Consider the following 112,817-nt stretch of genomic DNA (forward strand, 5'->3'; position numbering starts at 1 on the left):
GTCCGGGCCGGACCTGCTGATCCTCGACGAGCCGACGGCCGGGGTCGACCTGGCCAGTCAGCAGATCTTCGCCGACGCCATCCGCGAACGGGTCGAGCGCGGGACCACCGTGGTGATGGTGAGCCACGACCTGGGCCCGATGGACGCGCTCATCGACCGCTCGGTGGTGATGCGCCGCGGCCGCATCGTGTACGACGGCCCACCGCACGCCTCCCAGACCCACGCCCACGTCCACCACTCCCACAGCACCGACGACGAGCCCGGGTGGATCCCCACATGACTGTGCACATTGCGCGCCTCAGTCCAGGCCGGGAGGCCCCATGAGCATGTTCGAGCTGGAGTTCATGCAGCGGGCGTTGATTGCCGGGCTGCTGACCGGGTTGTCGGCGCCGGCGATCGGGACGTACCTGGTGCAGCGCCGGTTGTCGTTGATGGGTGATGGGATCGGGCACATCGCGATCACCGGTGTGGCCCTCGGCCTGCTCACCGGGAGCGCGCCGGTGCTGACCGCGGTCATCGTGTCGATCGCCGGCGCGACCGCCATCGAGCTGGTCCGCGCCCGCGGCAAGGCGACCGGCGACGTGGCACTGGCGCTGATGTTCTACGGCGGCATCGCGGGCGGCGTACTGCTCATCGGGCTCGCCGGTCAGGGCGCCGCGACGCTCAACACCTATCTGTTCGGTTCACTCACCACGGTCTCCCAGAGCGACCTGTACGTCGTGGTCGGTCTGGCCATCGCGGTACTGGTCGTCGCGATCGGCCTGGGTCCACAGCTGTTCGCGGTGTGCCAGGACGAGGAGTTCGCCCGTACGACGGGGCTCCGGGTCCAGCTGCTCAACCTGGTGATTGCCGTGATGGCCGCAGTGACGGTCACGGTGGCGATGCGTACGGTCGGGCTGCTACTGGTCAGTGCGCTCATGGTCGTCCCGGTGGCGACGGCGCAGCAGGTGACGCGGTCGTTCCGCAGTACGTTCGTGACCGCTTGTGTGATCGGTGTGGTCGCGTGCCTCGCCGGCATCGTCACGTCGTACAACGCGAACGTGGCGCCGGGCGCGACCATCGTCGTACTGGCGCTGGCCGGGTTCGTCGTGGCGGCTGCGGTCGGGACGCTGCTGCGGCGGCGGTCCGGGCGGGCGCGTCCACTCGCGGACGAGGAGCCCGAGATCGGCGTGCCGGCGCCGGCGCCGCATGTGGTGAGTGCCGGGCATCCGCACGCGCACAGCCGGCAGTGCGGCCACCAGAAGGTCGAGCACGGCGATCACGTCGACTACGTCCACGACGGCCACCTGCACGCGGCGCACGACGATCACTGGGACGAGCACTGATTTGCCGACTTCTGAGAGAATGGGGCGTGGCGACGACATGACTGGAGAAACGGTGGCTATCGGAACACGCTCGACCCGTCAGCGCGCGGCGGTGGCGCACGCGCTCGACAAGATCGACGAATTCCGGACCGCCCAGGAGATCCATCTGGAGCTCCGGTCCGCCGGGGAAGCCGTCGGCCTGACCACGGTCTACCGCACCCTGCAGGCGCTCGCGGACTCCCGTGAGGTCGATGTACTGCGCACGGCCGACGGCGAGACGGCGTACCGGCGCTGCTCGAAGGGGCATCACCACCACCTCGTCTGCCGCACCTGCGGGCGCACCGTCGAGGTCGAGGGCCCGGCCGTCGAGCGCTGGGCCGACAAGGTCGCGGCCGAGCACGGCTACGCCGACATCAGCCACACCCTGGAGATCTTCGGCACCTGCGCCGACTGCCAGAAGTAGGCCCCTGCTGAGTGACGCAGGTCACCTTTGCCTTTGAGTGCGCTCTAAGGCGTACGGTCGAAGACATGACCACGATCGAGCTGCTCACCCCGCCGGTTCGGCGCGCGGCGATCGCCGCGCACGCTCCTGAACTGGCGCCGATCGACCCGGATCTGTTGTGCCTGCTGGACCTCCCGGACGATCTGCCCGAGCAACTCACCATCGCCGAAGCGGCCGAGCTCACCGGTCTGACCGCCCACACCCTGCGGTACTACGAACGGATCGGTCTGCTCACCGTCCGCCGGGACGCGGCCGGCTACCGCAGCTACGACCGCCGCGCGATGACCAGGATCGTGTTCATCAGCCGGTTGCGGGTGTCCGGCATGCCGATCGGCACCATCAAGCACTACCTCGACCTGGTGCTGGAGGGCGACGACACCGCTCCCCAGCGGCTCGCACTGATGCAGGAGCACCGGGCGAGGATCCACCAGCAGCTGCGTGAACTGCAGCTCGCGCTCGCGGTGACCGACTACAAGATCGCCGCGTACGGCGGCACCGCCGAACCGTAACCAATCACGCACCCGGCCGGCGGAGGCAGTTCGACCGTCGGTGGGCGAAGCCATGCCAACTTTCTGGAGACTGCAATGAAACTGGGTAATCAAGGCGCCGAGGTCAGCCGGCTCGGACTCGGCTGCATGGGCATGAGCGCCGCCTACGGCACCCGTGACGATGCCGAGTCGATCGCCACGCTGCACCGCGCACTCGACCTCGGCATCACCTTCCTCGACACCGCCGACATGTACGGCTCGGGGGTCAACGAGAAGCTGGTCGGCTCGGCGATCGCCGAGCGCCGCGACGAGGTGTTCCTGGCGACGAAGTTCGGGATCGTCGGCGATCCGGCCAATGCGCAGTCGGGCGGTGTGCGGTCGCGCGGCGTGGACGGTTCGCCGGCGTACGTCCGCTCCTCGATCGACGGTTCGCTGCAGCGGCTCGGCGTCGACCACGTGGACCTGTACTACCAGCACCGCATGGACCCGACCGTCCCCATCGAGGAGACGGTGGGCGCGATGGCGGAGCTGGTCACGGCCGGCAAGGTCCGGTACCTCGGGCTGTCCGAGGCGTCCGCGGAGACGATCCGGCGCGCGCACGCCGTACACCCGATCACCGCGGTGCAGAGCGAATGGTCGCTGTTCAGCCGGGACATCGAGGCGTCGGTGCTGCCGGCTTGCCGCGAGCTCGGCATCGGGATCGTGCCGTACTCCCCGCTCGGGCGCGGCATGCTCACCGGCGCCATGCCCACGGAGCTCGCCGCCGACGACTTCCGCCGTACCCTCCCCCGTTTCTCCGGCGACAACCTGGACGCGAACCTCGCGCTGGTCGACGAGATCCGCGCGGTCGCGACCCGGTACGACGCGACGCCCGGCCAGGTCGCGCTCGCCTGGGTACTTGCGCAGGGCAACGACCTGGCGCCGATCCCCGGGACCAAGCGGCGCAAGTACCTGGAGGAGAACTGGGCCGCGATCAGCCTGGAGCTGTCCGCGACGGATGTCGAGGCGCTGTCGAAGCTGACACCGGTCGGCACTCGTTACCCGGACATGGCCTGGGTCGCCGGGCAGTCCGCGCCGCAGGGCTGATAAACTGACCGCAGTAAGCCTTCCGTACCGGACACTTCCGGCGGGAGGCTTTTCTGCGTTCTGATCCCTTGTGAGGAGACCTATGTCTGATCTGGTGGTACGTCGTGTCGAGGCGTCCGACCGGCCGGTGATGGAGCGGCTGTGGCTGATGTTCCGCCACGACCTGTCCGAGTTCCAGGGCCAGCTCCCGCGTCCGGACGGCACCTACCGCAGCGAGTGGCTGGAGCACGTCCTCACCGGCCACCCCGAGTGGGCCGGGTACCTGATCTCGCTGGGCGATTCGCCGATCGGTTTCTGCTTCATGCGCGCGCTGCAGCAGCCGGTGCACGTACTGAACGCGTTCTTCATGGTGCGCCCGGCCCGCCGGCACGGGTATGGCCTGCAGGCGGTGCAGGAGGCGCTCGCCCACCACCCTGGTCCGTGCGACGTCGCGTTCCAGGGCAACAACGACAAGGCGGTCCGGTTCTGGCAGCGGGTCGCGACCGCGGTCTCCGGCGACGCGTGGACCCAGGAGGCGCGCTCGATCGCGGGCAAGCCGGACGCGACCCCCGACCTGTGGATCTCATTCAAGGTCTAGCGGCAGGCCGAAGTACGCGAAGAGACCCTGGTCGAAGAACGTCACGTTGTGCGTGATCCCGGCCCGGCCGACCGCGAACACTTGCAGGCTGTGGGCGCGGAACCGGCCGTCGTCGGCGAGTGCGTACGCGCCGACAGCAGGCTGGTCGTTCGCCTGGGTGACGACCATCCGCCAGGCCGGACCGCGCATCGAGTACACCCGCGCCATGAACTCGGCGTACGCGTCCCGGCCGACGAACCAGAGCGGCGCGGGCGGCATCTCGAGCACGACCCGCTCGGCGAGCAACCGGGACAGCGCCTCGATGTCGGCCGCCTCGAACGCGCGGACGTAGTCCTCCACGACCGTACGGATCTCGCCGTCGGTCGGCTCGTTGACGTCCTCCTCCTCCAGGTCGACCTCGGCGAGCCGGGCGCGCGCCCGCTGGAGTGCGCTGTTCACCGAGGCGGGCGTCGTGTCCAGCGCCGCGGCGACGTCGGCCGCGGGCCAGTCCAGTACGTCCCGCAGGACGAGCACGGCTCGCTGCCTGGCCGGTAGGTACTGCATCGCGGCCACCAGCGCGAGCCGGAGACTCCCCTTCGCCGCCGCCGCCACGGCCGGATCGGTCGGGAACGGTTGCAGCCAAGGCACATCGCCGGTCGGCTCGATCGCTGCCTGCGCGTCATCGGCCGCTGCGACGAGTCCGGACGGCAGCGCGCGCCGGGAGCGGCCCTTCAACGCGGTCAGGCAGGCGTTCGTGGCGATCCGGTAGAGCCACGTACGCATCGACGCCCGCTGCTCGTCGTACGTGTCGGCCGCTCGCCACGCGCGCAGCAGCGTCTCCTGCACCAGATCCTCCGCGTCGTGGATCGATCCGAGCATGCGGTAGCAGTGCACCAGCAACTCGTGCCGGTGCGGTGCGGTCCTGCGGTCGAAGTCATCGCGGTCCATCGGGCGTCAGCCTCCCACGGCTCGAATCGGTGCCAGCAGGAGTATGTACCGCGGACCGGTCCGGAACTCATCGCCGCGGCACCGATGAATCCGCCGGATCCGCCCGGTACATACCCCGTCCGAACCTGACGAGGGAGAACCCTGATGGCCACTGTCCAGATCAACCGTCCGGCAGGCGTCGAGACCCGCCGCGGGCCGATGCTCGCAGTCCTGCTGCTCGGCCAGTTCATGGCCCTGCTCGACACGTCCATCGTGAACGTCGCGATGCCGACGATCGGTGCTGACCTGCACGCGTCCGGCGCCTGGCTGCAGCTGGTGGTCGGCGGCTATCTGGTGACGTACGCAACGACGCTGATCACCGGCGCGCGACTCGGCGATCTGTACGGGCGCCGCCGGATGTACCTGATCGGAGTGGTGCTCTTCACGCTGGCCTCTCTCGCGTGCGGCCTCGCACCGGCGGCCTTGCCGCTCGTACTGTTCCGCTTCGTCCAAGGCATCGCGGCGGCGGTGATGGTGCCGCAGATCATGAGCGTGATCCAGACCCAGTTCACCGGCCCGGCCAGGGCGAAGGCGTTGTCGGCGTACGGCGTGACGCTGTCGGCCGGTCAGGTCGTGGGGCTGATCGCGGGCGGGCTGCTCGTCGGCGCGAACCTCTTCGGTACCCAGTGGCGCCCGGTGTTCCTGATCAACGTCCCCGTCGGCGTCTGCCTCGCGATTCTCGTACCGCGCGTGTTGCCGGCGGACCGGCCGACGGCCGCGCGGCGTCTCGATCTTGCCGGACTCGTGACGCTGACCAGCGCGGTCCTGCTTCTCGTACTACCGATGGTGGTCGGGCACGAACTCGGCTGGCCGGCGTGGACGTTCGCCTGCTTCGCGGCCGGACTCGTCCTGGCGGTGCTCTTCTTCCGGATCGAGCGGCGCGTCGCCGACCCGTTGGTGAACCTCGACGTCCTGCGCTCCCGCGGCCTGGGGGCCGGCCTCATCACGCTGACCTGCACGCTGGTCGCGCTCGGCGGATTCATGTTCAGCTTCACGCTGCACCTGCAGAACGGGCTCGGCGAGTCAGCGCTGCGGTCCGGCCTCACCTGGTTGCCGTTCGCCACGATCTTCGGACTGGTCGGGTACTTCTGGCGCTCGCTCCCGCAGCGGCTGCATCACCTGGTCGTTCCCGCCGGTCTCGTGCTGTGCGCCCTCGGCTACGCGGGCATCGGCCTCTCGGACACGCTCATCTGGCCCGCATTGGTGCTGAGCGGCACCGGCATGGGACTGGCTGCGAGCCCGCTCGTCACCCAGTCGCTGGTTCACGTACCGCTGGCCCGGGCAGCCGACGCGAGCGGCATCGTCACCACCACGATGCAGCTGAGTCAGGTCGCCGGTGTCACGATCTTCGGCACGCTGTTCCTGTCGAACGACCAGTCGCTGGCGACGACGACCTGGTTCATCGCCGCCGTCGCCGCGGCCGGGATCATCGCGGGCAGCTTCCTGTCCCGCGCAGTGCGAGCCGCCTAGAAGACGACGACCGAGCGCAGTACGTCGCCGTGGTGCATCTTCGCGAACGCGTCCTCGACGTCCTCCAGGGCGATCGTCTCGGAGACGAAGCGGTCCAGCGGCAGCCGGCCCTGGAGGTGCAGGTCGATCAGCAGCGGGAAGTCGCGGGTCGGGAGACAGTCGCCGTACCAGCTGGACTTCAGCGAGCCACCGCGGCCGAAGAAGTCCAGCAACGGCATCTCCAGGCTCATCTCGGGCGTCGGGACGCCGACCAGCACGACGGTGCCGGCCAGGTCGCGGGCGTAGAACGCCTGCTTCCAGGTCTCCGGGCGACCGACCGCGTCGATCACCACGTCGGCGCCGAACCCGCCGGTCAGGTCCTGCACCGCCTGCACCACGCCGTCGTGGTCGAGGCCCTTCGAGTTGATCGTGTGCGTGGCGCCGAGCTCCTGCGCCGTGCTGAGCTTGCGGTCGTCGAGGTCGATCGCGATCACCTTCGCCGCGCCCGCAAGCCGGGCTCCGGCCACTGCCGCCGTACCGACGCCACCCGACCCGATCACCGCGACCGTGTCACCGCGGCCCACGTTGCCGGTGTTGAGCGCGGCACCGAGGCCGGCCATCACACCGCAGCCGAGCAGCCCCGCGACCTCGGGCTTGGCCGCCGGGTCGACCTTGGTGCACTGGCCGGCCGCGACCAGGGTCTTCTCCGCGAACGCCCCGATGCCGAGCGCCGGGCTCAGCTCGGTGCCGTCCGCGAGCGTCATCTTCTGCTGGGCGTTGTGCGTGTTGAAGCAGTACCAGGGCCGGCCGCGCAGGCAGGCGCGGCAGTTGCCGCAGACAGCCCGCCAGTTCAGTACGACGAAGTCACCCGGCTGTACGTCGGTCACGCCCTCGCCGACCGCCTCCACGATCCCCGCGGCCTCATGCCCGAGCAAGAACGGGAAGTCGTCGTTGATACCACCCTCGCGATAGTGCAGATCCGTATGGCAGACGCCGCACGCCTGCACCTGCACGACCGCCTCCCCCGGACCTGGGTCCGGGATCGTGATCTCCTCGATCGACACCGGAGCACCCTTGCCCGCCGCCACCACACCACGCACCGTCTGAGCCATGCCCCGAACCTAACCGCCGCATCGTGTCCCCGTCATCCCCACCGCGCGCCTAACGACAGGACGTAGTCGTCTACGTACATCGGCCGCCACGCCTGCGACCGGCCCGCGAGACCCCGGTGGACCCCACCACCTCCTGTTCTTACGTACACCGTCTGTCCACCGGTCGGGGGACAGAGGGTCCGCCGGGCGGTGCTCCCGGGGGACGGTGCGCGAACGCGAGAGTTGAGGCATGGAGAACGACAACGCAGTGAGGGTGCGCGGCCTCGTCAAGCGATACCCGGACAAGGTCGCGGTCGACGGTGTCGATCTGGACATCCACCGGGGCGAGGTGTTCGCCCTGCTCGGTCCCAACGGGGCCGGCAAGACGACGACCACGGAGATACTGGAGGGGTATCGCCGTGCCGACGAGGGCGAGATCAGCGTGCTCGGGTCCGACCCGGCGCACGGCGACCGGGTCTGGCGCAGCCGGCTCGGGATCGTACTGCAGACCTCGCGCGACGAGGCCGAGTCGACCGTGTCCGAGCTGGTCAACCACTATGCCGGTTACTACCCGAACCCGCGCGACCCGGACGAGGTGATCGCCGCCGTCGGGCTGGACGACAAGCGCAAGAGCCGGCCGCGCAAGCTGTCCGGCGGCCAGCGCCGCCGGCTCGACGTCGCCCTCGGCGTCATCGGCAACCCGGAACTGCTCTTCCTCGACGAGCCGACGACCGGCTTCGACCCCGAGGCCCGCCGGCAGTTCTGGACGCTGATCGAGAACATGAGCACGAGCGGTACGACGATCCTGCTCACCACCCACTACCTGGACGAGGCCGAGCACCTGGCCGACCGGGTCGGTGTGATCGCCGACGGCCGGATGATCGAGGTCGGAACGCCGGAGACCCTCGGCGGACGCGGCGCCCGCACTGCGCGAGTGTCCTGGACCGACAGCGACGGACCGCACGAGCTGCGCACCGACCGGCCGACCGCCGAAGTCGCCGCGCTGATGGCCCGCTTCGGCGGCGAGGTTCCCGAACTCCAGGTCCGGCGCCCGAGCCTGGAAGACATCTACCTGGACCTGATCGGCAAAGCCACCGCCGACCGGACCGCCGCAGTCACGATGGAAGCTGGAGCACTCTGATGGCGAACCCGACGACCACGAAGCCCCTGCCCTCGACCGTCGCGGTCGGCCTGGCCCGGACCAAACTCGAGGTCCGCGAGTTCTTCCGGCAGCGGGAGGCGCTGATCTTCACGTTCTTCTTCCCGATCATCTTCCTCGGCATCTTCTCGGCCGTCTTCGGCGGAACGGACTTCGACGGCGTCAACGCCGCGACGTACTTCACGCCCGGAATGATTGCCTCCGGCATCTTCCTGAGCAGCTTCCAGTCACTCGCGATCAGCATCGCGCTCGAGCGCGACGAAGGCCTGCTCAAACGGCTGCGCGGTACCCCGATGCCTCCGCAGGCCTACTTCATCGGCAAGATCGGCCAGGTCCTGATCACCTCGGTCGCGCAGATCGTGCTGCTGCTGGCGATCTCCAGCCTGCTGCTCGGCGTCGACCTGCCGACCGAACCGGGCAAGTGGCTCGACTTCGTCTGGATCTTCGTCCTCGGTACCGCGTCGGGCTCGGTGCTCGGGATCGCGTTCAGCGTCGTACCGAAATCCGGTAAGGCGGCGTCCGCGGTGATCACGCCGATCGTCCTGCTGCTGCAGTTCATGTCCGGCGTGTACTTCGTCTACAGCAGCCTGCCCGCCTGGATGCGGAACGTGGCGTCGGTCTTCCCACTGAAGTGGATGGCGCAGGGAATGCGGTCGGTGTTCCTGCCGGACGGGTTCCAGCTGACCGAGCCGGCCCAGTCCTGGCAGCTCGGCACCGGCGCGATCGTCCTCGCGATCTGGCTGGTCGTCGGCCTGTTCCTCGCGCAGCGGGTGTTCCGCTGGACCCGCCAGGACGCAGGCTGATGAAGCAGCTCACCGGTACGGCGGAGACCCACGGGGATCGCCGCCGTACCGAGCTGTCCGTACGGCCCGCGTGGACCGGCCCTCGGCTGTGGATCCTCGTGTGGAGGAAGATGGGGTCCGTGCAGAGCTCACGCGGTGGCGCCGGACAGCCCGTCTGGAACCGGACACTCCTCGGATGGCACATCGTGTTCTGGGTACTGCTCGGGATGACACTGGCGCTGTCGTTCAGCGGCGGCCTGGGGACGACCCGGCAGATCGTGTTCGCCGGTACGGTCGTGCTGCTGGGAGTGGCGTACCAGTTCATCGGGCTGCCCGCGACGCGCTCGCGCCGGACGGTCCCGTCGTACGTCTATCGGCTGGTGCTGATCGCGTCCCTGATGGTGCTGATCGGGCTGTATTCGCAGTCGGTGTTCCTGATGTTCATCGCGTCGGCCCAGATCTGGCTGCTCTGCGAGGACGTCCGCGAGGGCATCGGGTTCAGCCTGCTGCTGGTGATCGGCGTCGGTACGGCGCAGCTGTGGAACGCGGGGTGGGGCTGGTCGGCGTTCTGGGAGATCCTGCCGTGGATGCTGGTCAGCCTCGTGGTCAGCCTGTTGTTCGGGATCTGGATCGAGAAGGTCATCACCCAGAGTCAGCAGCGCGCCGAGCTGATCGAACAGCTCGAGTCCGCGCGCGACGAGCTCGCCGAGGCCCACCACAGCGCCGGGGTGATGGCCGAGCGGGAGCGGATGGCGCGGGAGATCCACGACACGCTCGCGCAAGGGATGACGTCGATCGTGATGCTCTCGCAGGCCGCCGCCGCGGAGCTTGCCCAAGGCGGTGGGGCGGGCGCGGCGGCTCGGCTCGCCGCGATCGAGGACACCGCCCGGGAGAACCTCGCCGAGGCGCGGGCGCTGGTCGCCGCGTTCACACCGGTTGCGTTGTCGGAGGCGACGTTGACCGAGGTGCTGCGCCGGCAGGCGGAGCGGTTCGCCGCGGAGACCGGCGTCGACGTACAGGTCGAGCTGGACCTGCCGGACGACGAGGTGGCGGCGCTGCCGCAGGCGCAACAGGTGGTGCTGCTGCGGTCGGCGCAGGAGGCGCTGGCCAACGTACGCAAGCACGCGGCCGCCACGCAGGTGCTCATCACGCTCGGGTTGGCGGACAACGGGGTCTGGATCGAGATCCGCGACGACGGGTCCGGGTTCACGCCGGGCAGCGAGTCGAGCGGGTTCGGGCTGAACGCGATGCGCGGACGGGTCGAGGAGTCCGGCGGATCGGTCGAGGTCGAGAGTGCGCCCGGTCGTGGTACACGTGTGCAGGTACTGATCCCCGCTGTCCAGGAGGACGTGTGATCCGGGTTCTGGTGGTCGACGACCACCCCGTGGTGCGATCCGGCCTGTCCGGAATGCTGTCCGTGACGGAGGACATCTCCGTGGTCGGTGAAGCCGGCGACGGGTCCGAGGCGCTCGCCCTCGTCGAGTCGACGCAGCCAGACGTCGTACTGATGGATCTGCGGATGCCGCGGATGGACGGAGTCGCCGCGACCGGGGCGATCGTCTCCTCGTACCCGTCGACGCGGGTGCTGGTGCTGACCACGTACGACACCGACACCGACATCCTGCACGCGGTCGAGGCGGGCGCCGCCGGCTACCTGCTCAAGGACACGCCACATGCCGAACTGCTGAACGGAATCCGCGCCGCCGCCCGCGGCGAGACCGTCCTCGCCCCACCGGTCGCCGCGCGGTTGATGTCCCGGCTCCGGACCCCCGCACCCCCACCGGCCGCGCAACCGTCACCGCGCGAACTCGAGGTCCTGGCCGCCGTCGCCCGCGGCCTCAGCAACGCCGAGATCGGCCGCGAACTCTTCATCGGCGAAGCGACCGTCAAAACCCACCTCCAACGCCTCTTCGCCAAACTAGACGTAGACGACCGAACCCACGCCGTAACGATCGCCATAGAACGCGGCCTATTACCGTCGCCCGGCCGCTAACTCCCCCTGGCTTGTCCGGCGGGGCCTCGGCTAGCGGCCGTTGTCCCGGTCGTCCTTCGCCTGGGTCTTGGCGGGCATCATGTAATCGAGCCGCGGATCCCTCGGCCCCGACTCCTCCGCCGACCCCGCCACCGGCCCGGCTGCTGTCCCGGCCGCAGGGCCAGGCGTGACGCCCGCGTTGAGCGCCCGGACCAACTCAGAATCGACCTGCGCCGCACCACCCGCGCCCGCGCCGGCACTCCCCCCGCGCTCCGCATTGCCAGCGCTCGCGTCGTTGACGGGGGCTGCGTTGTCCGCCGCGGTCGCGCTGTCCGCGGCGGACGCCTTGTCTGCCGCAGCGATGGCCGCCTGGATTGCTGTCTCCGCCGACTGCACCCCATGCCGGGTCGTCTGCTCCACCGCAGACGACCCGCTGTGCACGTCACCCAGATCGTTGCGCAGGTGCCCCATACCGGCCCGTGCATTCCTGACCTGCGTACGCACGGTAGAAGCCGTCGAGTCGATCTCAGCGGAGTGCCGACGATGAATGTCCACCGGCAACCTCACGCTCTCGAGATGCCTCGCCGCATCAATCGCCGTCTCGAGCCTCCCCGTGACCATCCCGAGCCCCTTGCGAGCATTCTCGGCCGCGGACTTCAGCCCGTTCAGCCCCTCCCGCAACTTCGCGGTCGTCGCGCCGTCCGCGCCGGGCAACTGCTCAAGGGCATCGACGTGCTTGAGACCATCGTCCAGACCCTGCGCAGCGTCCCGCAGCGCAGCGCTGTGGGCCTCCAGGCCGTTGTTGGTCTTCCGGATGGCGGTGGCGAGGTCCCCTGAGGTCTCCTGCGCCCCGCGGAAGGAATTCTTCAGCAGTTCGTTCGCATCCCGCGTCGCGCTCGGTCCGACCGCCGCGTTGCTGTCGGCCTCCCGCTCGCGGAGCCGGTCACCGTACCGGTCCAGATTCTCGACGTCCTCCAGCCGCAGCCCGAGCGTCCGCGGCACCTCGACCGCGTCAAGGGCCGACGCAACGTCCTGCAGCCTCATCCGGGCCGTCACCATCGCATCCGCGATCTGATCGGTCAGCCGTGCGATCTGCGCCTCGTCAGCCATCAGCTCTCTTCTTTCGTCCGGCGCTCGTCCTCGGCCAGGGCAGCGCGCAGTTGCTCGGCCACTCTACGGACCTGCTCCTGTGCGGCGCGTAGCTCCCGCTCGACGACCTGCTGCGGGGTGTCCTCCGTCGGCTGGTCCGGCACGCTGCATCTCCCGTTCATGTCGTTGACACTTGCAACGACACTAGACGCTGCGGGGGCTGATCCCGTTCCCAAGGGCCCGTTGGCTGAGAGCGGTCTCAGTTTGCGGCGCCGGGCACCTCGTTCGGGACCGCACCGCCGTACCGCCGGTCACGCTGCGCGTAGATCTCGATCGCCCGCCACAGATCCCGCCGATCGAAGTCGGGCCAAAGCGTGTCCAGGAACACCATCTCGGCGTACGCCAACTGCCACACCAGGAAGTTGCTCGTACGCTGCTCCCCCGACGACCGTACGAACAGGTCCACCTCGGGAATGTCGGGCGCATAGAGATGCCGCGCGATCGTCTGCTCCGAGATCCGGTCCGGCTTGACCTTGCCCTCGGCAACCTCGCGGGCGATCGACCGCATCGCGTCCGCGATCTCCGCGCGCCCGCCGTAGTTCACACAGAACTGCAGCGTGATCGTGTCGTTGTCCTTGGTCCGCTCCTGCGCGTACTCGAGCTCGTCGATCACGCTCTTCCACAGCCGCGGCCGGCGCCCCGACCACACCACCCGGACCCCCATCGCGTCGAGCTCGTCGCGCCGCCGATGGATCACCTCCCGGTTGAACCCCATCAGGAACCGCACCTCGTCCGGCGACCGCGCCCAGTTCTCCGTCGAGAACGCATACGCCGAGATGTACTTCACCCCGATGTCGATCCCGCCCTTGATCACATCCAGCAACGAAGCCTCCCCGGCCCGATGCCCCTCGGTCCGGGCCAGCCCCCGCTGCTTGGCCCACCGCCCGTTCCCATCCATAACAATCGCCACATGCCGAGGCACCAGCTCCGCAGGCACCACCGGCACCACAGCCCCCGAAGGATGCGCCTCCGGCGCCACCACCACCTTCGGCCCCCGCCGAGCCCCCTCCTTCTCCCCCTGCCCGACCCCAAACCCCCGACCCCGACGACGACCAATAGGCGACATGCTCCAAATCCTCCCACCCCCACCCGCACCCCCGCCGCAACCCCTCCTTGTGCACCAAATCCGTACCCACCGCCCCACCCCGTACGAACCCCATGCACAAAGTCACCCACCCGCCCCCGACCGCCGAACGCCCCGCCTGCAACAACCTGCAACCTGTGGACAACCCACCCCACCGAACACCCTCCGTATGCCACCCTTACACCAACCGCATCCATGAAACGGAGCCCCACCCATGCCCCGCCGACCGGCGTCCACTACCGCCCTAGCAGTCCTCTGCGCCCTATCGGCGCTAACCGCCTGCCAAGGCTCCCCCGAGGCCGGCCGGCCAAACACAACGCCCACCACAACATCGCCGACTACGAGTCCAACCCCCAGCGTGCCGCCCACGCCTGCCCGGCCCACAGCGGAGCAGGCCGCCATCGCTGCCGCCAAGGCGCGCTACGTAGCCGCTTGGTCGGCCATCGATACGGCTCTCAACAACCCTCCTGCGGCGACTCGCGAAAAACTGTTACAGGCGGGTGTCGGCCGCAATTGGCTCATCGAGATCTGGGGAAGCGTCGGGTTCAACCAAGAGCGCGGCTGGTACCAGGACGGCCGAGTGCGCGTGGAAACGCTATCCGTTACATCGGTCAAGGCCAAAGGCGAGGAGCCGGAAGTCAACCTCACCGCCTGCCTCAATTCGACCAAGGTCACACTCCGATACTCGAAAACGCGCAAGCCCGTACCCCTGGGTCCCGGGACGAGCGGGCGAAGCAAGGTACAGGCGAAACTCGTCTTCGCCGCTTCGGCAGGGCAGGCCAAGAAGATGTGGTTCCTGGTCGATCAGCAGGACACCGGCGAATGCTGAAGCTTATCGCCAGGTCGCTTGCCGGCCTTCTCATCAGCGCCTTGATCCTGACGGCGTTGGGTTTCGCGGGCACGGCTTCGGCAGGAGAGAAGAAGAAAATGCCGCCGAAGCCTGACGGCGATTATGTACCGTTCTGCACACCGAACGGCCATTGCTATTGGGCCCCACGCACGGTTGTAGATGGCACAGATGACACGACGAAGCCGGGCGGAAAACCTGCCGAGTCGACCATACGGACGCCTGAGCGGATCTGCCTGCTCGGCGGCGCCGCGCGCCCATGCACCTCCAACCTTGGTAACTGGTCGAACAGCCAGCAGTGCTACCTGCAGCGCGTCGCCCCGCAGCCGCTGCACAGCGACCCCGTCTGGCAAGGGCACACCGACGGTGCTATCTGGGCCTGTGTCCATGAGGAGGAAACTCGGTTCGTCACGAGATGGATTTGGCTGCCCGGCAGACCCGACACAGTCGTGGTTGACCCGATGACTCTGGTTTACGAGGCAATTGGGGAAATGTATCTGTCGCCCCCGCTCATCAAGACGGCACCGGGGCCCGGACAGATCGGCCTGGTCAACATGCCGGTCTGGTTGTGGGTGACTAAGACCGAGAACACATGGGGCCCGATCGTGCGGTCCGCTGGCGTGCCGGGTTTGTCGGTTACGGCGACAGCCCGGGTGAAGGCCATCAACTGGTCGATGGGTGACGGCAAAACGGTGCGGTGTGAAGGACCAGGTACGCCCTACTCCAAGGCCATGGGTGTGCAGAACTCCCCCACCTGCGGCCACCGCTACACCAAGACCTCCCACAAGCTCGCGAACTGCAAGTACCCGGTCACCGCGGTCGCACAGTGGGACATCACCTGGACCAGCACCCTCGGCGACGGCGGCCAGATCTCGATGACCCAGCAGGCCGCAACCCAGGTCCGAATCGGCGAAGCGGTACCCGTCCTCGTCGACCCGAACGACAACGACGCCACCGCAGCCAATTCCGCCTGCTAATAGCGCGACACCGGTTGTCTGTGCGGTGTCGGCCGTACGTCGGTAAGCCGGTTACCCAGAGCCTCGATTACCAGGCCCAGGTAAGAGCCGCGCTCCGGACAGCCCTCGGATACCGCTCAACCAACGCCCGGCGTACGGCTCTACCCGCCAGACGATTGCTGTATCTCGGCATACCGCGCCCAAAGCACACGCGGCCGTGGTCGCACGTGGCGCGACTCACGAGGGGATCTCCCCACCGGTCTACACGGTGGTTCAGTAACTACCCGTGCGATTGGTCCCCCTGAGCGCAGTCGAGGTCGTACCACCGCGAGCGGCTCCGCGGGGCGCTCCAAGCCAGACGGATGCATTCGTCACCGATAACGTGAAGGCCTTTCACCACAGTCCTCGCTACTGCGGCGATGCAACGCGCGAGCCCGGGCCCAACGCCCGAGATCACGCCACTGCAGCAACCTGCAACCTGTGGACAACTCCCTCCACCGAACACCCTCCGTATGCAACCCTTAACCAAACAACACCCAAGATCGGAGCCCCACCACATGCCCCGCCGACCGCTACTCGCAGCCGCCGCCACGCTCAGCACCCTCACCCTGCTGACCGCCTGCAACGGCTCCCCCGAAGCCGGCCGGCCCAACACCACCACTCCGACGCCCACAACAACCGCGGCGACGCCAACGGCGAGTGCTCCGTCTGGGCCTAGTTGGACGCCTCAGCAGCAGGCCGCCATCGCGGCCGCCACAACCCGTTACAAGGTCGCGACCGCCGCCATGGATCGAACGTTCATGAACCCTTCAGCACTCGACCGATCAGCACTGGAGAAGGCGGGTATCGGTGAAGCCTGGATCATTACGATCGTCGACCAGGCCCGGACACTGGTCCGCTCCGGTCTCTACCAGACCGGAACCGCCCAGATCACAAAGACAGAAGCTGTCTCCGTCAAATTGGAGCAGGCGCAGCCCGAGGTCAGGCTCACCAACTGTGTCGACAGCTCGAAGCAGGTCATCAGGTTCAAGAAGGACGACAAGCCCGTCCCCGTGGACCCGAGCGATGGAACCCGCCACAAGCTCGCATCCCGCCTGGTCTTGGCCCCACGCGCGGTCGGCGGCCAGAAGGTCTGGTTCCTCATCTCTGACGAGGACGCCGGGCCATGTTGACACGGATTCGACTCGTATGGTCCGCTGCGGTGATCGCGACCGCCATGTGCCTGATCGTCTGCGTCGGCTTGGCAAATGCCGCTATCGTCCCGCCACCAGGGCCGCCGCCGGGCCCTGGATACGAGTGGCTCTGCCTTGGCGGTCACTGCAAGTGGGTTCTGACAGGCAAGCAGCCGACCAGCGCCGCACCCACCCAGCCAGGATCACCCGCCAAGCACGGTGGTACGGCGAAGAGGGTGTGCACATTCCATGGAGCAGCGCAGGCATGTGTTGACCCAGATCTCGGCAATTGGTCGAACAGCAATCAGTGCTACATGCACCACGCCGATCCGCAGCCTCCGTTCAGCGACCCCGCTTGGAAAGGTCACACAGACGGGAGCGTCTGGGCATGCGTCCGCGAACAGGGCTACGACCTCGGTAGGCATCTTGTCACCGAGTGGGTCTGGCTGCCCGGTAAGCCCGACCTTGTTCTTCCGGATCCAGTGACGCTGGCTTATCAGGCAATTGCAGAAATGCAGTTGGCGCCACCGCTTGTCAAGACCGCTCCGGCCGCTGGGCAGATTGGTTTGGTGAACATGCCGGTTTGGTTGTGGGTTACCAAGAGTGAGAACACTTGGGGGCCGATTGTTCGTAGTGCGAGTGTGCCGGGGTTGTCGGTTACTGCTACGGCCAAGGTCAAGGCGATCAACTGGTCTATGGGGGATGGGCAGACGGTGCGGTGTGAGGGGCCCGGTACGCCGTACAGCAAGGCCATGGGTGTGAAGAGCTCGCCGACCTGCGGGCATCGGTACAGCAAGACGTCGCACAAGCTTCCGAACTGCAAGTATCCGGTGACTGCTGTGGCTCAGTGGGACATCACCTGGACGAGCACGCTTGGCGACAACGGGCAGATCTCCATGACCCAGCAAGCCGCCACCCAACTCCGAATCGGGCAAGCAGTCCCGGTACTCGTCGATCCGAACGGTGGCGACGCCACCGCGCCCAGCACGAACGGGTGCTGACGAGGTAATTGGGCGTGAACGCCGGCCTGATCGCGGGCGCCCAGGAGGTGCACCCTGCGTCGGGCGGGCCGTGCGTTCATGACTGGTGTTGGCCTCATTCGCGTACGTCGTCGAGTGCTGCGGGCGAGGTTGTGGATAACGCGCGGGATTGAAGGCGGAGGCAATAGGTTCCGGGGATGGCGGGTTGGGCTTCTGTTGATGCGGTTCGGGCGGATCTGGCGGGGGTGCTTGCGCGGTTTCGGGCGGGTGGGTGGGCGTTCAGTTTTGGGACGGGGTTCCTGAGGCGGTCATGCTCACGTACGACGAGTTCGAGGACCTCGGCGGAGAAGGCAAGTTCGCGGTCGCTGACGACGTGATCGAGCCGGCCGTGCTTGCGCAACAGTTGCCTCAAGTTGTGGAGGCTGCGCGGGCCGGCACCGGTGCCCCGGTGGTGTGGGGTGCGGACGGCGAGCCGGAGGCCGTGGTGATGTCGGCCGCGCAGTATCGGGATCTGCGCGGCGACGATCATCCACCGGCGGGTGTTATCGACGACCCCACGGCGCGCCGGTATGCAACGGAGCCACTCCCGGGCAGCCGGCCCCTGGACCTTGACGAGTGGGCCGCTCGGATGGGGACCGAGACACAGGAACTGCTGGAGGAGCTGCGGCGTGAGGACCAAGAGGAATCATGACCTTCGGGGGCGGGGACCGCTTGGTGGCGGGGCCTGATTTCGATCTCGACTATCGCCGGATCGATGTCGCAGCGAGCAGGAATCCATCTGGCCCCGACGCCGCGCTCCGACGCCAGGTGGTTCGGGCAATGCTCGACCTCGCGGCAGGCAAGATCAATGGGCATCATGCGCTGAGCTACCGCCGGGAAAAGGCGATCTGCGCGACTGCGTGACGGCGTACCTCCGGGTGGATCCGCAACGCCCGTCGGACTACCGGCTGGTGTTCCGGGAGCTCGCAGCAGCAGCCCCCCGGCGAGCTGGCACGGCGGGAGCTGCTGGCGATCAAGTACTGAGGCAGGCTGGACTGCCGAGTGCGAGCCGACCGGGCACCCGAGCACTCTCCCACTCGCGCAGCCGTCGGGCAGCCAACGCCCGAGGAACCTGCGGCCGTCCCCGACCGGCTGGCCGACGCGGGAGCGACGAGCGCGTTAGCTTGGTCTGGTTAGTGGAGTTCGTGGGGGCCGCGGGATTGGGTTATGGGGCGGGGTGTGGGACGCGTTGAGGTGGGGGTGGCCTGGGGTGAGGGGGTGCCGGGGGTTGTGAGGCCGTTGTTGGTGAGGTGGAGGGCGGTTTGGGTGTCTTGGCGGGCTTGGGTTTCGGGGATGCGTTCGAGGCATTCGGTGAGGGCCTCGCGGACGGGTTCCGGGCCGATTCCGAAGGCTTCGGCCATCACCTCGTTCTGCCGATCGGCGATCCGCGACCAGTCGATGCGATACCCCGCAGCGTCGGCGGCGTGGTCGAGGAAGATGCGTTGCGTTCGGCCGTTGCCCTCGACGAAGGGATGCAGCACGTTGACCGCGGCATACGTCCTGGCGAGAGTGTCGACGACCTCGGCGGTCGGCCGGTCGCGGAGCTCGGACGGGTCGCCGAGCTGGGAGAAGATGACCGGAGCCAGGCGCTCGATGTCCTCGGGCTTGACGAACTCGTTGGCCGGCGCATCTGGATCCTGCGCGGGCCGGACCAGTTCGGTGACTCGCAGCTCACCGGCCCAGTCGTAGACGTCCTGGAACAATTGCCGATGGATCGCCCGCAGATGCTCCAGGTCGAAGGTCCGTGGGATCTCGGCATCGCCCGAGACGAGCTGGGCCGCACGGACGGCAGTACGTTTGCGTTCGGCCGTCTCGAGTTTGGTCGCGTCGTGGATGCCCAGCTTGTTGATTCTGCAATCGTCGATCTGCCCGGGCCAGAAGTAGTCGCCCCAGTTCTCGAACGTCGGCATCAGGGGAGCTCGTCCATGAGACGGTTGCTCTCTTCGGCGGTGATTTCGCCGAGGACGTAGCGGGCCAGGACGTCTATTTCTGGGTCGGTGAGGGGCATGTTTTCCATGCGCCACGACGCGATGAGGTTGTTCAGTTGGTGACGTTTTTCGGGGGTCAGGCGGTCGATGGGGCGGTTGGGGGGCATCAGGGTGCTCCGGGGGTTAGGTCTAGGTGGGGGAGGGAGCGGAGTTGGTTTTCTTGGTGGTAGGTGAAGAAGGCGGCTATCAGGCCGGTGGATTCGCGGCGGGTGCGGGGGTCGGCTTGGAGGGCGGTTGGCCAGTCGCCGGTGAGGAGGGCGGCCAGGTGGGCGACGGTGGCGGGGGCGGGCATCGCTGAGGCGGGTGGGCGGCAGGAGGTGCAGACCATGCCGCCGGAGGCGGGGTTGAAGGCGCGGTGCGGGCCCGGTTCGCCGCAGCGGGCGCAGTCGTCGAAGGACGGGGCGTAACCGGAGATCGACAGGGAGCGGAGCAGGAACGAGTCCAGGACCAGGGCCGGCGAACGTTCGCCGGTCGAGAGGACTCGCAGGGCGCCGGCCAGCAGGAGATGCTGCTGGGTCGCGGGCTCCTTCTCCTCGACGACGAGGCGGTCCGCGGTCTCGAGCAGTACGGTGCCGGTGGTGTACCGGGCGTAGTCGTTCACGATGCCTTCGCCGTACGCCGAGATCGACTCGGCCTGGGTGACGACGTCGAGAGTACGACCGGTGGCGAGCTGCAGGTCGACGTGGCTGAACGGCTCGAGCCGCGCGCCGAAGCGGGACGACGTCCGCCGGACGCCCTTGGCGACTGCGCGGACCTTGCCGTTGGCGCGGGTCAGCAGCGTCGCGATCCGGTCCGCCTCACCCAGCTTCTGAGTGCGCAGCACGATCGCTTGATCCCGGTAGAGCGGCACCGCACCAGTCTCTCACCCGCGGCCGACATACTCCTCGAGGCCGATCGGGTCGTGCCCCGTGAGGTCCTTCACCGCGGTCGAGACCTGGCCCATCTCGCCGCTCGCGATGGCGGCGTACGACGTGACCCAGCCGGCGACCTCCCACGGTGCGGCGCCGTACGACTCGCGGGACCGGTACGCCTCGTCGAGCGTCTCCGGCTCGTACCGAACCTTGCGGCCCGAGCTGTCGCTCAAAACAGCGGCGGCCTCGGTGAGAGTGAACGCGTTCGGGCCGGTCAGGTCGTACGTTGCGCCGGCGTGCTCGGCCGATCTGAGGACGGCAGCGGCGACGTCCGCGACGTCGTCACGGGCGACCGCGGCCACCCGCCCGTCCCCCGCCGGCCCGCGGATCACGCCGTCCGTCCCGACGAACCCGGGCACGAAGTCCAGATACAGGTTGTCGCGCAGGAATGTGAAGTCGGCGCCGGACGAGCGGATGTGCTGCTCGGTGTGCCAGTGGTCGCGCGCGAACGTGAACGTGGCCCCGGGCGCCGCGCCGACGAACGACGTGTACACGATCCGTCGTACACCTGCCGCGACCGCCGCATCGACCGTTGCCTTGTGCAACGCAACACGATCCGCGGATTCCGTTGCGCTGAGCAACATCAGTACGTCGACACCGTCCAGCGCCGACAGCAGCGCCGCGTGTTCCCCGTACGCAGCCTGTGCCACCGAAACGTCAGGCAGTACGGGCGCGCGGCCCGGATCCCGGACGATCAGCCGCATCGGTACGCCGGTCAGCCGCGCGACGATCCGCGATCCGAGCTGACCGGTCGCGCCGGTGATGCCGATCACTTGCCCACCAGGTCCATCCCGCCCTCGCCGTACCGCTGGCCGGCCACCGCGTCCGGCGGGAAGGCCGCATCCAGCGCGGCGAGCTCGTCATTGGTCAGTACGACGTCCAGTGCGCCCAGGTTCTCGGAGAGGTACTGCCGGCGCTTCGTACCCGGGATCGGCGCCACGTCGTTGCCCTGCGCAAGCAGCCAGGCGAGCGCCAGCTGGCTCGGCGTGACGCCCTTCGTCGCGGCCAGGGACTGCACCTGCGCGACCAGGTCGAGGTTGCGCTGGAAGTTCTCCCCCTGGAACCGCGGCAGCCCGCGCCGCATGTCGTCGGCCGGGAAGTCCGCTTCGGACTTGATCTGCCCGGTGAGGAACCCGCGCCCGAGCGGGCTGAACGGCACGAACCCGATGCCGAGCTCGCGCAGCGTCGGCAGCACGACGGTCTCCGGGTCGCGCGTCCACAGCGACCACTCGCTCTGCACCGCGCTGATCGGGTGCACGGCGTGCGCGGCCCGTACGGTCTCGCCGTTCACCTCGGACAGGCCGAGGTACCGCACCTTGCCGGCCTCGACCGCGGCGGCCATCGCGCCGACGGTCTCCTCGATCGGGACCTGCGGGTCGCGCCGGTGCAGGTACCAGAGGTCGACGTGGTCCACACCGAGGCGCCGCAGCGAGGCGTCCAGGGCCTGCGCGGCGTACGCCGGTGTGCCGTCGACGACCGTCGGCACCTCGGTGGCCGACGCAGCCGGGCGCTTGAACCCGAACTTGGTCGCGAGCACCACCTCGTCGCGGCGGCCGGCCAGCGCGCGGCCGACAAGCTCCTCGTTCTCACCGTCGCCGTACACGTCCGCGGTGTCGATGAACGTGCACCCTGCGTCCAGCGCCGCGTGCAGGGTCGCGATCGACTCGGTGTCGTCGGCGCGGACCCCGTACGACTGGGACATCCCCATGCAGCCGAGGCCGAGACTGGAAACGGTCAGGTCACCGAGCTGGGATTCACGCATGTCCCCGAACCTACCGCCGCACCGCGCGCCCGGACCAACGGGCACCCAATTCCTGCATAGACAACATTAATGTGACATTTTGCCGCCAAGGAGCCCTGGGGCCGCAACATTCCGTACATTCGGCGGGCGACACGACCGCTGGGGGTAGAGATGTTCCTTCGACGGGCGCTGCGGTACCGGTGGGCACAGGCCCTGGTGCTGAGCGGCGTCAGCCTGCTGATCGGCACCTGTGCGGTCTTCGGCCCGTGGTTCGCGCGCGCCGTCGAACAGACGGTGATGACCGAGACACTCTCCAATCAGCGCCTCCCGGCGTCCTGGCTGATCGTCTCTGCCCCCATTCAGCAGACTCCCGGCTGGAAGACCGACCCCGGGAACACCAACCAGGTGCTCGGCCCGGAACAGCTCGACAAGGTACTGCCGGACGATCTCCGGTCGCACTTCACGCCGCCTGTGCACGGGTACTTCAGCGACATCTCGTGGAGTGGCGCGCCGGGCGACGACCAGACGGCCACCCGGCTGCGCTGGCGGGACGGATACTGCGCCCAGCTCACGGTCGTCGAGGGCCGGTGCCCGCAGGCGCCCAACGAGGTGATCGCCTCGGTGGTCGACAAGTCGTTCTGGAAGATCGCCGTCGGCCAGGACCTGCACGCGGCGGCCAGCGACGGTTCGGCCGAACAGTCGCTGAAGGTCGTCGGCTTCTACCGGCCGAAGGATCCGCGCGGCGACTACTGGTTCGGCGACTACCCGATCGGCCACACGCGCAAGCCCACCGACAAGGACCCGGGCTGGGCGAACGAGATGTTCACCGAGCGGACGACGTTCACCGAGGGCGTGAAGTTCACGGCCAAAGCCACGTCGGACACCCGGCCGCTCCCGGGGGTGAATCGGCTCGGGGACCTCGAGCGCCTGCAGGAAGCGACCCGGACGGTCAACGGCAACGCCCAGGAAGCCGGCGTACCTGCAGAGGTGACGACGTCGCTCGCCACTCTGGTCGACCAGATCCAGTCGGAACGTAAGCAGGCGACCACGATCATCCCGCTGGTGATGGTCCAGGTCGCCCTGTTCGCAGTCGTCGTACTGGCGCTTGCACTGGCCGCCGTGGTCGATCAGCGCCGCCCTGAGATCGCGCTGTCGCGGTTGCGTGGTTCGTCGGCGCGCCGTACGCACCGTGCGCTGTCCATCGAACTGGGGCTGCCGGTGCTGGCCGGGACGCTCCTCGGCGGTCTGGTGGGCTTCGCCATCCTGACAGTCGTGCGCGTGACCTGGTTGCGCCACGGCGCTCCGGCTGAGTTGCCGTGGACGGTGCCCGCGGCGCTTGCTGCCGCAACTGTCGTAGCTCTGGTCGTGGTGGTCCTTCAGGTGCGCGGCACCGTACGGCGTCCGATCTCCACGCTCTTGCGCCGCGTGGCGCCCCGCCGGCTCGGGCGGGCCGCGATCGGGTTGGCGGATCTGTGCATCATCGTGTTCGCCGTCGCCGGCCTGTTCGCGGCGCTCACCGGAGACGGGCGCGGACCGCTGCCGGTCCTCACACCGGCCCTGCTCGCGCTCGCGGCCGGGTTGGCGTTCGCACACCTCCTGCTGCCCCTGGCCGGGCTGATCAGCCGCTCTGCGGTACGTCGGGGACGCCTGGGGCTCGCACTTGGTGCGCTGCAGGTCTCTCGTCGTCCCGCGGTGACGCGCATCGTCGCTGCGGTCGCGGTGGCTGCCGCGCTGCTTACCTTCGCCGGTCAGGCAGCCTCGGTCGGTACGCGCAATCGCGACACCCGCTCCGGCTACGAGACCGGCGCCGAGGGCGTACTGAGGATGAACGCGCTGTACTTCGCCGACTTCCTCGGCGCCGTCGACAAGATCGACCCGGACCGGAAGTGGCTGACTCCGGTGGTGATGTCCCGCCCGGGCTCCCCCGACGCGCTGCAGACCGAGATGATCGAGCCGGACAGCTTCCGGCGGATCGCGTACCGCGGCGACGATCTCACGGATGCTGCCGGCTGGCAGGCGCTGAAGGCGCCGAGCAGTCCGGCGCCGATCCAGTTCCGCAGTACGCAGTTGACCGTCACCGTCTCGACCGGGCCGATCAAGGCCAAGGTCGTCAACACCCCGAACGGTGAGCCGATCGGCAACGGCAAGCCGAGCTCCGTCGTCCTGCGCGCAAACCTGGTCAGTCATCGCGACGGCGCTCGGTACCTGGTCTCGTTCCCGGCGCTCACGCTGCCCGCAAACAAGCCCGTCGTGCTGAAGGCACCCGTGGAGTGTCAGGCCGGCTGCGACCTGCTCCGGCTCGGCGTCGGCCGCGAGCCGCTCGACCAGACCGGGCTCGAGGGCGATCTGACCATCAGCAAGCTCTCCAGCGACGACCATCCGAACATCACCCTCGGCACCGCGAACGACTGGAAACCGCTCCAGGTGGTCGGCGCCGGCGAGGGATCGGTCGAGGCCAAGCCCGGTGGATTGTTGACAATCGGATTGCAGAGCTTCGGCAATGACGAGTTCCTGCAGTACGCGACCGTGCCGCCAACGGTGCCGGCGTTCGTCACCCCGGAGTTCCGGTACGACAAGACGAGCACGACCCCGGGCGTCGACAGTTCGCCGATGCTGCTGAACCGGATCGACCGGTTGCGCGCGCCGGTGAACCGGAACGGCGAGCACACCGCCGTCGTCGACCTGGAGACGGTCCGGCGGCTCGGCGGCGCCGTCGACGAGAACGGGACCGACTTCGAGGTCTGGCTGAACAAGGACGGGATGGCGAACCTCGACCCGATCGTCGAGCAGTTCACGAAGGCCGGGATGAACGCCGAGCTCATCGACCGGCGCGACGATCGGATCGCGTCGTACGGACGGTCGGCGAGTGCGCTCGCGCTGCAACTGACGCCGGTCGTCGGCATCGCCGCCTGGGTGCTCGCCATCGTCGTACTGCTGCTGACCGTCGTCACGTCGTGGCGCTCGCGGGCGCAGGACTACGCCAGCCTGCAGCTGACCGGCGTACCGGCGAGTGCGACCGGGCGGGCGGCGCGCTGGGAACAGACCGGGCCCGTGGCCCTCGCCGTCCTGCTCGGAACGGTCTGTGGGTTGATAGGCGCCCGCGTCGCGCTGCCGTTGATTCCACTGTTCGCGAACAGTGACAGCCCGGTGCCACTCGATCTGCACACCAACTGGCCGGTCGCGATCGCGCTCTGGCTGGGCGGTACGGCAATCCTCGCGGCCGCCACCCTCGTCCTCGGCAGCGGCGTCAACCGCAGATCCAGCTACACCCGAATCCGCGAGGAACTGACATGAGTGGGCTAGCGATCAGCACCACCGGGCTCGTGCACATCTATCGGGCGCACGGGCATGATGTTGCGGCTCTTTCGGGGATCGGGATCTCGGTGCGGCCGGGAGAGCTCGTCGGGCTGCTCGGTCCGTCCGGAGCCGGCAAGTCGACGCTGCTGCAGCTTTGCGGTGGCCTGCTCACCCCGAGCGCGGGGCGGTTGCAGATCGGCGAGCACAACGTCGCCACGATGACCGAGACCGAGCTCGACCGGATGCGCTCCGGCGACGTCGGCATCGTGCTGCAGGGCGCCGGCCGGAACCTGATCCCGTACCTGACGCCGGCCGAGAACATCAAGTACGCGCAGCAGGCGGCGCCGGCGGACCGCGATCTGCCCGCGCCGGAGACGATCCTCGAACTCGTTGGCCTGGGCAACCATGCGTCCACCGAGCTGACCCAGCTGACTCCTGGCCAGGTGCAGCTCTGCGCGGTCGCCGTCGGCATCGCCACGCTCCCCGGCCTCCTGCTCGCCGACGAACCGACCAGTCAGCTCGACCACCACGCCCGCGACGAAGTGCTCGCGGCACTCCGTACGATCAACCGCGAGACCGGGATGACAGTACTGCTCGTCACCCACGACCCCGAGGTCGCCGCGACCCTCCCCCGGACGATCACGATCCGCGACGGCCGGATCGCCTCCGAGGGACGATCCGGTGAGGAGTACGCCGTGGTCGCCGTCGACGGATCGTTGCCGCTGCCGCCGCACGTGGCCGAACTGCTGCCGGCCGGCACGCTCGTCCAGGTCACCACCGACAACGGCGAGATCCGGCTCACCCCGGTGCAGCAGGAGGGCGAGCAATGATCACGTTGAGCCAGGTGACGGTGCGGTACGGCGAGCTGACCGCCGTGTCCGACGTGTCGTTCACGGTGCCGCCCGGGTTCGTGCTCGCGGTCAGCGGACCGTCCGGCGCCGGGAAGAGTTCGTTGCTGTGGGCAATCGCCGGCGCGGTGCCGCTGGCGGAGGGTCAGGTGGAGGTCGACGGGTTGGTGATCAAGGATCGCCCGGCCGCAGCCCAGCACGGCGTCGTACTGATCCCGCAGGGCAACGGACTGGCCCGCGTGCTGACTGCGCGAGAGAACCTGTCGATCCCCTTGCTCGCAGCAAGCAAGCCGGGCGAGGACGTGGATCGGCGGATCCAGCAGGCACTCAAAGGTGTCGGGCTGGAGGAGAGTGGCGACCACCTGGTCGAAGAGCTTTCCGGTGGCGAGCAGCAGCGCGTCGCGGTGGCGCGCGGCATCGCCCAGCAGGGCCGCGTGATCCTCGCCGACGAGTCCACCAGCGAGCTCGACAGCACCAACCGCGAACGCGTCCTCGACCTGCTCCACGAGGAGGCCCGCCGCGGCGCCGCCGTCGTGATCGCCACCCACGACCCGAACGTCGCCGAGAGCGCCGACGGCCACGCAGTAATGGACGAAGGCCACCTCACCTGGCTACGGCGTCTGTAGCAGAACCACGGTTAACCACAACCCGGTAAAATCGATCTATGGCGGAGAAGAAGCAGCAGCTGACCGACGAGGAGATCGAGGCAGCGATCGAAGGCGCGACCGCGGGCCACCGGCTGGCCGAGCACGAGCCCGACGAGGAATCGGTTGAGATCGCCCGCCGCCAGCTCCGCGGCGAGATCACCGCCGACGAGGCCGTCCAGCAAGAGATCAAGCGCACGCTGGACGAGTTCAAGCGCGACTGATGGCGAAGTACGACGACTACACCTACCCGAACTCAACCGTCCTGCGGAACAAGTTCGGCCTGCAGGACCCGATCCAGGCGCACACGATGGAGACCCGCCTCGCGTACCAGCGGGTCGCCGAACTGGCCCAGCACCCGGTACAGGGCAACTACGACCTGAAGCATCTGCTGGAAATCAACGGCCGCACCCTGCAGGACATGTACGACTGGGCGGGCAAGCTGCGCGACGCGCCGACCCAGACCGCGGTTGTCGGGCTGCCGCACTGCCTGCCGGAGAACCTGCAGCAGGAAGCGGACCGGATCTTCGGCGATCTTCGGCGCGACGATCTCCTGCAGGGCAAGAGCGACGCTGAGTTCACCGACCGGCTTGCGTACCACTGGGGTGAGCTGACCGCCTTGCACCCCTCATTGGACGGCAACACCCGAAGCCAGCGGGTTTTCATGGACCAGTTGACCCGGTCGACCGGCCGGTCGATCGACTGGGCGGCCGTCAACCAGAACATCGAGGCCTTCAAGTACGGCCGCCTGTACGCCCACGCGAGGGCCGACCACGGCCCGCTCCGAGACCAACTGGCCAAGGTGATTCGTCCGGGCGTCCGAGAGACCGGCGGCATCGAGCTTGCCGGCCCTGCGGTCGATCCTGTGGTCGCGAAGGCGGCGCTGTCGGGGCTGCCGTCGCCCGGATCACCAGCTTCCGGGACGACTTCTGTCGCGACGAAGCACGATGCCGCGAAGGACGGCCCCCGCGGGTACGAGAAAGGTTAGACGTCCAGCTTCACTGGGGTGCTTGGCGGGCCGGTGGAGAGCAGGCGGTCTAGCAGGGCAGGGAGGTTGCGAGGGCCGAAGCGGCCGTCGTAGGCGGCCAGTTCGTCCCGGGTCCACCAGCGGAGCGCGTGGACGTTTTCGGCGCGCAGTTCCTCCGCGCTGAGCGAGCCCGCGGGCGTGAAGTGCTTGGTACGGATCAGGAAGGTGTCGTTGAGGACGCCGTCGTAGCCCGCGGCGTGGCCCTCGGCAACCATCTCCTCGTGCCACAGGTGCGGCGGATCGGCGAAATCCGACAACCCGACCTCCTCGACGAGTTCGCGGCGCAGTCCCTCGAGGATCGTCTCGCCGGCCTCCAGGCCACCACCAGGTGTCGTCCACAGCGGCCCGTCGGCGAACTCGAACCGGACCAGCAACACCCGGTCCTCCTCGTCGAGGATCAGGCCGCGCGCGGCCGGCCGCAGCAACGGCACCTTGAGCTCGACCTCGCGGTTCTGCTCGACGGCACGGAAGCCGAAGCGCCCGTTGACCTTGCGCATCGGCGCGTTCGTCAGCGCCGTCCAGGTGTGCAGGAAGCGTTGCGTCGTACGGTGCTCGGCCAACTGCTCGAGGTTCGCGAGCTTCAGGAACGTACCGAGGTTGTGACCCCGATGGTCGCGCAGTACGAGTGTGTCGTCCTGCTGCGCGTTCTCGATGTCGCCCCGCGACAGGTAGATCAGCGTGTACCCGGCCGGCTGATCGTCCAGGGTGTGCGCCATCGTGACGAGAGCGAGGTGGGTCCGGTCGATCCGCGCCTCGCTCGCCTCGAGCTTCTCCACCGTCCACGGCACGACCTCGCGCGTCATGCCACCGGTCGGCACGTCGAGGTCCATCGCGGTGTGCAGGTCCGCGTACGCCTGCTGATGCTCCGGCGGACACAACCCCGCCCAGGACGTCAGCCGGTACCCGTCGAGACGCCCGGCCTCCGATCGCAGCTCCTCGAGCCGCAACTCGTCGTACGGCAGCGGGACGACGAGGTGGTCCTCGACGTGCTCCACCTGGAACCCGAGCCGCTCCGCGAAAGCCGCACCAGGCGCCGGATCCGCGGGAACCGCGAGCTCCGCCTGCACGATCGTCCGGCCGAGCTGCGCGGACCGGGTGACTGCCCACTGCCACAGCGCGGTACCGATCCCCCGCCGCCGATGCGCGGGCGGTACGTCGATCTCCACCTCGATCGCGTCGAGGTTGTCGGCCAGCCGGTACTCGAAGAGCATCGCGCCGAGCACCCGGTCGTCCTCGAACGCACCGACCGCGATCCGGGTCTTCAACGGGCCGGGATTGCGCAGTGAGTACCCGAGGGCCTCGCGGGCGGCTACCAGCGGGGCCTCCCGCCCGGCGACAGCGCCGGCCCGGAAGGCGTCGTACCACTCGTCGAACAAGGCCAGGTCGGCCGGATCGATCTCGCGAATGCTGATCACCCGGCCGACCCAACCAAACAATCGGGTCAGTACGCCAGTTGTTAAACCGGCGCGACCTTGCCCTGGTACATGTACATGATCACGAAGTTGTCCGCGTACGGCGCGTTCTTCAGGATCGGGTCGTCGTCGGCCGGGAACTTCGCCACCCGCTTGCCCTCGAGCGCGGGGTTGTTCCCGTAGCGCTCCCAGAGCGGGATGATCGGCAGCAGTTCGTTGAAGGCCAGCGCCGCGGCGGTGACGTTCTTCTTCTGCTCGTCGAGGTTCAGGCCCTGCGCGGACTTGTCCACCACGGACTGCAGGTCGATCGGACCGGCCGTGGTGGTCTGCTTGAGCGGGAAGTTCATGCCCTTGCCGCCGGAGTTCGCGGCCGTCACGTAGTTGAACGTGTACAGGTCCTGGACGAACGCGAAGTACGGGTGCGGGTGGTTCGAGGCGCCCCAGGTCTGGATCGCGAAGTCGAACTTGCCGGCCAGCACGTCGGGGTTCAGCTGGGTGAAGGTGATACCCCGCTTGGTGATGTTGAAGCCGAACTTGTTCAGCTGGTCGGCCGCGTTGGTGGCGGCCGGGTTCCAGTCCGCGAACTCGGTCGGGAACTTGATGTCGTACGCGGCCGGCTTGCCGTTCGGCAGCATCCACTTGCCACCGGTCTTCTTCCAGCCCGCTGCCTGCAGCAGTGACGTGGCCTTGGCCTCGTCCTTGTCATAGGCCTGGAGCTTCTTCTGGTCGGCGTCGGAGATCCAGTCCGGGACCGAGATGTCGGAGAAACCGGCCATGAACTTGCACGGCTTGCCCGAGTCGCCGAGCGCGACGGTGCCGTTCTCGGCCCGGTCCAGGATGTACGCCATCGCCTGCCGGACCCGGACGTCCGCGAGCTCCGGGTGGGCGGTGTAGTTGAACACCAGCGCCGGGCCCGAGTACACCGGCGGCCGGAGGATCCGGAACCCACTGGACTGCAGGGTCTTCTCGGTGGCCACCGCGAATCCGTGGGTGGCGTAGTCGACGTCCTTGTTCAGCACGACCGGCGTGACGTCGGACGTCTCACCGTTGTACAGGACGACCTTGGTGAACGCGATCTTGTCCGCGAACAGGCCCTTGTCGTTCTTGACCAGCGTCATCTGCGCGTTGGTCATGCTCTTCGGGTCGAAATTGAACGGACCGGAGACGACCGGGTTCTCCGGACGGAACTTCTGGAAGTCACCGTTCAGCGCCTTGCCTTCGGCGCTGTCCAGGCTGGTCTTGGCCTTGCGCATCGTCTCGGCCTTGGTCGCCCACTCGCCGTACACCGCGTCCGGCATGATCGGCGCGCGCAGGATGTAGCGCTCCAGCACGGTGGACGGCGTACCGATGGTGAACGTCACCGTGGTGTCGTCCTTGGCGCTCACGTCGGACAGGAACGTCCAGGACTGCTGGCGCATCAGCCAGTGCAGGTTGAACGTCGACACGACGTCCTTGGCGGTCACCGGCTTGCCGTCGCTCCAGGTCAGCCCGGAGCGCAGCTTCATCGTGTAGGTCTTGGTCGCCTCGTCCAGCGTGCCGGACTCGGCCATCATCCATTCCCACTTCTTGTCCGCCCAGTAGTACATACCACCGCTCGGGTAGACCAGGTCGAGGTACGGACTCTGCTGCTGGATGCCGTCGGTGACACCGGCGGCCAGGTTGTAGTGGCCCTTCGGCGGCAACTGGTACGGGTACGCGCCGTGGAACTCCTTGCTGGCGTTGCTGCCGCCGCCCCCGCTGGAGTTCGGTTTGCTCGGCGAGCACGCCTCCAGTGACCCGATGCCGGCCACGCCGACACCGGCGATGCCGAACAACTGGAGCACGTTGCGGCGGGAGATGGCGTTGGTTCGGGCGCTCGCGCCCGATCCGTTGGTGCCGGAATCATTGGTGCCGGTGGGACTCATCCTTAGTCCTTTCTGGACTGACCACACGCCCATGTCTGGTCAGGTACTGCTGGTGGAATTAACTACCGCCCTCGCGTTTTTCCCGGCGCCGGGTGATGACCACGCCGACGACGACCACCAGGCCCAGTAACAGGCCCAAACACAAGGTGAACAAGGTGACGACGAACTCCGGGGTGCCCGGCGTCAGGGTGAGCAGCAGGACCCCGCTGGACAGCACCAGGAACGCTGCCCAGCCGAGCGCCGCCCGGCCGATCTGAGGGCCCATCAGGCCCCCGGCTCATCCGGCTGCTTCTCTTCACGGAGTCCGTCCCGGACGCCGTCGCGGGCGACCACGTGGCAGGCCGCGGACTGACCGGAGCGAATCTCGATGAGCTCGGGGATCTTCCCGTCGCACAGCCCGTCCTCGAACTGCGGGCAGCGCGGATGGAACGAGCACCCGGACGGCAGGTTCGCCAGGCTCGGGATCTCCAGGCTGCGCAGGGATTCCCGGCCCTTGGTCTTGGTCAGGTCCGGGTCCGGCTCCGGGATCGCGTCGATCAGCGCCCGGGTGTACGGGTGCGTCGGCGCGTTGATGATCTTCGGGGTCGGGCCGAACTCGACGATCCGGCCGAGGTACATGACCGCGGTCTTACCGCGCCAGCCGAAGTACTTGGCGATCGCCAGGTCGTGCGTGATGAACAGGAACCCGACGCCGAGGTCGTCGCGCAGCCGGCCGAGCATCGCGAGCACACTGATCCGGATCGACACGTCCAGCATCGACGTGGACTCGTCCGCGATGATCAGCTTCGGGTCCAGGGTCAGCGCACGGGCGACCGCGACTCGTTGCCGCTGGCCACCGGACAGCTGGTGCGGGTACTTCGGCAGGTAGTTCTCGGCGGGGCTCAGGTCGACCTTGGTGAGCAGCTCGGCCGCCTTCTCCGCGGCCTCCTTCTTGGTCTTCACGACGCCGTGCTTGAGCAGCGGTGCGGTGATCGTCTGCTGGACCGTCCGGGTCGGGTTCAGCGACGCGTACGGGTCCTGGTGGACGTACTGCACGCTGCGCCGGAACGTGGTGAAGTCGTTGCGCTTCATCGACCAGATGTCGGTCCCGTCGTACGCGACCTGCCCGCTGGTCGGCCGCGCGAGGCCGGCCGCCATCCGGGCCGCCGTCGTCTTCCCGGAACCGCTCTCGCCGACCAGGCAGAGCACCTCGCCGGGGTTCACCGACAGGTCGATGTTGTCCACGGCGCGGATCGGCCCGGCCTTGGTGTCGAACACCTGGCTGACGCCGCCGAGCGTCATCAACGGCGTCCGTCCGGCCTGCGGCGACTCCTCCAGTGCACTCATGATGCCGTCCCCAGAGTCTCGGTCGGCGCCTCGCGCTCGAGGTGCACGTCCTTGGAATGGATGCAGGCCACGTCGTGCGCGTCGCCGGCTTCGTCGGTGATCGGGATCAGCGGCGGGTCCTCCTCGCGGCACGCGTCGGTCACGTACTTGCAGCGCGGCGCGAACGTACACCCCTTCGGCAGCGCGGCGAGGCTCGGCGGGCCGCCCGGGATCGACTCGAGATCAGGAAGGTCACCGACGATCGGCGGTACGGCCTTGATCAGGCCGAGCGTGTACGGGTGCCGGGGCCGGTAGAACAGGTCCCGGACGCCACCGGTCTCGACGATCCGGCCCGCGTACATGGTGGCGACCCGATCGGCCAGCTCGGCGGCCAGCGAGAGGTCGTGCGAGATGAAGATCATCGAGAACCCGAGCCGGTCGCGGACCTCGTGCAGTACGTCGACGACGGACCGCTGGGTGAGGATGTCGAGCGCGGTGGTCGGCTCGTCGAGGATCAGGACCTCGGGCTCGAGCAGCAGGCTCATCGCGATCAGTACGCGCTGCCGCATGCCGCCGGAGAGCTCGTGCGGGTAGCTGTCCATCACCCGCGTGGGCTCGAGCCGGACCAGCCGGAGCAGCTCGCCGGCCCGGTCCTCGATCTCCTGCTTGCTCGCCTTGGTGTGCGCGCGCATCGTGTCGTGCATGTGCGCGCGGATCTTCAGTACCGGGTTGAACGCGTTCATCGCACCCTGGAAGACCATCGCGGCGTCCCGCCAGCGGAACTGCCGCAGATCCCGGCCGTCCAGGCCGAGGACGTCGATCTCGGTGCCGTCACCGCGGTTGAAAGTCACCTTGCCGCTGGCGTGGCCGAGCCGCGGCAGCAACCGCAGCAGGCCGAGCCCGAACGTCGTCTTGCCGCAGCCGCTCTCCCCCACCAGCGCGAGGCTCTCGCCGGGGAACAGGTCGAGGTCGATCCCGCGGACCGCCTGTACGGTCGCACCGGATCCGGTCCGGTACTCGACCTTGAAGTCGCGAACCGACAGCAGCGGCTTGCCCTGGCTGCCGCGCTTGGCGCGCTCGCTCGAGGAAACAGTCGTCATCTCGCTCACCGGTCCCGGAGTCGCGGGTTGAGGATCTCTTCGAGGGATCTCGTCATCATCACCAGTCCGAGCAGCAGCAGGATGATCGCGACGATCGGGCTGAGGATCCAGGCCAGGCTCGCGTCGTTGAAGATGGCGCCGGCGATCCAGGCGCGGTTCAGCATGATGCCCCAGTTCGAGCCGGTCAGCGGCGCGAGGCCGAGCAGGTACAGGCCGACCAGCTGATAGATCGCGTTCGTGACGCCGATCATGAAGTTCATCAGGATGAAGCTGGCCATGTTCGGGAGGATCTCGACGAACACCACCCGGACGGTGCCGAGGTCGAGCAGCCGGGCGGCCTCGACGAACTCGCGTTCCTTCAGCGAGAACACCTGGGCCCGGACCGCGCGGGTCAGCACCGGCCAGGACAGGCCGCCGACGAGCAGCGCCAGCAGGATCGGCGAGTCCAGCTTGAAGAACGCGCCGAGGACGGCGAGCAGCACGATCTGCGGGACGGTGAGGACGACGTCCGCGGCGGTCACGACGACCGAGTCGACCCAGCCGCCGAGGTACGCGGCCAGCGAGCCGAGCACGATCGCCAGCGCGGTCGAGATCGCGGCGGCGACGAAGCCGACGAAGATCACCGTCCGGCCGCCGCCGATCATCTGGATCAGGACGTCCTTGCCCTCGTTGTCGGTGCCGAGCAGGTGCCCGGGCGAGCCGGCCGGGAGCAGGATCTCCTTGACGTTCGGCGCGACGTCGGGGAGGAAGAACGGCACGATCGCCGTGACCAGGACGAGCAGCGCGACGATCACGAACCCGATGAACCCGGCCGGGCTGCGGCGCAGCGACCGCAGGATGCCGGCGAACCTGGAGACACCCGTGGTACCGATCGAGGTGACGGGAATGGTGGCCTCGGTCATCTCGTCACCCCTTGCCCTTGCCCTGGACCCGGATCCGCGGATCCAGCCTGCTGTACAGCACGTCGGCGAGCAGGTTCGCGAGCACGACCGAGATCGTGACGACCAGGAAGATCCCTTGCAGTACGGCGTAGTCGCGGCCGTTCACCGCGTTGTACAGGCTGAACCCGATGCCCTGGTAGCCGAAGATCCGCTCGACGAAGATCGAGCCGCCGACGACGAACCCGAGCGACACCGCGAGCTGGCTGAACAGGGGCAGGACGGCGTTCCGGCCGACGTACCCGGTCCGGATCCGGGAGTCCGACAGGCCGCGGGCCCGGGCCACCGTCACGTAGTCCTCGCCGAGGGTCTCCACCGTCGACGACTTCATCACCAGCGCCCAGGAGCCGACCGTGGTCAGCGCATAGGCGAGGATCGGTAGGAACGCGTGGTAGAAGATGTCGTTCAGGAAGCTCAGACTGAACGACGGTGTGACGCCCGGCGTGTACGAGCCACGGGCCTGGGTGAGGTCGAAGAGCTGCAGCTTCACCCCGAGGAAGACCACGATCAGGATCGCCAGGATGTAGTTCGGGATCGCATGCAGCAGCGAGCCGATCGACGTCAGCAGGTGATCGATCCAGCTCTCGCGGCGGTACGCCATGATCATCCCGGCAGCGATGCCGATGATGAAGCTGAACACGGTGGCGACGCCGACCGAGAACAGCGTCCACGGCAGGTAGGTCTTCACCACCGAGGCCACCGACGTGCCCGGCGACAGCAACGAGTTGCCGAAGTCCCCGTGCAGCATGTTGACCATGTAGTGCACGTACTGCACGATCAACGGCTCGTTCGGGTCCAGCGAGAACAGGTTCTTCGCCTGCGCCGCGGCCGCCTCGTACGAGATACCGGTCTGCGCGATCTGCGTCTGGATATAGGTGTCGACCGGGTTACCGGGCAACAATCGCACCAGGAAGAACGTACCGGTGGTGACGAGGAAGACGGTCAGGACCGCCTTCAGCACCCTTCGGACCAGCCAAGCGTTGAAGAACCGCCGTACGGCCGAGGGTCTCGGTTCGACGGCCGGTCCTTCGATCAGCTTCGCCGCGGACGTGTCGACCGCACCGCTCACTGCTCACCTCCACGCGACTGCCAGGGAAAGTCGGTGGCGCAGACCCCTTCTCAGCTAAGACTTAGTAACACTGTCTTGCAAGGATCTGCGCATAGTGACGACAGTGTGCGCAACCTCAGTCACCGAGTCAACGACTTGAGGCAACGTTGAGACAACGTTGCGGACCGTGACGCAACGGTACCGGGGAGTACAGGAAATGCCCGCCTCCGACACGGAGGCGGGCATTGCGCTGGTCAGATTCCAGCAGGGTCAGCGCGTGGCGCGGTTGACAGCCGAGACGACCGCCTTCAGCGACGCAGTGAGAATGTTGGCGTCGCGGCCGACGCCCCAGAACACCTCGTCACCGACCTCGCACTCGACATACGCGGCGGCCAGGGCGTCGCCGCCGGCCGAGAGCGCGTGCTCGTGGTAGTCCAGCACCCTGACGTCGTACTTCAGCGGCTGCAGGGCGTCCACGAACGCGGAGACCGGACCGTTGCCCTCGCCAACGAGCTCGTGCGGCACGCCACCGGCATAGACCTGAACCCGCAGCTGGTCGCCGTGTCCCTCGCCGGACGTCGAGTTGACGGTCAGCAGCGACAGCTTGCCGGGCGCCAGGTACTCGGCCGCGAAGATGTCCCACATCACCTGCGGGCCGACCTCGCCGCCCTCGTTGTCGGTGTGCTGCTGGATCACCCGGCTGAACTCGATCTGCAGTCGGCGCGGCAGGTCGAGCCGGTGCTCGGACTTCATGATGTACGCGACGCCGCCCTTGCCGGACTGCGAGTTGACCCGGATCACGGCCTCGTAGCTGCGGCCGACGTCCTTCGGGTCGATCGGCAGGTACGGCGCCTCCCAGGCGATCTCGGAGACCGGGCGGCCCTCGGCCGCGGCCTGCTTGTCCAGCGCCTCCAGGCCCTTCTTGATCGCGTCCTGGTGGGAGCCGGAGAAAGCGGTGTAGACCAGGTCGCCGGCGTACGGCTGACGCTCCGGGACGCGCATCTGCGTGCAGTACTCGACCGTACGGCGGATCTCGTCGATGTCGGAGAAGTCGATCTGCGGGTCGATGCCCTGGCTGAACAGGTTCATCCCCAGGGTGACCAGGTCGACGTTGCCGGTCCGCTCGCCGTGGCCGAACAGGCAGCCCTCGACGCGGTCCGCGCCGGCCATCAGCGCCAGCTCGGTCGCCGCCACGGCGGTCCCGCGGTCGTTGTGCGGGTGCAGGCTGATCGTGCTGTGCTCGCGGCGGGTCAGGTTCCGGCCGAACCACTCGATCTGGTCGGCGTACACGTTCGGGGTGCACATCTCGACCGTGGCCGGCAGGTTCAGGATGATCTCGCGGCCCTCGGCGGGCTGCCAGACGTCGCTGACCGCCTCGCACACCTCGAGCGCGAACTCCAGCTCGGTGCCGGTGAAGATCTCCGGGCTGTACTGGTACCCGAACTCGCAGTCGCCGAGGATCTCGTCGGCGTACTTCATCACGGTCTCGGTGCCCCGCACGGCAATGGTGCGGCACTCGGCCTTGTCGACGTTGAACACCACCCGGCGGAACAGCGGAGCGGTCGCGTTGTACAGGTGGATGGTGGCCTTCGGCGAGCCCTGCAGCGACTGGACGGTGCGCTCGATCAGCTCCTCGCGGGCCTGGGTCAGCACCGAGATCGTCACGTCGTCGGGGATCACGTCGTCCTCGATCAGGCTCCGGACGAAGTCGAAGTCGTACTGGCTGGCGCTCGGGAAACCGACCTCGATCTCCTTGTAGCCCATCTTCACCAGCAGGTCGAACATCCGCCGCTTGCGGGCCGGCGACATCGGCTCGACAAGCGCCTGGTTGCCGTCGCGAAGATCCGTGGACAGCCAGCGCGGCGTGTGGTCGACGGCGCCCGCCGGCCAGGTGCGGTCCGGCAGGTCGATCGGCGGGAACGCGTGGTAGCGGTGGATCGGCAGGGTGGACGGCTGCTGGACAGGCTTGGGCTGGTTCTTCGGTGCCACGATGTTCTCCTCGAGGGATGCGCTGTACTGCTCAGGGTCGCTGGACGACCGGCTGTACGACGAAACTCCGCGGCGAGGAAAACCGGCCTTGTCAGGCCTCGCCGCGGCAGCGAAGGAGGAGAAGCTGGTGCCGCATGATGCCGATGAGTCTATGCACAACTCCCCCAGCCCGTCGAACCGGGGGTCTCGACGGGCGAGACACAGAGAGTGACAGGGCTGTTGCTGAGGATGTTCTGAGGATTCCGGGTGTGCGGCCGGGTCCGATGCAAGGATGGCCGGATGACGCCCCGGGTGCTGGTGGTCGAGGACGCGGAGCCGATCCGGACCGCGGTCGGCATCGCCCTGGCCGAGGCCGGGTACGACGTCCGTACGCGGCCGGACGGTGAAGGTCTCGAGCGGGAGCTGGCCGAGTACGACCCGGACCTGATCCTGCTCGACGTGATGCTGCCCGGCCGCGACGGGTTCGAACTGTTGACCGTGGCCCGTGAGACGTCGAACGCCGGCGTCATCCTGCTGACGGCCCGCGACGCCGTCGGCGATCGCCTGCACGGCCTGCGCACCGGTGCGGACGATTACGTGGTCAAACCGTTCGTTCTTGCGGAGCTGATCGCGCGCGTGGAGGCCGTACTGCGCCGGATGGGCCGCCTCCGTACCGTCCTGGCCGTCGGTGACCTCGAGGTGGACGTCGAGGCTCAGGTGGTACGTCGCGGTGGGACGGCGATCGAGTTGACGGCGACCGAGTTCAAGCTGCTCGCGTTCCTGGCCGGCCGCGCGGAGAAGGTTGTCGGCAAGACCCAGCTGCTGACCGCGGTCTGGGGGTACGACGACTACGCGGACAATCTGGTCGAGGTGTATGTCAGCGGTCTGCGTCGCAAGCTCGAGGTGCACGGTCCACGGCTGCTGCACACCGTCCGCGGCTCCGGGTACGTGTTGCGATCGTGAGCGGCCTGCGGACGGCGTCGCTGCGCGTCCGGGTGACGCTGACCGCAATCGCCGTACTGCTGGTGGTTCTGCCGGTCACCGGGCTCACGGTGAAGGCGGTGTTCGACGCACAGGCGGAGCGGAGTCTCGACTCGTTGCTGACCGGACGCGCCCAGCTGGCCCAGCAGCTCGCGCGCCAGAACGTTGCTCCCGGCAACTTGGTACGGCGGGTCGAGGCGAACGGTGTCCGGGTGACGCTGACGCTGCGGAACGGGCGGCAGTTCGGGGCGCCTCCGCTCGAGGCCGGCGGGACGGTTCGTCAGGTACGGGCGACGTTGCAGGCGGGACAGCAGAGCAAGGGTGCGGCGTTGTTGCTGTCCGCTGATACCGGGCTGCTCGCCGATGCGAGCGCCCGGCTGCGAACTGTTTTGCTGTTGTCCGGTGCGGCGGCGATTCTGATCACGGCGCTCGCGCTGGTGATCGGTATGCGGTTCGCGCTGGCGCCACTCGATGCGATGACCGGGCTGGCGCGCTCGATCGCGGCCGGCCGACGGGGTGGCCGGCTGCAGCCCGAACGCGAGCACACCGAACTCGGCCGTACCGCCGCCGCCTTCGACGAAATGCTCGACGCCCTGGAGGGCGCCGAAGGCACGGCGAGAACGGCGGAAGCCGCCGCCCGAAAGTCCGCGGAGACCGCGCGCCGATCCGAGGAGGCCGCCCGAGGCTCCGAGGACGTCGCGCGGCGGTCGGAGGACCGGATGCGGGAGTTTGTCGCGGATGCGGCGCACGAGTTGCGTACGCCGGTTGCAGGGTTGCAAACCGCCGCCGAGACGTTGATCCAGCTGGGTCCCTCGGCGTCCTCCGCCCAACGCGAGGAACTCGAACTCCTCCTCGTCCGCGAGTCCCGCCGCGCCGGCACCCTCGTCAACGATCTCCTCGAACTCAGCCGCATCGACGCCGGCCTCCAACTCCACCTCGCCCCAGTGGACCTCCGCGCGCTCGCCGACGCGCAGGCCGCCCGCCTGCGCCTGACAGCACCCGACGTCACCGTCGACATCCAAGGCGAAGCCACTGTCACCGCCGACCCCGACCGCCTGACCCAAGTCCTAACCAACCTCGTAGACAACGCCCGCCAAGCCGGAGCCCACGCCGTACACATCACAATCACCACCACTGGCCCCGAGGGCACCGCCGACACCCCGAGCACTCCGGCCATCAGCCGGCATCTCGGCGGGGAGGCGGTCGGTGATCCGCGCGGGTCAATCCCGGTCGTCGCGAGTGTGCTGGTTGAGGACGACGGACCCGGTGTACCGCCGGCCGCCCGCGAGCGCATCTTCGACCGGCTCGTCCACGGTCCGCACAGCAAAGGCGCCGGCCTGGGCCTCGCAATCGCCCGCGGTGTGGCCCGAGCCCATGGCGGCGACCTCACCGTCACCGACCGCGCCGACGGCCGGCCCGGCGCCGCGTTCTGTCTCGCCGTCCCGATCCGCACCTAACAACGGGTAGAGGTACCGCCGCCCCGCACGACGCACGCTCAGCTGCGCCGAACGAGACGCGTTGCAGCGCACCACTACCCGTCCTTCGGTACGCCGATCACCTCGCACAGAACCCACGGCTCAGGTGTGGAGCAGTCCGTCGATGGTGGTGCTGTGTCCGGCGAGGATCTTGCCCGGATCGGCCCCTAGTACCCCGTGCAGAACCGTGGCGTAAACATCGCGGAAGTCGGTGGTGGACTTCAGATCGCCGTTCGAGAGATCAGTCAGACTGGGCTGCTCCCCATAGAACCCGCCGGAGACCTTCTCGCCAAGCAGGAACACCGGCCCCGCCGTGCCGTGGTCGGTCCCGTCGCTCCCGTTCGCCTGCACCCGCCGGCCGAACTCCGAATACACCAGTACGACAGCGTTCTTCCCGCGGTCCGTCTTCTGCATCCGCTGCACGAACGGCGTCAGCGCTCCGTCCAACTCCGTCAGCAATCGTTGCTGCGTACCACGCTCGTCAGCATGCGTGTCGAATCCACCGAGCGACGCCGAGTACGCCCGCGTCGGTACGCCGGCCTCGACCAGCCCGGCGATCAGTTCGAGCTGCGCGCCGAGCTGTGACGTACCGCCCGCCGACGCACCCTTCGTACGTTCCTCGTCGTCGGAGTCCTCTTGTTCGTGACCGCTCCGCACTGCCTTACCCAGTACGTTGGCCGCGTTCTGCAAGTCCAGCACAGACTTCGCCGCCCGGGCCTGCCAAGGACCCTCGCCCGGACTCGGTTTCCCCAGCGCCGCGTACGCGGTTCCAACTGCACCCTTCGGCAACGCCAACCCGCGCAACGGCAGCGATGCAGCGGCTGCGGTCTCGCCCGCGAGCAAGGGCGGCAGCGTCGGATCGACCGATACCGCGCGGAGCGGGTCGGCGCCGGTTGCGTCGAGCCAGCGCCCGAGCCATCCGCTCGGGACCGGCGACTTCGGCGACGCGGTCTGCCAGATCGCCATCGACCGGAAGTGGCTGCGATCCGGGTCCGGGTAACCGACGCCGCGGACAACCGCCAGCCGCTTGTCGTCCCAGAACCCTTTCAGGCCTTTCATTCCCGGATTCAGCCCGAGCCCCTCACCGAGGTCCAGAACATCGTCCTCGCCGTACGCAAGATCCGGCCGAGCCTTCTGGTATGCCGGGTCCGCCGCAGGGACGACCGTGTTGAGTCCGTCGTTGCCGCCGTACAGGGTGATCACGACCAGCACCGACTGATCACTCGGCAGCGGATCAACCACGGCTGCTGCCATCAGCTCCGACCAGTCCACCTGCGTCGCACCGACAGCCAACGCCCCGGCCGCCGTCACCCCACTCAGCGTCAGGAACCGCCGCCTCGTCAGATTGTCCACAATTCCTCCTGCTTCATGAGATCGGAAGGCCCCTCGGCCGGGCGCTGGGTTGTCAACGCATGGGCCAGACACCACCTAGCCGCTGACGACGTATTCGGGAGCACAGGCCGCGACGGCTGTCAGTTGTGCGGGGTCCTTCAGGGCGGCGAGGGCCGACCGGGTTCGCTCGGTCCAGTTGTCGACACCGAGCAATGCGCCGACGGCGGCGAGCCGATCCGTCGCATTGTCGACAGTCGACAGGTCGGCCTTCTTCGCCAACTGCTGCGCGAGTTGCAGACGGGTCACCCCGGACGAGGTCGTCAGCCAGCTCGCACCAGCCGGCCAGCCGCCAACGCTGGGCGGGCGGTACGGGAGCTGACCCATCCCGCGCAGCCCGGCGAGCAGCTTCGTCTGCTCCTTCTCGTCGAGCTTCCCGGGGTGGAGGCCAAGCGCCCGCAGCAGTCCGACCGTCCACTCGACGGGCTGCTTGACCAGGCTCGACGCGGGATCTTTGAAACCCGGCTCGGCAACCATTGCCGTCAGCAACGACCTCACGTCACGACTGCTGCCGTACGCCGCGCTCAGCCGGGCGATCGTTGCGGTCGGCGGCGGCGTGGCGGACACCAGCCGGAACCACAACCGCCCGACGACGAAGCCGGCCGACGCGGGCTGTGTGAGCGTGAGCGCCGCGAACCCCTTCGCGTCGAAGTCCCCGCTCTTGCCGAGCACGGTCTTCGTCCCGGAGTCGAAGCGCCGGCGCTGGAACGTCGCGCCCTTCGCACCCAGCGCCCAGCCCGTCAGGCAACGCGCGCCCTGCTGGACGTCGGCCTCCTGGTAGTGCCCGATGCCGAGCGTGAACAGCTCCATGAACTCGCGGGCCAGGTTCTCGTTCGGCGAGCCCTTGCGGTTTCGTTGACCGTCCAACCAGCGGATCATCGCATTGTCGACAATCATCGCCTGGGCGAGGTTGCCGAACCGGCCGAGGGCGAGGCGGCGCTGGGTCTGGTTCTGCGCCAGCATCCAGGCGGCGTTGCGGACCTTCTGGTTGCTGGTCGCGAAGTGCCCGTGCCAGAACCAGGTCAGCCGCTCCCCTGCCGTCCGGCTCGCCACCATCCGGTCCAGCCACCAGACCGTCAGCTTCCGCTCCTGGGCCGCCCGCTCCCGACGAGCAGCCTTCTTGGCATCCGCATCCCGCTCGGCTCCACCCTGCTCGCTCGCGTTCGGGTTTCGTTTGGTGGTCTTCGGGGTTTGATTCTTGGGCTTGGACGGAGGTTCCAGGCCGGTCGGTGGGGCGATGGCGGCAGCTGCCGCATCGGTGGTGGGACCGAGCAGGCGGCGGACGGTCGCCTCGACGCCGGCCTCCAGGTCACCCGGCGCCGGGCCGAACCCCAGCCGGTCGTTCAGCCGCCGGACGACGGCCCTCTCGCTGATCTCGGTCATGCCCCGATGGTTTCCAGCATCCGGCCACCAGACCAGGATCCGCCGGCTTTCCTCAGCCGATCCACAGCTCCCAGCCGTCCACCCCCACCAGCCGCAGCCAGAGCCAGAACGGAGCCGGAGGAGCGGACGGACGTGGAGTAGACAGCGTCTATTCCGATCCGGTAGACACTGTCTACATGATCGCTCTTGGGTTGCTGACGGCCTCCGCCTGCTGTCACGCCGCGTGGAACCTGCTGGTGAAGCGCGGCAGCCTGGGCGGCCCGGCGTTCGTCTGGATGTGCAGCCTCCTGACGCTTCCCGTCGCGGTCGTGCTGCTCGTGCTCAGTTGGCCGACGGAGGCGTGGTGGGCCGGGCTGATCAGCATGGCTCTGCACACGACGTACGCCGTGACGCTGCAGAAGGCGTACGCACTGGGCGACTTCACAACGGTCTACCCGGTCAGCCGCGCGACCGCGCCGCTCCTCGTAACTGTGCCGACCCTGCTGTGGTCGACGACGAGTCCACAGGTCATCGCGGGCGCCGCCTTGACGCTGCTGGGCGTGCTGATGATGGATCGCCGCCGCTCCAGGCGGCCGGCACAGGGGGTCCTGCTCGGGCTGCTCGTCGCCAGTTGCACGGCGGCGTACACGCTCTGGGACGGGTTCGCCGTCACCACACTGCACGTCGAGCTGCCTGCGTACCTCGCGATCTCCAACGTCGCGCAGATCGTCCTGTTGTCAACAATCGTCCGCGACCATCGGCAGGCGTTGACCCAATGGCGCCAGGCGTGGCCCGTCGCCGTGCTGATGCCGGCCAGCTACGGCCTGGTGCTGCTGGCGTTGTCGTTCGCACCGGTCGGAGCGGTGGCGGTGGGACGGACGCTGAACGTCGTAATCGGCGGCGTGCTGGGCGCGCTCGTGCTGCGCGAACGCCCGCACTTCGCAGCCCTGGCCGTGGTGGTGGCCGGCGTACTTCTGGTGAGTATCTGAGCTGAGCACCGAATGGTTCACCGAGGTCGAAACCTTCCTTGTGTTCAAGCGAACTTGAACTCCTACGGTGCTGGCATGACGCCTCCTGCTGTCCGGATCGCCCGCCCCAGCACCGACCTGGTCGCCACCGGCGGGACGGTCGTCCCGGCCCGCAATCCGTACTGGGACACCTGGGGCGTGACGATCGCCGATCCGGACTCGTACCGGCTGGTGCTGTGCAGCAGGTCGTGGAGCAACCTGCTTGCGTTCAAGAGCGCTTGAATCTTTAAGCTTCGCTCCATGACCGAAACTCTTCTCGACCGGATCGGGACCCACGGGCTCGGTGTCCTGGTGACCATCAAGCGCGACGGCCGGCCGCAACTGTCCAACGTGACCTATGTGTTCGACGGGACCCTGGTGCGGGTCTCGCTCACCGACGACCGCGCGAAGACCAGGAACCTGCGCCGCGACCCGCGCGCCAGCCTGTACGTCGACGGGCCGGGCGGCCGGTCGTACGTCGTCCTCGAGGGGAAGGCCGACCTGAGCCCGGTGGCAGCGGCTCCGGACGACGACGTGGTCGAGGACCTGGTCGACTACTACCGGATCGCCACCGGCGAGCACCCCGACTGGGACGAGTACCGCGCGGTGATGGTCAGCGACAACCGCCTGATGTTCTCGATGACCGTCGATCACGCGTACGGGATGCCTAGTGTCCCGCAAGCTACATCGCGTACGGGACACTAGGCCGTAGCGACCGCTTCCCGATCAGCCGCCGTCGCAGGTGAAGGCGACCGGGTCGCCCGAGCGGTCTCGCGGTAACGCCGCGGCGCGACGCCGTTGATCCGTTTGAACGCGTTGCTGAACGCACTGTCGGACGTGTAGCCGAGCGAGTGTGCGAGCGCCGACAGCGGCGTGTCTTCGTCCCGCAGTGCTCGCTCGGCCAGGCGCATCCGCCAGTTCGTCAGGTACGTCAGCGGAGGGACGCCTGCGACAGTACGGAAGCGTTCGGCGAACGTCGTCCGCGACATGGCGGCCGCCTGCGCGAGCTCGTCGAGTTGCCACGCCCGGCCGGGCTGGTCGTGCAGGAGATGGAGCGCCGGGGCGATGCGTTCGTCGGCGATCGCGCGCAGCCAGCCGACCGGGAGCGACTCCGCCTCGGCGAGGCAGGCGCGCAGCGACTCGAGGAACAGCAGGTGCGCGAGATCGTCGGCGGCAAGGCTCGCGCCCGGGCCCGCGGTCGAGGTCTCGCGCAGCAGCCGGTCGAGCAGCCAGCGGAAGGTCGGGGCGCGCTCGTCGGCGGCCCGGAGGTGGATCACCGGCGGCAGCGCGCGCATCAGAAGCTCTTCGCCGGTCCGGTTCAGAGAGACGTGCCCGCCGACGCCGACGACCCTCACACCGACACCCGTCTCGGCACCACTGCCGAACCGCGCAACCGAACCACCAAGTCCACCAAGTCCACCAAGTCCACCAGGATCTCCGAAAGCGGTGATCGCGTCGCCGATCGGTACCGCGTCGGAGTTGCCTTTCACGAAGCCGTGGCGGCCGTCGAAGAGCACCACGTCACCCGCCTCCAACTCGAGGCGCCCGGTCGCGAGGTCGTCGTCGAAGTCGACCCAGCAGCTGCCTTCGACCACCGCACTGAACTTGAGCCGCTGCGACGCCGGATACCGCAACGCCCACTCCCCGATCGCCACGAACCCCCGCGACGCGTGGCAGTGCGCTTCTGTCAGAGCCAGCGTGTCGGTCAACGGATCCGCCATATCCGTACTGTCGCGCAAGTCATCGGCACTTTCAAGCATTCTGCGTACGGATCACCCGGCCTACCGTCGAAGACATGCAAACACCACTAGGTTCCGGATTCACCGCCGCCAGCACCACGAACGACGTCCTCGAAGGCATCGACCTCCACGGAAGGATCGCGATCGTCACCGGCGGGTACTCCGGTCTGGGCAAGGAGACCGTCCGCGCGCTCCGAGCCGCCGGCGCCGACGTCGTCGTACCCGCCCGTGATGTCGTGCGCGCAGCCGACCAACTGAAGGACATCGGCGGGATCGAGATCGAGGAGCTGGACCTGCTGGATCCGACGAGCATCGACGCGTTCGCAAGGCGGTTCCTGGACACGAAGCGGCCGCTGCACATCCTGGTCAACAGCGCCGGGATCATGGCGAACCCGCTGACCCGGGACGCGCGCGGCTACGAGTCGCAGTTCGCGACGAACCATCTCGGCCATTTCCAGCTGACCACACGGTTGCTCCCGGCGTTGCGGCAGGCCGGTAGCGCACGCGTGGTGGCGGTGTCGTCGCGCGGGCACCGGTACGGGGCGGTCGACTTCGACGACCCGAACTTCGAGCACCGCGAGTACGCGCCGTACCCGGCGTACGGGCAGTCGAAGACCGCGAACGTCCTGTTCGCCGTTGAGCTGGACGAACGCGAGCGGGCCAACGGGATCCGTGCGTTCGCGGTGCATCCGGGCAGCATCATCACGCACCTGGCCCGGTACTCCGATCGCGAAGTCCTGCGTGCGGGCGGGTTCCTGGACGAGAACTACGAGCCGATCATCGACCCGGCGCGCGGGCTGAAGACCGCCGAACAGGGTGCGGCGACACAGGTGTGGTGCGCGACCAGTCCACAGCTCGACGGGCACGGCGGGGTGTACTGCGAGGATGTCGACATCGCGTCGGTGCACACGTCCGACGTACCGGACGCCGACGTGCTCGCGGTGACGCCGGGAGCATTCGGTGTACTGCCGTACGCGATCGACCGGGACAACGCGCGCCGGCTCTGGAAGCTGAGCGAGGAGCTCGTGACCGAGAACCGCGGATAAACCAGATGCGGTAACCACGCGTCCCGATGGACCCTGTGGGCGTGAAGATCACCAAACTGTCCCCCGACGACGAGGTCGGATGCGCCGAAGCCGTTGCCGTGGACTCGGCCGGCTGGAAGCTGGACTGCCCGGAGATCGTCCAGCACACGCCGCGGACGTTCGCGAACATGCTGCGGTACGGCTGGGATCTCGAACCCCCGCAGGCCTATCTGGCCCGCGACGGCGGCGCGGCCGTCGGCGTTCTGACCATCAGCGTGCCGGAGTACGACAACACCAACCAGACCTGGATCGACCTCAAGGTCCATCCCGACCATCGCAGCCGCGGGATCGGGTCGGCGCTGGTCGAGTACGGCGAGCAGGTGACCCGGGACCTCGGCCGGACCATGATCGGCCTCGGCGGGATCGACCTGCCGAAGGCGGACGCGTTCGCGCGCCGGCATGCGTTCGTGCAGAAGGCGGTCGAGGTCAACCGGCGTCAGGACCTGGCCGGGCTCGACTGGGATCTGGTACAGCGGATGTACGACGAGTCGCTGGCGGCCGCGTCGGCGTACGAGCTCCTGCACCTGACCGGGGCGCTGCCCGACGACCTGCTCGAGGGCATGGTCGCGGTCACCGGCTCGATCAACGACGCGCCGAAGGACGACCTCGACGTGGAGGACGACGTGTTCAGCCCGGAGCGGCTGCGCGCGTACGAGGAGGCGCAGCAGAAGAGCGATCGCACGACGTACCGGGTGGTCGCCCGGCACAAGGCCACCGGTGAACTGGCCGGCCACACGGTGATCGCGGTCGAGCGCGAACGCCCGCACCTCGGCGAGCAGCACGACACGGCGGTCTCCCGCGACCACCGCGGTCACCGGCTGGGTGCACTGCTCAAGTCTGCGATGCTGCTGTGGCTGCGTACGGAAGAGCCGGGACTGACCCGGATCGACACCTGGAACGCCGAGTCCAACGACCACATGATCGGGATCAACGAGGCCCTGAACTACCGGATCGTGGCGCGCTTCCTGGACTACCAGAAGACGCTCTAAACCGCCTCGACGATCGTCACCTTCATCTCGTTCGACAGGGTGAAGCCGAGCGAGTTGTAGAGCCGGATCGCGGCCGCGTTGGTGCCGCCGGTGTGCAGGAACGGAGTCCGGGCCGTCGCCGTGATGTCCGCGGCGACGGCCCGGATCAGCCGGGTCGCGAGGCCCTGACCGCGGGCCGACGGGTGCGTGCAGACCGCGCTGATCTCGGTGTGGCCGGGCAGGCTGAACCGGGTGCCGGCCATCGCGATCAGCTCACCCTCGCGACGGATCCCGAGGTACGTCCCGAGCTCGACGGTACGGCTGCGGAACGGGCCCGGATCGGTCAGCGCGACCAGCGCGAGCATCTCCGGTACGTCGTCGACGCCGAGCACCACCGCTTCCGGATCCGCGGCGGGCAGGTCGTCCGGAGCGACGAACTGGACCAGGTCGAAGACCCTGTCGATCTTGATCCCGTCCGGCACCTCGAACTCGGGCCGCATCATCGCCCCCGGCCCGCCGGACCGGAGCAGCTCGGCCGCATCCGCCCAGTCGGCGTCGGTCAGCTCGTCGGGCATACCGAGGAACGGCGCCACCGCAGCCGGGTAGCGCCGGGCGTTGCCGCGCACCTCCGCGAAGGACGCGTGCGGGCCGGTCAGCGCCCCGAACACGGGATTGAGCAGCACGGGATCGGTGAGCATCAGAATCCCAGTTTGCGGAGGTTCTTCGCGTCTGTCTGCCAGTTTTTGGCGATCTTGACGTGCAGGTCCAGGTACACCGGAGTACCGAGCAGGGCCTCGATCTGCTTCCGGGCGGCGGCACCGACCTCGCGCAGGCGTGCGCCCTTGTGGCCGATCACGATGCCCTTCTGGCTCTCCCGCTCGAGGAAGATGTTCGCGTACACGTCCAGCAGCGGCTTGTCCTCGGGCCGGTCCTCGCGCAGGTTCATCTCGTCGATGGTGACCGCGATCGAGTGCGGGAGCTCGTCGCGGACGCCCTCCAGCGCGGCCTCGCGGATCAGCTCGGCGACCAGCGTCTCCTCCGGCTCGTCGGTGATGTCGCCGTCCGGGTACAGCGCGAACCCCTCCGGCAGCAGCTTCACCAGCTCGTCGGCGACCACGTCGACCTGGAAGCCGGACGTCGCGGAGACCGGGATCACCGCGGCCCACTCGATCCCGGCCGACTCCCCGAGCGCCTGGATCTCGGCGAGGTGCTCGACCATCCGCTCCGGCGCGACCAGGTCCGCCTTGGTGGCCAGCGCGACCTTCGGGGTCTTCGCGACCTTCGCCGCCTCGCTCACCAGGAACCGGTCGCCGGGGCCGATCTTGTCGCTCGCCGGCAGGCAGACCGCGATCACGTCGACCTCGGCCCAGGTCGTCTTCACCAGGTCGTTCAGCCGCTCGCCGAGCAGGGTCCGCGGCTTGTGCAGCCCGGGCGTGTCGACCAGGATCAGCTGCGCGTCCGGCCGGTGCACGATGCCGCGGACGGCGTGCCGGGTGGTCTGCGGCTTCGACGACGTGATCACGATCTTCTGGCCGACGAGCGCATTGGTCAGCGTGGACTTGCCCGCGTTCGGCCGGCCGACGAAACAGGCGAAACCGGCCTTGAAGTTCTCAGGTGTTGACGACATCGCGGACCTCTCCGTTGCCGGCGGCATGGACGACCGGAATGTTGGCGCCGGCGAAGTGCCGGACGACGTTCACCTCGACCGACTCGGCCTCGGTGACCACTGCCGCCGCCTCCAGGCCCTTCACTCCGGACGACAGCGCCATCGCGACCGCGAGCTGCAGCGCGGTCAGCTCGACGGTGTCGAGGCCGACCGTGCAGGCGGCGTACGTCCGCCCGTCGGTGTCCCGGACGGCCGCACCCTCGAGAGCGTGGGTACGGGCGCGCGCGGCGCGGGCGAGCGTGACGAGTTTGGCGTCCTCGGCGGACAGGTCTGACAACAGAACTCCAAAGGTGACGACAGGGTGTGGTGGGTCAGGCGTGCTGGTGGTTCTGGTCCTGCGGCGCCGGGGTGGGTTCGTCCCGGCGTACCAGAACGGTACCTACCTGGTTCCGGCGGCCGGACGGCCGCTCCGCGGTGAGGGACAGGCCCTCGATCCCGACCTGGGCGCCGGGGATCGGCACCTTGCCGAGCAGCTTCGCCATCAGACCGCCGACGGTGTCGACGTCGTCGTCGTCCAGCGGGACGCCGAACAGCTCGCCGAGCTCGTCGATCGGCAGCCGGCTGGAGACCCGGTACGCCCCGTCGGACAGCTGCTGCACCGAGTCCGGGTCCTCGTCGTACTCGTCGGTGATCTCGCCGACGATCTCCTCCAGGATGTCCTCGATCGCCACCAGGCCGGCCGTACCGCCGTACTCGTCGACGACGATCGCCAGATGCATCCGGGCGGCCTGCATCTCGCGGAGCAGCTCATCGGCGGGCTTGGAGTCCGGAACGTACATGCACGGCCGCATCACCGACTCGACCCGCTCGGTCGATTCGGCGTTGGCATTGTCGTAGACCCGGCGCATCACGTCCTTGAGGTAGACGACGCCGAGGATGTCGTCCAGCGACTCGCCGATCACCGGGATCCGGGAGAAGCCCGAGCGCAGCGCCAGCGAGGTGAGCTGACGGAGCTTCTTGTGCTTCTCGATGTAGACCATGTCGGTCCGCGGCACCATCACCTCGCGGACGATGGTGTCGCCGAGCTCGAAGACCGAGTGGATCATCTGCCGCTCGCCGGACTCGATCACCGCGGACTTCTCCGCGTAGTCGACCAGCGCGCGCAGCTCGGCCTCGGTCGCGAACGGTCCCTCGGCGAACCCCTTGCCCGGGGTGAGCGCATTGCCGATCATGATCAGCAGCTTCGGCAGCGGCCCGAGGATCCGGGTCACCGCCATCACCGGTCCCGCGGACAGGATCGCGAACCGGTCCGAATGCTGCCGGCCGAGCGTCCGTGGCGCGACCCCGATGATCACGTACGAGACCAGGACCATCACCACCGCGGTGATCAGGATGTGCTCCCAGGTCACCTCGAGAGCGCCCGACAGCGCCTGCGCGACCAGCACGATCGCCGTGATCTCGCAGATCAGCCGGAGCAGCAGCAGCGAGTTCAGGTACCGCGGGGCGTCGGACAGTAGGTCGCGCAGCCGAACCGCGCGCTGGTTGCCCAGCTCGACCTGCTCGTTCGCGCGGACCGCCGAGTACGACGACAACGCTGCCTCGGCGCCGGCGAACAACCCGGCCAGCAGAACGAGCACCGCAGCCACAACCAGCAGAACCAGGTCGTGGTAGGTCATCAGGAAATCACGCCTCGAGCCTATTTCCAGGGGCGCGCCATGCTTCCAGCAGGCGGCCCTGGATGTCCCACATCTCCGCCTTCTCGGCGGGTTCCGCGTGGTCGTAGCCGAGCAGGTGCAGGATGCCGTGCACCGTCAGCAGCTCCAGCTCGGCCCACGTACCATGACCGGCCTTGGCGCCCTGTGCGGCGGCCACCGTCGGGCACAGGGCGATGTCGCCCAGGTGCCCGAGCGGCAGGTCGTCGTCCGCGTCGCCGTCCGACCCGGGCCGCAGCTCGTCCATCGGCCACGACATCACGTCGGTCGGACCCGGAAGGTCCAGGAACTCGACGTGATACCGCGCCATGGTGTCCTCGTCGACCAGCTTGATCGACAGCTCACACTCCGGGTGCAGCTTCAGCGACGACATCACGAACCGGCTGAGCCGCATCAGTCCGTGCGCGTCGATCTCGACCCCGGACTCGTTGTTGACCTCGACGTTCATCGGTGAGTTTCAGCACTGCCTTCGTAGTTTTCGTACGCCGACACGATCCGGCCGACCAGCTTGTGCCGGACCACGTCATGCGATGTCAACCGGCAGAATGCCAGATCCTGCACGCCCTCGAGAATTCCCTGCACCACCCGGAGCCCGGAATTCGTCCCGTTCGGCAGGTCGACCTGCGTGACGTCGCCGGTGACGACCATCTTCGAACCGAAGCCGAGCCGGGTGAGGAACATCTTCATCTGCTCGGGCGAGGTGTTCTGCGCCTCGTCCAGGATGATGTAGGCGTCGTTCAGCGTCCGGCCGCGCATGTAGGCCAGCGGCGCGATCTCGATCGTGCCGGCCGTCATCAGCCGCGGGATGGACTCCGGGTCGAGCATGTCGTGCAGCGCGTCGTAGAGCGGCCGCAGGTACGGGTCGATCTTCTCCGACAGGGTGCCGGGCAGGAACCCGAGCCGCTCGCCGGCCTCGACGGCCGGCCGGGTCAGGATGATCCGGGTGACCTCCTTGGCCTGCAGCGCCTGGACCGCCTTGGCGACCGCCAGGTAGGTCTTTCCGGTACCGGCCGGGCCGATGCCGAACACGATCGTGTTCTTGTCGATCGCGTCCACGTAGCGCTTCTGGTTCAGCGTCTTCGGCCGGATCGTCCGGCCGCGGCTGGACAGGATGTTCTGGGTCAGTACGTCGGCCGGGCTCTCGGCCGTCGCCTGCTTGATCATCGCGATGCTGCGCTCGACGGAGTCGGCGGTCAGCCCGTGACCGGTGCGCACGACGGCGATCAGCTCGTCGATCAGCCGCTCGGCCAGCGCCAGCTCGGCCGGCTCACCGGCGAACGTGATCTCGTTGCCGCGGACCATGATGTCGGCCGCGAACTCCTTCTCGACGATCCGGAGGAACTCGTCCCGGGCCCCGAGCAGCGCCACCATGTTGATGCTGTTCGGCACGACGATCTTGTGCGACGCCTGCGTGGTGGTGCCTGCACCTGGAACCGCACCGTTGCGGTGCGCCTCCGGTTCGATACTGCGTGGCCTGGACAGGCTCTTCCTCCTGAGTACTGGTGATGGAGCCTCCATGCTAGCCGTCCAGTCCCACACCCTCACGTGTAATTCCCCGGGACACTCCTCCGGGAGGCCGCTCGCCCGGGACCACAGGCGCCGGACGGGCGGCCGGGTTCGGGGTCAGGACGCCGGCCAGGCGCTTGATCTCGTCGGCCTCGCGGCCGGGCCGGAGCACGCCGTGCTCGAGTGCCAGCCGGCGATTGCGCTCGAGCGTCCACGCCTGCGTGGGGTGCAGATTGACGGTCACACCGGACGGCGACGGACGCAGCAGCGGCGCCAACTCGTTGCGCCGGGCCCGATCCGCCGCCTCCGGCGCGAGGCCGCGGCTGAGTTCGGAGCTGCGCAGCAGCCGGTACGTCGCCTCGGTCGCGGCCCGGGTGGATCCGGATGTCGCCGGCGGCTTGTCGAACTCGTCGGAGTGGGTGTTCCGGCCGTCGTCGACCCCGACCGCGTGCACGGGCGTGAAGACGTGCAGCGATTGCACCGGCGCGGCGGGATCACCGTCGTACACCGAGTCGGCGCGCCAGGCATGCGCTCCGGAATAGCTGTCCTGCAAGGCGTGTGCGGCGGCGCCGAGGTGCCGGAAGCCGTCCTCGGCGGAGGCGTGCGCGAGCTGCTCGTACACGTACTCGACGTTGGTCTGCAGGTTGTCCCAGCCCTTGCGGAACGGGTCCGCCATGAAGTGCTCGCGCTGTGCGTCCGGATTCGCGTACGCCGAGTGCGCCGTAGGGCCGAGGCCCGCGTACGGCACGGACCTGCCGGAGCCGGCGAAGTTGTCGATCAGGCCGGCACCGAGCGGACGGTCCTGGTGCGCCTGCGCCTTGTCGAGCGCCGCGGCGTACTCCTGCTGACCGAGACCGCGGATCATCCCGTCCGTAGCGAGCTCCGCGTACAGCCGCGCGACCGCCGCGTACGTGATGTCGTGATGGCCCGACCACTCGCCGTCACCGCGTTGCTTCACACCACCAGGTTGCCACCGAATCGGGCCAGGCCTGTTGTCAACCTGGGACGAGGTCTTTGCGTCGTCTTTTCGTGGCACAACCGGCCGTGGTGTACGAAGAGTGCGTGACACATGAGTCCTCGTGGGATGCCGACGAGGCGCTGACGGCTGTCTACACCGCGCACTACACCTCGCTCGTCCGCCTCGGCGCGCTGCTGCTGCGCGACACCGGTACGGCGGAGGAGATCGTCCAGGACGCGTTCGTCGCGATGCACGGCCGGTGGCACCGGCTGCGCGATCCGCACAAGGCGCTCGCGTACCTGCGGACCGCGGTGGTGAACCGCTGCCGGTCCCGCCAGCGGCACCTGGTGGTGGTCGACAAGCACCTGCCGAAGTCGCTGCCCGACGCGCCGAGCGCCGAACAGGCCGTCCTGCGGACCGTGGAGACCGACCGGGTCATCGAGGCGATGCGGAACCTGCCCGAGAAGCAGCGCACCGTGATGGTGCTGCGGTACTACGGTGACCTCTCGGAGGCCGAGATCGCCGACACGATGGGCATCAGCCGGGGGTCCGTGAAGAGCCACGCCGCGCGCGCGACCAAGTCGCTGCGCCAGCACCTGGAGCAGAGCCTATGAACGACGAGCGTCCAGCAGATCCGTTCGACGAGCTGATGCGACGGTCCCTCCGCGAGGAGGCGGACCGGATCGAGCCGTCCGACGCGCTGCCGGAGATCCGCGTCCGCGCGCACGCCCAGCGGCCGTCCCGCCGCCGCCCCTGGCTCGTGACCGCCGGGGTGGCCGCGGTCGGTACCGCCGCCGCGATCAGCGCCTTCACCGTGTTCAACGGCTCGACCCCCACCGCGAACGACGGCGACGCGGTCGCCGGTCCTGGTACGACGGCGACCGCATCCGGCGTACCGAAGACCCCGCCGCCCACCGTGATGAGCGCCGAACCGTCCCCGGTGCCGACCGACGCCGTGAAGACCGCAGCACCGACGGTCCACACCCAGCCGGAGCAGACCGTCCGCAACGCGCTGGTCCCGGTCTACTGGCTCGGCACGCAGATCGGCGCACCGAAGCGGCAGGCCACGCGGCTGTACCGCACCTGGACCAAGGTCACCGGCCATCCGGCCGAGCAGGCGGTTCGGGTGATGACGACGCGGCAGCCGGAGGACCCGGACTACTTCTCGGTCTGGCGTGGCGCAGCGGTGAACAGCGTGACCCGTACCGACGACGCGGTGACGGTCGACTTCAAGCAGTTGCCGAAGGCAAGGCTCACCGCGGACGACGCGCGGGTCGCGACGCAGCAACTCGTCTACACCGTGCAGGGCGCGCTGAAGGACTACCAGACCCCGGTCCAGGTCACCGAAGGCGGACGGCCCGTGGCACGGCTGTTCGGTCAGGTCGACGCCACCGAGCCGTTGGGCCGCGCTCAGGCGGCCGACGTACAGGCGCTGGTCTGGATCGACTCGCCGTCCGAGGCACAGGCGCTGGAGCCGAGAGTCACCGTGCAGGGGGTGGCCGCGGCCGACGAGGCGGTCGTCAACTACGAGGCGGTGAACCTGAAGACCAAACAGGTCCAGAAGAGCTTCGCGAAGACGTCCGAGGGCCAGACCTTCGCGCCGTACTCGTTCCAGCTGAAGTTGAGCCCGGGGCCGTGGGAGATCAGCGTCTACCTGGTCTCCGCGGCCGACGGCAGCATCACCAACACCGACAGCAAGTCGGTCCTGGTCAAATAGCAGTCAAGGCAGGCTCAGTCGTCGTCGCGGTCGATCGTGGCTGAGAGCAGGCCTGGGAACGCCGAGTCGAACTCTGACCGGCGCAGGCGATTCAGCCGGCGGGCGCCCTCGTCGCGTTGCTCGATGAGGCCGGCAGCCCGCAGTACGGAGAAGTGGTGGCTGGCGGTTGCCTTCTTCACCGGAAGGTCGAACGTGCCGCACGCACGGGTCCACTCGTCGTGGACCGCCAGGTCACGGAGGATCGAACGCCGCACCGGGTCAGCGAGCGCGTCCAGCGCCGCCTGCAACGGCACCTCGGCCGGGTCGACATGCGTGAGCGAGCGCGCTCTGGTGGACTCGACAGCCATGGTTCGTTCCTCGTGTTCGGTGCCTGTCTAACAGACTACCGCCACCGCGAAGTGGCCAAGAGCGCAGCGGCCGCAGCGACGCCGGCGGTCGACGTCCGCAGGACCGTATCGCCGAGGCGGATCGGGGTGGCGCCGAACGTCTCCAGCTCGCCCGGAGCGATGCCGCCCTCCGGGCCGATCACCAACACGATGTCGCCGGTTGCCGGGAGGTCGAGCGATGCCAGCGGGACGGTGGCTTCCTCGTGCAGTACGACGGGCAGCGCGGCGCCCGCGAGCAACTCGGCGACCTCGGCTGTGGTGGCGAGCGGCGCGACCTCCGCGAACCAGATCCGCCGCGACTGCTTGCTCGCCTCGAACGCCCAAGCCTGCCACTTCGCGAGCAGCTTCTGCACGCGCTCCGGGTTCGCCCGGAACTGACTGCGCTCCGCGTTCCAGGGCACGATCACGTCGACGCCGACCTCGGTCAGCATCTCCACCGCGAGCTCGGCTCGCTCCCCCTTCGGCACCGCCTGCACCACGACCACCCGCGGTGCTGCGGCCTCGACCGTGCCGCGTTCGTCGACCGCGACCGTGACACCGGTCTTCGACGCCGCGACGACAGGCCCTTCGGCCCAGCGCCCGCGCCCGTCCGTCAGGCGGATCCGTTCACCGGCAGCGATTCGGCGTACGACCGCGGCATGCCGGCCCTCCGCGCCGTCCAGCACCAGCTCGTCGCCGTCGAGTTCCGGGGCGAAGAACACCGCGACCCCCACCTACCGAACACCCCCGCCCAACCCACCAGCTCCGAGGTTGACCGCTGAGCTGGTGGGTTGCCGTACCCACATCCCACCGCCCAACCCACCACGTCCGCGGTCAACCGCCGAGCCGGTGGGATCGGCCCCAGAGTGGGGCTTAGCCGCTGAGCTGGTGGGATCGGGCCCAGGGTGGGGGGTGGCCGCTGAGATGGTGGGGGACGGGTCGGAGGTGGGCATCTAGTGCGCGCCGAAGGCGTTGCGGAGCCGGCCGAAGACGCCGCTCTTGTGCGTTGCCTGGACCTGGCCCTGCGGGCGCTCCTCGTCGCGGGCGGCGGCGAGCCGGCGGAGCAGCTCGGCCTGGTCGTCGTCGAGCTTGGTCGGCGTCTCGACGATCACCTGCACGATGAGGTCACCACGACCGGCGTGCCGCAACCGCGGTACGCCGCGAGCGGTCAGCGTCTGCGTCGTACCGGACTGGGTGCCGGGACGGATCTCGAGCGGAGTCGTCTCGCCCTCGAGCGTCGGCAGGTCGATCGTCGTACCGAGCGCGGCCGCGGTCATCGGCAGCGTGACCGTGCAGTGCAGGTCGTCGCCGCTGCGGGTGAAGATGTCGTGCGGCTCGACCTCGATCTCGACGTACAGGTCGCCGGCCGGGCCGCCGCCGGGGCCGACCTCGCCCTGGCCGGACAGCTGCACGCGGGTGCCGCTGTCGACGCCGCCGGGGATCTTCACCGTGACCGTACGGCGCGAACGGACGCGACCGTCGCCGGCGCACTCGACGCACGGGCTCGGGATCGTGGTGCCGTAGCCGCGGCAGTTCGGGCAGGGGCGCATCGTCCGCACCTCGCCGAGGAACGACCGCTGCGTGTGCGTCACCTCGCCGCGCCCGTGGCAGATCTCGCAGGTGACCGGCTCGGAGCCGGCGGCCGCGCCGGATCCGCTACAGGTCGGGCAGAGTACGGCGGTGTCGACCTTGAGCTCGCGCGTCGTACCGAAGGCAGCCTCGGCCAGGTCGATCCGCAGCGGGATCAACGCGTCCTGACCGCGCCGGGTGCGCGGCCGCGGACCACGGGTCGCGCCGCCGGTCTGGCCGAAGAACGCGTCCATGATGTCGGTGAACGTGAACGCCTGCCCGAAGCCTTGCCCGCCCGCGGCGCCGCCCGCGGAGGCGAACGGGTCGCCGCCGAGGTCGTGCATCTGCCGCTTCTGCGGGTCGCTGAGCACCTGGAACGCGCGCCCGATCTCCTGGAACTTCTGGTGCGCGTCCTCGGAGTCGTTCACATCCGGGTGGTACTGGCGCGCCAGCTTGCGGTACGCCTTCTTGATCTCGTCCGGTGACGCGTCACGGCTGACACCTAGGACGGCGTAGTAATCGGTGCTCATACTCCAGACCAGGGGGTTGTAATCGTCATGATTCAGCCAGGATCTGACTGACGTAGCGGGCGACGGCTCGTACGGCGCCCATCGTGCTCGGGTAGTCCATGTGGGTCGGCCCGACGATGCCGAGGGTGGCGAGCACCTCCGACTTCGACCCGTACCCGGTCGCGACCACCGAGGTGGTGGCCAGTTCCTCGAACGGGTTCTCGTGGCCGATCCGGACCGTCAGGGTCTGCGGGTTCGTCGCCTCGCCGAGCAGCTTGAGCAGGATGACGTGCTCCTCCAGCGCCTCCAGCACCGGCTTCACGTTCCGCTCGAAGTCGTCGCCGTACCGGGTCAGGTTGGCGGCGCCGCCGACCGCGATCCGCTGCTCGCCGACCTCATCGGTGAACGTCTCGAACAGCGTGGTGACGATCGACGCGACGAGCGAACGGTCGGTCGGCGCGAACAGCTCGGGCACGCCGGCCAGCACCGTCGCGGCGTCGGTCAGACGCTGCCCGGTGAGGGCGGTGTTCAGCCGCGAACGCAGGTCCGCGATCAGCTGCTCGTCGACGTCCTGCGGGTGCTCGACGATCCGCTGCTCGACCCGGCCGTTGCTGGTGATCAGCACCAGCAGCAGCCTGCGCGGGCCCATCGTGACGACCTCGATGTGCCGCACGCTCGACCGGTTCAGCGACGGGTACTGCACGATGGCGACCTGGCGGGTGATCTGCGCGAGCAGCCGGACGGTCCGGCGGACCACGTCGTCGAGGTCCACCGCACCGGCCAGGAAGGACGTGATCGCCTTCTTCTCCGCCGTCGACAGCGTCTTGACCGTGCTCAGCTTGTCCACGAACAGCCGGTAGCCGGCGTCGGTCGGGATCCGGCCGGCGCTGGTGTGCGGCTGGGTGATGTACCCCTCCTCCTCCAGCGCCGCCATGTCGTTACGCACGGTAGCCGGGGAGACACCAAGGTTGTGCCGGTCGACCAGTGCCTTCGACCCGATGGGCTCGTGGGTCGCGACGTAGTCCTCGACGATGGCGCGGAGCACATCCAGCTTGCGGTCGTCCAGCACGCGCACCACCCTTTCAGACCCTTGGCACTCAGTCGTTCAGAGTGCCAGTCTAGGCGGTCTCGGGTGAGGCTCCCAACGGAACGGGCGCGGGACGCGTCACTGTACTCGCCACATCAAGGGGCTGATCCTGTACGGCGGAGTCGATGAACGACTCCAGTACGTCGAGCACGTGGTACGCCAACTCCCCCGACGCCCGGTGCGGATCGCCGGTGCGTACCGCCCGGGCCATGTCCGCGACACCGACCCCGCGGCCGGCTCCGGCGTACCCGCCCGCGACCGGCACCTCGGTCCACTCGCGCTGCTCCGGGGTGACGATCTCGACGGTCCCGTCGAACCCGTTCGGGTCCGGCACGGACAGGCTGCCGTCCGTCCCGTGGACCTCGATCCGCGGCAGCCGCCCGGCCCAGACGTCGAACGACATCAGCACGGTGGTCAGGGCGCCCGACTCGTGCTCCAGTACGCCGGTGACGTGCGTCGGCACCTCTACGTCGAAGACGGTCCCGGCGCGAGGGCCGGTGTGGATCGTCCGCTGCTGCTTCGCCCGGCCGGCGCGGGCGGTGACCCGGACGACCGGCCCGAGCAGCGTGACCAGGCTGGTGACGTAGTACGGGCCCATGTCGAGCACCGGGCCGCCGCCTGGCTTGTAGTAGAACTCAGGAGCCGGGTGCCACAGTTCGTGGCCGGGGGTGACCATGAACGCGGTCGCGGCGTGCGGCGTACCGATGTCGCCGCGGTCGATCACCGCACGCGCCGTCTGGGTCCCGGTGCCGAGGACCGTGTCCGGCGCACAGCCGATCCGCAGGTCGTTGGCGGCGGCGTACTTCAGCAGCGGCTCCGCCTCGGCGCGGTCCATCGCCAGCGGCTTCTCGCCGTACACGTTCTTGCCCGCCGCAAGCGCGGCCTGGTGCACGGCGGCGTGGGCCGCGGGGATCGTCAGATTGACGACAATCTCAATGTCGTCAGCCGCATACAGGTCCTCGGGCGAGAGCGCGCGGATCGCCGGGTTCTTGTCGGCAATCGCCTGCGCGCGCGGCAGGTCCAGGTCCGCGACGGCGACCACGTCGACGCCGGGCAGCTTGGCCAGGTGGTCCAGGTACGTACCGGAGATGACGCCCGTACCGACGATGCCGACCTTGGTCAGCGGGCCGGTCACTTGCTCGCCCACAGCAGCCCCCGCTCGATGATCGTCTTGACCTCGGGCGTCTCCAGGTCGTCGAGCTTGTGGCCGACCGTGCAGACGAAGACCTTGCCCTCGCCCCAGGTGCGGGTCCAGACGACCGGCATCACGGCGCCCTCGATCCACGGGTAGTCCGGGTGCGACGCGAAGGTCGTGGTCGCCAGGACGTTGTTGGTCGGGTCGTAGTGGACGTAGTACTGCTCGGTGTGCACGTCGAAGTGCTCGATACCGTCGACAATCGGATCGTCGGCCTTCGCCGGAACGATGTCGACGCGATAGTCGGTGTACCCGTGTGGGTGCGAGATGAACTGCCCGCCGGTGATGAAGCTGTAGTCCGAGTTCTTGCGGAACGAGTCCGCGATCCCGCCGTGCCAGCCGGCGAACCCGGTACCGCGCCGGATCGCGGCCTCCAGCCCCTTGAAGTGGTCGGGCTCGATCTCGCTCATCGTCACGCACTGCAGCACCAGGTCGACGCCGTCCAGGTCGAGGTAGGCCGCCGTCGTGTCGGAGACCGTGACCTCGAAGCCGTTCTCCTTCAGGTACGGGATGAACAGGTCGGTCGCCTCGACCGGCGAATGCCCTTCCCAGCCACCCCGGACCACCACCGCGCGTCGTGTCGTCACACCGGCCACCCTTCGAAAGTTTCGGAGATCCGATCGGAACAGTTGCGAGCCTAGGTCGCCAGCAGTCGGCTTGCCAACAGCTAATCTCGGCGCATGGGCTGGAAGTTCTGGAAGCGGGCGAACCCGATGGATCCGCAGGAGTTGCTGGCGCGCGGCCATTCGCAGCCGAACAGCTTCCCCGAGCGCCTGCAGGACGCCTCGATGAACCCTCCGCCGGGCTCGCCACAGGACTCGCTGCCGGTGGGTTCGTTCGGGCTGACGATCGAGGATGTGTTCTCGATCACCGGCCGCGGAACGGTGGTGACCGGCCGGGTACAGACCGGGACGGTGACGGTCGGCGAGCAGGTGCTGATCAGCCGGGCCGGGCAGCCGCTGGCGCAGGTCGAGGTGACCGGCGTCGAGATGTTCCGCAAGATCGTCCGCACCGCGACCGCCGGCGACAACGTCGGGCTGCTGCTGCGCGGCGTCAAGCGGGACCAGGTCGCGAGAGGCGATGTGGTCAGCAAGTAGTGTCGAGCGCATGAGTTGGACCGAGCTCGGCGACCGCACCTGGGTTCGCCGGTACGACGAATGGGACCTGAACGTCGGCCTGGTCGTCGGCAGCGACGGCGCACTGGTGATCGACACCCGCGCCACCACCGAGGAGGCCGAGCAGCTCCGCGAGCACATCCGCGAGCTCACCGACCTGGACGTGCAGTGGGTCGTCAACACCCACGCGCACTTCGACCATGTCAACGGCAACAGCGTCTTCGCCGGCGCGGAGGTCCACCTGCACGAGAACGCCGCCGCCGAGGAGAAGCTCGCCGGTACGACGTTCGCGACCGCAAAGGTCATCGACCTCGGCGACCGGCGCGTGGAGCTGCTGTACGTCGGCAACGCGCACACGTCGGGCGACACGGTGGTGGCCGTACCGGACGTGAACGTGTTCTTCGTCGGTGACCTGCTTGAGGAGTCGGCGCCGCCGTCGTACGGCGAGGACTCGTTCCCGCTGGAATGGCCGGACACGATCCAGGCCGTGGTCGGGATGATGCCGCAGAGCGCGCAGATCGTCCCGGGCCACGGCGCGGTCGTCGACATCGAGTTCGCCCACGACCAGGCGATCGAGCTGGGCAAGGTCGCGAACACGATCTCCGCGCTGCACCACGCCGGCACGTCCCTGGACGACGCGCTCAAGAGCACCGAGGACTGGCCGTGGCCGGTCGACAAGCTCCAGGACGCGATCCGCCGCGGCTACCAGGTTCTCGGCCCGCCCCAGCGCCCCACCCTCCCGCTACTCGGTCCCGGATAACCCTCTTTCGGTAGTTGTCCGTTGACATCGGGTCATCGGGTCGCGCAACTTGTTCGGAACGGACAACGCCCGACCGGATGGAGTGGTAGCGCATGGCCACGATCCAGCAGACAGTTCATCCCGATGGGCGGGTCGAGTTGGCCGATCCCGCCGCGCTCGGGTCCAGTCCGTACGCGAACGCGGAGCTGGCGCCGACGCGGTTGCCGGAGCGCACCTGGACGACGTACAACTACGCCGCGCTCTGGATGGGGATGGCGCACAACATTCCCAGCTATCTGCTCGCGTCGGGCCTGGTCGCGCTCGGCATGAACTGGTTGCAGGCGTTCCTCACCATCACTCTCGGGAACCTGATCGTGCTCGTCCCGCTGCTGCTGAACAGTCATGCGGGCACGAAGTACGGCATCCCGTTCCCGGTCTTCGCGCGGGCGTTCTACGGCGTCCGCGGCGCGAACTTCCCGGCGCTGCTGCGGGCGTTCATCGCCTGCGGCTGGTTCGGCATCCAGACCTGGATCGGCGGGCAGGCGATCTTCGTGATCGTCGGCGAGCTGTTCGGGAAGGGCTGGAACGAGGCCTCCGCGATCGGCGGCCACCCGTGGACGATGTGGCTGAGTTTCTTGTTCTTCTGGGCGTTGCAGATGGTGCTGATCTTCCGCGGCATCGAGGGCCTGCGCCGGTTCGAGAACTGGGCGGCGCCGCTGGTGACGATCGCGTTCGTCGCGCTGATGGTGGCGATCCTGGTGAAGGCCGGCGGGCTCGGGCCGATCCTGTCGCAGCCGTCGAAGCTCGGCTGGGACGCCGACTTCTGGAAGATCTTCGCGCCGTCGCTGATGGGCATGATCGCGTTCTGGGCAACCTTGTCGCTGAACATGCCGGACTTCACCCGGTTCGGGAAGGGCCAGCGCGCACAGGTCTGGGGCCAGATCATCGGCCTGCCGACCACGATGTCGTTCATCGCGCTGGTCTCGATCATCACCACGTCCGGCACCGTGGTGCTCTACGGTTCGGCGATCTGGGACCCGGTCGAGCTCACCCGCCGGTTCGAGAACCCGGCGGTGGTCACGATCGGCCTGGTGATGGCGATCCTCGCGACGATGTCCTGCAACGTCGCCGCCAACGTGGTGAGTCCGTCGTACGACTTCGCGAACGCGCTGCCGCGCTGGCTGAACTTCCGCACCGCGGGCCTGCTGACCGGCGTGGTCGGCATCGTGATCCAGCCCTGGCGGCTGATCTCGGACCCGTCGATCTACATCTTCGTGTGGCTGTCGTTCTACGGTGGTCTGCTCGCGTCGGTGGCCGGCGTACTGATCGCGGGGTACTGGCTGATCGACCGGACGAACCTGCACCTCGCCGACCTCTACACCGCCGGCGGCCGCTACTGGTACTCGGGCGGCTGGAACTGGCGCGGTGTGGTCGCGACACTGTTCGGCTCGCTGCTCGCGGTAGGCGGCGCGTACTCGAACCCGGGCGCCGGCCCGTTCCCGGCGGACGGCCTGATCCCGTTCCTCAAGCCGCTGTACGACTATTCGTGGGCCGTCGGGCTCGTGGTCGGATTCCTGACGTACTTCGTTCTCACGCTGACCGCGCCGAACCGCCAGTCGACGGCCACGCACGCGGCTCCGACTTATTAGAGTTGGGCGGGTGGCTGACAGGTATGGGAACGACGTACTCAGCGGGGACTGGCGCAAGCCCAAGAACGGGCGGACCGTCGAGGTCGAGATCGAGAAGGGCATGGTCGTCGAGGAGCCCAGCTCCGGGTTCGTCGGCGCGATCGTGCGCTGGGAGCACGGCGTGGTCGACCTCGAGGACCGGCACGGCAAGATCCGTACGTACCCGCTCGGCCCCGGCTTCTGGCTGGACGGCAAACCGGTCAGCCTGAAGCCGCCGAAGAAGGCCGGCCCGGCGAAGAAGACGCGGACCGCTTCGGGATCGGTCGCGGTCGACAACGTCCGGGCGAAGGTCGCGCGAGCCAGCCGGATCTACGTCGAGGGCCGGCACGACGCGGAACTGGTCGAGAAGGTCTGGGGCGACGATCTGCGGATCGAGGGCGTCGTCGTCGAGTACCTCGAGGGCGTCGACGACCTGGTCGAGATCGTGAACCGGTTCCAGCCCGGGCCCGGCCGCCGGCTCGGCGTCCTCGTCGACCACCTGGTCGAGGGCTCGAAGGAGTCGAAGATCGCGGCCCAGGTGAACAACCGGTACGTGCTCGTGGTCGGGCATCCGTTCATCGACATCTGGGAAGCGGTCAAGCCGTCGGCGGTCGGGATCAAGGCGTGGCCCCGGGTACCGCACGGGCAGGACTGGAAGAAGGGCGTGCTGCAGGCGTTCGGCTGGCCGGCCACCGACCAGGCCGACGTGGCAGCGGCCTGGAAGCACATCCTGTCCAAGGTGAACAGCTTCGCGGACCTCGACCCGGCCCTGCTCGGCCGGGTCGAGGAGCTCATCGACTTCGCGACGCTCGACTGATCTCGGGCACCTGCCGCTCGAGCCATGCGCGGATCCGGCGGCGGGTGCGGCGTACGTACCAGGTGATCACGCCGAGGACCGCGCTGAGCGCGAGGACCGCTCCGGCCACCGCCGCGACCGGGAGCCGCGCCGCCTCCACCACGGCCGCGACGACGAGCAGTACGACACCGACGGCGGCTGTTGCCGCGGGCAACCATGGCTCGAAGATCGGCGGCCGGTGTGCCGGGGTCAGCTTGGCGCCGCGCACCATCCGCTCCCACAACGCCTGCCTGGCCGGCTCGGTGAACCAGCGGGCGGTCCGCAACAACCACGAACCCGGCTGATGCTTGCGGCCCGCGGCCGCCTGCACCCAACTGCCGACCTGCGGACCGAGGCCGCTCGACACGTCGACCATCCGGTCCGCGAGGCCCTTGGTGATCGCGCGCCCCTCGGGCGACGCGTTCAGCTCGTCCCGCATCGTCACCAGGGCGCTCATCCCGGCATCGACCGGGAAGTCCTTGGCCAGCCGTTCGATCCGCTCGGCGACGTCGTTCAGCTGCCAGCCCTCTGCCTGCAGGACCTGGCGTTGCGTCTCCCGGATCCAGTCCGCGTCCGCGCCGAGCATCGCGCCGAGATGCGCGACGCAGTGCAGGCGGCCCATCAGCCAGTCCCAGCGCCGCCAGTCGGCGGCACCGAACGCGCCGAAGTGCCCGACCTGGCTGCCGTACAGGATCCGGTCGTTGAGCAGATTGGCGATCGAACCTTCCTGCAATTCGTCGAGCACCGCGAGCGGGATGTCCGGGCCGAGCCGGAGGAACTGGAACGGCGCGCTGCGCTGCTCCGGCGTCCGCGCCGACGTACAACGCGAAACGATCTCTACCTCGAGCGCCGTGTCGACGAGCTCCCAGCCGACAACTGCGACCAGGGTTGCGAACGTGTCGCCGAGTGCGCGCTGGATCTGCAACTGCTCGAAGATGTCGTTCAGCCCGACAGCAACCGCCTCGGCGCCACCGGCCGGTCGCAGATCGAGATCGGCAGCCGCCAACTGTACGTCGAGCGCGTCGCGGACCGCCTGTACCTTCAGCAGGCAGTCGCTCGCCGCGGTCAGCCGCTTCTCCAGCTCGGCCCGCTCCGCACGCGGCGCCGCGCCGACCTGGGTCCGCAACGAACGCAGGATCAACCGGACGATCCGCTCGGCCGCGCCGATGCCCCACAGCCAGCTCGGATGGCCGTCGGCGTCGTCGCGCAGCGCCGCGGTCGAACCATCCGGATCGGGGACCCAGGGATGGTCGGTCTGCAGGATCTCGTCGATCTCGGACTCCGACAGCGCGGTCGCCGCATCCAGTACGGTCGACTGATCGTGGCTCGCGATCGTCACTGCCTCCCACACCCCACCGGCCGCACGACCGCGCGAGTACGTCGGCTGCAGCGCCTCGGCGGCGGTCTTCAACCGGGCCCGCTCATCCGGTTGCTTCAGGCAACGGTCGAAGAGCCGCTGGTTGTCCGACCAGGACGCATCCGCCTCCATCAGCAGGCGCTCGAGCTGCTCGACGTCGGACCGGAAGTCCACCTCGCGCGGGAACTGCACCGCGGACATCGCCGTCACCCGCCAGCTCGGCTCCTTGGCCGCGGGCAACGCGGTCGACGCGTGCCCGATCCCCGCGGACGGTACGACGTACAGCACGTACCGGCTCGCCTTGCCGGTGACGGGACGCCGGGCGACGACGTCGAGCACCGGACCGAACGGGGCGTTGTCGAGGACGCCGCCGTCGATCAGCCACGAGCCCGACTCGGCCGGCTGCGGGCGCATCCGCGGCGGTTGCGCGGCCAGCTCCGGTGTCTCCAGTACCGGGCCGAAAGCGGCTGGGAACGAGGCGGACGCCCGCGCCGCGCGCGCCAGCAGCTCGGTGTCCTTCAGCCCGTTCTTGTCCTCGGTGGTGAACTTGCGGCGCGTCCCGTCGTACGTCGGCGCGTCCTCGTTGGTGAACCCGTACAGGTATCGATGGTCCGGTACGACGAACGCCTGCCCCGCAGCGTCCTTCGCGTCGAACTGCTGCACTCCCAGACCGGACGCGGTCACGAACAGCGTCACCGGCTCCTCGGCGTCGTCGTCCCCCGCGTCGGCGACGCCCTTGAGCAGCTCCTCGACCTGGTGCAGGAAGTACTTGCCGTCGAGCACCGAGGTCGACTTCACGCCCGCGGACGGCACCAGCTTGCCGACGTCGAGCGAACCGAGCGCGACCCACTTCTGCCGCAGCCACGGACCGTCGACGCCGTCCGGATCGAGAGTGGAGCCGTTCGCGATCGCGGTCGCCAGCAGCGAGCCGTTCAGACCACCGGCGCTGGTCCCCGCGATGACGTCGACCACGACCCGCCGGCGTTCGGCGCCACGGCGGCACAGCTCACGCCAGCGATCCGCGAGCACCGCGTCGTACGACTGGGGTTTCGGCGCGTCGGGACCGCCGGACGCCCGCCGGATCAGATCCAGCTCGTGCGTCACTCCGCCCATCCAGACCGCCAGGCTGACACCGCCGTTCAGGACCAGCGCGATCCGGATCTCGTGGTCACTCATCCGTTCCCCCCTTCTCCCAGGAATACCACGGTTCCGTGGTGATCGCAGCGGAGAGTGAACAAGAGGTTGTCGCGATCTGCACGCAGGGTCATCCTTGTCGTGGGGGGGTGGTCGTCATGCGCTGGTCCGCGGTGACGGTTTCCGTACTCATCCTGCTCGCCATGGGGTGTTCCGACACGTCCGGGGACGGCGGTCCGGCGCCTTCCGGGGCGGACGAAGGGTCGACCTGCAACCCGATCAGCCGGCCGGCCGGAGACATTCCCGAGGGCGTGACGATCAAACTCGGAACGCCGACGTTCGTCATCACTCTGAACGACGCGATCCGCGTCCAATTCCAGTTCCCGAACGACCCGCCGTAGGACCCGCGGGTCACACCCCGCCGACTCGTGGCGATTGGCTGTCACCCGAGTTCGTGAGTCGTGGATTCTGGCTCCCCGTACCGGCGCGTCGGCGGCCGAAATCCACGACTCGGCTGACGGGTGGGGGGCAGGGCTGCTGCGGCTAGGAGGGTTAGGCGGTCGGCGGTGGGGGTGTTGGGCCGGGCGTGGTAGATGACCAGCATGGCGCCGTCGGTGCCGGTGACCGCCAGTTTTTCGCGGTCCAGTTGCAGGGGGCCTACCTCGGGGTGGTCCAGGGTGAGGTTGGCGCCGAGTCGTTCGCTGACGTCGTGGCGGGCCCAGAGCTTCCGGAACAACGGGCTTGCCAGCGAGAGTTCGCCGGCGAGGTCGATGAACCGCGGGTCGTCGATGTCCGTACCGACCGATCGGCGGAACGTGCCCAGCAGCGTCTGCGCGGCACGCTCCCAGTCGCTGAACAGCGCCTGCTCGGCCTGATCCAGGAAGACGTCCCGAAGCCGATTGTTGCCGCGGACAAGGCGTGGTGAGAGAGCGGTGGCGAGCCGGTTCGCGGCGAGTACGTCGAAGTACCGGCCCTCGACGAACGCCGGGAAGGGCAGCTCGTCGACCAAACGTGCAGTACTGGCAGGAAGGGTCTCCCGGCGTACTGTCCGCCGACGCGGCCGGCGTGGTTCACTCGCGGCAAGGCTGAACAAGTACGACGGATCGTCGATCTGCAGGACGCGGGCGATGGACTGCAGGACCTGTGCGGACGGGTTGCGGTCGCGCCCCTGCTCGAGACGCAGGTAGTACTCCGCGCTGATGCCCGACAGCATCGCGACCTCTTCACGACGAAGGCCCGGTACGCGCCGGGTGCCGAGCACCGGGATGCCCGCCTGCTCAGGCGTCACCAGCTCGCGCCGCGCCCGCAGGTACTCACCGAGGAGGTTGACGTCGTCACTCACCTCTCCACCGTAGGCCGCCGCGTCGCGATTCTGCCTGTCCCTGCCACTACCAGTGTCGACGGGGCACTGGTTGTGCCCGCGCCGCCGCCGCACGATCGGAAGTGGAAACCATCGTCCAAGGAGAACCACCCAATGTCTCAGCAACGCGTCCTCGTCACCGGCGGCTCCGGCTTCATCGCCGGGCATTCCATCCTGCAACTTCTCGACCAGGGCTACCTGGTCCGTACGACGGTCCGCTCGCTCGACCGCGAGGCCGCCGTCCGCAAAACCCTCACCGAGGCCGGCGCGACGAACCTCGAGAACCTGACCTTCAGCGCCGCCGACCTGACGCACGACGACGGATGGGCCGCGGCCGCCGACGGCTCCGACTTCGTCCTGCACGTCGCCTCGCCCGTGCATCCCGGCCACGTCGAGAACGAGGACGACCTGATCGTCCCGGCCCGCGAAGGAACTCTGCGGGTACTGCGTGCAGCCCGCGATGCCGGCGTACGACGAGTCGTACTGACGTCCGCTTTCCATGCCGTCGGATTCGGCCACCCGCACACCGACCACGTGTTCACCGAGGACGACTGGACCGTACTGGACGGTCCCGGAGTCGATGCCTACGGCAAGAGCAAGACGCTCGCCGAACGTGCCGCATGGGCATTCATGACCGACCAGGACTTCGAACTGACTACGCTCCTCCCGGTCGCCGTGATGGGTCCCGCACTCGGCGACCAGGTCTCCGGCTCGAACGGCATCCTGCGACAGATGTTGTCCGGCGCGATGGCCGGCTTCCCGAACCTGTACATCCCGATCGTCGACGTCCGCGACGTCGCCACCGCGCACGTCGCTGCGATGACCTCCCCGGGTGCCGCCGGCCAGCGGATCCTGGTTTCGTCCGCTGCGCCGGCCGTCGCGATGAGCCGGATCGGCAGCATCCTGCGATCGCAGCTCGGCGAGGCCGCGGCCAAGGTCCCGACCGAGACCGTCCCCGACGCGGTGCTCCGCAAGGCCGCGCGCTCCAACCCCGACCTGCGCTGGATCGCGGCCGACCTCGGCTTCGTCAAGCAGATCTCGACCGCGAAGGCGCACGACCTGCTCGGACTGACACCACGAACGCCTGAGCAGGCAGTCCTCGCGGGTGCCGAAAGCCTGATCGCCAAGAACCTCGTCTGACGATCAGTCCCTTGCCTGACGATCAGGCGCTGTCGCGGATGACGAGCTCGGTGTTGTAGATCTCGGCCGTGGTGTGTTCGCCGCCGGCGATCTTGGACAGCAGGATCTCGGCCAGCCGGGAGCCCAGTTGTTCGACCGGCTGGCGGACGGTGGTGAGCTTGGGGGTGGTCGTGGTGGCGAGGACGGAGTCGTCGAAGCCGACCACGGCCACGTCCGCCGGAACCCGCCGGCCACGCTGGGACAGGACGCGCAACGCGGCGGTCGCCATCAGGTCAGAGGCGACGAACAGACCGTCCAGGTCCGGGTGATCGTCGAGCAGTCGCAGCGTCGCCTGCTCACCACCGTCGGCGGTGAAGTCTCCGTACGCGATCATCGCCGGCAGCCCGGCCTCCTTCATCACTTCCTGGTAGCCGGTCAGCCGGTCGATGCCCGCAGTCATGTCGAGCGGGCCGGCGACGGTCGCGACCTTCTGCCGCCCGATGGTCAACAGGTGCTGGACGCCGGTCCGGGCGCCGGCGACGTTGTCGACGTCCACACTCGCCACCGGTACGTCGACGCCCAGCGGCCTGGCGCTGAACACGATCGGCAGTGGCAGTTGCGCGAGCTCCTGGAGGATGTTGTCGCGGCCGTGGTGGCTGATGATGATCGCGCCGTCCACGTGGCCGCCGCGCAGGTACCGCAGGAGGCGCTGGTCGTCGGCCTCGGCCGGCTCGATCAGCAGCACCAGCTGCGACGACGTCGGCGCAAGCATCCGGCTGACACCGCTCAGCATGCCTGCGAAGAAGGGATCCGAGAACACCCGGCTGTCCGGCTCCGGGACCACGATCGCGATCGAGTCGGTCCGTCGGGTGACCAGCGCGCGGGCCGCCCGGTTCGGCACGTAGCCGAGCTCACGGATCGCCAGCTCGACCGCGGCGACCGTGTCCGGAAGGACCTTCGGCGACCCGTTCACGACCCGCGAAACGGTCGCCCGCGACACCCCGGCGAGCGCCGCCACCTGCTCCAGCGTCGGAGAACCAGACCCGTCCATCGGCCCTCCTCAGTGCTCGATCGGCCCGCGTTCACACCGTAGTACCTCGACGGTCGATCGCGCGTCAGTCATTGGCCACTCGGAGGCGCGTGTTGGCAGAAATGTTCACTTCCCGACGCGGATGTTCGACGCCTTGTACGCCTCGGCGAGCGCCTGTTTCCAGGCCGCGTCCGGCGTCTGTTTGCCGTCGTCGACGCGGGTCAGCGCGGCGCTGAAGATCTGGTTGATCTCGCCGTCCCGCGGTCCCTTGTGCTGCTTGAGGATCACGCTCCGGGCGCGGTTCACGAAGATCTGCCCGACCGGCGCGTTGTTGAAGTACGCATTCACCTGCGACGTCACCTGCGGATCGTTGTACGCGTCCAGCGTGGACGGGAACGAGCCGATCTTCTTGAACACCTTGATCTGCTGTTCCGGCGCGGTCAGCCACGCGGCGAGCTTGGCCGCCTCCTCCGGATGCGGCGACTGGATCGGGACGGTCAGGTACGAGCCGCCCCAGTTGCCACCGCCGCCAGGGAACACGTCGGCAACGTCCCACTTGCCCTTGCCGTAGCTGCCCGCGTTGTCCTGGATCACACCGAGCAGCCAGCCCGGGCAGGCGATGGTCGCGAACTTGTCCGTCCGGAACGCGCTGTTCCAGGTGTCGCTCCAGGCGGTCAATCGCGCGGACAGACCGTCCTCGCTGCCGGCGACGACCTGGTCCCAGGTGCGCTTCAGCAGCGGGTTCTCGGCGCCGAGGAAGCGGTCCTGGTTCGAGTAGTACGCCTGGATCAGCTGGTTGCGCATCGCCTCCCAGGTCAGGACGGCGGAGTCGTACCACGCCGAGCCCGGGACCTTGGCCTTGAACTTGCGCCCGGCGGCGAAGTACGACGGCCAGTCCTGGAACAGCTTCGCGACCTCGGCGCGGTCGGTCGGCAGCCCGGCCTTCGCGAACAGGTCGCGGCGGTAGCAGATCCCCTCCGGCCCGATGTCGGTGCCGTACCCGATGATCCGGCCGTCCTGCGTGGTCGCGCCCGCGACCTTCCAGTCGATCCAGCGGTCCTTCAGGTCGTCGGCGCCGTACTTGCGCAGGTCGACGAACTTGTCCGCCTTCGCCAGGTACTTGTAGATCCAGCTGACTTCCATCGCCTCGATGTCGGCGAGCCCGGTGCCGCGCGCGAGGTTCGCGTCCAGGTTCTTCACGTGGTCGTCGACGGTCTTGGCGTGCTGCTCGACGATCGTGATGTTCGGGTGCTGGGCCTGGTACTCGGCGTACAGGTCGGAGTACCCGAACTCGTTGAAGGTGGCGATGGTCAGCCTGATCTTCGGCCCGTCGGCCTCGCTGCCGGCCGCGTCCGATGTACCGGCACCACTGGCACAGGCGGAGGCGAGCAGAACTGCGGCGCAGGCCAGCAAGCCTGCTACGGGACGATAGCGGGCGCTGGGCCGCATTTCGAAGCTCCCTGGAACTGGACGGGTTGAGAGCGCTCTCGGATCGCGAAAGTGAGCTGAGTCTCAGCCGTCCGAACCGGATATGTCAAGCGCCGTATCGTCACTCTGAGATACGGGCCTAGTCAAGTTCTGACATAGTGTCGTTCCTGGTCACGCACCGAATCGCCACCGTCACCGATGGCGGTTGCTTCTGGGGATTAGCTGTGAGTGACCGTCTCAGGGCAGTAAGTCGCGGATCACGGCGTCGGCCAGCAACCGCCCCCGGTCGGTCAGGACGAGGCGCTCGCCGGAGACCACCGCGAGACCGTCGGCGACGACCTGGTCGACCGCGGCACGTCCGGGGTCGTCGAGGACGGCCAGTGGCAGACCTGCGGACAGCCGGACCTCGAGCAGGACGCGCTCGATCCGGCGGGTCTCCTCGTCGAGAGTCTCGCGGGCGTACGCCGGACTCTCGGTCGCCGCGATCCGCTCGGCGTACGCGCTGGGGTGCTTCACGTTCCACCAGCGGACCCCGCCGACGTGGCTGTGCGCGCCCGGCCCGATCCCCCACCAGGTGTCGCCGCGCCAGTAGAGCTCGTTGTGCCGGCAGCGGGCCGCCGTACTGCGCGCCCAGTTGGACACCTCGTACCACCGCAGGCCCTCGGCGGAGAGCATCTCGTCGGCCAGCACGTACTTGTCCGCGAGATCGTCGTCGTCCGGCATCGGCAGCTCGCCGCGCCGGATCCGCCGGGCGAGCTGGGTCCCGTCCTCGACGATCAGCGCGTACGCGCTCACGTGGTCGGGCTGCGCGGACAGCGCGGACTCCAGCGACGTACGCCAATCGTCGAGCGACTCCCCGGGCGTGCCGTAGATAAGGTCCAGGTTCACGTGTTCGAAGCCGGCGGCGCTCGCTTCCTTCACTGCCTGCAGTGCACGGCCCGGGGTGTGCTGCCGGTCGAGGATCTTGAGCACGTGCGTGGACGCGCTCTGCATGCCGAAGCTCACGCGGGTGAACCCCGCCTCGAGCAGCGCCTCCAGGTACGCCGGATCGACCGACTCCGGATTCGCCTCGGTTGTCACCTCCGCGCCCGGCGCGAGCCCGAACTCGTCCCGGACCGCAGCGAGCATCTTCCCGAGATCGGCCGCCGGCAGCAGGGTCGGCGTACCGCCCCCGAAGAAGACAGTCTCGACCGGCCGTTCGAGATCCCGAAGCACCCGGCGCGCGAGCCGCACCTCGGCCACGGCGTTGTCGGCGTACGAAGCTTGCGAGCCACCGCCGCCCAGCTCCTTGGCGGTGTAGGTGTTGAAGTCGCAGTACCCGCAGCGCGACGCACAGAACGGCACATGCAGGTAGAACCCCAGCGGCCGCGCGGAAGCCTCCCGCACAGCAACGTCCGGCAACGCCCCATCCCGGGGCGCAACCTCCCCCTCAGGCAATGTCGACGGCACCCACCCATCCTACGGACCTGTTTCTGCACCGGATTTCGTCACCGGATCTCCGTCGTTTCGTGGTCACAGAAAGTCGGGAAGTGACTACATTCGGCTCATGGAGACCGAGGCCCAGCCTGTCGGACGCGCCACCCGGAACGCGGTCGTGGTGGCGATCATGCTCGGAATGCTGCTCGCGGCGCTCGATCAGACGATCGTGGCGACCGCGCTGCCGACCATCGTCAGCGACCTGGGCGGCGCCAATCACCTGTCCTGGGTGGTGACGTCGTACCTGCTCGCCGAGACGATCATGACCGCGCTGATCGGCAAGTTCGGCGACCTGTACGGGCGCAAGCCGATGTTCCTGCTCAGCGTCGTACTGTTCCTGGCCGGGTCCGCGCTCTGCGGGATGTCGCACTCGATGCTCTGGCTGGTCGGGTCGCGCGCGATCCAGGGGCTCGGCGCCGGCGGCCTGATGGTGACCGCGATGGCGGTGATCGCGGACGTCGTCCCGCTCAGCGAGCGCGGCCGGTACCAGGGCGTGATGGGTTCGGTGTTCGGCGTCTCCACGGTCGCCGGCCCGCTGCTCGGCGGGCTGTTCGTCGACCACCTGAGCTGGCGCTGGGCGTTCTACGTCAACATCCCGCTCGGCATCGTCGTCCTGGTCGTTGCCTCGATCACCCTTCCGTCGGTGAAGGCGCCGACCAGTCCGAAGATCGACTATCTGGGCATCCTGTTCATCGGCGCGGCCGCGACCGGGCTGACGCTGGTGACCACGTGGGGCGGCAACGAATACGCCTGGGGGTCGACCGTCATCATCGCGATGATCGCCGGCTCGGTGATCGCGCTCGGGTTGTTCATCCTGGCCGAACGACGAGCCGCCGAGCCATTACTACCGCTGCGCCTGTTCCGGTCGGGCGTGTTCACGGTCTGCTCGCTGCTGAGCTTCATCATCGGGTTCGCGATGCTCGGCGGCGTGACGTACCTGCCCACATACCTGCAGTTCGTGCACGGCGCTTCCGCGACCGAATCCGGGCTGCAGATGCTGCCGCTGGTCTGCGGGCTGCTCGTCGCGTCGGTCGCGGTCGGCCAGGTGATCAGCAAGACCGGGCGGTACCGGCTGTTCCCGATCGTCGGGACCGTACTGATCGGCATCGGGCTGTTCCTGCTCTCCCGCCTCGACAACCAAACGTCGTACTTGGAGACCGCAGGCTTCATGATCGTGCTAGGGCTCGGGGTCGGCGCCTGCATGCCGGTACCGACGGTCGTCGTCCAGAGCACCGTCGACTACTCGGACCTCGGCGTCGCGACCTCCGGCGTGAGCTTCCTGCGGACGATGGGCAGCTCGTTCGGCGTCGCGGTCTTCGGGTCGATCTACGCGCACCAACTGCCACAGAACCTCGGCGTCGCTGCGCAGACCGCGCAGGTCGATCCACGCATCGCGGCAACGGTCGACGGCGTCCGCTCATTGCCCGAGGCGGCGCGGTCGGTGATCACGGCCGCGTACGCCGACTCGCTGCACGTCGTGTTCTTGTGGGCGGTGCCGGTGGCCGGGCTGGGCTTCCTCACCGCGCTGCTGCTCAAGGAGGTTCCGCTCCGCGACACCGCCCGGATGGCGGCCGCCGAGGTCGGCGAGAACTTCGCGGCGCCGTCGTCGTTCGACTCCGAGCACGAACTGCAGAAGCTCGCGGCCCTCGTCGTACGGCACCACAAACGCAACCCCGCGCCCGAGGTCCTCGCCCAGTCCGGACTCCCACTGAGCCACGCCGAAGCCTGGCTGATCATGCGGGTGTTCCGCGGCGGCGCCGAGCGAGGTTCGGCGACGTTGGCCGAGATGACCGGCGACCTCCGGATGCCGCCCGGCGTACTGGAACCGCTCGCCACCAAGTTGGTTGCCGAAGGCTACTTGTCCGAGACCCTCGGCCACTACCGCTTCACCACCCTCGGCCTGGAGATGTTCCAGCGCTTCGTCGGCGCCTTCCGGATCTGGATGCTCGACCGCCTCACCGACTGGGATCCCGACAACTCCGAAGCCTTCTCCCACGCCGTCGACCGAATCGCCGAACAAATGATCGACCAAGGCCAATCCCTAACCACCGGCAAACACGCCGCCGCCCTCACCACCGCCTGACCTGACTGCGGATCAGGTCGCATCGCTCCAGGATTGGTAGTCGACCAGGCGGGGAGAGATCACAGCCAACGCCCGGGTCCGACACCACGAGCTTCGCGTCGGCGGTGAGCCCGAGATCGTGTACGCCGGGGCGGCCGTGGATCACGAGCCGGATCAGAGGTGGCAGGACACCGGGCTCCTGAGACTCGGGGATGGCGCTAGACAGCGTGTGGCTCGGCCCGGGACAGCTCTGCTGCTTGGTGGAGGGCTTCGATCATGCTGTCTATTGTGACTGTGCCGGTGCCGGCTATGTCGAAGGCTGTGCCGTGGTCGACTGAGGTGCGGATGACGGGGAGGCCGACTGTGATGTTGACGCCGGTCTCGATGCCCAGGACCTTGACCGGGCCGTGGCCTTGGTCGTGGTACATCGCGACGATCAGGTCGTAGTCCCCGCGGCCGGCCAGGAAGAACGCGGTGTCGGCTGGCAGTGGGCCGCGCGCGTCGATCCCGTCCGCGCGCACCACGGCGATCGCGGGCTCGATCTTCTCGGCCTCCTCGCCGTACCCGAACAGGCCGTTCTCACCGGCGTGCGGGTTGATCGCGCAGACGCCGATCTTCGGCTCTGTGATGCCGGCGCTCAGCATCGCGGCGTGCCCGCGGCGGATCGTCCGCTCGACCAGGCCGGGCTCGATGGTCGCGACCGCGTCGATCAGGCCGATGTGGGTGGTCACGTGGATCACCTTCACCTTGGGCGTCGACAGCATCATCGACACCTCGGCGGTACCGGTGAGGTCGGCGAGCAGCTCGGTGTGGCCAGGGTACAGATGGCCGCCGGCGTGCAGCGCCTCCTTGTTCAACGGGGCCGTACAGATCGCCGACACCTGACCGCTCTGGGCGAGCTCGGCCGCGACCCGGATGTAGTGGTACGCCGCGTCACCCGCGACCGCGCTCACCGCGCCCCACGGCAGGTCCGCGGGCAGCAGACCGAGGTCGATGACGTTCACCCGGCCGGGCGTGAACTGCGCGTCCTCGACCCGCTCGACCGGGACGATGTCGGCGGTGACGCCGAGAATCGCGGCGGCCTGCCGGAGCCGCTGTGCGTCGCCGATCACGATCGGGCGGCACAGCGTAGCGACGTCGGGCGCGATCAGTGCGCCGACGCAGACTTCCGGACCGACACCGGCGCCGTCGCCCATGGTGACGGCGATCCGGGGCAGTTCCTGAGGGGCTGAGGTTGTCACGATGTGGTGGCCTTCCGGACGGAGTACGGGCGGAGTACGGCGTGGATGGCGGCGAACGACGAGCGGTCGCCGAAGCTCCCTGGACGGGTGACCACTGGCCGGCCGTCGCGGGTGTGGGACAGGACCGCGCCGTGGTGGATCTCGTCGACGACCGTGAGGTGATCGATGCCGAGAGCCTCCAGAACGGTACGGGCGGTGTGGCCGCCGGTCAGCACGAGCGCCGGCCGGACGTTGCTCTTGGCAAGAATCTGGTGGGCGGCGGCAGCGAGCGCGTTGGCGACGAGGGTGGGGTCGTGCGGGATGGCCGGGGCCTGGAGCGCGACGGTGCCGCGGTCGGCCAGCACCTGCGCGAGACGTGCACCTTCCACAGCAGAAGTATCCGCCGGGCTGATGGTCGCCGTCTCCACGTCCGTCAGCTCTCGCAGGGCCTGCAGCTGATGTTGGGCGACGGGTTCCGCGGTGCCGACGACGTACAGAACGCCCGTCGCTTCGAGCGGCGTGTGCGTACTGGCTTGTTGGGTGGTGAGGCGGCGGGCGAGGGCTGCTGCGAGGCCGCCGGCGCCGACGTAGCGGATGTTGGGCACCTGCCAGGTCGCCTCGACCAGGCGGTCGAGGTCCCCGTCGGTGGAGGCGTCCGCGACCGCGATCCCGGGTCTGAGCTCGCCGCCGGCCGGTGGGATCGGGTACGTCGGGAGCTCGGCGAGCACGTCGAGCACGTTGAGGGGAGCGCGATCGCGCAGCAGCAGCCGGCCGTTCACGACGCAGCGCCCCGCGGCCGGTAGCGCGGGAGTGAGGACGACCGGGTGTTCGGTTGGGTCGAGGGCACGCAGGTGGGCGGTGTAGTTGCCGCGGAGCATCGAGTCGAGCTTGGTGAACAGCGGCACGCCGGTCGTCGCGAGAGCGGTCCGCGTACGACGCTCGGCCTCGTCCGCGGACAGGTGCCGGGTGTCGAGATCGATCACGGTCAGGCCGCCGCCGGGCGTTCCGGAGTGCAGTTGCAGTACGGTCCCGTCCGGGCTGACATGGCGGAACAGTGCGGCGGTCTCAGCGGCGCCGGTCAGGTCGTCGGCATGGATGACCAGTGCTGTCATCGGGAGGACTCGCGGGGCACGACCACCAGGTCCCGGCCGGCATCCCGGAACTCGGCGACCACGTCGGCGGGCGCCTCGTCGTCGGTGACGATCGTGAACGGGCCGTCGAGCCGTGCCCAGGAGCGGAACGGACGCAGGTTCAGCTTGGCGGCGTGGACGAGCACGTACACCGTGCTCGCGCGGCGGGCCATCAGCTCCTTCAGCCGGGTCTGCTCGAGCTCGGCCTCGCAGAGCCCGCCGTCGCTCGTCACGCCGTCGGCACCGAGGAACGCGGCGTCGAAGCTCATCCGGTCCAGCGCGGCCTCGGTGAGCGGGCCGACGAACGCGTCGCTCATCGCGCGCAACCGGCCGCCGAGGCAGTGCGTGGTGATGTCGTCGCGGCCCTGCACGTGACCGAGCACGGGGATGCTCGCGGTGGTGACCGTGAGGCTCGCGTCGGTGCGCAGCTCGCGCGCCACCAGCGCCACGGTGGTGCCGGCGTCGAGCAGGACCGAACTGCCCGGCTCGACCTGCGCGGCCGCCCAGCGGGCGATCGCGCGCTTCGCGCCGTGCGCCTCGGTGTCGCGCTGCGAGAGCGACAGCTCGGTCCAGCTCGGGACGGCGATCGCGCCACCGTACGTCCGGGCCAGCCGGCCGCTCTCGCTGAGCCGCGCGAGGTCGCGCCGGATCGTCGAGGCGGTCACACCGAACCACTCGGCCAGCTGCTCGACGCTGGCCAGCCCGCTCTCGGTCGCCAGCCGGAGGATCTCCTCCCGCCGGTCCCGCGAACGCAGCGGCGGTTTGCCGTCGACCCACACCTTGGCCATCGTGACTCCTCTCCTCCGGTCGACCCCAGCCTAGCAAAGACTTGCGCGAAAGACGCTGCTAGAGTTGCGCGAAGAGCGCGACTTTCCCTCGCCTCTCTCCGCTGATCCGAGGAGCTGACGTGACCACTCCGAGTGTCCGGGCCGACGGCGCCGTCCGGCCGAGCGCTGCCGACCCCGATCTGTCCGAAGCCCTGATTCCTACCCCGTGCACCGAGAATCACGCCTCGTTCCTGGCCTGGCTGCCGGACGGATCGCTGGGCTGCGCGTGGTTCGGCGGCTCCACGGAGGGCCGTCCGGACATCTACATCTACTTCTCCCGGCTGCCGGCAGGTGCCGACACCTGGACGCCGCCGGTGCGCGTTTCGCGCGACGACGCCCGTTCGGAGCAGAACCCGGTGCTCGCCGCGCTCCCGAACGGCGACCTCTGGGCGCTGTACACCTCGCAGGAGTACGGCTCGCAGGACACCGCGGTCGTGGTGCAGCAGCGTTCGACCGACCTCGGGGCGACCTGGAGCGAGCCGGAGGCCCTGTTCGACACGGTCGGCACCTTCATCCGGCAGGGCGTCGTGCAACTCGGTGACAAGCACTGGCTGCTGCCCTTGTTCCACTGCCACCAGTTGCCCGGACGGCAGTGGCACGGCGATGCGGACACCAGCGCGGTCGCGATCACCGAGAACGGCGGGGCGTCCTGGACCGAGGTCGAGGTGCCGGGCAGCACCGGCGCCGTGCACATGTGCATCGTTGCCTTGGACAACGGCGAGCTGGCCGGGTTCTTCCGGAGCCGGTGGGCGGACGCGGTGTATCGCTCGACGTCCACCGACGAGGGCCGGACGTGGACGGTTCCCGCCGCTCTCGACGTACCGAACAACAACTCCTCGATCCAGGTCGCGAACGCCGGCGACGGCGTCCTGCTGATGGTGGCGAACCCGGTGGCCGCGCCCGCGGAGGCGGCGCTCGGCGACGCGTCGCTGGAGCGCTCGGACAAGGACAAGGTCGTTGCGCCGGGCGAAGCCGCGCCGCTGGAGCGGCACGCGGTCTGGGGGCAGCCGCGGTTGCCGTTGAGCCTGTTGAGCTCGCGCGACAACGGCCTGACCTGGACGCGGGTGCTCGACCTGGAGGACGAGAGCACGCTCGGCCCGGAGAAGGACCTGCCCCGCAAGCGCAGCGGCGCCGAGATGTCGTACCCGACGGTCGTCGTCGGCGCGGCCGGGGACGCCCACATCTCGTACTCCTACTACCGGGACGCGATCAAGTACGTGCGCGTGCTGCGGGCGCGGTTCGCATGAGCGGCGCACTGCCGCCGATCGTCCTCGGGACGATGACGTTCGGCGACACCGTCGACGAGCGGGTCGCGGCCGAGATGATCGACACGTCGCTCGAGCTGGGCGTGACCGCGATCGACACCGCGAACGGGTACGCGGGTGGTGCGAGCGAGACGCTGCTCGGTGACCTGCTGAAGACCCGTCGCGATCAAGTCCTTCTTGCGACCAAGGCCGGCATCCCACATCCGGATGCCGGCGGCGCGGCACCGTTGTCGAGGGACGGCGTACGCCGGTGTCTCGAGGCGAGCCTGCGCCGGTTGCAGACGTCGAGCGTCGACCTGTTCTACCTGCACCAGCCGGATCGGTCGACGCCGCTGGAGGAGACCGTCGGCGTGGTCGGCGAGTTGCTTGCCGAGGGCAAGATTGCCGCGTGGGGCGTGTCGAACTACGCGGCCTGGCAGATCGTCGAGCTGCGCCGGATCGCCGACAGTGCGGGGATCGCGCGGCCGGTCGTCGCTCAGCAGCTGTACAACCTGCTGGCGCGACGGATCGAGGAGGAGTACGTCGAGTCCGCCCTCGTTTGCCGAGCTGGCGACCGTGGTCTACAACCCCTTGGGCGGTGGGCTGTTGACCGGACGGCACACGTTCGAGGAGCGGCCGGAGCACGGCCGGTTCGGGGACTCGCGGGTGGCGGCGATGTACACCGATCGCTACTGGAACGCGGACCTCTTCGCGGCGGTCGGCGAGCTCGGCAAGCTCGCGGAGTCCGAGGGCATCACGCTCGCCGAGCTGTCGCTGCGCTGGGTCGCGGGACGTCCCGGCGTCGATTCGGTACTGATCGGCGGATCGCGGACCGAGCACCTGCGCAGCAACATCGCGGCCCTCCGCGCCGGCCCGCTGCCGACCGCCGTACTCGACGCCTGCGATGCCATCGGCGCCCGCCTGCGCGGGCCGATGCCGCCCTACAACCGCTGAAGGAGAAGGCATGAACGCGAAGAACTTCGCCGACCGGCTGCGTGCCCGTGAGCAGCTGATCGGGTACTGGGTCGTCCTGGACGCACCGATCGCGACAGAACGGATCGCCCGGATCGGGTACGACTATGTCGCCCTCGACGGTCAGCACGGCCTACTCGGGTACCAGGGCCTGCTGAGCGGTCTGATGGCCGTCGACGCCGGCGCTTCGCTGGGCACCGGCGCGGTCGGGATGGTTCGCGTCGAGGCCAACGACCCGACGCCGATCGGCCGCGCGCTGGACGCGGGGGCTGCCGGTGTCATCGTTCCGCTCGTGGACACCGCCGAGGATGCGGCCCGCGCTGTCGCCGCGGCGCGGTACCCGGGCGCCGGCACGCGTTCGTACGGGCCGATGCGCTCCGGTCTGCGGATCGGGCCGGTTCCCGGCGAGGCGGATGCGGCCACCGTCGTACTGGCCATGATCGAGACGCCGCAGGGCCTGGCGAACGTTGCCGAGATCTGTGCGACGCCAGGCCTCGACGGGATCTACGTCGGCCCGTCCGACCTGTGCCTCGCTGTCGGCGGTCGCTACCCGAACGATCCGGACGTCGCGGAAGAGTTCGGCAACGCGCTGGAGCTCATCGCCAAGACCGCGGCCGCGGCGGGGGTCGCTGCCGGCATCCACACCCCGGACGGCAACACCGCGAACCTGCGTCTGTCCCAGGGCTACACGTTCGCCACCGTCGCCTCCGACCTCACGCATCTCGAGGCGATCGCGACAACCCATCTGCAGGCTGCCCGTTCCTCCTGACAGGCAGCTGCCCGTTCCTCCGGACATGTCTTGGTGCAGGGGCAGTAGCTACCAGTGCCGCGTATGCTCGCCGCCATGCTGAGTGATGGGGTGCGCAAAGTACTGGCAGGTGGAGTCGAGCACTGGGTGCGGGTCGCGGGCGCCGTGAACGATGATGTGCCGTTGGTCCTGTTGCACGGTGGGCCCGGCGAGAGCTCGTACGGTGTGGAGCGATCGGTCGGGGACGCGCTGGCGAAGGTGGCGCCGGTTGTGTTCTACGACCAGCGCGGCTGCGGGCGTACGGCCTCGGCCGACCCGTCGACGTACACGATGGAGCAGCTGGTCGCGGACCTCGAGGACCTGCGGACGACGTTGGGGGCCGAGCGGATCGTCCCGTGGGGCGTGTCGTTCGGGTGCCTGCTGGCCGCCGAGTACGCCGTTGCCCATAGCAACCATGTCGACAAGTTGATCCTGCATGCGCCGCCGATCGCCGACCCCCTGCATCCGGGGATCTGGACGATGCGGCCGGGCGCCGTCGACCCGCTGCTCACCCCCACCGAGCGGACGGCGCTGCGGGCCCAGCTCGACGAGTTGACCGCGCCGCTGGAACGTACGGTCGCGGCGCTCGGCGCGATCGCGCAGAGCGAGAACGCGGCGCAGTTCTTCTACCACGACGCCGCGAACATCCCCGCCGACGACGAGAACGCGCCGGAGCCGAACATGGAGGTCGCGATGGCGCTGGTCGGCAACGAGCGCGCCGACCTCGTCGACGACCTGGCCGGGCTCGACCTGCCCACGCTGGTCCTCGCCGGGCTGTGGGACCGCCAGGTCGGCTTCGACATCCCGCGCGACCTCGCTGCGCGTCTGCCCCGGGCGACCCTGGAGATCTTCCAGCACTCCGCCCACTCCATCGACGAGGAAGAGCCCACTGCCTACGTCGCAGCGATCCAGAAGTTCCTGGCCCGGTGAGCCTCTTCGGAGCCGCGGAGTACCCGGGGCGCGGTCTGGCGATCGGTCGGGACGCGGACGGTGTCCCGTTCTTCGCGTACTGGCTGACCGGCCGCTCCCCCGCATCGCAGGCCCGCGAACTCGTCGTCCACGACCGCGAGCTCATCGTCCGCGACACCTCCGGCGGCCCGCCCGACGACCTGCGCCACTACACCGCAGCCATCCGCCGGGACGACTGGGTCATCGTCGGCAACGGCACCCAGGTCAGCGAACTGGCCGCAGCCCGCGGCCAACAGCCGGATCTGCAAGTCGCTCTACGGCAGCTCACCTACGAGCCCGACCCGCCGATCCGCACGCCGCGTATCACCGCGGGAGCCACGATCACCGGCACCGAACTCGCCAACGTCGTCGTCGGATCCGCCCGCGCGTACGACGGTACGCCGGAGCTCACCGAACACCCGTCGCTCTTCGCCGCCCGGATCGCTCCGGGCACCGCCCTCACCACGACGACGTACTCCGGCGCGGCGGACCCCGTAACCACCAACGGCCACCCGGAAACGATCGCCGTCCCGTGCACGTGGTCCGACGTCACCGCCGGCCTCTGGCAGTCCCTACGACCGGCTCTCCGAATAGCCGCAATCACGGTCCGCCTCGATACCCCCGCCTTCACCGACGTGGTGCAGCAGGCAGGCTCCGCCGGCGAGTGAACCTCTGCGCGCGTACCATCACTGCCTTCCATCGAACGATGGCGTACGCGCACAAACAGTAGCTCCAGAACGACCAAGTCGGAGGAGACACTCAAAATGCTCGGACAACTGGGCCGGAAGCAGGCGGCCCTTGTCACCGCTGGCGCATTGATCCTAGGGTCGATCAGCATCACCGGGTCGGAGGCAGCGACCCGCGAAAAGCCTTCTGTACAAGGCAGAACCGCCAGTGCCACCACCAGCATCGCACACGACGCGGCAACAACTCGCGCCAACAGTCACCGCCGTACGACAGCCGCGCCGGCGCCGGCGAAGTCCAGCAGCCAGGACAGGGCACTGCGCAAGGTGCTCGCCAAGTATCTGAAGCCCGGACGCCGCGACTACGTAGGCCTGGAACGGGATCTCGCCGCACTGGGTGGGACCGACCTGACGATCGGCGGCGTCACGCCGAGCCAGGCGCAGGCGGCCCAGGACTCGCCGAAGTCGAAGACCGCGGCGGCACCGCGGAAACTCGACAGCGGGAACGGCAAGTGTCCCCCGGCGACCAAGGACTACCGTTTCAACTGCGAACTGCTCTTCTTCCACGAGACGTCGCCCGGCTACACCTACATGTCCGATGTCGCCGTACTGTCGTGGGACTTCGAGTTCCTCGGCGAGCCGAAGCCCAAGGGCGAACCGCTCGACGACATCGCCGCGATCGACTTCGGGAACTACGACGAGAAGTGCTACGACCCCGGTACGACGTCACAGGCGGCGTGGACCTACTTCCCGGGTGGCGGCACGCTGAACGGCAAGCCCGCGCAGGACGTGAGCGACCTGGTCCGGCGCGAGTCGTCCAGCCCGGACAACAACGCCACCGTCTGGCGGGTCGTCGACGAGCCGCAGGACGGCACGAACCTGCCGAAGCCACTGGTCGGTTACGTCGAGATCGACCTCCAGCATCGCATCGGGGCGCCGGGCTGCCCGACCGATTTCGAGGAGATCCGCGCGGCCGGTCATTATCTGCACAACGAAGACGGCAAGGGAGACTGGGACGGTGTGACGGTCGGAGCAGGCTACGGTCCGCTGTCCGTGTCCTACACGCCCGGCTCCAAACCGGGAGTCGACCGGCAGTCGTCGACCGGGGTGCTTGCCCTGCACGAGCCGGATGTCCAGCCGACCAGACTGAACTACATCGGCCCGAAGAACATCCGCTATCACGTGCCGTTCACGGCCGCGGCGAGACTCACGGGTGGTGCGGCGACGGCGGCCGTCCGGTCTACGGCTGCACAGACGCGCGCCGGTGAACCGACCACGCCGATTCCTGGTGCGAAGATCCAGTTCGTCCTCGGGCTCGGTGGTGGGACGCAGACGTGTACCGGGACGACGAACGCGAACGGGGTCGCGTCCTGCGTCCTGACGCCGACCCAGAAGTCCGGGCCGACAACCCTGACCCTGCGCTACCTCGGCAATCACGGAACTGCCGCGACGTCGAGTTTTGTCGCCTTCACGGTCGAGCATCAGGCAACCGATGTGGCCTACACCGGGCCGAAACGGGTTGCCAACGGCACGCCCGCCAACCTGTCCGGAGCACTCCGTGAGCATCACGGACCGGCGATCGCCGGACGGAAGCTCACGCTGTCCCTGGGCAACGGGAGTCAGCGTCAATCCTGCACGGGGACGACCGACTCGTCCGGCAAGGCGCGCTGTACGATCGCGTCCGTCAACCAGCCGTTGAACGCGGCCGCGACGGTCCCGGTGTCCGCAGCCTTCACCGGCGACGACTTCTACCTGTCCTCCAGCAAGTCGGGAACCGTGCTGCTGGAGTACTACACGGGACGATCGTACGGCGTGACCGGCACAGTTGGTCTCCCGCTGCTCGCAGAGGTCAAGGTCCCGCCGTCGCCGGACACCAAGGGCGTTCGGGTCGCGCACGTGTTCGCCAGCAAGACGCCATGTACGGCGGAACTCGGCGCCGGGAGTCTGATCACGACGAATGCCCTGTGTCCGAAGGTGCAAACCAGCCTCGCGCCCGGCACCGCGACCGTAACGTCAACGGTCGATCGAACCACGATCGGCATCCCGGGTCTCCCGGTGATCGAGGTCCGCGGCGCAACCGCCAAGTCCACCAGCACCTGCGCCGTTGGCGGCTCCGCGACCGGCAGCACAGACGTCGCCGGCCTGTACGTCGGTGGCAGGCGGATCCCGGTCTCCGCCGAACTGAATGCCACGATCGACCTGGCCGGCATCCAGCTGGTCACCAACGAACATCTACCCGTGCCAGGAGCCGAACACGGCCTGACCGTCAACGCTCTCCACGTGACCGCTATGAGCGGCAACGTAAACCTGGTCGTCGCCTCAACCACCAGCGGCGTCCACAACTGCGCCAAGTAGCCAGCAAGAGGCGCTACCGCCTTCCCGGCGGTAGCGCCTCCGGCACATGCCCAGCAGCCGGTAGGACTGGCGAGTCGGCTCGAGGATCGGCTACTCGTACATCTTGTCCAGGAGTTCGGCGTACTGGGTTTCTACGTACTTGCGCTTGAGTTTGAGGCTGGGGGTCATTTCGCCGGACTCGATGGTGAGGTCGCGGTCGAGGATGGTGAACTTCTTGATGGTCTCCCAGCGGTTCAGGCCGGCGTTGAGCTCGTCGACGTAGCCCTGGACCATCGCCCGGGCGGCGTAGGAGGTGACGATCTCGGCGTACGGCTTGCCGGCCAGGCCGTTCGCCGACGCCCAGCCCTCGATCGCGTCCGGGTCCAGGGTGACCAGCGCGGAGACGAAGTTGCGCAGGTTGCCGTGCACGATGAACTGGCTCGCGTACGGGCAGATCGTCTTGAAGCGGCCCTCGATCACCTGCGGCGCGACGTACTTGCCGCCGGAGGTCTTGAACAGGTCCTTCTTCCGGTCGGTGATGTAGAGGAACTCGTCCTCGAAGTGACCGATGTCGCCGGTGTGGAACCAGCCGTCGGCGTCCAGCACCTCGGCGGTCTGCGCGGGCTGGTTGTGGTACCCGCTCATCACCCCGTCGCCCTTGATCAGGATCTCGCCGTCCTCGGCGATCTTGAACTGGGTGCCGGGGAATGCCGGCCCCACGCTGCCGAGGCGGTACTGCGTCGGCCGGTTCAGCGTCGACCCCGCCGATGTCTCGGACAGCCCGTATCCCTCGAGGATCAGCAGCCCGGCCGCGTGGAACCACTCCGCCAGGGACTTGTCCAGCGCGGCGGACCCAGACACGAAGAACCGGATCCGCCCGCCGAACCGGGCCCGGATCTTCGACAGCACCAGGCGGTCCGCGGCGGCGTACTGCGCGCCCAGCAGCCCGGACGGCTCGCGACCGGCCTGCCGTACTGCAGAAACCTTTGCGCCCACGCCGAAAGCCCAGTCGAACATCCGCGCCCGCGCGCCGCCCTCGGACTGGATCATCGTCACGATCCGGGCGTGGGCCTTCTCGAAGATCCGTGGCGCCGCCGCCATGAAGGTCGGCTGGACGATCGCCGCATTGTCGACAATCTTGTCGATCCGCCCGTCCACCGCGGTCGCGAACCCGATCTGGCACTGGACGGCGAGCAGCACCTGGCCGAACACGTGCGACAACGGCAGCCAGAGGAACTGCAGGTCGTCCGGAGACAGCACCCGCATCCCCTCGACCGCGGCGCCCTCGTACGTCCACACCGAGTGCGGGAGCCGCACGCCTTTCGGACGTCCCGTCGTACCGGACGTGTAGATCAGCGTGCACAAGGTGTCCGGCGTGATGCCAGCAATCCGATCGTCGACAATCGACGGGTGCTCGGCCAGGTACTTGTCGCCGAGCAGGTCGAGCTGCCCGAGCCCGATCACCCAGTCGCCGTCCTGCTCCTCCGGCGTGCCGTCGATGAGCACGACCTTGCGCAGCGACGGCGTCTCCGCGCGGTGCTCGCGGAGCTTGTCCACCTGGCCGGCGTCCTCGGCGAACACCACCTGGACGTCGGCATCGGCCACGATGAACGCCACATCCGCGGACATTGTCGACGGGTAGATTGTCGACGTTGCGGCAGCGGCCAGTACGGCGGCCAGATAGCACTCGATCCACTCGATGCTGGTGCCCGACGCGATCGCGACCCGCTGCTCCGGTTCGACCCCGAGAGCGATCAGGCCGGCCGCGCGGCGGCGGGTGAGTGCCTCGGTCTCACGCCAGGTCACCGACGTCCAGTGCTCTCCGCGCGGGAACCGGAACGCCTCCCGCTCGGGCGTCGCCGCCACCCGGTCCAGGAACATCTGGGCCATGGTGCCCTTGCGGTTGCTGAGCAGTGCGAGCTGGCCGGGATCGGCGACAGGCGTCATGACTGGCCTCCGTAGGGGTCAAGTAAACCGGAGAGTAATAGCTATCTCCCCGGCTGGCCATGCCCCTCGCACGCCCGCCCCCACCTTCTCCATCACGTTTCCGCAACACCCAGGAACCCCTCGGGACTGCGAGCGGCGGTGCAGGTCAGCGGTTGGCGAGGAGTTCGGCGATCTGGACTGCGTTCAGGGCGGCGCCCTTGCGGAGGTTGTCGTTCGAGACGAACAGGACCAGGCCGCGGTTGCCCGGTACCGACTGGTCCTGGCGGATGCGGCCGACGTACGACGGGTCCTGGCCGGCCGCGAGCAGTGGGGTCGGCAGGTCCGTGACGGCAACCCCAGGAGCGCTGCCGAGGATCTCGGTGGCGCGCTCCGGCGTGATCGGCTCCGCGAACTCCGCGTGGATGCTCAGCGAGTGACCGGTGAAGACCGGCACCCGGACACAGGTACCGGCGACCGGCAGGTCCGGGAGGTGCAGGATCTTCCGGCTCTCGTTGCGGAGCTTCTGCTCCTCGTCGGTCTCAAGGGTGCCGTCGGCAACGATCGACCCGGCGAGCGGGAGCACGTTGAACGCGATCGGACCGGCGTACACCTTCGGCTCGGGCAGCGTGATGCCGTCGGTGCCGCGGGCGAGCTTGCCGCCGGCGGCGATCAGCTCCCGCGCCTGGCCTTCGAGCTCGTCCACGCCGACGCCACCGGAGCCGGACACGGCCTGGTACGTGGAGACGATGAGCCGGCTCAGCCCGGCCTCGCGGTGCAGCGGCGCGAGCACCGGCATCGCGGCCATCGTGGTGCAGTTCGGGTTCGCGACGATGCCCTTGGGGATCGTGTTCAGGTCGTCCGGGTTCACCTCGGAGACCACGAGCGGTACGTCGGGGTCCATCCGCCAGCCCGACGAGTTGTCCACGACGACGGCACCCGCGGCCGCGACCTTGGGCGCCAGCTCCTTGGAGGCCGTCTTCCCGTTCGAGAACAGGGCCAGCTCGAGCCCGGAGAAGTCCGCCGTCGCGGAGTCCTCGACGACGATCTCCCGGTCACCGAACGGCAGCTTCCTGCCGGCCGACCGCGCCGACGCGAAGAACCGCACTTCGTCCACCGGGAAGGAGCGCTCGACCAGCAGCTCCCGCATGACCCCGCCGACCTGACCCGTGGCACCGAAAACACCTACTCGCATGCGACAGAGAGTAATAGGTCCCCAGGGCGTCCGCCCGCACATTTCAGAGAGCGGACTCCCCCCACTCAGCAACCAACGCCGACCGGCCCCCACCCGCAGACCGCAGGCGGGGACCGTGTCTGTGCGAACGATTGGTGAGTGCCTGGGGTCCGCCTCCTCGGGGGCCGGACGCCAGGCCCATCACAATTGCTCACAACCGGCGGGCTGACGCTCAGCAACCGCCCCGTAGCGCGATTGTGGAGTGCCGTCGATCCGGATCAGGCGTCGGCCACCAGGGTGCCGCCGTTGGCCACGTCGGTTTTTTCGATCTCGGTGAAGACGATCCGGACCGCTTCGCGCTTGGCGCCGAGGATGGCGATCGCGGAGTCGGTGACGGCGGCGACGAACTCGCGGCGCTGGTCGAGGGTGCGGCCGGAGAGCAGTTCGACGGTGATGTTCGGCATAGGACGGTTCTCCTCGGGTTGGCGGTTCCGTGACGTGGGACAGTGTTTCAGCTCAGCGCAGGTTCAGGTCAGAGTGGCCGCAGTGCGGGCAGGCACCTCGTCGGGATCGGTGTTCAGCGACTCGACCAGTTCGTCGACCTCCACGCGGTTCTCGGGCGCGAGCAGACCCAAGCCGACGTACACGACCAGGGAAGTTGCCAACGGCAACGCGACGACCAGCGTCTGGTCGGTGGATCCGATGCCGTACTTGACGATCGCCCACGCGATCAGCCCGATCGCCCAGGACGCCAGCGCGGCTCGCGATCCGCTCCGCCGGAACCACGGCAGCAGCCCGAGCATCAACGGGATCGCGATCGGCCCCATCGTCGCCGCGACCAGGTCGACGACGATCTTCAGCACGACGCCCTCACCGTTGGTCGCGATCGCGATCAGCATGCTCACCGTGACGAAGGTGAACGTCACGATCCGCGCCATCTTCAGCGTCGCGCGGTCGGTCAGCTGCCGTACGCGCGGCACGAGCACCGGTGCGAGGTCCCGCGTGATCACCGACGAGATCGCGTTCGCGTCCGAGGCCACCATCGCCATCGTGTGCGAGAAGAACCCGGCCAGTACCAGCCCGATCAGCCCGGTCGGCAACAGCAGTTGCGCCAGCTCGACGTACGACTGCTCCGGCTTGCCGGGATGTACGAGCAGCGGCGCCGCGCACATCGGGATGAACAGGATCAACGGCCAGACCAGCCATAGCGCGGACGACAGCAGCGCCGACCGTTTCGCCGCGGAACCGGACGGCGCGGCCATGTAGCGCTGCGCCAGGTTCCACATGCCGCCGTTGTACTCGAAGGTTTTGATGAACAGGAACGCGATCAGGAAGATCGGCGTGTACGGCCCGTTCAGCGCATGCCCGTGGCCGGCCGGCAACTGGTCCCACATCTTCCACAGCGTCGGTACGCCGTCCAGGTGCTGCAGTACGCCGATGAACATCGCGACACCGGCGCCGAACTGGATCACGAACTGCCCGAAGTCGGTGAGGACGTCGGCCCACAGCCCGCCGAGCGTCGCGTACAGCATCGTCACCACGCCGGTGAGCAGGATCCCCCACCGGATCGGTACGCCGGTGAATCCGTTCAGCAGTACGGCGATCGCGACCCACTTGGACGCGATGTCGACGACCTTCAGCGCCGCACCGGAGTACGCGAGCGCCTGCTGTGTCGGCAGGTTGTACCTGCGGGCGAGGTACTCCAGTGGCGACACAACCCCGTGTTTGGCGCGCAGACGGTTCCAGCGGGCGGCGAACAGGAACGCGCCGATGCCGACACCGACGCCGATCGTCATCGCCCACCAGACGTAGACGGTGATGCCGTACGAGTACGCGACGGCGGCGAACGCGACGAACATGACGGCGCTGTAGCCGGACATGTGGTGCGAGATGCCGGACAGCCACCACGGGATCCGGCCTCCGGTCGTGAAGTAGTCCACGACGGTCTTGATCTTGGTGCGCGACCAGAGCCCGATCAGCACCATCAGCACGAAATAGCCGACCAGGACGGTCCAGTCCAGAGCGGTCATCGGGGATCCTCCCAGGGGCGTTGGGCGAGTGGTTGAGAGGTTCCACTGAACAGAACTAGGTGTCAAGATACGGAACCCGGAACAATTCCTGACGCAGTTCCACTGCTCCAGAACGATTGACAGCCTGTTCTGCTCAGTAGAACCTTGTTCCGTGACTCTGCAGATCAGGCACGCCACCCATCCCGAGCAGCTGCCCGGCTTCGACACGGCCGCACTGCGCCGCCACTACCTGGTGGACGACCTCTTCGTCCCCGGCGCCGTCACCGCGGTGCTCACCCATCACGACCGGATCGTGCTCGCCGGCGCCCGCCCGACGGCCGGCCCGCTGACGCTGAATACGTATCCAGAGCTCCGCAGCGAGTACTTCCTCGAGCGCCGCGAGGCCGGCATCGTCAACGTCGGCGGGCCCGGTACGGTCACCGCCGACGGCACGAAGTACGAGCTGACCACCGGTGCCTGCCTGTACGTCGGACGAGGTGTCCGCGAGGTCGTCTTCGACGGTCCGGACGCGGCGTTCTACGTGTTCTCGGCGCCCGCGCACACGACGTACCCGACCGCGCAGATCAACCCCGGTGAGGGCAACCGGATCGAGGCCGGCGACGCGCAGACCGCGAACCGGCGGACGATCGACCAGTTCATCCACGCGGACGGCGTGCAGAGCTGCCAGGTCGTACTGGGGGTGACGACCCTGCACGCGGGCAGCACCTGGAACACGATGCCCGCGCACACCCACGACCGGCGGACCGAGTGCTACCTGTACTTCGGCCTGCCCGAGACCGAGCGGATCGTCCACCTGCTCGGTGAGCCCGAGGAGACGCGGCACGTGCTGGTCGCCGACCGGCAGGCGATCATCTCCCCCAGCTGGTCGATCCACTCCGGCTGCGGTACGTCGTCGTACAGCTTCGTGTGGGCGATGGCCGGGGAGAACCAGGCGTTCGGCGACATGGACGGTGTCGACGTACAGGCTCTGCGGTGACGTCGTTCAGCCTCGAAGGACGCACGGCACTCGTCACCGGAGCGCGGCGCGGGATCGGAGCGGCGATCGCGGCCGGGTACGCCGCGGCCGGCGCCGAGCTGATCCTGATGGCCCGGGATGCCGCGCTCGAGGACACCCTCGAGGCGATCAAGCAGAACGGCGGCGGGGACGCGTCCGTGGTGATCGCCGACTTCACCGACCCGGCCGCGGTCGAAGAAGCCGCACTGCAGATTGTCGACAACAGGAAGATCGACATTCTGGTCAACAACGCCGGCACGATCTCGCGGGCGCCGGCCGCCGAGACCACGACCGCCGACTGGCAGCGCGTGATCGACGTGAACCTCAACTCCACCTGGGCGGTGACGCGGCCGGTCGGTGCAGCGATGGCGCAACGCGGCGATGGAAAGATCGTCACGATCGCGTCGTTGTTGAGCTTCCAGGGCGGCGTCACGGTCCCGGCCTACACTGCGAGCAAGCACGCGGTGGCGGGACTGACCAGGGCACTGGCCAACGAGTGGGGTCCGGCCGGGGTCCAGGTGAACGCGATCGCACCCGGATACATCAGTACTGACAACACCGCCGGGCTGCGCGCGGACCCGGACCGGGAGGCCGCCATCCGGCAGCGCATCCCGGCCGGCCGCTGGGGGCAGCCGGAGGACGTGGTCGGCGCCGCGGTGTTCCTGGCGTCCACCGCTGCCGACTACGTGAACGGTCATGTCCTCGCGGTCGATGGTGGCTGGCTGGCGAGATAGGGAGTGGCAGGATGTCCGACATGAGTTCGCCCTCGGCCATCGACAAGACGTTGATGGTGCTGGACGCCGTCCTGGAGCACTCGCGGTTCACCGACGTGGTGAACGCGACCGGCCTGGCCAAGTCGACCGTGCACCGGATCATGGCGTCGCTCGTCGAGCACGAGTTCGTCACACAGGCCGACGACGGGTCGTACCACCCGGGCCCGAAGGCGCTGCGGCTCGCCGGCCACGCGCTGACGAACGTCGACCTCGCGACCGTGGCCCGCCCGGTACTCGCCGACCTGGTCGCGCAGACCCGCTGCACCGTGCACGTCGGCCTGCTGAACGGCGACGAGGCGATCTACGTCGCGCGGCTCGACGGTCCGAAGCCGTACCGGATGCCGTCCCGGGTCGGTAAGGCGATCTGGCTGCACTGCACCGGCATCGGCAAGGCACTGCTCGCCGAGAAGGACGACGAAGCGCTCGACGTACACATCACGCGGACGGGCCTGCCTGCTCGTACGCCGCTCACGCACACGACCGCCGCCGCGCTGAAGGCCGACCTCGCGCAGACCCGCACCCGCGGGTACGCCCTCGACGACGAGGAGAACGAGCCGGGCATCCGCTGCGTCGCCGCCGTCATCCACGACCACACCGGCGCCGCGATCGCCGCGGTCAGCATCTCCACGCTGTCGCTCGAGCAGTCGATCGCCCAGGTGGCGTTGATGGCCCCGGCCGCGATCGAGGCCGGCCGCAAGATCTCGGCAGCCCTCGGCTACCCCGAGCCCGCCTGAACCCGCGGCCCGAACCACCGGCCCCAGGCGTCTCGAACCATCCGGCCGGCGCCCGGCTCCGAAGTACCGGCATGGCCTTCGATGTCGACAGTTACGCCAGTTCGGCGCACCGGCTCCGCTGGGACGATCTGGAGCTGGACCGGTTCCGCACGGACCGGTTGTCGGATGGCGCGCTGCGCTGCCTGCGGTACATGAGCGATGTCGAGACGCACACCGTCTGCTACCTGCGGGACCTGCTCGTCACGCCGTCACACCGCGACCCCGAGGTCACGACGTTCCTCACGTTGTGGAACTACGAGGAGTACTGGCACGGCGAAGTACTCGACCGCGTACTGGAGATGCACGGCGTACCGACCGGTCCCGAGCACACGCACGCACTGCGGACCCGCCTCGGATGGCAGGACCGGGTCGCGCCGATGGTGCAGTCGACGCTCGCGAACGTGATCGGTCCGGACTTCATCGCGACGCACATGACCTGGGGTGCGATCAACGAGTGGTGCACGCACGCGGGCTACTCACGGTTCGTCAAGGTCGAGCAGAATCCGTTGCTGACCGAGATCCTGCAGCGGATCGCCAAGCAGGAGACGCGGCACATCGCCTTCTACAACAGCCAGGCGCGCCGTCGCCTGGCGGAGAGCCCGCGCGCCCGGCGGATCACCCGGTTCGCGCTCCGGCACCGCTGGGGCATCGTCGGCTCCGGCGTGATGCCCGAGCCGGAGATCCGGCACCTGCTCAACTACCTGTTCGGCGGCACCGACGGCCTCGCCGAGGCCCGCCGGATCGACGCCAAGATCGACACCCTGCCGGGACTGGACGGCCTGCACCTGGTCGAACGCGAACTCACGCGGCACGGGCTGCGCTAGCAACGGGAGATCTGCGCTCCGCCCAGCGGACCACGGGGACGAACAGCACGCCGACGACGGCGAACCAGACCCCGAGGATGATCCACCCGGGAACGCCGAGACCGAGCGGGAGCAGCGCGAGAACCGTTGGCGCGACCATCGTGCTGATCGACATGCTCGTGTTCCAGACGCCCTGGTACTGACCCTGTGCATGCCCAGGCGCCAAATCGAAGCTGAGCAGGAACGATCCGGACGACTGCATCAGCTCCGCGATCACCTGGACGAACGCTCCGACCGCGAGCAGAGCGACTGCGATCAGTGCATTGCCCCAGGTGGCGCCGGCCATCAGCACCATCGATGCCAACAGCAACAGTCCCGCGGTACGAGTGGCCCGCGCGGCCGTCGCCGGATCCGCGATGCCGCGCGACGACCGTACCTGGAACAGCGACACGACTACGGTGTTGATGATCAGCAGCACCGCGACGGTCCAGCGTGGGGCGTTCGTATGGTCGACCACCCACAGCGGGATCGCGACGTCGAGTACCGCGTAGTGGATGCTCATGCCCGCGTTGAGCGCCGCGACCGCGAGGTACGCACGGTCGCGCAGCGCGATCCAGACCGGTCCGTCGTCGTTGTGCGGCTGCGGCGCCACCCGCGGGATCGCCAGTACGACGAATGCCGCGACGCTGCTCAGTACTGCGTCGAGCACGAACATCACGCGGTACGCCGTGCCGGTGTCGAAATGCAGCGCGAATGCGCCGATCGCGGCGCCGAACATGATGCCGATGTTCGTCACGGCCCGCAGATACGCACGCGCCGCGACCCGCCCGGCGCCGGTGGTGACGGCGGCGATCAGGGCTGCGCGGACCGCGCCGGCACCACGGTCGACCATCGTCAGCACGATGCTCACGACCAGGAACTGCCAGAAGTTCTGTACGAAAAGGTAGACCAGCGAGAGTGCGCAGACCGTCAGGCTGAGCACGACGAACAGGCCGCGCGGGCCGCGACGGTCGGCGAGATGTCCGAGCGGTACGGCGGACAGCAGCCCGAACAACCCGGCCACTGTCAGCCCGAGCCCGACCTGCGCGATCGACAGGCCGACGATCCGGTTGAAGTACAAGACACTGACCGTCATCAACAACCCGTTGCCGACCCGGCTCAGCAGAGTCGCCAACGCGAGCGGACGCAACGGTCCAGGAGCAGGCAGCACTCCCCTGGCGACGGTCGGCTGCTCCTCGGACGGCGCGGTCATCCGCGGGTCACGATGCGCTGCGCGTTCGCGCGGAGCTCCTCCATCAGGTCGACGCCGGAGTCGAGCATCCGCTGCATCTTGGCGGGGTCCTCCAGCGCGAACATGAGCGCGATCGTGACCTCGTGGTCCGGTTTGCTGACGATCTCGATCGGGTCGCCCGCACCGATCGTGCCCTCGCGGAGGACCTTCAGGTACGCGCCGGGACGGCCGGCCTGGTGGAAGCGCTTGACCCAGTGCGGCAGCTGCATGCGGTGCTGGAAGGTGATGCACGGGATCCGCGGCGCGCGCACCATCACCTCGACCTCGTCGCCGATCCGCCAGACCTCACCGAGCAGCGCGCCGTTCACGTCCACTCCCTCGGTGCGCAGGTTCTCGCCGAACAGACCGGTCGGGATCTCGCGGCCGAGCTCGCCCGCCCACCAGGCCGCGTCCTCCTCGGCGTACGTGTACAGCGCGAGGTCCGGGCCGCCGTGGTTCTTGGTGTCGCAGACGCGATCGCCCTCGAGCCCGAGCTCGCGGACGCGGACCCGGCCGGACTGCGGGCGCTTGTCGATCGCGGTGAACCCCGTCTCCTTGGGACCCGGGATCAGCTTCTCCACCACGTTGACCGTCAGCAACCGCATAGCCGCATCCTCCCCCGCGGTGCGCCACTGGTTCCACCGGATTTAGCGCGGTTTGAGCGGCAGTATGGCGATGATCACCAACGTGGCCGCGGTCGCCGCGACACCGATCCAGGCCGCCGCGCCGTACCCGGACTCGCGCGGGAAGACCCCGGTGGTGTGCGCGGCGAGGATCAGTCCGCCGAGCGCGCTCCCGGTCGAGAAGCCGACGCTGCGGACGACGGCGTTCACGCTCATCGCGCTCGCGGTCTCGGCCTTCGGCGTGGCCGCGAGAATGACCGCGGGCATCGCGGCGGAGAACGCGCCGACCCCGAACCCGAGGATGCCGATGGCAACGATCGGTTCGACCAGGTGTGAGCGAGCGACTGCGAAGAGTACGAACGCGACCACCACGAACGCAGTACTTGCCGCCAGCAACAGCCGCGCACCGAGCCGCTCCCGCCACGGCGGCACGAGCCGCCCCGCGACGAACCCGAGGATCGAGAACGGCACCAGGACAAGCCCTGCCTCGAACGTGTTCAGCCCGAAGCCGTACCCGGCCGCCGCCGGGGTCTGCACGTAGCGGGTGATCAGACTGAACAGCAGATACATGCCGACACCGCCGGTGAGCATCACCAGGTTGGCCGCAGCGACGGCCGGGTGCCGCAGGAGCCTGATGTCGACGAGCGGGTGCTCGGTGCGAATCTCCAGGAACGTCCAGCCGAGCAGCAGAAGCAGTGCGGCCACCAGGATCGCGACGGCCAGGCCGGCGTGGTGGCGCCAGAGACTGGTCTCGCCGATCACGAGCAGCATCGCGGGCAGTGCGATCGCGAGCAGGATCGCGCCGCGCACATCGAGACGGGCAGCCGGACGGTCCGGGGCCTGCGGGAGCGCGAAGACCGCGGCGACGAACGCGGCCCCGGTGATCAGGAGCCCGAGCCCGTACGCCGCTCGTACGCCCGCGAGGTCGGTGAGCAGACCGGACAGCGGATAGCCGATCCCGATGCCCGCGGTCGACGCGACCGACAGCAACGCGATCGTCCGCGCGGCCCGGTGCTCATCGAGATGATCACGCGCTACCGCCATCATCAGCACGACGAGCCCCAGACCGGACCCCTGCAACGCCCGGCCGAGCAGCAGAAACGCGAACGGCAACGGGACAACCGTAAGCAGGCTGCCGACGACCTCCGCCCCCAGCATCCCAAGGATCACGGTACGTCGCCGCGAACCGGCACCCAGCCGCCCGAACACCGGCGTCGCGACGGCTCCGGCGAGCAACGCGATCGTCAGCGTCCATTGCGAGGCTGCGAGCGAGACGTCGTACGCCTCGGCGACCGCCGTGATCAGCGGAGCGCCGAGGCTGCCGATCACAGCGCCGGCCAGGCCCACGAAGACCAGGAAGGCCGGCAACTGGGCATGCTTGGTGCCGGTGCCGCCCACGGTGGTCACTGGTTCGTCTCTGTCGTGATGTGGTTGAACAGGCCCGGCTTGATGCGGGTCCTGGCCTGGTGGGACCACGGCTCGTCCACCTGCGGCAGGTCGAGGGCCGCGCCGGTGTTGAGGAGCATGCCGAAGGCAAGGAACGCCTTGACCGTGACCGCGTCGAGCTGGGCAGTGTCCGCGACGGACTGCCACAGCCGCGAGAAGCTCGTCCGTACGGCGTCGCGCACCTCGCCGTCGCCCGCGGCCGCCGCGGCGGTGCCCTGCAACTGCAGGAGCAGCGTCGTACGGTCGGCGAGCATGTCGTTGTACTCCTGACCCATCGCAGTCAGCGCCTCGATCCCGCTCGTCCCGCCCGCGGCCGCGACCATCGCGAGCCGCATCCGTTCGAACGCGGCGTCCACGCACTCCAGGAACAGCAGCTTTTTCGTCCCGAACAGCCGGAACACGTACGCCTGCGTGATCCCTGCACGGCGCGCGATCGTCTCGGTCGAGGCGCCGTACAGCCCGGCGCTCGCGAACTCCTCCTCGGCGATCCCGAGGACCTGCTCCCGCCGTTCCCGCCCACTCATCCGTGTCGCCACCCGACTGAAGTTAGTAGTTACTACCTACTAACTACAAGCCGATGTCTCCTACATCACTGAGGCCGTGGATCAGTCCTGGATGGCCTTCACGATCGCGATGTTGCGAGTCAGCCAGTCGTGGGGCAGAGACTCGTCGGCGCTGGTCGACTCCAACGTCCACAACACGTTCAGCATCTGCCGGACGATCACCCAGGCGCGGGCGCGCTCCTCGTCGAACCCAGCCGCGTCGACAGTCGTCCAGAACCGCTGCCGTACCGCGAACCGCAGGTCGTTGGCCGCGATCACCTCGTCCCACCGGTTCCAGATCAGCGGCGCGACCTCGAAGTGCGGGTCGCCGGACAGCGGCTTCGGGTCGATCACCAGCCAGGGTTCGCGCTCCGCGGCGAGCACGTTCTCGTAGTGCAGGTCGGTATGGATCAACCGCCCGTCGGTCGCCGGGTCCGCGACGAAGTCGTCGGCCAGCGAGATCGCCTGCTCGACGTACCGATGCGGCACCGGCGCCGAGGCCGGCAACCGCCGCAGCCGGTCGGCCCACTTCGCCAGCTCAACCGACAGCGTCCGGAACTGCGGACCCGCCGCGACATGCAGCTGTTTGTAGGTGCCGCCAACGAGCTCGCAGGCGTCCAGCGCGTCGATCGTGGTCAGGTCCCGCGACTCGAGCCGCTCGAGCAGCAACGCGAACCGCCGCGGATCGGCCCGCAGCAGCTGGACGGCACCGTCGCCCGCCCAGGTCCGCAGCGCGAGATGCTCGGTCTCGGCCTCCCAGTGCGGGAACTGCACCTTCAGGACGGCGCGCTGCCCCTCGGCGAGTACTGGTACGACGATCGCACAGTTGCCGTACGCCGCCGTACCGTCGACCGTGAGGTCCCACTCGGCGAGCAGCTCGCGCAGCAACCGCGGCAGCCGATCGAGCCAGTCCGCCCAGTCCTGCCCGCGTGACGCGACGACGAGCAGGCCCTCCGGGATCTGGAGGGACACCTACTTCTTGCCCGCCTTCTCCGCGGTGTCGGAGGTGCGGAGGGCGGCGATGAAGGCCTCCTGCGGGACCTCGACCCGGCCGACCATCTTCATCCGCTTCTTGCCTTCCTTCTGCTTCTCGAGCAGCTTGCGCTTCCGGGTGATGTCACCGCCGTAGCACTTGGCGAGGACGTCCTTGCGGATCGCGCGGATCGACTCGCGGGCGATGATCCGGGACCCGATCGCCGCCTGGATCGGCACCTCGAACTGCTGCCTGGGGATCAGTTCCTTCAGCTTGCCGGCCAGCGCGACGCCGTACGAGTACGCGTTGTCGCGGTGCACGATCGCCGAGAACGCGTCGACCGTCTCGCCCTGCAGCAGGATGTCGACCTTGACCAGCTCGGCGGCCTGCTCGCCGGTCGGCTCGTAGTCCAGCGACGCGTACCCCTTGGTCTTGGACTTCAGCTGGTCGAAGAAGTCGAAGACGATCTCGGCCAGCGGCAGCGTGTAGCGGAGCTCGACGCGGTCCTCGGACAGGTAGTCCATGCCGCCCAGCGTGCCGCGCTTGGTCTGGCACAGCTCCATGATCACGCCGATGAAGTCCTTCGGGCTGAGGATCGTCGCCTTCACCACGGGCTCGTAGATGTCGGCGATCTTGCCGTCCGGGAACTCGCTCGGGTTCGTGACGACGTGCTCCTTGCCGTCCTCCATCTCGACCCGGTAGACCACGTTCGGCGCGGTCGAGATCAGGTCGAGGTCGAACTCGCGCTCGAGCCGCTCCCGGACGATCTCCATGTGCAGCAGCCCGAGGAACCCGCAGCGGAAGCCGAACCCGAGCGCGCCCGAGGTCTCCGGCTCGTACTGCAGGGCGGCGTCGTTCAGCTGCAGGCGCTCCAGGGCGTCACGCAGCGTCGGGTAGTCGTCACCGTCGATCGGGAACAGGCCGGAGTACACCATCGGCTGCGGATGCTTGTACCCGCCGAGCGCCTCGGTCGCGCCGTGGACCGCGGCGGTGACGGTGTCACCGACCCGGGACTGGCGGACGTCCTTCACCCCGGTGATCAGGTAGCCGACCTCGCCGACGCCGATGCTCGGCGACTTCGCCGGCTCCGGGGAGATGACACCGACCTCGAGCATCTCGTGCACCGCGCCGGTGGACATCATCTTGATCCGGTCCCGGTGGTTCAGCTCGCCGTCGACGACCCGGACGTAGGTGACCACACCGCGGTACGTGTCGTAGACCGAGTCGAAGATCAGGGCCCGCGGCGGTGCGTCCTTGACGCCCTTCGGCGGCTCCACCTGCGCGACGATCTCGCTGAGCAGTTCCTCGACGCCCGCACCGGTCTTCGCCGACACCTTGAGCACGTCGGACGGGTTGCACCCGATGATGTGGGCCAGCTCGGCGGCGTACTTCTCCGGCTGGGCGCTCGGCAGGTCGATCTTGTTCAGCACCGGGATGATGTGCAGGTCGGCGTTCAGCGCGAGGTACAGGTTCGCCAGGGTCTGCGCCTCGATGCCCTGCGCGGCGTCGACCAGCAGCACGGCGCCCTCGCAGGCCTCCAGCGACCGGGACACCTCATAGGTGAAGTCGACGTGACCGGGCGTGTCGATCATGTTCAGGATGTACGTCGTACCGTCCGGGGCCAGCAGGCCGCCCGGGGTGTCGGCGCCGGGCGTGAACGGCAGCCGGACCGCCTGGGACTTGATCGTGATGCCGCGCTCGCGCTCGATGTCCATCCGGTCGAGGTACTGCGCCCGCATCGAGCGGTCGTCGACCACGCCGGTGATCTGCAGCATCCGATCGGCCAGCGTCGACTTGCCGTGGTCGATGTGGGCGATGATGCAGAAGTTCCGGATCAGCGACGGGTCGGTGCGACCCGGCTGCGGCACTTTCGTGGGGCCAACGGGCACGGAGGGGATCCAGTTCTGGTCTCGGGTGATATATCTGCTCAATCATCCCATGCGGGTCCAGCAGATTCGAAAATCGCTGGCGGCGCCCCGATAACGTGTTCCGGTATGGCGCATGCTGCTGGGGTCCGGTTGCCGTATTCCGATCTGCCTTCGGGCGTTCGCGCGTGGGTGGAGCGGACGCTCGGCTCGACCGTGGTGTCCGCCTCGACCCAGCAGGGCGGCTTCTCCCCCGGTACGGCGGCCCGGCTGGTGACCGCCTCCGGCCGCCGGGCCTTCGTGAAGGCCGTCGGTACGTCTCTGAACCCCAAGACACCCGAGCTGTTCCGGCTGGAGATCACCGCGATGCAGGGCATCGGCCGACTCCCGATGGCCCCGGAGCTGTACGCCGTGTACGACGACGGCGACTGGGTCGGCATGCTGTTCGAGGACATCGAAGGGCGGCTGCCCGCACACCCGTGGGAACAGCCGGACGCGGACCGGGTCCTGGACGCGCTGGCGGAGCTCACCGACGTACTGGATCCGTCGCCGTGGCCGGATGCTCCGGTGATCGCCGTACGCAGCTGTGACTTCCTGAGCCGCTGGGAGAACGTGCTGGCGGACAACCTCGACGTACCGTCCTGGGTTGATCCCGAGGAGTTCGCGGAGCTGGCCCGGACCGGGGTGCGGGCGCTGGCCGAGGGGAAGGCGCTGGCGCACTACGACCTGCGCGCCGACAACATCATCGTGACCGACGAGCGGGTGGTGTTCATCGACTGGGCGCACCCGGGGCTGGCTCCGCGCTGGACGGACACGGTGATCCTGCACGCGGAGATGCGCGGGTCGGTGACGCTGCCGGAGCTCCCCGACGACGAGGCGATCACCGGGTTCATCGCAGCCATCGCAGGCGGTCTCTGGTGGGGATCCGCGCAGCCGGCGCCGCCTGGGATTCCCACCATGAGGACGTGGCAGCGGGAGCATGCGCAGGTGCATCTGGACTGGGTCCGGGATCGGATGCAGCGTTCCTGACCGCCGCACGTCTCTAGCGGTGTGACGAATCCAATGGTGAGCATGAGCCGCCCGGCACCTGTGGACGCACAGGACGCTGTGTCGGCCCTCTACCAGCAGCACTGGGTCGGGCTGCTCCGGCTGGCGGTGCTGATGGTCGACGACCGGCAGGCGGCAGAGGATGTCGTACAGGAGGCCTTCGCCGAGCTGTACCGGCGCTGGCCGTTGCGCGGGGCGGATGCGGCGCTGGCCTATCTGCGGACCACGGTGCTGAACCGCAGCCGGTCCGTCCTGCGACGACGCAAGGTGGCGCGGCTGTACATCCCGCCGCACCAGACGCCGAACGCCTCCGCGGAGAGCGACGCCGTCCTGGGTGAGGAACGGTCGCAGGTCCAGCAGGCGCTCCAGGCGCTGCCGCGACGGACCCGAGAGGTCCTCGTGCTCCGGTACTACCTCGATCTCCCGTTCGCGGAGATCGCCCAGCTTCTCGGGATCGGCGAGTCGTCCGCCCGCGCCACGTCGTCGCGCGGTCTCGCCGTCCTGACCGAACGCCTCAAGGAACTGCGATGAACGACACCGAGACCCGCCTCCGCGACTACCTGCACAGCCAGGCAGCCACCGTCCCCGACACCGCCCAGGGCCCCGGCCTGGAGCGCTCCACCCGCCGCCGGCACTGGCCCGTCCTGGCGACCGCCGCCGCGATCGCCGTCGTCCTGGTCGTCACAGTCACGTTCCTCACGCGTCTCGCGCCCGACAGTTCGGTCCCGGTTCCGGCCGGTCCGCCCCCGGGTCCGGTCTCCAACGCAGCACCCGAAGTGCCGTACACGGTGCTGACCGGTGAAAAGGTGACCGATCTGCACGCAACCCTGCACGACGGGGACCGCACCGTCTCGATCCCCCGTGGAGTGTCCGGCTTCTTCGGCCGGGTCGACGGCGGCTGGCTCGCCATGAGCGGTCCCCGTGGCGATCATGCCGCCATCCTGAAGCCGGACGGGACGCTGCGGACCCTCGGACCGGATCACATCGAGCTACCGGCCCTGTCGCCGAACCGCAGTCAGATCGCGGTCATCCACCGGCTCGAGGACACCAAGGGCGAGCTCGTGGTGGTCGACGTCAAGTCCGGTAAGGAGGTGTCACGCAGTCCGCAGCTGCCGGTGATGCCGAGCCAGCTCGGCTGGGCCAAGGACGGGATCTGGTACCGCGTCGACGAGGTGGGTGCGCCGAACAAGCCCACCGCGTACAGCCTGCACTTCTGGAAGCCGAAGTCCGACCACGTCATGGACGTCGCGTTCCCGAACTACGACGGCGGTCTGGCCGCTCCGCCAACGTCCGACGTCGTCGCGCTGACGACCCGGAAGGGCAACAACCGCTGCCTGAAGGCCGGTGTGCTCCGCGACGGAGCGTTCGACGAGGCCCGCGAGTACTGCGATGTCGCTGCAGCCGCCACGTACCCCGTGCTGTCTCCGGACGGGCGGACGATGGTCAGCAGCGACGTGAAGCTGGCCATCGACGTCCAGACAGGCAAGCAGACCAAGCTCCGGCTACCCGCCAACACCAGGGTGACGGAGTGGCCGGAGCCGGTCTTCGAGAACGTCAGTCAACTGCTGCTCGTCACCGAACCCGACGCCAACAACCGCCTGCCGGTCCAGGAGCAGGTCTTCCGCTGCGACGTCCGCAGCGGTGAATGCGCAGCGGTCCTCAAGACCGTCCGGACCACGCTGCACAGACCGTGACCTGCTTAGCTGTCCACCCGCACGATGGTGGAGCCTGAGCCATCGGCCCCGTCCGAGAAGTGCAGTTGGCCCAGGTATCTGGTTCCTGCCGCCAGGCCGGTCCAGCTGGCCGTGACACTCGCCTCGCCGGCCACCTGGACCTGCTGGGTGGCCGGTGTGGCGGTCAGGTTGCCTGCGGCCTTCTGCAGCTCCCAGTGGTTGAGCTTCACCTGCTGCTCCTGCGCGCCGGCGTACAGGTCGACGTACACGTCCACCTGACCGCCCGCAGGCCGGGGCAGGTTCACCTGTTCTTCAGCTGAGCCACCGGTGCTGCTGCCGAGCAGCGTGGTGGTACCCGCCTGGTAGACGAACACGTCCAGGTCGGTGCCGGCCGGGTAGTCCGCGTCGAACGTGGAGAACCTGGCGTACGTCGTACCCGCCGGGACGTCCGCGGTGAACTTCGCGACGTGGTCGTTGACCTTCGGCGCGGTCGTTGGGAACGAGACGCCACCCGGGTTCTTCAGCGCGGCCTCGCCGACCGTCGCCGGGTTCAGCCCCAGCGCGGACGTGGTGAGCGTCCCGGCGTACCCGGAGGTGACGGGGACGTCGACGGATCCGGCGGTCCCGGTGCCGTTGACCTGGGTCGGTGCCTTCACCGTGAGCGGCTTGATCGCCAGCGTGCTCGCGACCGAGTGCTTCGCCGACTTCCAGATCAGTCTGCCGAACGAGTACTGCTCGAGTGGGGCGCCGTTGTTCTCCACGGTGACCTTGTACGTCGTGCTGCGGCCCGGGAGCGTGACCAGGATCCGCGGCGACACCGTCGCCTTGAGGCCCTTCACGCCCTCGACCTTCGGGAAGTACACCTCAGGGAGCTTGCCGACGTTCGTGACGGTCCGGGTCACGGTCTGCCGGCCGGCCAGGTCGCCGATCGCGATCGTCGGGTAGTTGAGGTCGCTCAGATCGATCTTGCCGTTCGCGCACAGCTCGTGCGTGCTCGGGACCTGACCGGAGCCGCAGACGAACCTGGTCCAGTCCGTGTAGGTGGAGTCGTAGACCAGGCCCGGGTCCATGCCGTACTTCGGCTGCACGAGACCGGCGCCGTACCCGAACGGGTTCGCGGGCGAGCCGGAGTCGTTCTGGATCGGCTTGCCGCTGGTGTCCTTGCCGGTCGCGGTCGTCATCATCGCGGACTTGATCGCCATCGGGGACCAGGCCGGGTGCTTGCTCTTCAGGACCGCCGCGATGCCGGAGATATGCGGCGTGGACATCGACGTACCGCTCATGAACGCGTACTCACGACCGGCCGCGCTGAACGCGGTGGTCGCGGCGAGGACGTTCGTCCCGGGCGCCATGATGTCCGGCTTCAGCAGGTCACCGTTGCCGGCCGGGGACGGGCCACGGCTCGAGGAGCTGGCCACCTTCGGCGCGACGACACGGACCGGCGTACCGGCGCCGATGGTCGCGGTCGGGTCGGCCGTACCGGAGACGTACGCCTTGATCTCCGGCGCCTTGGTGTCGTCCAGGTGGACTGTCGGGACCGAATGCAGGTCAGAGTCCAGCGTGCCGGGGGTGATGTTCAGCAGGATCATGCCGACACCGCCGGCGTTCTTCACCTGCAGGCTCTTGTCGGTCCGCGCGTTCACACCGCGGTCGCAGACCACGATCTTGCCCTTCACCTTCGCCGGGTCCAGCGTGCCCGCCTGGCAGAGCACCAGGTTGGCCGGGTCGGCACCGGCGAGGCCGGCGTCCTTGGCCAGGACCACCGGCGCCTCCGGCGTACCGGCGCCGATGCCTGCCCCGGTGTACGACTTGCCGTTGCCGAGCTTCACCGTGGTCTGGATGTCGCGGTCATGGGTGCCGTTGGCAACCGACGTGACCCAGGGGTACGTCTTGCCGACCGTCGCCTCCCCCGGACCGGTGTTGCCTGCACTGGTCGCGACGAACACCCCCGCCTTCGCCGCCCGCAGGAACGCGAGCCCGGTGGCGTTCACGTACGTCGACCCGCTGCCGGAGATCGAGTAGTTGATGACATCCACGCCGTCGGACACGGCAGCGTCGATCGCGGCCACGATGTCGGCATCCGTACCGCTGCCGCCCCCGGACGCGTCGACCGCCCACAGCGCCTTGTAGATCGCGAGGCGGGCGTGCGGCGCCATCCCGGAGCCCTTGCCGTAGTCCCGGCCCATCACCTTCATATCGACGCCGTAGTCACCGGCCGCCGTACTCGCGGTGTGCGTACCGTGGCCGCCGTAGTCGCGCGGCGACTTGAACTCCGCCGGGATCGGACGGGTGCCGATGCCCTTGTCGAAGTACCGCGCGCCGATCACCTTGTTGTTGCACGTGACGGGCGCCTCCTCGCCGACCTGGCAGGTGCCCTTCCACTTCTTCGCGACCAGCGCGTCGGACTGCTTGGTGGTCTTCAGCGGCGCGAAACTCGCGCGCTCCGGGACGAACCCCGAGTCGATCATGCCGATGATCACGCCGTCGCCGGCCTTGTCGATCCCGCCCGCCTGCTGCCACGCACCGCCCTTGCCGGACAGCCCGAGGAAGCGCGGCGTGTCGACGGTGTCGGCGTGCACGATCCCGCTCGGCTCGACGCTCGTCACCCCCGACGACTTGGCCAGCTTCACAGCGTCGTCGTACGACATCTCGGCGGCGAATCCCGCGTACGTGTAGTTGTAGTCGTACAGCTTCTTGACGCCGGGAAGCTTGCTCAGCACGTCCGTGCGCTCGGTGGCGAGGTGCTTGACGTAGTCGACGACCGGCGCCGCGGTCTTCAGCAGCTTGCCGCCGGGCAGGACCTTGGTGGCAGCGAGGCCCGCGATGTCACCCGCGTACTCCGCGACCGGAGCGTCGTCGAGCTGCACGATGTACGAGCCGGTGGCGGAGCGCTTGACGTTCGGATCGGCGGGCTGGGACGACGGCTGGCTCGCGCCGGCCGCGTTCACCAGCACCGGAACGCCGGCGCAGGCGGCGATCAGTGCGGTGGCGACGACGATCGCCGGACGTTTGCGGGTCACGAAGTTCCTCCAGGGCTTGGACGGGAGCGATGGTGGAGCGTTGTCTCGCGGGCCCCGAGTATGCCGTCAGCCGCCGACAGTGTCACGCTCAGCACAGTCAGCTACCGCCGATCTGAGGGCAGCTCGATGCCGCGGAGCGGGAGTGAGTTTGGAGGTGGGGGCGGCTTGTTGGTAATCTGGCTCTTCGCGCGCCCACGGGTGGTGTTCAGCCGTGCGCGCAACACCATCCTGTATCAACCGCACACACCTGATCGAGGCTCTGCTCCGTGGCGAACATCAAGTCCCAGATCAAGCGCAACCGCCAGAACGAGGCTGCGCGACTTCGCAACAAGTCCGTGAAGTCGACCCTCAAGACGGCTGTTCGCCGCTTCCACGAGGCCGTCGACGCCGGCGAGGCCGAGAAGGCCGGCGAGAACGCCCGTAAGGCCGGTCGCCTGCTCGACAAGGCCGTCAGCAAGGGCGTTATCCACGCCAACCAGGCCGCGAACCGCAAGTCGGCCATCTTCAAGAAGGCCGCGTCGCTCTGACGCCCCGGCCGCGCCACTGACGCGGCCCCGAACGATCGGCCCGTCCCCTGGACCGGCCGGTCGTTTTTGCGTGCCCGTACGACCGAACCGTCGATCGGAGTGCCATGAAAATCGTCGTCGTCGGTGGCAGTGGCCACATCGGCACCTTCCTCGTCCCGCGGCTCGTCCGCGCCGGCCACGAGGTCGTCAACATCACCCGCGGCACCAGGACGGCGTACGCGGACGCGCCCGAGTGGCAGCAGGTCCGCCCGGTCGTCGCCGATCGGGAGCAGGAGGACCGCGACGGGACCTTCGGCGACCGGGTCGCCGCGCTCCAGGCCGACGTCGTCATCGATCTCGTCTGCTTCACGCTCGAATCGGCCACCGCGCTGGTCAACCGTCTCCGCGGGCAGACTGCGCACCTTGTGCACTGCGGCTCCATCTGGCGGTACGGGCCGAGCCGCAAGCTCCCGATCGCCGAGGGCAGCGACTCCGCGGCCGCGCCCGTCGACGAGTACGGGATCCAGAAGGACCGGATCGCCCGGATGCTCAAGGACGAGACCGCCTCGGGCGGCCTCGTCACCACGTCGCTGCACCCCGGTCATATCGTCGGCCCCGGCTGGCACCCGACCGGACCGCTCGGCAACCTCGACCCGGCCGTCTGGCGCACCTTGTCGGCCGGCGATCCGTTGGTGATGCCCGGCAGCGGTGCCGAACTGATGCACCACGTGCACGCGGACGACGTGGCCCAGGCTTTCGAGCAGGCCGTCACCCACCGCTCCGCGGCCGCCGGTGAGGACTTCAACATCGTCGCTCCGACCGCGCTGACCGTCCGCGGCTACGCCGAGATCGCCGCCGGCTGGTTCGGCCGGACGGCCACCCTGAAGTCCGTTGGCTGGGACGAATTCCGCCGCTCAACAACCCCGGAGAACGCCGACTCGAGCTGGGGCCACCTCCACCGCAGCCAATGCTTCACCATCGAAAAGGCCCGCACCCACCTCGGCTACACCCCCCGCTACGAACCCGAACAAGCCATCCACGAGTCAATCCACTGGCTCCTCGAGCACCACCAACTAACCCTCCCAACCCCCCTCCTCAACACCCCCTGACCCACGCCGCCCCAGCCGCAGGTGCTGCTGGAGGCGCCGCCACAGAGCGTCTCGCCCACGGGGCTGGCGCCGCGCCCAGCGCCTCCCGCCTCGCGCGGCAGGTGTGAGCCCGTGTGTGGCCTGGGCTCGTCGAGGGGTTGGGTTAGCGGCGGCCGTGGGCTCGGGTGATGGTCAGGACCATGCGTTCCAGGGCGTAGCCGGCGTCGCCGGAGGCGCCTTTGACGTCTGCGTCGGCTTGGGCGACGGCTTTGATCGCAGCTGCGAGCCCGCCGGGCGTCCAGCCGCGGGACTGCTGCTTGAGCTGTTTCAGCTTCCACGGCGGTACGCCGACCTCACGCGCCAGATCCGCGTCCCGCATCCCGCCCGACGCGCTCGAGTACTTCGCCAGCCCGCGCAACCCACCCGCCATCGCGCTCGTCACGAGCACCGGCGCAACCCCGCAGTCCAGCGCCCACCGCAGCTGCTCCAGAGCGGGCTCGGTCCGCCCGGAGATCGCCGCGTCCGCGACCGCGAAGCTCGTGACCTCCGCACGACCGCCGAAGTACTGCCCGATCAGCTCGGCCGTCACCGCCTGACCATCCGAGTCCGACACGAGCTGCGCACACGCCCCGGCCAGTGCACGCAGGTCATGACCCACCGCGTCCACCAGCGCAGACGCCGCACCCTCGTCGATCGACCCGCCCAGCAGCCGGATCTCCCCGGCGACGAACTGTGGCAGCTCCCACGCCTTCGGCGCCGTGGCGACGACCTCGCTGACAGACGCCTTCCGCAACTTGTCGAGGACGCCCTTCCCCTTCTGACCGCCGGAGTGCACGAGCACAGCCAGTACATCGTCGGAGGACGCGCCGGCGTACTGGATCAGATGCGGCACCATCTCGCTGGGAAGGTTCTCCAACGCGCGCATCACCAGCACCCGCTCGGTCGCGAACAGCGACGGCCCGGTCAGCTCCGCGAACACCCCAACATCCAGCGTCGACGCATCAAGCTCAGTCACCTCAACCGGACTCCCCCCACCGGCCCCCGCACCGCTCGAGGCAGCGCTCTTCGAGACTGCTGCGATGGCGGAGCGCACCGCGCGGTCCGCGAGGAACGACTCGGAGCCGGTCACGAGCAAGACATCACCGAGCTTCGGCGCAGAACCTTTACGAGCAGCCACAGTCGCAAGCATCCCACGCGCACCGGACAATCCAGATGCGCACCCATCGCCACACCCACGAAGATGACCCCATGACCTCCCCCACCAACCACCCCGTCCCGGAGACACCCGGTACAGACATGCCTGGCCCACTCACACCCGGCACCGACGAACCGGCCGACAACCGGGTGGAGGCTAGTGGGTTGGTTGTTGGTGGGTGTGATGCGTTGGTTGTGGTGGATATGCAGACTGCCTTTGTCTCAGGTGCGGAGGCGGTGCCTGGGGCTGGTCGGCTGTTGGAGCGGGTCGGTGAGCTGCTCGATCGGGCGCGCGCGGCGGGTGCGGTTGTCGTACATCTCCAGAACGACGGGCCACCTGGTGCCGACGACGAGCCGGAGACACCTGGCTGGGAGCTGTACCTGCCGGTGAAGCCCGGACCGCGGGAACACGTGATCCGCAAACCGCGCGATGACGGGTTCTACGCGACTCCGCTCGGAGACGTACTGGTGTCGTCCGGCGTCCGGTCGCTCGCGATCTGCGGCGTGATGTCCGAGATGTGTGTATCTGCCACAGCCCGAACCGCACTGGACCGCGGGTACCGCGTCGCGCTCCCATTCGACGCCCACGGCACCTACAACGTCCCAGCCGTCCCCGGCGTCGCCGAAGAGGTCCCCGCGCACATCGTGTCCCGCGTCGCCGCCTGGGCCCTGGGCGACCAACCCGACAACACCTCCCCCGCGTCAGCCATCACCTTTACGCACTAACCCACCACCCGCACCGCAGTCCGGCCTTTCACAGCCGAGGGGAGACGCTCGATCAGCCGGGGAGTCTCCACAGGGCGTACAGGTGTCGGTGGGGTGTGCCAGAGTCGCTCACGGTCCCAGCCGATCGGACAGAAGGTGATGCGAGTGAGCGACAAGATCGAGACGCCGCCTGACCCGAGGCGCACACTGACCGAGCAGGATCTGGTCGGTGAACAACTGCCGGACTGGCGGATGCTGATCGATCGCCTTCATGGCAGCTTCGACACCGGCGACTTCGTCAGTACGGTCAAGTTGGTCGACGCGATCTCGCTGGCCGCCGAGGAGCTGGATCACTACCCCGGCCTCGACCTGGCCACCAGGCGGCTCGACGTTCGGCTGTTCAGTCACGACGTCGGCGGGGTGACCTCGCGCGACGTGGCACTGGCCGCGACCATCAGCGAACTCGCCCTGGCAGCCGGCGCCACGCCGCACCCGGAGCGCACCAACGTGCTCGAACTCGGCCTCGACTCGGCCGACGAGGCAGAGATCAGGCCGTTCTGGGCCGCGCTGCTCGACTACGAGACCATCCAGGCCTGGGGCGAGATCCAGATCCGCGACGCCACCGGGCGCAGGCCGACGATCTGGTTCCAGCCGACCGACGCCCACGACAGTCCGAGGCAGCGTTGGCATCTCGACCTGCGGATCCCTCCCGAGGTGGTCGAGGACCGGATCGCCGCCGCGATCGAGGCCGGCGGCGAACTGGTCGACGACACTGCCGCGCCGGCGTTCTGGGTGCTGGCCGACCCGCAGGGCAACCGCGCGTGCCTGACCACCTGGCAGGGCCGCGAGTCGCCGAGCACGTCGCCGTCTTCCAGTTGAGGGCCAGCCTGTAGTCCCGTTCGTTAGCCGCTCGCAGGTAGCTCGTAGTTGGGGTGGGTTGTGAGGGACAGGTGGTGGTCGGTGTTCGTCACGATGAGCGCGCCGCTGACGTTGGTGGTGGCGGTCCGGATCGTGTTGTGGGACAGGAGATCGAGCGTTCGTGGCGCCGGATGCCCGTAGTCGTTGTCCCGGCCGGCCGAGATCACGGCCAGCCGGGCGTTCGCGGCCGCGATGAACGCAGGATCTTGCTGCGCCGAACCGTGATGCGGCACCTTCAACACATCCGCGTGCAGATCCACTCCACTCGCCAGCACGGCTCGCTGGGACTCCGGCTCCAGATCCCCGGTCAGCAGGATCCGTAGACCGGCGAGCTCGACCATCATCGCGATGCTGGCGTTGTTCTCCGGCGATCCCTCGTCCGTGGACGTCGCCGACGAAGTACCTGGAGGCGGCAACGCGGGCACCTTCGCCGGCCACAACGTGGTCCACTGCACCTGTCCCACAACGCGCTGCTCGTGGAACGCGACCGTGCGCACCGGGACCCCGTGCCGTGCCGCAAGCTCCATCACCCGGTCGTATTCGGCCCGCGGCGAGAAGTAGGGCGTCACCTCGATCTCACCCACCTTCCGGCCGTTCAGTACGCCGGCCAGCCCGCCCACGTGATCCGCATGGAAATGACTGAGCACGATCACCGGAATCTGCTTGACGCCGAGATCCTTCAGGCAGCGGTCCATCGCCGCGGGATCCGGCCCGGTGTCGACGACCACCGCCGTACCGTCAGCGGCCCGCAGGACGAGCCCGTCGCCCTGCCCCACATCGCAGACCACGAACAGCCAGTCGTCCGGCGGCCAGCCGAGCGAACCGACCGGACGCAGGATGACGACGGCCAGCACGATCACCGCCAGGATCATCGCGATCGGACGTGCCAGGATCCGGTGCAGCCCGGCGACGAGCGCTATGCACAGCAGGGTCAGCACCGCGACACCGATCACCGTCGCCGGCCACGCATTCGCGGCCCCTGGCAGGTCCGCACCCTCACGAGCAACGAGGATGATCCAGCGAGCGGGCCATCCGGCAGCCCAGCCGACGATCTGCGCCAGCCCCGTACTGCCCAAGGCAACTCCGGCAGCGACGAAGCCCAGGATCGTTGCAGGGCCGACTGTTGGACCGGCCAACAGATTGGCGGCCACCGCAACCAGCGACACCTGTCCCGACAGCCACGCAACGATCGGCGTACACGCGAGCTGGGCAGCCAGCGGGCACGAGATCGCATCGGCCAGCCACCCGGGAAGCCAACTCGCCAACGCGTCCCGCCAACCTGATCCGAGCAGAACGATGCCCGCCGTCGCCAGCACCGACAGCGCGAACCCGGCCGATCGAGCGAGCGACGTGTCGAGCAGCAGGAGCATGATCACGGCCACCGAGAGACTGCGGACGGCCCGCCGTGGCCCACCTCCGCCGGTCATCGCCGCCAACGCGATCAAGCCCATCGCGGCTGCACGGAGCACGCTCGGCTGTGGACGCGCGAGGACCACGAACACGACCACCGTCAGCACGCCGACCACCGTCAGGCCCCGAGCGCGTACGCCGATCGCCCGTGCCAGCGGGAGGATGAACGCGAGCAGCAACGTCAGGTTCGTGCCCGAGACGGCGGACAAGTGCGTCAAGCCTGTTGTTTGGAAGTCCGCGTTCAGCTCGGGTGAGACGCCGGAGACGTCGCCCATCACCAACGCGGGCACGAGCCCGCGGACGTCTTCGGGCTCGTGGGCTACCGCACGTCGGAGGCCGGCCCTGACCTGTTCGGCGGCGCGTAGCCACCATGGCGGGTCGTCGATTGGTCTTGGTGGCGATCGGGTCGAGAGCATGGCGGCTACCTCGCCGCCAGCGTCGGCGCGTTCGAGCCTGCCGGTCGCGTCGACGTGCTGGCCGTAGCGGATGGTCTGCCATTTGGCGGTGCCGATCACGAGCACCGGCGTACGAACCCGTACCGCCTTCGGGCCTTGGGCGTTGGGGCGGGTGTGGACCTCCTCGATGGTTGCTCGCACCACCACGTACCGCGGGCGTCTGCTCGTGGTGCTTTGACGG

General features: G+C 68.7%; 109 protein-coding genes and 2 pseudogenes. 56 read left to right on the forward strand and 55 right to left on the reverse strand.

Annotated elements, in window-relative coordinates; all coding sequences use genetic code 11:
- The 6 genes and pseudogenes from ACGFI6_RS00880 to ACGFI6_RS00905 all read left to right on the forward strand — a co-directional run.
- A pseudogene (locus tag ACGFI6_RS00880) lies at window positions 1-280 on the forward strand (ABC transporter); the annotation flags it as partial.
- 40 nt (window positions 281-320) lie between these two features.
- Complete coding sequence (locus tag ACGFI6_RS00885; protein WP_393114090.1) at window positions 321-1,325, forward strand: metal ABC transporter permease; 1,005 nt, start codon at window positions 321-323, stop codon at window positions 1,323-1,325.
- Window positions 1,326-1,377: 52 nt separating this feature from the next.
- Window positions 1,378-1,767: a Fur family transcriptional regulator gene (locus ACGFI6_RS00890; RefSeq protein WP_393114092.1), complete on the forward strand. Its 390-nt coding sequence runs from the start codon at window positions 1,378-1,380 to the stop codon at window positions 1,765-1,767.
- Window positions 1,768-1,832: 65 nt separating this feature from the next.
- On the forward strand, window positions 1,833-2,315 hold the full coding sequence (locus ACGFI6_RS00895; protein ID WP_393114094.1) for a MerR family transcriptional regulator: 483 nt from the start codon (window positions 1,833-1,835) through the stop codon (window positions 2,313-2,315).
- A gap of 75 nt (window positions 2,316-2,390) precedes the next feature.
- Window positions 2,391-3,380 (forward strand): aldo/keto reductase, encoded by a 990-nt coding sequence (locus ACGFI6_RS00900; protein ID WP_393114096.1) that lies wholly within the window; start codon window positions 2,391-2,393, stop codon window positions 3,378-3,380.
- 82 nt (window positions 3,381-3,462) lie between these two features.
- Window positions 3,463-3,957: a GNAT family N-acetyltransferase gene (locus ACGFI6_RS00905; protein ID WP_393114098.1), complete on the forward strand. Its 495-nt coding sequence runs from the start codon at window positions 3,463-3,465 to the stop codon at window positions 3,955-3,957.
- On the opposite strand, the gene ACGFI6_RS00910 is transcribed toward ACGFI6_RS00905, so the two are convergent.
- Complete coding sequence (locus tag ACGFI6_RS00910) at window positions 3,943-4,884, reverse strand: sigma-70 family RNA polymerase sigma factor (RefSeq protein WP_393114100.1); 942 nt, start codon at window positions 4,882-4,884, stop codon at window positions 3,943-3,945. The two genes, ACGFI6_RS00905 and ACGFI6_RS00910, sit on opposite strands and share 15 nt — an antisense overlap.
- A gap of 144 nt (window positions 4,885-5,028) precedes the next feature.
- Between ACGFI6_RS00910 and ACGFI6_RS00915 the strand changes: the two genes are divergently transcribed.
- Window positions 5,029-6,393, forward strand: a complete 1,365-nt coding sequence (locus ACGFI6_RS00915; protein ID WP_393114103.1) for an MFS transporter — start codon at window positions 5,029-5,031, stop codon at window positions 6,391-6,393.
- Here the strand turns inward: ACGFI6_RS00915 and ACGFI6_RS00920 are convergent.
- Window positions 6,390-7,484, reverse strand: a complete 1,095-nt coding sequence (locus ACGFI6_RS00920; RefSeq protein ID WP_393114105.1) for an S-(hydroxymethyl)mycothiol dehydrogenase — start codon at window positions 7,482-7,484, stop codon at window positions 6,390-6,392. The genes ACGFI6_RS00915 and ACGFI6_RS00920 overlap by 4 nt on opposite strands.
- Before the next feature lie 229 nt (window positions 7,485-7,713).
- On the opposite strand from ACGFI6_RS00920, the gene ACGFI6_RS00925 reads away from it, so the two are divergent.
- The 4 genes from ACGFI6_RS00925 to ACGFI6_RS00940 are packed head-to-tail and all read left to right on the forward strand — an operon-like array spanning window position 7,714 to window position 11,397.
- Complete coding sequence (locus ACGFI6_RS00925; protein ID WP_393114107.1) at window positions 7,714-8,604, forward strand: ABC transporter ATP-binding protein; 891 nt, start codon at window positions 7,714-7,716, stop codon at window positions 8,602-8,604.
- On the forward strand, window positions 8,604-9,425 hold the full coding sequence (locus ACGFI6_RS00930; protein WP_393114109.1) for an ABC transporter permease: 822 nt from the start codon (window positions 8,604-8,606) through the stop codon (window positions 9,423-9,425). The genes ACGFI6_RS00925 and ACGFI6_RS00930 overlap by 1 nt, the downstream gene beginning before the upstream one ends.
- Window positions 9,425-10,759 carry a sensor histidine kinase gene (locus ACGFI6_RS00935; protein WP_393114111.1) on the forward strand — a complete coding sequence of 445 codons (1,335 nt, stop codon included), beginning with the start codon at window positions 9,425-9,427 and terminating at the stop codon, window positions 10,757-10,759. Before ACGFI6_RS00930 ends, ACGFI6_RS00935 begins: the two co-directional genes overlap by 1 nt.
- The gene (locus ACGFI6_RS00940) at window positions 10,756-11,397 is read left to right on the forward strand and encodes a response regulator (protein WP_393114113.1); all 642 of its coding nucleotides are present in this window, start codon (window positions 10,756-10,758) and stop codon (window positions 11,395-11,397) included. The genes ACGFI6_RS00935 and ACGFI6_RS00940 overlap by 4 nt, the downstream gene beginning before the upstream one ends.
- 30 nt (window positions 11,398-11,427) lie before the next feature.
- Here the strand turns inward: ACGFI6_RS00940 and ACGFI6_RS00945 are convergent, their stop codons facing one another.
- The 3 genes from ACGFI6_RS00945 to ACGFI6_RS00955 form a co-directional block, all read right to left on the reverse strand.
- Entirely contained in the window at window positions 11,428-12,486 is a 1,059-nt protein-coding gene (locus ACGFI6_RS00945; protein WP_393114116.1) for a hypothetical protein, read from the reverse strand.
- Entirely contained in the window at window positions 12,486-12,647 is a 162-nt protein-coding gene (locus tag ACGFI6_RS00950) for a hypothetical protein (RefSeq protein WP_393114118.1), read from the reverse strand. The genes ACGFI6_RS00945 and ACGFI6_RS00950 overlap by 1 nt, the downstream gene beginning before the upstream one ends.
- Before the next feature lie 77 nt (window positions 12,648-12,724).
- On the reverse strand, window positions 12,725-13,591 hold the full coding sequence (locus tag ACGFI6_RS00955) for an isoprenyl transferase (protein WP_393114121.1): 867 nt from the start codon (window positions 13,589-13,591) through the stop codon (window positions 12,725-12,727).
- Window positions 13,592-13,967: 376 nt separating this feature from the next.
- Between ACGFI6_RS00955 and ACGFI6_RS00960 the strand changes: the two genes are divergently transcribed.
- From ACGFI6_RS00960 to ACGFI6_RS00985, 6 genes are all read left to right on the forward strand, one after another.
- A complete protein-coding gene (locus tag ACGFI6_RS00960) occupies window positions 13,968-14,438 on the forward strand; it encodes a hypothetical protein (RefSeq protein ID WP_393114123.1) in 471 nt (156 codons plus the stop codon).
- Window positions 14,432-15,433, forward strand: coding sequence for a hypothetical protein (locus ACGFI6_RS00965; protein ID WP_393114125.1), 1,002 nt, complete (start codon window positions 14,432-14,434; stop codon window positions 15,431-15,433). Before ACGFI6_RS00960 ends, ACGFI6_RS00965 begins: the two co-directional genes overlap by 7 nt.
- Before the next feature lie 764 nt (window positions 15,434-16,197).
- Window positions 16,198-16,584 (forward strand): hypothetical protein, encoded by a 387-nt coding sequence (locus tag ACGFI6_RS00970; RefSeq protein WP_393114128.1) that lies wholly within the window; start codon window positions 16,198-16,200, stop codon window positions 16,582-16,584.
- 29 nt (window positions 16,585-16,613) lie between these two features.
- Complete coding sequence (locus tag ACGFI6_RS00975; protein ID WP_393114130.1) at window positions 16,614-17,585, forward strand: hypothetical protein; 972 nt, start codon at window positions 16,614-16,616, stop codon at window positions 17,583-17,585.
- Between the two features lie 289 nt (window positions 17,586-17,874).
- Window positions 17,875-18,255 carry a hypothetical protein gene (locus ACGFI6_RS00980; protein ID WP_393114132.1) on the forward strand — a complete coding sequence of 127 codons (381 nt, stop codon included), beginning with the start codon at window positions 17,875-17,877 and terminating at the stop codon, window positions 18,253-18,255.
- A complete protein-coding gene (locus ACGFI6_RS00985) occupies window positions 18,252-18,467 on the forward strand; it encodes a hypothetical protein (protein WP_393114134.1) in 216 nt (71 codons plus the stop codon). Before ACGFI6_RS00980 ends, ACGFI6_RS00985 begins: the two co-directional genes overlap by 4 nt.
- A gap of 269 nt (window positions 18,468-18,736) precedes the next feature.
- Here ACGFI6_RS00985 and ACGFI6_RS00990 read toward each other — a convergent pair whose 3' ends face one another.
- The 5 genes from ACGFI6_RS00990 to ACGFI6_RS01010 are packed head-to-tail and all read right to left on the reverse strand — an operon-like array spanning window position 18,737 to window position 22,264.
- Window positions 18,737-19,513 carry a Fic/DOC family protein gene (locus ACGFI6_RS00990; RefSeq protein WP_393114136.1) on the reverse strand — a complete coding sequence of 259 codons (777 nt, stop codon included), beginning with the start codon at window positions 19,511-19,513 and terminating at the stop codon, window positions 18,737-18,739.
- On the reverse strand, window positions 19,513-19,698 hold the full coding sequence (locus ACGFI6_RS00995; protein WP_393114138.1) for an antitoxin VbhA family protein: 186 nt from the start codon (window positions 19,696-19,698) through the stop codon (window positions 19,513-19,515). Before ACGFI6_RS00995 ends, ACGFI6_RS00990 begins: the two co-directional genes overlap by 1 nt.
- Entirely contained in the window at window positions 19,698-20,441 is a 744-nt protein-coding gene (gene recO / locus ACGFI6_RS01000; protein WP_393114140.1) for a DNA repair protein RecO, read from the reverse strand. The genes ACGFI6_RS00995 and recO overlap by 1 nt, the downstream gene beginning before the upstream one ends.
- Before the next feature lie 12 nt (window positions 20,442-20,453).
- A complete protein-coding gene (locus ACGFI6_RS01005; RefSeq protein WP_393114142.1) occupies window positions 20,454-21,275 on the reverse strand; it encodes an SDR family oxidoreductase in 822 nt (273 codons plus the stop codon).
- Window positions 21,272-22,264 carry an aldo/keto reductase gene (locus tag ACGFI6_RS01010; protein WP_393114144.1) on the reverse strand — a complete coding sequence of 331 codons (993 nt, stop codon included), beginning with the start codon at window positions 22,262-22,264 and terminating at the stop codon, window positions 21,272-21,274. The genes ACGFI6_RS01005 and ACGFI6_RS01010 overlap by 4 nt, the downstream gene beginning before the upstream one ends.
- Window positions 22,265-22,414: 150 nt before the next feature.
- On the opposite strand from ACGFI6_RS01010, the gene ACGFI6_RS01015 reads away from it, so the two are divergent.
- From ACGFI6_RS01015 to ACGFI6_RS01035, 5 genes are read left to right on the forward strand one after another with little or no spacing between them, the layout of a single operon-like run.
- Window positions 22,415-25,537 carry an FtsX-like permease family protein gene (locus tag ACGFI6_RS01015; protein WP_393114146.1) on the forward strand — a complete coding sequence of 1,041 codons (3,123 nt, stop codon included), beginning with the start codon at window positions 22,415-22,417 and terminating at the stop codon, window positions 25,535-25,537.
- Entirely contained in the window at window positions 25,534-26,370 is an 837-nt protein-coding gene (locus ACGFI6_RS01020; protein WP_393114149.1) for an ABC transporter ATP-binding protein, read from the forward strand. The genes ACGFI6_RS01015 and ACGFI6_RS01020 overlap by 4 nt, the downstream gene beginning before the upstream one ends.
- Window positions 26,367-27,014: an ABC transporter ATP-binding protein gene (locus tag ACGFI6_RS01025; RefSeq protein WP_393114152.1), complete on the forward strand. Its 648-nt coding sequence runs from the start codon at window positions 26,367-26,369 to the stop codon at window positions 27,012-27,014. The genes ACGFI6_RS01020 and ACGFI6_RS01025 overlap by 4 nt, the downstream gene beginning before the upstream one ends.
- Before the next feature lie 38 nt (window positions 27,015-27,052).
- A complete protein-coding gene (locus ACGFI6_RS01030) occupies window positions 27,053-27,256 on the forward strand; it encodes an antitoxin VbhA family protein (RefSeq protein ID WP_393114155.1) in 204 nt (67 codons plus the stop codon).
- Complete coding sequence (locus ACGFI6_RS01035) at window positions 27,256-28,020, forward strand: Fic/DOC family protein (RefSeq protein ID WP_393114158.1); 765 nt, start codon at window positions 27,256-27,258, stop codon at window positions 28,018-28,020. The genes ACGFI6_RS01030 and ACGFI6_RS01035 overlap by 1 nt, the downstream gene beginning before the upstream one ends.
- Here the strand turns inward: ACGFI6_RS01035 and ACGFI6_RS01040 are convergent.
- The 8 genes from ACGFI6_RS01040 to leuA form a co-directional block, all read right to left on the reverse strand.
- Window positions 28,017-29,474 (reverse strand): GNAT family N-acetyltransferase, encoded by a 1,458-nt coding sequence (locus tag ACGFI6_RS01040; RefSeq protein WP_393114160.1) that lies wholly within the window; start codon window positions 29,472-29,474, stop codon window positions 28,017-28,019. The two genes, ACGFI6_RS01035 and ACGFI6_RS01040, sit on opposite strands and share 4 nt — an antisense overlap.
- 41 nt (window positions 29,475-29,515) lie before the next feature.
- Window positions 29,516-31,375 (reverse strand): ABC transporter substrate-binding protein, encoded by a 1,860-nt coding sequence (locus ACGFI6_RS01045; RefSeq protein WP_393114163.1) that lies wholly within the window; start codon window positions 31,373-31,375, stop codon window positions 29,516-29,518.
- A 58-nt stretch (window positions 31,376-31,433) separates the two neighbouring features.
- Window positions 31,434-31,640 (reverse strand): hypothetical protein, encoded by a 207-nt coding sequence (locus ACGFI6_RS01050; protein ID WP_393114165.1) that lies wholly within the window; start codon window positions 31,638-31,640, stop codon window positions 31,434-31,436.
- Window positions 31,640-32,701, reverse strand: a complete 1,062-nt coding sequence (locus tag ACGFI6_RS01055) for an ABC transporter ATP-binding protein (protein ID WP_393114167.1) — start codon at window positions 32,699-32,701, stop codon at window positions 31,640-31,642. The genes ACGFI6_RS01050 and ACGFI6_RS01055 overlap by 1 nt, the downstream gene beginning before the upstream one ends.
- Window positions 32,698-33,780, reverse strand: coding sequence for an ABC transporter ATP-binding protein (locus ACGFI6_RS01060; RefSeq protein WP_393114169.1), 1,083 nt, complete (start codon window positions 33,778-33,780; stop codon window positions 32,698-32,700). Before ACGFI6_RS01060 ends, ACGFI6_RS01055 begins: the two co-directional genes overlap by 4 nt.
- 5 nt (window positions 33,781-33,785) lie before the next feature.
- A complete protein-coding gene (locus ACGFI6_RS01065; protein WP_393114171.1) occupies window positions 33,786-34,682 on the reverse strand; it encodes an ABC transporter permease in 897 nt (298 codons plus the stop codon).
- Window positions 34,683-34,686: 4 nt separating this feature from the next.
- On the reverse strand, window positions 34,687-35,787 hold the full coding sequence (locus ACGFI6_RS01070; protein ID WP_393114174.1) for an ABC transporter permease: 1,101 nt from the start codon (window positions 35,785-35,787) through the stop codon (window positions 34,687-34,689).
- A 249-nt stretch (window positions 35,788-36,036) separates the two neighbouring features.
- Window positions 36,037-37,755, reverse strand: coding sequence for a 2-isopropylmalate synthase (gene leuA / locus ACGFI6_RS01075; RefSeq protein ID WP_393114176.1), 1,719 nt, complete (start codon window positions 37,753-37,755; stop codon window positions 36,037-36,039).
- A 279-nt stretch (window positions 37,756-38,034) separates the two neighbouring features.
- Between leuA and ACGFI6_RS01080 the strand changes: the two genes are divergently transcribed.
- Both ACGFI6_RS01080 and ACGFI6_RS01085 read left to right on the forward strand, forming a co-directional pair.
- A complete protein-coding gene (locus ACGFI6_RS01080) occupies window positions 38,035-38,697 on the forward strand; it encodes a response regulator transcription factor (protein ID WP_393114178.1) in 663 nt (220 codons plus the stop codon).
- Complete coding sequence (locus ACGFI6_RS01085) at window positions 38,694-40,172, forward strand: ATP-binding protein (RefSeq protein WP_393114181.1); 1,479 nt, start codon at window positions 38,694-38,696, stop codon at window positions 40,170-40,172. Before ACGFI6_RS01080 ends, ACGFI6_RS01085 begins: the two co-directional genes overlap by 4 nt.
- Before the next feature lie 120 nt (window positions 40,173-40,292).
- On the opposite strand, the gene ACGFI6_RS01090 is transcribed toward ACGFI6_RS01085, so the two are convergent.
- Both ACGFI6_RS01090 and ACGFI6_RS01095 read right to left on the reverse strand, forming a co-directional pair.
- Window positions 40,293-41,543 carry a DUF1501 domain-containing protein gene (locus ACGFI6_RS01090; protein WP_393114184.1) on the reverse strand — a complete coding sequence of 417 codons (1,251 nt, stop codon included), beginning with the start codon at window positions 41,541-41,543 and terminating at the stop codon, window positions 40,293-40,295.
- Window positions 41,544-41,618: 75 nt separating this feature from the next.
- Window positions 41,619-42,962, reverse strand: a complete 1,344-nt coding sequence (locus ACGFI6_RS01095) for a DUF1800 family protein (protein WP_393114185.1) — start codon at window positions 42,960-42,962, stop codon at window positions 41,619-41,621.
- Window positions 42,963-43,138: 176 nt separating this feature from the next.
- Between ACGFI6_RS01095 and ACGFI6_RS01100 the strand changes: the two genes are divergently transcribed.
- The 3 genes from ACGFI6_RS01100 to ACGFI6_RS01110 all read left to right on the forward strand — a co-directional run bounded on the left by ACGFI6_RS01100 (window position 43,139) and on the right by ACGFI6_RS01110 (window position 44,653).
- Entirely contained in the window at window positions 43,139-43,930 is a 792-nt protein-coding gene (locus tag ACGFI6_RS01100; RefSeq protein ID WP_393114187.1) for a hypothetical protein, read from the forward strand.
- A gap of 75 nt (window positions 43,931-44,005) precedes the next feature.
- On the forward strand, window positions 44,006-44,191 hold the full coding sequence (locus ACGFI6_RS01105; RefSeq protein ID WP_393114189.1) for a hypothetical protein: 186 nt from the start codon (window positions 44,006-44,008) through the stop codon (window positions 44,189-44,191).
- An 18-nt stretch (window positions 44,192-44,209) separates the two neighbouring features.
- Window positions 44,210-44,653 (forward strand): PPOX class F420-dependent oxidoreductase, encoded by a 444-nt coding sequence (locus ACGFI6_RS01110; protein WP_393114191.1) that lies wholly within the window; start codon window positions 44,210-44,212, stop codon window positions 44,651-44,653.
- Here ACGFI6_RS01110 and ACGFI6_RS01115 read toward each other — a convergent pair.
- On the reverse strand, window positions 44,650-45,669 hold the full coding sequence (locus ACGFI6_RS01115) for an AraC family transcriptional regulator (protein WP_393114193.1): 1,020 nt from the start codon (window positions 45,667-45,669) through the stop codon (window positions 44,650-44,652). The two genes, ACGFI6_RS01110 and ACGFI6_RS01115, sit on opposite strands and share 4 nt — an antisense overlap.
- Window positions 45,670-45,743: 74 nt before the next feature.
- Here ACGFI6_RS01115 and ACGFI6_RS01120 point away from each other — a divergent pair, with 74 nt between their 5' ends.
- Together ACGFI6_RS01120 and ACGFI6_RS01125 are read left to right on the forward strand one after the other, a co-directional pair.
- Window positions 45,744-46,733, forward strand: coding sequence for an oxidoreductase (locus tag ACGFI6_RS01120; RefSeq protein ID WP_393114196.1), 990 nt, complete (start codon window positions 45,744-45,746; stop codon window positions 46,731-46,733).
- 41 nt (window positions 46,734-46,774) lie between these two features.
- Window positions 46,775-47,761 (forward strand): GNAT family N-acetyltransferase, encoded by a 987-nt coding sequence (locus ACGFI6_RS01125; protein ID WP_393114198.1) that lies wholly within the window; start codon window positions 46,775-46,777, stop codon window positions 47,759-47,761.
- Here ACGFI6_RS01125 and ACGFI6_RS01130 read toward each other — a convergent pair.
- The 7 genes from ACGFI6_RS01130 to ACGFI6_RS01160 form a co-directional block, all read right to left on the reverse strand.
- A complete protein-coding gene (locus ACGFI6_RS01130; protein ID WP_393114201.1) occupies window positions 47,758-48,438 on the reverse strand; it encodes a GNAT family N-acetyltransferase in 681 nt (226 codons plus the stop codon). The two genes, ACGFI6_RS01125 and ACGFI6_RS01130, sit on opposite strands and share 4 nt — an antisense overlap.
- Entirely contained in the window at window positions 48,438-49,367 is a 930-nt protein-coding gene (gene era / locus ACGFI6_RS01135; protein WP_393114203.1) for a GTPase Era, read from the reverse strand. Before era ends, ACGFI6_RS01130 begins: the two co-directional genes overlap by 1 nt.
- Entirely contained in the window at window positions 49,351-49,686 is a 336-nt protein-coding gene (locus ACGFI6_RS01140; RefSeq protein ID WP_393115735.1) for a cytidine deaminase, read from the reverse strand. Before ACGFI6_RS01140 ends, era begins: the two co-directional genes overlap by 17 nt.
- A 31-nt stretch (window positions 49,687-49,717) precedes the next feature.
- Window positions 49,718-51,022, reverse strand: a complete 1,305-nt coding sequence (locus ACGFI6_RS01145) for a hemolysin family protein (RefSeq protein ID WP_393114205.1) — start codon at window positions 51,020-51,022, stop codon at window positions 49,718-49,720.
- A gap of 7 nt (window positions 51,023-51,029) precedes the next feature.
- Window positions 51,030-51,506, reverse strand: a complete 477-nt coding sequence (gene ybeY, locus ACGFI6_RS01150; RefSeq protein ID WP_393114207.1) for an rRNA maturation RNase YbeY — start codon at window positions 51,504-51,506, stop codon at window positions 51,030-51,032.
- The gene (locus tag ACGFI6_RS01155; RefSeq protein ID WP_393115736.1) at window positions 51,503-52,429 is read right to left on the reverse strand and encodes a PhoH family protein; all 927 of its coding nucleotides are present in this window, start codon (window positions 52,427-52,429) and stop codon (window positions 51,503-51,505) included. The genes ybeY and ACGFI6_RS01155 overlap by 4 nt, the downstream gene beginning before the upstream one ends.
- Before the next feature lie 148 nt (window positions 52,430-52,577).
- Window positions 52,578-53,522, reverse strand: coding sequence for a hypothetical protein (locus ACGFI6_RS01160; protein ID WP_393114209.1), 945 nt, complete (start codon window positions 53,520-53,522; stop codon window positions 52,578-52,580).
- A 104-nt stretch (window positions 53,523-53,626) separates the two neighbouring features.
- Between ACGFI6_RS01160 and ACGFI6_RS01165 the strand changes: the two genes are divergently transcribed.
- Window positions 53,627-54,136, forward strand: a complete 510-nt coding sequence (locus ACGFI6_RS01165) for a SigE family RNA polymerase sigma factor (RefSeq protein ID WP_393114211.1) — start codon at window positions 53,627-53,629, stop codon at window positions 54,134-54,136.
- Entirely contained in the window at window positions 54,133-55,239 is a 1,107-nt protein-coding gene (locus ACGFI6_RS01170; protein WP_393114212.1) for a Gmad2 immunoglobulin-like domain-containing protein, read from the forward strand. Before ACGFI6_RS01165 ends, ACGFI6_RS01170 begins: the two co-directional genes overlap by 4 nt.
- 14 nt (window positions 55,240-55,253) lie before the next feature.
- Here the strand turns inward: ACGFI6_RS01170 and ACGFI6_RS01175 are convergent, their stop codons facing one another.
- The 6 genes from ACGFI6_RS01175 to ACGFI6_RS01200 form a co-directional block, all read right to left on the reverse strand.
- Window positions 55,254-55,586, reverse strand: a complete 333-nt coding sequence (locus ACGFI6_RS01175) for an ArsR/SmtB family transcription factor (protein WP_393114214.1) — start codon at window positions 55,584-55,586, stop codon at window positions 55,254-55,256.
- 35 nt (window positions 55,587-55,621) lie between these two features.
- Window positions 55,622-56,338: a 16S rRNA (uracil(1498)-N(3))-methyltransferase gene (locus tag ACGFI6_RS01180; RefSeq protein WP_393114216.1), complete on the reverse strand. Its 717-nt coding sequence runs from the start codon at window positions 56,336-56,338 to the stop codon at window positions 55,622-55,624.
- Between the two features lie 219 nt (window positions 56,339-56,557).
- Window positions 56,558-57,703 (reverse strand): molecular chaperone DnaJ, encoded by a 1,146-nt coding sequence (gene dnaJ, locus ACGFI6_RS01185; protein ID WP_393114218.1) that lies wholly within the window; start codon window positions 57,701-57,703, stop codon window positions 56,558-56,560.
- Window positions 57,704-57,728: 25 nt separating this feature from the next.
- Window positions 57,729-58,751 carry a heat-inducible transcriptional repressor HrcA gene (gene hrcA, locus ACGFI6_RS01190; protein WP_393114219.1) on the reverse strand — a complete coding sequence of 341 codons (1,023 nt, stop codon included), beginning with the start codon at window positions 58,749-58,751 and terminating at the stop codon, window positions 57,729-57,731.
- Window positions 58,752-58,800: 49 nt separating this feature from the next.
- Window positions 58,801-59,916, reverse strand: a complete 1,116-nt coding sequence (locus tag ACGFI6_RS01195) for a Gfo/Idh/MocA family protein (protein WP_393114221.1) — start codon at window positions 59,914-59,916, stop codon at window positions 58,801-58,803.
- Window positions 59,901-60,551, reverse strand: a complete 651-nt coding sequence (locus ACGFI6_RS01200; protein ID WP_393114223.1) for a ThuA domain-containing protein — start codon at window positions 60,549-60,551, stop codon at window positions 59,901-59,903. The genes ACGFI6_RS01195 and ACGFI6_RS01200 overlap by 16 nt, the downstream gene beginning before the upstream one ends.
- Before the next feature lie 93 nt (window positions 60,552-60,644).
- Here ACGFI6_RS01200 and ACGFI6_RS01205 point away from each other — a divergent pair, with 93 nt between their 5' ends.
- From ACGFI6_RS01205 to ACGFI6_RS01220, 4 genes are all read left to right on the forward strand, one after another.
- The gene (locus ACGFI6_RS01205; protein ID WP_393114225.1) at window positions 60,645-61,061 is read left to right on the forward strand and encodes an EF-Tu/IF-2/RF-3 family GTPase; all 417 of its coding nucleotides are present in this window, start codon (window positions 60,645-60,647) and stop codon (window positions 61,059-61,061) included.
- A 10-nt stretch (window positions 61,062-61,071) separates the two neighbouring features.
- Window positions 61,072-61,839, forward strand: a complete 768-nt coding sequence (locus ACGFI6_RS01210) for an MBL fold metallo-hydrolase (protein WP_393114227.1) — start codon at window positions 61,072-61,074, stop codon at window positions 61,837-61,839.
- A gap of 92 nt (window positions 61,840-61,931) precedes the next feature.
- Entirely contained in the window at window positions 61,932-63,467 is a 1,536-nt protein-coding gene (locus ACGFI6_RS01215) for an NCS1 family nucleobase:cation symporter-1 (protein WP_393114229.1), read from the forward strand.
- Between the two features lie 10 nt (window positions 63,468-63,477).
- Window positions 63,478-64,302: a DUF3097 domain-containing protein gene (locus ACGFI6_RS01220; RefSeq protein WP_393114231.1), complete on the forward strand. Its 825-nt coding sequence runs from the start codon at window positions 63,478-63,480 to the stop codon at window positions 64,300-64,302.
- On the opposite strand, the gene ACGFI6_RS01225 is transcribed toward ACGFI6_RS01220, so the two are convergent.
- Window positions 64,277-66,853, reverse strand: a complete 2,577-nt coding sequence (locus ACGFI6_RS01225; protein WP_393114233.1) for a DUF3376 domain-containing protein — start codon at window positions 66,851-66,853, stop codon at window positions 64,277-64,279. The genes ACGFI6_RS01220 and ACGFI6_RS01225 overlap by 26 nt on opposite strands.
- Before the next feature lie 116 nt (window positions 66,854-66,969).
- On the opposite strand from ACGFI6_RS01225, the gene ACGFI6_RS01230 reads away from it, so the two are divergent.
- Entirely contained in the window at window positions 66,970-67,212 is a 243-nt protein-coding gene (locus ACGFI6_RS01230; protein ID WP_393114235.1) for a hypothetical protein, read from the forward strand.
- Window positions 67,213-67,253: 41 nt separating this feature from the next.
- Here ACGFI6_RS01230 and ACGFI6_RS01235 read toward each other — a convergent pair whose 3' ends face one another.
- On the reverse strand, window positions 67,254-68,153 hold the full coding sequence (locus ACGFI6_RS01235) for a helix-turn-helix domain-containing protein (protein ID WP_393114237.1): 900 nt from the start codon (window positions 68,151-68,153) through the stop codon (window positions 67,254-67,256).
- Window positions 68,154-68,285: 132 nt separating this feature from the next.
- Between ACGFI6_RS01235 and ACGFI6_RS01240 the strand changes: the two genes are divergently transcribed.
- Complete coding sequence (locus ACGFI6_RS01240) at window positions 68,286-69,311, forward strand: SDR family oxidoreductase (protein ID WP_393114240.1); 1,026 nt, start codon at window positions 68,286-68,288, stop codon at window positions 69,309-69,311.
- A 22-nt stretch (window positions 69,312-69,333) separates the two neighbouring features.
- On the opposite strand, the gene ACGFI6_RS01245 is transcribed toward ACGFI6_RS01240, so the two are convergent.
- From ACGFI6_RS01245 to hemW, 3 genes are all read right to left on the reverse strand, one after another.
- Window positions 69,334-70,341: a LacI family DNA-binding transcriptional regulator gene (locus tag ACGFI6_RS01245; RefSeq protein WP_393114243.1), complete on the reverse strand. Its 1,008-nt coding sequence runs from the start codon at window positions 70,339-70,341 to the stop codon at window positions 69,334-69,336.
- A 105-nt stretch (window positions 70,342-70,446) separates the two neighbouring features.
- A complete protein-coding gene (locus ACGFI6_RS01250; protein WP_393114245.1) occupies window positions 70,447-71,769 on the reverse strand; it encodes an extracellular solute-binding protein in 1,323 nt (440 codons plus the stop codon).
- Window positions 71,770-71,985: 216 nt separating this feature from the next.
- Window positions 71,986-73,197 carry a radical SAM family heme chaperone HemW gene (gene hemW, locus ACGFI6_RS01255; protein ID WP_393114247.1) on the reverse strand — a complete coding sequence of 404 codons (1,212 nt, stop codon included), beginning with the start codon at window positions 73,195-73,197 and terminating at the stop codon, window positions 71,986-71,988.
- A 97-nt stretch (window positions 73,198-73,294) separates the two neighbouring features.
- On the opposite strand from hemW, the gene ACGFI6_RS01260 reads away from it, so the two are divergent.
- Window positions 73,295-75,307: a DHA2 family efflux MFS transporter permease subunit gene (locus ACGFI6_RS01260; protein WP_393114249.1), complete on the forward strand. Its 2,013-nt coding sequence runs from the start codon at window positions 73,295-73,297 to the stop codon at window positions 75,305-75,307.
- A 197-nt stretch (window positions 75,308-75,504) separates the two neighbouring features.
- Here ACGFI6_RS01260 and pdxA read toward each other — a convergent pair whose 3' ends face one another.
- From pdxA to ACGFI6_RS01275, 3 genes are read right to left on the reverse strand one after another with little or no spacing between them, the layout of a single operon-like run.
- Window positions 75,505-76,527, reverse strand: a complete 1,023-nt coding sequence (pdxA, locus tag ACGFI6_RS01265; protein WP_393114251.1) for a 4-hydroxythreonine-4-phosphate dehydrogenase PdxA — start codon at window positions 76,525-76,527, stop codon at window positions 75,505-75,507.
- Entirely contained in the window at window positions 76,524-77,618 is a 1,095-nt protein-coding gene (locus ACGFI6_RS01270; RefSeq protein ID WP_393114254.1) for a four-carbon acid sugar kinase family protein, read from the reverse strand. Before ACGFI6_RS01270 ends, pdxA begins: the two co-directional genes overlap by 4 nt.
- Entirely contained in the window at window positions 77,615-78,424 is an 810-nt protein-coding gene (locus tag ACGFI6_RS01275) for a DeoR/GlpR family DNA-binding transcription regulator (RefSeq protein ID WP_393114256.1), read from the reverse strand. The genes ACGFI6_RS01270 and ACGFI6_RS01275 overlap by 4 nt, the downstream gene beginning before the upstream one ends.
- A gap of 119 nt (window positions 78,425-78,543) precedes the next feature.
- On the opposite strand from ACGFI6_RS01275, the gene ACGFI6_RS01280 reads away from it, so the two are divergent.
- From ACGFI6_RS01280 to ACGFI6_RS01310, 7 genes and pseudogenes are all read left to right on the forward strand, one after another.
- Window positions 78,544-79,710 carry an exo-alpha-sialidase gene (locus ACGFI6_RS01280; protein ID WP_393114258.1) on the forward strand — a complete coding sequence of 389 codons (1,167 nt, stop codon included), beginning with the start codon at window positions 78,544-78,546 and terminating at the stop codon, window positions 79,708-79,710.
- 74 nt (window positions 79,711-79,784) lie between these two features.
- Window positions 79,785-80,195: pseudogene (locus ACGFI6_RS01285) on the forward strand (aldo/keto reductase); the annotation flags it as partial.
- A gap of 118 nt (window positions 80,196-80,313) precedes the next feature.
- Window positions 80,314-80,661 carry an aldo/keto reductase gene (locus ACGFI6_RS01290; RefSeq protein ID WP_393114261.1) on the forward strand — a complete coding sequence of 116 codons (348 nt, stop codon included), beginning with the start codon at window positions 80,314-80,316 and terminating at the stop codon, window positions 80,659-80,661.
- A 10-nt stretch (window positions 80,662-80,671) separates the two neighbouring features.
- Window positions 80,672-81,448 (forward strand): HpcH/HpaI aldolase/citrate lyase family protein, encoded by a 777-nt coding sequence (locus ACGFI6_RS01295; RefSeq protein ID WP_393114263.1) that lies wholly within the window; start codon window positions 80,672-80,674, stop codon window positions 81,446-81,448.
- 75 nt (window positions 81,449-81,523) lie between these two features.
- On the forward strand, window positions 81,524-82,396 hold the full coding sequence (locus ACGFI6_RS01300; RefSeq protein ID WP_393114265.1) for an alpha/beta fold hydrolase: 873 nt from the start codon (window positions 81,524-81,526) through the stop codon (window positions 82,394-82,396).
- Window positions 82,393-83,082 (forward strand): IMP cyclohydrolase, encoded by a 690-nt coding sequence (locus ACGFI6_RS01305; protein WP_393114267.1) that lies wholly within the window; start codon window positions 82,393-82,395, stop codon window positions 83,080-83,082. The genes ACGFI6_RS01300 and ACGFI6_RS01305 overlap by 4 nt, the downstream gene beginning before the upstream one ends.
- A gap of 96 nt (window positions 83,083-83,178) precedes the next feature.
- Window positions 83,179-85,452: a choice-of-anchor P family protein gene (locus ACGFI6_RS01310; protein WP_393114270.1), complete on the forward strand. Its 2,274-nt coding sequence runs from the start codon at window positions 83,179-83,181 to the stop codon at window positions 85,450-85,452.
- Between the two features lie 90 nt (window positions 85,453-85,542).
- Here the strand turns inward: ACGFI6_RS01310 and ACGFI6_RS01315 are convergent, their stop codons facing one another.
- The 4 genes from ACGFI6_RS01315 to ACGFI6_RS01330 form a co-directional block, all read right to left on the reverse strand.
- Complete coding sequence (locus ACGFI6_RS01315) at window positions 85,543-87,378, reverse strand: AMP-dependent synthetase/ligase (protein ID WP_393114272.1); 1,836 nt, start codon at window positions 87,376-87,378, stop codon at window positions 85,543-85,545.
- A gap of 145 nt (window positions 87,379-87,523) precedes the next feature.
- Window positions 87,524-88,549, reverse strand: coding sequence for an aspartate-semialdehyde dehydrogenase (locus ACGFI6_RS01320; protein WP_393114275.1), 1,026 nt, complete (start codon window positions 88,547-88,549; stop codon window positions 87,524-87,526).
- A gap of 257 nt (window positions 88,550-88,806) precedes the next feature.
- The gene (locus ACGFI6_RS01325; RefSeq protein ID WP_134118888.1) at window positions 88,807-88,992 is read right to left on the reverse strand and encodes a tautomerase family protein; all 186 of its coding nucleotides are present in this window, start codon (window positions 88,990-88,992) and stop codon (window positions 88,807-88,809) included.
- Window positions 88,993-89,055: 63 nt separating this feature from the next.
- On the reverse strand, window positions 89,056-90,558 hold the full coding sequence (locus ACGFI6_RS01330; protein WP_393114277.1) for a sodium:solute symporter family protein: 1,503 nt from the start codon (window positions 90,556-90,558) through the stop codon (window positions 89,056-89,058).
- A 151-nt stretch (window positions 90,559-90,709) separates the two neighbouring features.
- Between ACGFI6_RS01330 and kduI the strand changes: the two genes are divergently transcribed.
- From kduI to ACGFI6_RS01350, 4 genes are all read left to right on the forward strand, one after another.
- Window positions 90,710-91,534 carry a 5-dehydro-4-deoxy-D-glucuronate isomerase gene (gene kduI, locus ACGFI6_RS01335; protein WP_393114280.1) on the forward strand — a complete coding sequence of 275 codons (825 nt, stop codon included), beginning with the start codon at window positions 90,710-90,712 and terminating at the stop codon, window positions 91,532-91,534.
- Window positions 91,531-92,286 carry an SDR family oxidoreductase gene (locus ACGFI6_RS01340; protein WP_393114282.1) on the forward strand — a complete coding sequence of 252 codons (756 nt, stop codon included), beginning with the start codon at window positions 91,531-91,533 and terminating at the stop codon, window positions 92,284-92,286. Before kduI ends, ACGFI6_RS01340 begins: the two co-directional genes overlap by 4 nt.
- A 20-nt stretch (window positions 92,287-92,306) precedes the next feature.
- Window positions 92,307-93,059 carry an IclR family transcriptional regulator gene (locus ACGFI6_RS01345; RefSeq protein WP_393114284.1) on the forward strand — a complete coding sequence of 251 codons (753 nt, stop codon included), beginning with the start codon at window positions 92,307-92,309 and terminating at the stop codon, window positions 93,057-93,059.
- A 71-nt stretch (window positions 93,060-93,130) separates the two neighbouring features.
- Entirely contained in the window at window positions 93,131-93,922 is a 792-nt protein-coding gene (locus ACGFI6_RS01350; protein ID WP_393114286.1) for a ferritin-like domain-containing protein, read from the forward strand.
- Here ACGFI6_RS01350 and ACGFI6_RS01355 read toward each other — a convergent pair.
- The 6 genes from ACGFI6_RS01355 to lepA form a co-directional block, all read right to left on the reverse strand.
- Window positions 93,900-95,153: an MFS transporter gene (locus ACGFI6_RS01355; RefSeq protein WP_393114288.1), complete on the reverse strand. Its 1,254-nt coding sequence runs from the start codon at window positions 95,151-95,153 to the stop codon at window positions 93,900-93,902. The two genes, ACGFI6_RS01350 and ACGFI6_RS01355, sit on opposite strands and share 23 nt — an antisense overlap.
- The gene (locus ACGFI6_RS01360) at window positions 95,150-95,776 is read right to left on the reverse strand and encodes an MOSC domain-containing protein (protein ID WP_393114290.1); all 627 of its coding nucleotides are present in this window, start codon (window positions 95,774-95,776) and stop codon (window positions 95,150-95,152) included. Before ACGFI6_RS01360 ends, ACGFI6_RS01355 begins: the two co-directional genes overlap by 4 nt.
- 42 nt (window positions 95,777-95,818) lie before the next feature.
- Window positions 95,819-97,201, reverse strand: a complete 1,383-nt coding sequence (locus ACGFI6_RS01365; protein WP_393114292.1) for an MFS transporter — start codon at window positions 97,199-97,201, stop codon at window positions 95,819-95,821.
- Complete coding sequence (locus ACGFI6_RS01370) at window positions 97,198-97,776, reverse strand: TetR/AcrR family transcriptional regulator (RefSeq protein WP_393114294.1); 579 nt, start codon at window positions 97,774-97,776, stop codon at window positions 97,198-97,200. Before ACGFI6_RS01370 ends, ACGFI6_RS01365 begins: the two co-directional genes overlap by 4 nt.
- Window positions 97,777-97,845: 69 nt before the next feature.
- A complete protein-coding gene (locus ACGFI6_RS01375) occupies window positions 97,846-98,754 on the reverse strand; it encodes an aminoglycoside phosphotransferase family protein (protein ID WP_393114296.1) in 909 nt (302 codons plus the stop codon).
- Window positions 98,755-100,644: a translation elongation factor 4 gene (lepA, locus tag ACGFI6_RS01380; protein ID WP_393114298.1), complete on the reverse strand. Its 1,890-nt coding sequence runs from the start codon at window positions 100,642-100,644 to the stop codon at window positions 98,755-98,757.
- 105 nt (window positions 100,645-100,749) lie between these two features.
- On the opposite strand from lepA, the gene ACGFI6_RS01385 reads away from it, so the two are divergent.
- Genes ACGFI6_RS01385 through ACGFI6_RS01395 form a run of 3 tightly spaced genes read left to right on the forward strand, consistent with a single transcriptional unit; the run spans window position 100,750 to window position 103,361 of the window.
- Window positions 100,750-101,649 carry a hypothetical protein gene (locus ACGFI6_RS01385; protein ID WP_393114299.1) on the forward strand — a complete coding sequence of 300 codons (900 nt, stop codon included), beginning with the start codon at window positions 100,750-100,752 and terminating at the stop codon, window positions 101,647-101,649.
- Window positions 101,650-101,691: 42 nt separating this feature from the next.
- A complete protein-coding gene (locus tag ACGFI6_RS01390; protein ID WP_393114302.1) occupies window positions 101,692-102,198 on the forward strand; it encodes a SigE family RNA polymerase sigma factor in 507 nt (168 codons plus the stop codon).
- The gene (locus ACGFI6_RS01395) at window positions 102,195-103,361 is read left to right on the forward strand and encodes a hypothetical protein (protein WP_393114304.1); all 1,167 of its coding nucleotides are present in this window, start codon (window positions 102,195-102,197) and stop codon (window positions 103,359-103,361) included. Before ACGFI6_RS01390 ends, ACGFI6_RS01395 begins: the two co-directional genes overlap by 4 nt.
- A 5-nt stretch (window positions 103,362-103,366) precedes the next feature.
- Here the strand turns inward: ACGFI6_RS01395 and ACGFI6_RS01400 are convergent, their stop codons facing one another.
- On the reverse strand, window positions 103,367-106,360 hold the full coding sequence (locus ACGFI6_RS01400) for a S8 family peptidase (RefSeq protein ID WP_393114306.1): 2,994 nt from the start codon (window positions 106,358-106,360) through the stop codon (window positions 103,367-103,369).
- A gap of 266 nt (window positions 106,361-106,626) precedes the next feature.
- On the opposite strand from ACGFI6_RS01400, the gene rpsT reads away from it, so the two are divergent.
- Both rpsT and ACGFI6_RS01410 read left to right on the forward strand, forming a co-directional pair.
- On the forward strand, window positions 106,627-106,887 hold the full coding sequence (gene rpsT, locus ACGFI6_RS01405) for a 30S ribosomal protein S20 (protein ID WP_393114308.1): 261 nt from the start codon (window positions 106,627-106,629) through the stop codon (window positions 106,885-106,887).
- Between the two features lie 104 nt (window positions 106,888-106,991).
- Window positions 106,992-107,975, forward strand: coding sequence for an NAD-dependent epimerase/dehydratase family protein (locus tag ACGFI6_RS01410; RefSeq protein ID WP_393114311.1), 984 nt, complete (start codon window positions 106,992-106,994; stop codon window positions 107,973-107,975).
- 142 nt (window positions 107,976-108,117) lie between these two features.
- On the opposite strand, the gene holA is transcribed toward ACGFI6_RS01410, so the two are convergent.
- Window positions 108,118-109,143 (reverse strand): DNA polymerase III subunit delta, encoded by a 1,026-nt coding sequence (holA, locus tag ACGFI6_RS01415; protein ID WP_393114313.1) that lies wholly within the window; start codon window positions 109,141-109,143, stop codon window positions 108,118-108,120.
- Window positions 109,144-109,346: 203 nt separating this feature from the next.
- Between holA and ACGFI6_RS01420 the strand changes: the two genes are divergently transcribed.
- The gene (locus ACGFI6_RS01420) at window positions 109,347-109,874 is read left to right on the forward strand and encodes an isochorismatase family protein (protein WP_393114316.1); all 528 of its coding nucleotides are present in this window, start codon (window positions 109,347-109,349) and stop codon (window positions 109,872-109,874) included.
- A 144-nt stretch (window positions 109,875-110,018) separates the two neighbouring features.
- Window positions 110,019-110,732, forward strand: a complete 714-nt coding sequence (locus tag ACGFI6_RS01425) for a VOC family protein (protein WP_393114319.1) — start codon at window positions 110,019-110,021, stop codon at window positions 110,730-110,732.
- Between the two features lie 23 nt (window positions 110,733-110,755).
- Here ACGFI6_RS01425 and ACGFI6_RS01430 read toward each other — a convergent pair whose 3' ends face one another.
- Window positions 110,756-112,777: a ComEC/Rec2 family competence protein gene (locus ACGFI6_RS01430; RefSeq protein WP_393114321.1), complete on the reverse strand. Its 2,022-nt coding sequence runs from the start codon at window positions 112,775-112,777 to the stop codon at window positions 110,756-110,758.
- Window positions 112,778-112,817 lie beyond the last annotated feature (40 nt).

It is taken from the genome of Kribbella sp. NPDC048928 (assembly GCF_043197975.1).
Classification (GTDB): Bacteria; Actinomycetota; Actinomycetes; order Propionibacteriales; family Kribbellaceae; genus Kribbella.

Excerpts from the sequence above, each read along its gene's own strand:
- ACGFI6_RS01310 (WP_393114270.1), top strand. The coding sequence starts at position 83,179 with ATGCTCGGACAACTGGGCCGGAAGCAGGCGGCCCTTGTCACCGCTGGC.
- ACGFI6_RS01080 (WP_393114178.1), top strand. The coding sequence starts at position 38,035 with ATGACGCCCCGGGTGCTGGTGGTCGAGGACGCGGAGCCGATCCGGACC.
- ACGFI6_RS00900 (WP_393114096.1), top strand. The coding sequence starts at position 2,391 with ATGAAACTGGGTAATCAAGGCGCCGAGGTCAGCCGGCTCGGACTCGGC.
- ACGFI6_RS00955 (WP_393114121.1), bottom strand. The coding sequence starts at position 13,591 with ATGTCGCCTATTGGTCGTCGTCGGGGTCGGGGGTTTGGGGTCGGGCAG.
- ACGFI6_RS00980 (WP_393114132.1), top strand. The coding sequence starts at position 17,875 with ATGCTCACGTACGACGAGTTCGAGGACCTCGGCGGAGAAGGCAAGTTC.
- ACGFI6_RS00885 (WP_393114090.1), top strand. The coding sequence starts at position 321 with ATGAGCATGTTCGAGCTGGAGTTCATGCAGCGGGCGTTGATTGCCGGG.
- ACGFI6_RS01120 (WP_393114196.1), top strand. The coding sequence starts at position 45,744 with ATGCAAACACCACTAGGTTCCGGATTCACCGCCGCCAGCACCACGAAC.
- ACGFI6_RS01035 (WP_393114158.1), top strand. The coding sequence starts at position 27,256 with ATGGCGAAGTACGACGACTACACCTACCCGAACTCAACCGTCCTGCGG.
- ACGFI6_RS01175 (WP_393114214.1), bottom strand. The coding sequence starts at position 55,586 with ATGGCTGTCGAGTCCACCAGAGCGCGCTCGCTCACGCATGTCGACCCG.
- ACGFI6_RS01010 (WP_393114144.1), bottom strand. The coding sequence starts at position 22,264 with ATGCGTGAATCCCAGCTCGGTGACCTGACCGTTTCCAGTCTCGGCCTC.
- ACGFI6_RS01390 (WP_393114302.1), top strand. The coding sequence starts at position 101,692 with ATGAGCCGCCCGGCACCTGTGGACGCACAGGACGCTGTGTCGGCCCTC.
- ACGFI6_RS01215 (WP_393114229.1), top strand. The coding sequence starts at position 61,932 with ATGGCCACGATCCAGCAGACAGTTCATCCCGATGGGCGGGTCGAGTTG.
- ACGFI6_RS00950 (WP_393114118.1), bottom strand. The coding sequence starts at position 12,647 with ATGAACGGGAGATGCAGCGTGCCGGACCAGCCGACGGAGGACACCCCG.
- ACGFI6_RS01045 (WP_393114163.1), bottom strand. The coding sequence starts at position 31,375 with ATGAGTCCCACCGGCACCAATGATTCCGGCACCAACGGATCGGGCGCG.
- ACGFI6_RS01030 (WP_393114155.1), top strand. The coding sequence starts at position 27,053 with ATGGCGGAGAAGAAGCAGCAGCTGACCGACGAGGAGATCGAGGCAGCG.
- ACGFI6_RS01225 (WP_393114233.1), bottom strand. The coding sequence starts at position 66,853 with ATGAGTGACCACGAGATCCGGATCGCGCTGGTCCTGAACGGCGGTGTC.
- ACGFI6_RS00915 (WP_393114103.1), top strand. The coding sequence starts at position 5,029 with ATGGCCACTGTCCAGATCAACCGTCCGGCAGGCGTCGAGACCCGCCGC.
- ACGFI6_RS01055 (WP_393114167.1), bottom strand. The coding sequence starts at position 32,701 with ATGAGTGCACTGGAGGAGTCGCCGCAGGCCGGACGGACGCCGTTGATG.
- ACGFI6_RS01050 (WP_393114165.1), bottom strand. The coding sequence starts at position 31,640 with ATGGGCCCTCAGATCGGCCGGGCGGCGCTCGGCTGGGCAGCGTTCCTG.
- ACGFI6_RS00965 (WP_393114125.1), top strand. The coding sequence starts at position 14,432 with ATGCTGAAGCTTATCGCCAGGTCGCTTGCCGGCCTTCTCATCAGCGCC.
- ACGFI6_RS01330 (WP_393114277.1), bottom strand. The coding sequence starts at position 90,558 with ATGACCGCTCTGGACTGGACCGTCCTGGTCGGCTATTTCGTGCTGATG.
- ACGFI6_RS01395 (WP_393114304.1), top strand. The coding sequence starts at position 102,195 with ATGAACGACACCGAGACCCGCCTCCGCGACTACCTGCACAGCCAGGCA.
- ACGFI6_RS01100 (WP_393114187.1), top strand. The coding sequence starts at position 43,139 with ATGATCGCTCTTGGGTTGCTGACGGCCTCCGCCTGCTGTCACGCCGCG.
- ACGFI6_RS01105 (WP_393114189.1), top strand. The coding sequence starts at position 44,006 with ATGACGCCTCCTGCTGTCCGGATCGCCCGCCCCAGCACCGACCTGGTC.
- ACGFI6_RS01060 (WP_393114169.1), bottom strand. The coding sequence starts at position 33,780 with ATGACGACTGTTTCCTCGAGCGAGCGCGCCAAGCGCGGCAGCCAGGGC.
- ACGFI6_RS01350 (WP_393114286.1), top strand. The coding sequence starts at position 93,131 with ATGGCCTTCGATGTCGACAGTTACGCCAGTTCGGCGCACCGGCTCCGC.
- holA (WP_393114313.1), bottom strand. The coding sequence starts at position 109,143 with ATGCTTGCGACTGTGGCTGCTCGTAAAGGTTCTGCGCCGAAGCTCGGT.
- ACGFI6_RS01315 (WP_393114272.1), bottom strand. The coding sequence starts at position 87,378 with ATGACGCCTGTCGCCGATCCCGGCCAGCTCGCACTGCTCAGCAACCGC.
- ACGFI6_RS00895 (WP_393114094.1), top strand. The coding sequence starts at position 1,833 with ATGACCACGATCGAGCTGCTCACCCCGCCGGTTCGGCGCGCGGCGATC.
- ACGFI6_RS01345 (WP_393114284.1), top strand. The coding sequence starts at position 92,307 with ATGAGTTCGCCCTCGGCCATCGACAAGACGTTGATGGTGCTGGACGCC.
- ACGFI6_RS01210 (WP_393114227.1), top strand. The coding sequence starts at position 61,072 with ATGAGTTGGACCGAGCTCGGCGACCGCACCTGGGTTCGCCGGTACGAC.
- ACGFI6_RS01065 (WP_393114171.1), bottom strand. The coding sequence starts at position 34,682 with ATGACCGAGGCCACCATTCCCGTCACCTCGATCGGTACCACGGGTGTC.
- ACGFI6_RS01270 (WP_393114254.1), bottom strand. The coding sequence starts at position 77,618 with ATGACAGCACTGGTCATCCATGCCGACGACCTGACCGGCGCCGCTGAG.
- ACGFI6_RS00930 (WP_393114109.1), top strand. The coding sequence starts at position 8,604 with ATGGCGAACCCGACGACCACGAAGCCCCTGCCCTCGACCGTCGCGGTC.
- ACGFI6_RS00920 (WP_393114105.1), bottom strand. The coding sequence starts at position 7,484 with ATGGCTCAGACGGTGCGTGGTGTGGTGGCGGCGGGCAAGGGTGCTCCG.
- ACGFI6_RS01410 (WP_393114311.1), top strand. The coding sequence starts at position 106,992 with ATGAAAATCGTCGTCGTCGGTGGCAGTGGCCACATCGGCACCTTCCTC.
- ACGFI6_RS01110 (WP_393114191.1), top strand. The coding sequence starts at position 44,210 with ATGACCGAAACTCTTCTCGACCGGATCGGGACCCACGGGCTCGGTGTC.
- ACGFI6_RS00910 (WP_393114100.1), bottom strand. The coding sequence starts at position 4,884 with ATGGACCGCGATGACTTCGACCGCAGGACCGCACCGCACCGGCACGAG.
- ACGFI6_RS00995 (WP_393114138.1), bottom strand. The coding sequence starts at position 19,698 with ATGCCCCCCAACCGCCCCATCGACCGCCTGACCCCCGAAAAACGTCAC.
- ACGFI6_RS01260 (WP_393114249.1), top strand. The coding sequence starts at position 73,295 with ATGGAGACCGAGGCCCAGCCTGTCGGACGCGCCACCCGGAACGCGGTC.
- ACGFI6_RS01250 (WP_393114245.1), bottom strand. The coding sequence starts at position 71,769 with ATGCGGCCCAGCGCCCGCTATCGTCCCGTAGCAGGCTTGCTGGCCTGC.
- ACGFI6_RS00905 (WP_393114098.1), top strand. The coding sequence starts at position 3,463 with ATGTCTGATCTGGTGGTACGTCGTGTCGAGGCGTCCGACCGGCCGGTG.
- ACGFI6_RS00990 (WP_393114136.1), bottom strand. The coding sequence starts at position 19,513 with ATGCCGACGTTCGAGAACTGGGGCGACTACTTCTGGCCCGGGCAGATC.
- ACGFI6_RS01155 (WP_393115736.1), bottom strand. The coding sequence starts at position 52,429 with ATGGTGGCGCTGCTCGGGGCCCGGGACGAGTTCCTCCGGATCGTCGAG.
- ybeY (WP_393114207.1), bottom strand. The coding sequence starts at position 51,506 with ATGAACGTCGAGGTCAACAACGAGTCCGGGGTCGAGATCGACGCGCAC.
- ACGFI6_RS01275 (WP_393114256.1), bottom strand. The coding sequence starts at position 78,424 with ATGGCCAAGGTGTGGGTCGACGGCAAACCGCCGCTGCGTTCGCGGGAC.
- ACGFI6_RS00935 (WP_393114111.1), top strand. The coding sequence starts at position 9,425 with ATGAAGCAGCTCACCGGTACGGCGGAGACCCACGGGGATCGCCGCCGT.
- ACGFI6_RS00945 (WP_393114116.1), bottom strand. The coding sequence starts at position 12,486 with ATGGCTGACGAGGCGCAGATCGCACGGCTGACCGATCAGATCGCGGAT.
- ACGFI6_RS01320 (WP_393114275.1), bottom strand. The coding sequence starts at position 88,549 with ATGCGAGTAGGTGTTTTCGGTGCCACGGGTCAGGTCGGCGGGGTCATG.
- ACGFI6_RS01385 (WP_393114299.1), top strand. The coding sequence starts at position 100,750 with ATGGCGCATGCTGCTGGGGTCCGGTTGCCGTATTCCGATCTGCCTTCG.
- ACGFI6_RS01020 (WP_393114149.1), top strand. The coding sequence starts at position 25,534 with ATGAGTGGGCTAGCGATCAGCACCACCGGGCTCGTGCACATCTATCGG.
- era (WP_393114203.1), bottom strand. The coding sequence starts at position 49,367 with ATGTCGTCAACACCTGAGAACTTCAAGGCCGGTTTCGCCTGTTTCGTC.
- ACGFI6_RS01095 (WP_393114185.1), bottom strand. The coding sequence starts at position 42,962 with ATGACCGAGATCAGCGAGAGGGCCGTCGTCCGGCGGCTGAACGACCGG.
- ACGFI6_RS01015 (WP_393114146.1), top strand. The coding sequence starts at position 22,415 with ATGTTCCTTCGACGGGCGCTGCGGTACCGGTGGGCACAGGCCCTGGTG.
- ACGFI6_RS01025 (WP_393114152.1), top strand. The coding sequence starts at position 26,367 with ATGATCACGTTGAGCCAGGTGACGGTGCGGTACGGCGAGCTGACCGCC.
- ACGFI6_RS01245 (WP_393114243.1), bottom strand. The coding sequence starts at position 70,341 with ATGGACGGGTCTGGTTCTCCGACGCTGGAGCAGGTGGCGGCGCTCGCC.
- ACGFI6_RS01295 (WP_393114263.1), top strand. The coding sequence starts at position 80,672 with ATGAACGCGAAGAACTTCGCCGACCGGCTGCGTGCCCGTGAGCAGCTG.
- ACGFI6_RS00925 (WP_393114107.1), top strand. The coding sequence starts at position 7,714 with ATGGAGAACGACAACGCAGTGAGGGTGCGCGGCCTCGTCAAGCGATAC.
- ACGFI6_RS01325 (WP_134118888.1), bottom strand. The coding sequence starts at position 88,992 with ATGCCGAACATCACCGTCGAACTGCTCTCCGGCCGCACCCTCGACCAG.
- ACGFI6_RS01300 (WP_393114265.1), top strand. The coding sequence starts at position 81,524 with ATGCTGAGTGATGGGGTGCGCAAAGTACTGGCAGGTGGAGTCGAGCAC.
- ACGFI6_RS01170 (WP_393114212.1), top strand. The coding sequence starts at position 54,133 with ATGAACGACGAGCGTCCAGCAGATCCGTTCGACGAGCTGATGCGACGG.
- ACGFI6_RS01230 (WP_393114235.1), top strand. The coding sequence starts at position 66,970 with ATGCGCTGGTCCGCGGTGACGGTTTCCGTACTCATCCTGCTCGCCATG.
- ACGFI6_RS01240 (WP_393114240.1), top strand. The coding sequence starts at position 68,286 with ATGTCTCAGCAACGCGTCCTCGTCACCGGCGGCTCCGGCTTCATCGCC.
- ACGFI6_RS01115 (WP_393114193.1), bottom strand. The coding sequence starts at position 45,669 with ATGGCGGATCCGTTGACCGACACGCTGGCTCTGACAGAAGCGCACTGC.
- dnaJ (WP_393114218.1), bottom strand. The coding sequence starts at position 57,703 with ATGAGCACCGATTACTACGCCGTCCTAGGTGTCAGCCGTGACGCGTCA.
- ACGFI6_RS00970 (WP_393114128.1), top strand. The coding sequence starts at position 16,198 with ATGGATCGAACGTTCATGAACCCTTCAGCACTCGACCGATCAGCACTG.
- ACGFI6_RS01145 (WP_393114205.1), bottom strand. The coding sequence starts at position 51,022 with ATGACCTACCACGACCTGGTTCTGCTGGTTGTGGCTGCGGTGCTCGTT.
- ACGFI6_RS01360 (WP_393114290.1), bottom strand. The coding sequence starts at position 95,776 with ATGCGGTTGCTGACGGTCAACGTGGTGGAGAAGCTGATCCCGGGTCCC.
- ACGFI6_RS00985 (WP_393114134.1), top strand. The coding sequence starts at position 18,252 with ATGACCTTCGGGGGCGGGGACCGCTTGGTGGCGGGGCCTGATTTCGAT.
- ACGFI6_RS01205 (WP_393114225.1), top strand. The coding sequence starts at position 60,645 with ATGGGCTGGAAGTTCTGGAAGCGGGCGAACCCGATGGATCCGCAGGAG.
- ACGFI6_RS01130 (WP_393114201.1), bottom strand. The coding sequence starts at position 48,438 with ATGCTCACCGATCCCGTGCTGCTCAATCCCGTGTTCGGGGCGCTGACC.
- ACGFI6_RS01355 (WP_393114288.1), bottom strand. The coding sequence starts at position 95,153 with ATGACCGCGCCGTCCGAGGAGCAGCCGACCGTCGCCAGGGGAGTGCTG.